Source organism: Mycobacterium sp. D16Q16 (genome assembly GCF_002013745.1).
Taxonomy (GTDB): Bacteria; Actinomycetota; Actinomycetes; order Mycobacteriales; family Mycobacteriaceae; genus Mycobacterium.
Window position 1 is genome coordinate 115,344 of the sequence record NZ_MAEY01000004.1, and the last position, 115,343, is coordinate 230,686.

Below are 115,343 nucleotides of genomic sequence, written 5' to 3' on the forward strand. Positions count from 1 at the left end.
CCGTCTTCGGCCATCGCCGCGGCGAGCACCACCATGATGGCGTCACCATCGATAACGTTTCCGTCGGCATCCACCGCGAGACACCGGTCGGCGTCGCCGTCATGCGCAAGCCCGAGCTGGGCATTGTGTGTCTTCACTGCGGCCTGCAGCGGACCGAGATGCGTTGACCCACAACCGTCGTTGATATTGAGCCCATCCGGGTCGGCGTTGATGTCTATCACGTGAGCACCCGCGGCCCGGTAGGCCAGCGGGGCCGCGTCGGAAGCTGCCCCGTGTGCGCAGTCGACCACCACGGTGACTCCGCTCAGCGGGTGGGTCGCGGCGTTGGCGACATGATGCAGGTACCGGTCCAGTGCGTCGACGGCATCGCGCACGCGGCCGATTCCCGCACCGGTGGGACGTGCCGCAGGATTGTCCAGCTGAGCCTCGATGGCGTTCTCGGCGGAGTCGTCGAGCTTGTGACCGCCGGCGCCGAAGATCTTGATGCCGTTGTCGGGCATGGGGTTATGCGAGGCCGAGATCATGACACCGAAAGCCGCGCCATACGCGCCCGTCAGATACGCCACCGCCGGAGTGGGGAGCACACCGACCCGGAGAACATCGACACCTTCTGCCGCGATACCCGCGACGACCGCCGCCTCCAACATCTCGCCGCTCGCGCGCGGATCGCGGCCCACGACCGCGGTGGCGCGCCCCTTTGTCAACGACCGCGCCGCGGCCGATCCCAACGCGACCGCCAGTTCGGCCGTCAGCTCGGCATTCGCGACACCGCGGACGCCGTCAGTGCCGAATAGAGATGAGCCGCTTGCGCGAAGAACGTCAGACACCGTGCCCATTCCTTAAATTTCTCACACCAAACTGGCCCAATAACGCGATTGCGCCGACACACAGGTTGTGTGCCGGCGCAATACGCGGACGAACAGAATCGATCAGCGCTTCGAGTACTGGGGCGCCTTACGGGCCTTCTTGAGACCGTACTTCTTACGCTCGATCGCACGCGGGTCACGAGTGAGGAATCCGGCCTTCTTCAGCACCGGACGGTCCTCAGGCTCCACGATGATGAGTGCACGCGCGATGGCGAGACGCAGTGCGCCTGCCTGGCCTGAAGGGCCGCCACCGGTCAGGTGAGCGTAGATGTCCACGCTGTCCACACGGTTGACGGAAACCAGCGGCGCCTTGATGAGCTGCTGGTGGACCTTGTTCGGGAAGTACTCTTCCAGGCTGCGGCCATCCAGGAAGAACTTGCCGGTGCCGGGAACGAGGCGGACGCGGACGACAGCCTCCTTACGGCGGCCAACAGTCTGAATCGGCTTGTCGATCACAATGGGGCTACGAGGAGCGGCCTTGACGACCGTTTCGTCGGCAGTTTCCTCGACGACGACCTCGACGACTGCCTCCACTGTGGCTTCCGCGTTGTCTTCGGGGGTCTGCTCTTCTGCGATATCGGTCACTGAGCCACCTGCTTAATCTCGAACGGGATCGGCTGCTGCGCGCCGTGCGGGTGCTCGGGGCCGGCGTACACCTTGAGCTTGCGCTCGATCTGGCGGCCAAGCTTGTTCTTGGGCAGCATGCCGATGATTGCCTTCTCCACCGTGCGGGTGGGGAACTTCGCGAGCTGCTCGCCGATGCTGCGCTTGCGCAGGCCGCCCGGGTAACCCGAGTGACGGTAGGCGAACTTGTCGGTGAGCTTCTTGCCACTCAGGGCAATCTTCTCGGCATTGATGATGACGACGAAATCGCCACCATCGGCATGGGGGGCGTAGGTCGGCTTGTGCTTGCCGCGCAGCAGGGTAGCTGCTTGAACGGCAAGACGGCCGAGTACTACATCCGTGGCATCGATGACATACCAGCTAGTGGTGATGTCACCCGCCTTCGGCGTGTAGGTAGGCACAGTCTTTCCTTGTCTACTCGGGTGGATCCCCGGACGGTTTCTGCCGTTCGGAGCGCTGGTCGTGGCGAACGGTGGAGGTTGATCTCGGCGACCAGTGGTGACCCGAGCCTCGTGTGCGATGACATACCGCACGCCAGCGGTGAAGCTTACCCGGCCACGTCACCGCAGGTCAAAACGCGGTCGACCCCGCCCTATCGTCAAACCTTCGTACACTCATACAAAAACTGTGGGGCCTTGGTGGCTCTCCTCCACCAAGGCCCCACAGGGTCTTGAAAAACCGTCGGCGATTTAGCCGTGCCAGGCACCCGCAGCGCTCTGGTCGGTGTGCTGCGCGTCCTGGTTACCCTGGTCAACCTTCGAGTTCAGCTGGGTCAGGATCTGGTTGAGGTCCTGGGCGGATTGGTGCCAAGCCTTCTGGTACTCCTGGTACGCAGTCGCTTCCTGACCCTCGGCCTGCTGGACGAGGGGCTGAATGTCGTGCTGCAGCTCCTCGAGGCCGGCCTGGAACTTGTTGATGATGCCCTTGACATCGGCAACCAGCGCGTCGATCTCGCCGTGGTTGTAAGTAATCTGCATGGTCGATCCCCTTTGCTATGTAATGTCTTTGATGACTATTACGAGACGCCTAGAAGGTCTGGCTCTCGTCCATCTCCTGGATGCGACGCTTGTTCGAGTCCATGGTGTCGTGGATCTGCAAGAGCACCTTCTGGATGTCGCCCATCTCTTGATCGAAACGGGCCATCGCCTCATCAAAGGCATGCCGCGCCTGACCCTGCCAAGTGCTGGTGCCTACCGCCACGCGATCCCGCAGCTGGGTCTGCATCGCAGTGAACTCCTGGTACTTGCCGTCGATCTTCTTAGCCGTGGAATCAAGCAACGCCAGGTCATTCTGAAAAACAGCCACTTCGTGTCCTCCCTTGTCTCCAGGCCCGGCCAGTCACGGGTGTGACTTCCGGTTTCTGGCCGGTTTGTCCTTACAACTACATACGATGGCCCTATCGTCAGATCGGTTCCATCTTTTTCAAACTTTTTTCAGCAATCTTATTAGTTACCTGATAGTACCGCATTTGCCGTTCGAATTGCCAGCTCACAGGCCTGCCGAACGGAATCGTAGCTACCCTTTTTGAATTGACAGCCAACACCTATTCGCAGGTCATCGTCCAGAAATACGGCCCACGCGATGTCATGGCCCGCGCGAACCTCCGTGTAGGTGACCGCTGCCCGCCCCATTGTGCGATCGTCGGCCTTGAAGTCCGTGAATACCCCCGGCAACTCCTTCTCCATGGCCACACGCAGCGTCTCGGCGGTTGATGCCAGGGTTTCGGCCGACTTCACCCGCACCTGAGTCACATGCACGGTCGCCTCGGGATCCTTGGGCGAGATCACCTCCACCCGCGCAGAACCAGCACCGCCCGCGGGGATACGTCGCACCGCCCATTCGGCGGGCACCATGAACTGCACACCCCCCTCCACCAGCAGCGATGTCGCCATCACGGGAGTCGTCGGTGACGGTTGCCGCCCCCGTGTGGAGGCCACCGTCAACACCACACCCGCCACGACAACCGCGGCCGCCAGAGCAATCGCGGCAACCGGCCACCGCACGGGAAGTCGCGGAACCGATCTGGCGGATGAGGTGGGTGTCCATTCGGGCCGTCTCGCGCTAGCGGGCTCGTCGGCGGGCTCGTCGATGAAGGCCGAGACGCGGGGAGATTGGCTAACGTCACGGAGCACCGCATCCTCGGCGACCTGCGATACCCCGGGAGTCAGGCCGATCCGATCGACCGCGTCGACGATCGCCTCGCCCATCTCACTCTCGGCCGAGTCGACAAGGATCGCGGCAACTCCGGGCCGTTCGCCCCGGACCACCTCCTCGACAGCACGCGCCACAGCGCGCGCGACATCCGCGGCCGTTTTGGTCTCCCAGGATCGCTCTTCGAGATGACGAACCGCTGATCCCGGCTCACCGGCGGAGCCGTGCCCCACCACGGTGACGGCGACCTCACCCGGCGACACCTCGACCACCACGAGCGAGCGGCCCGACAAATCGGCACGCACGCCGCGCTCGGCGAGGGCGAAAGCGCGCGAACGCACGGTCAGCGTCGCCGCCATCATCCGCGCCGCATTCGACAACAACGTGCGCCGTCCGGAACTCCACGTCGTCGGATAAATCAGCAGCACGGAATCAACGCGGACCGGAGCACTCCGATCGGTAAGCAACGACTCGAACAGGGCGGCCCAGAGTGCGCGAGACGGAACCACGCGACCGGATAGCAGCGCCGTCTCGTCGTCGAGTGCGGCGACCGCCGATCGGACATCGGCCTGTCCGGCTTCCCGGATGCCGTCCCCGATTCGTGCCCGGATGGCGGTCTCGGTCACTTCAATCGCTACCCGCGTCCCTGTCGGCGGGTCGCGATCCAGGATCACTGCGGATCGCTCCAGGCAACCTGGATCAGTTGTTGGCCGCCCGAGCGCATGACCAAAGTGCCGCGACCCGGCGGCTGCTCACCCGGCCGAACCGTGCCGATCAGAACACCTTCGTCCTTGTTTCCGCTCATCTGCAAACCGATGCAGGAGAGGTCCTTCATGCGCGCCATCATCGGCTCGAACATGGCTCGCGAGGCGCCGCTAGTGCGGCGCGCGATGACAACATGCAGCCCGATGTCCTTGGAGTGCGGCAGATACTCCGCGAGCGGCAACAGCGGGTTTCCGCTCGCCAGGGCCACCAGGTCGTAGTCGTCGACCAAGATGTAGATCTCCGGGCCGGACCACCAGGATCTGTCACGCAACTGTTGCTGTGTGACATCGGGTCCCGGCATCCGGGATTTGAGAAGCTCGATCAACACCGGAACCTCATCGACCAAGGTGGTGCTTGACATCGCGTACTTGGCCAGGTGTTCCGTCTCGACGACACCGAGCAAGGTGCGGCGGAAGTCCACGATGAACAGCTGCGCCTGCTGCGGGGTGGTGGTCCGAACAATCTCGCGGCAGATGGTGCGCAACAGCCCGGTCTTGCCGCACTCGCTGTCGCCGAAAATCATCATGTGCGGCTGCTCGCCGAATTCCAGGAACGTCGGAGCCAACTCCGTCTCGTTGATGCCGACGAGGATGCGCAGGTTTGGCAGCTCGTTCTTCGGCGCCTGTGGAACCAGCGCGGCGTAATCGATCTTGTGCGGCAGCATGCGAACCTGCGGAGCCTCCGCCGAGCTGCGCTGCCGCATGCTCGCGGCGGCGGCAGCGAGTGCCTCACCGAGGTCCTGATTCGACGAGACGCTGTCGACGCGCGGCAGTCCGATGAGCATGTGCCGGCGGTCGCGAGTGATACCCCGGCCTGGCCTGCCATCCGGAACAAGCTGTGCCAGCTTGCGGTCGAAGTCCGAGTCCAGCGGATCACCGAGGCGAAGTTCGACGCGCGAGCCGATCTGGTCCTTCAGGGCTGGCCGGATCTCGGCCCAGCGTGATGCCGTGACCACCGTGTGCACACCGAAACCGAGCCCCTGCGCCGCCAGCGCTGTGACCTGCGGCTCCAGCGCCTCGAACTCCTGACGAACCGTGGACCAGCCATCGATGATGAAGAACACGTCACCGAATGGATCGCTCGCGAGTTGCGGGTCACCGGCACCCTTGCGCCGCCGGTACTCGGCCATCGAGTCAATCCCGTAGGCGCGGAAGGCATTCTCCCGAGACCTGACAATCGTCAGCATTTCGGCGAACGTACGCCGGATCAGATCCGACTCCAGCCGGCTGGCCACCGAACCGACATGCGGTAGTTGCGCCAGCGAGGTGAGCGTGCCACCACCGAAGTCCAGGCAATAGAACTGCACCTGCGCGGGACTGTGCGTCACCGCGAGCGACGTCACCAGCGTGCGCACCGCCATGGACTTTCCGGACTGGGGTGCGCCGACGATGGCGACATTGCCCGCCGCGGCGGACAGATCGACGATGTACGGGTCACGCCGTTGCTCGTACGGCCGATCCACGATTCCGATCGGGATGGTCAAACTGCCCACCGCATCGAAGCCGGCGCGACCGTGACGGGGAATCAGATCTCCGAGAGTCGGCGAATCGTCCAACGGCGGCAGCCACACCTCGTGCGCTGGATTGCCATGTCCTTCAACGCGATCAAGGATCGTGTCGATGACCGACCGGCCGATCACCCCTTCGGAAGCGGCAACGGTGTCGTCTTCCACGATTTCCGCGGGGCGCATTTGCAGCGCCACCGGTGCGGCGGTGAACAACCGCGGCGCCGCGCTCGTGCCGCCGGAGGAGACGGCACGACGCGCCGGCCCGTACGGGACATACGCACCGGACACATAGGAGGTCTGGAACCGTGTCAGCTCCCCCGAGTCATCCTTGAGGTAGCAGGAACCCGGGGTGTTGGGCAGGTGGTAGGCGTCCGGGACACCAATCGCAGCACGGGACTCGTTCGCCGAGAAAGTCTTCAGACACAGCCGATAAGACAGGTGAGATTCCAGCCCGCGCAGGCGGCCCTCGTCCAGGCGCTGCGAGGCGAGCAACAAATGGACGTGCAGCGACCGGCCCAAACGGCCGATCGCCACGAACAGCTCCGCGAAATCCGGGTGCTGGCTCAGCAATTCGGAGAACTCGTCGACGATGATGAAGAGTGCCGGCAGCGGGGCGAGGGACGCACCGGCGGCGCGGGCACGCTCGTACTCGGTGACATTGGCGAAGTTGCCCGCGGCGCGCAGCAGCTCCTGGCGCCGGTTCATCTCACCGGCCAGCGCGTCCTTCATGCGGGACACCAGATTTGCCTCTTCGGCGAGGTTGGTGATGATCGCCGAGACATGCTGCGCCCGGTCCAGGCCCAGGAACGTCGCACCACCCTTGAAGTCGACAAGCACGAGGTTCAGGGCATCCGGCGAATGCGTGGCGATCATGCCCAATGTCAATGTGCGCAGGAACTCCGATTTACCCGAACCGGTAGCGCCGATGCACAGTCCGTGCGGGCCCATGCCGTTCTCGGCGGCCTCCTTGATATCCAGTTCCATGGGAGTGCCATCGACTGCGATTCCGATGGGTACACGCAGCCGGTCGCGACCAACCCGGTTGCGCCACACCACTTCCGGGTTGAGCAGACCAGGATCGCCGATCCCCACGATGTCGGACCAGCGCGTGCTGACCTCGGTTTGGATCTGGACCTCGTCGCTACCTCCGGCGAGTACCCGATAGGGCGCCATACGGCGGGCGCACGCCATCGCCTCGGTGATGGTGAGGTGATCGGGGTGTGCGAAGACCTCAGATCCCACATTGCCCTTGGCTCCGAGGCCGCGATCGCTCAGCTCCAATTGCATACCGCGGCGGGCCGCGAGCGGGTCCACCCGCGTGCCGATCTCGACGAGGGTCACCGAATCGATACCGTGATCGATGATGAGGCGTTCGGAACCGATCAACGTGCCACTGTCCACAATGATGAGGATCTGCGGTCGTCCGGAAGAGGGCTGCGCGGTCCGCGAGAACCGTTCACGTTCAGTGATGAGCGAAGCCAACGACTCCTCGACCTCCCCCAGCGAGTGGTAGACCAGCCTGCTGGCGCCGACACCGTCGAACGCGGTCGGATGCTGGGCGTGCGGAAGCCATTTGAGCCAGTCCCAGTGCGGGGCCGCATGCCGGTTCACCACTGCAGCGACCAGGAATTGGTCCGGCCCATGGAACATCGCCAGCTGACAAATCATGGCGCGCAACATGCCTCGCGCCACCTCGGGTGAGCCATCGATGGTGACGGCCGCGAAACCCCTCAGGTTCAACGCGATCGGCAGCTCAGGCACCAGCGAGTGTGTCCGCACGAACCGGCGCAACGCCACGGAGGCCACCGGCTCCAATTCTTCGACCGGACCGATCTCGGGCGCCACCAGCTGCGCGGCCAGACGCTGATCCCCCACCCCGACACGTACATGGCAGTAGTCACTGTCGCCAGGACGCCGCTCCCACATCCGGCGGCCACCGGCGAGCGTCCACAGCGCAGACGGGTCAGGGTTGTTCCACAGCAGGGCCTTACGCTGAGCACCACCGGTATCGGTGACATTCTTGCGCACCACTTCGAGGTACCGCAGGTAATCCTTGCGGTCCTCGTTGATTTCGCTGGTCTTGGCTCCCTTGCCGCCGCTGTTGGAGACCATGCTGACCATCGAGACCATCATCATGATCGGGAACAGCATGAACATCGGGCTGCGTCCGATCCCGCCGCCCGCGCCGCCACCCAGGCTCCCCGAGGTGACAAAGAAGGCAATCATGCCCACCATTGCCACCACCATGACCAGCGGCATGATCTTCGCGATGATCGGCGACGGCACCGGCCGTGGAATCTCCGGCGGTGGCTGCACATTGATCTCGCCACCCGGAACACGAGGCACCGCAAGCCGAGGCCGACGAATGAATATTGTGGTGTTCACCCCACGCTCACCCTGGCCCTCCGGTTTCCCCCGCGCCACATCTCGTGCCTATTTCGCATCCACGCTACCGCCCAAGCCCACAGCGGGCTAAAGGATAGGGCCGTTATATCCGGTGCCGCAACGAATTCGCTCACACGATCGCCAGGGCCGCTGGTTGGTCGGCTGACGTTCGCCTGTATGCGCCGAACCGCTGGCGGCGCTCAGGCGCGTTCGGCTAGTGTGCATGCGCAAAGATCAATGACCGTGGGGGCAGGTAGGGGCACAGCATGACACATGCGCAGTCGGGCGCCGAGCAACGTTCGGCGGTTCTCGAACTGTGCCGCGTTTCCATTCAGGCTGACCGCACTCAGGTCGACCTGGCGCTGCCGACGAGTGTCCCGCTCGCCCTCTTGGTCGGCTCTGTCGTCGACATCATCAACCAGCATGTCGGTGTCCCCGAGCTGACCAGCCCAGGGGACGCCGTGGAAACGCATTGGCGTTTGTCCCGGCCTGGTCAGCCGCCACTGCAGATGTCCAGCACCCTTGGGGAGTTGGAGGTTCGCGATGGCGATCAACTCATCCTCACCACCTCCGATGTCACCGCACCGGATCCGCTGTTCGACGATGTCTTCCTCGCCGTGTCCACATTTCGTACCGTGTCGGCACATCCGTGGAGCCGCACCGCCGCTCGAATACTCGGCGCTTCCGCGTGCGGACTGGCCGCGGTGCTCGGCGCCACGGCGCTCCTACGCGCGGGCGCGACAAATCCCGGCCTGCTCCTTCCGATCATCGCCGTCGCGATCGCCTTGGTGGCGATGACCGCCGCGGTCTTCGCGAACAGGGTTTACGACGATTCGCTCGCCTCCGTGACGCTGAGTCATTGCGCCGTCGGCTTCTCCGCAGTGGCGGGAGCGCTGTTCGTGCCGGGAAAGTACGGCGCCCCGCACGCGATGCTGGCACTGATGGTCGCGATGGTCGTATCCATCCTCGCCATGCGCGCGACCGGCACCGGCACGATGTCACTCGTCGCGGTCGCGTCGGGATCACTGCTCGGGTTCGCGGCAACGCTGGGTTACGTGCTTTTCGAGCCGTCGATCTACAGCCTTGGGGCCGTACTCGGCGCGGTCGGAATCTGCTCGGTGGCCCTTTCGCCGCGTGTGGCAATGGCTCTCGCTCGACTACCCCTTCCCCCGGTGCCCACACAGGGCGCACCATCTCGTCCCGAACATTCGACGGCCCCGATCGAAGCCATCGAGGGTCTGGATGGACTGGATACCGAGGCTGACAACGTCGAGGACGCCACGGCGCTGCCGCCGCTCCCCGATCTGCGCGAGAAGGCGCTGCGAGCGCACGCAGTGCTGACCGGGCTGGTGTGCGGAACATCCGCCGCCACCGCAGCGGGCGCCATGCTCGCGGCGCTGACCTTCCCCGGCGCAGGCGACCACCATCCCACCGGCGCACACCGATTCAGTGGTGTGGTGCTTGCCGGATTGATCGCGCTGGCGATGATGCTGCGGGCGCGCTCGCATGCCGACCTCGCGCAGACAGTGGTCATCAACCTGGGCGGCTTGGCCATTCCCGTCGCGGGATTCGCGTTCATCGCCATCGCGTACCCGACAGCCGCCGTGTTCACTACGGCAATGATGGCGATCGCGGCCGGTTCGGCCATCGCCCTCGGCTTCCTGGTGTCGGCGCGCAAGTACTCGCCTGTCGCGCGTCGCACGGTGGAGATCATCGAGTACATCGCGCTGTCGCTGATCGTTCCGGTGGCCGTCTGGGTATGTGGTGTGTACAGCGCCGTGCGGGGATTGAACCTGCCATGAACCTCGGCGTGGCCCGCCGTATCGCCACCGCTGCAGCCGTTGCAATGTTGGCGATGTCCTCACAGCTGGCGACCGGTTCGATGCACATGCTCGCGACGGCACACGCCTTCGCTCCGCTTCCGGTCGATCCGAGCATGCTTCCCGGCCCGCGGCCTCCCGGTCCCATCGAACCCACGGAGCAGAAGGAACTGTGCCGATTCCCCGGCATCGATCCCAAGCGCGACCTCAACAAGGTGCCCGCGCAGCAGCGTGGACTGGATCTGCCGTTGGTCTGGCAACTGTCGCGTGGTAGCGGCCAGACGGTCGCGGTGATCGACACCGGCGTGGCGCGCAGTCCACGCCTACCACCACTCATCCCCGGCGGAGACTACGTCTTCGAGGGCGGCAACGGCACTCAGGACTGTGACGCGCACGGCACCATTGTCGCCGGAATCATCGCGGCCGCACCGGATCCCACGGGAGCAAGCGCGTTCAGTGGCATCGCGCCCGATGTCAGCCTCATCACCATTCGGCAATCCAGCGCAAAGTTCGCAGTGAAGAACAAGAGCGGCGGAAACGACAGAGACGATCCCTCCAAGATCAGCGGCGTCGGAAACGTCGACACCCTGGCGATGGCGGTGCGCACCGCCGCGGACCTCGGCGCGACGGTCATCAACATCTCCGAGGTGGCGTGCGCCTCCGCCAAACAATTCCTGGACGATCGACCGTTGGGCGCCGCACTGCAGTACGCCGTGGATGTCAAGAACGTCGTGGTGGTGGTCGCCGCGGGAAATGTCGGCGAGGGGCAGTGCAAGAACCAGAACCCACCGCCGGACCCAGCTCGACCCAATACCCCGGACTGGGATGCCGTCCTGGAAACGGTGAGTCCGGCGTGGTACAACGACCTCGTCCTCACGGCGGGCTCAATCGGCCCGGACGGGCAACCCTCCAAGTTCAGCCTCGGCGGCCCCTGGGTCGATGTCTCCGCTCCCGGTGAAGACATCCTCTCCTTGGATCCCAACCGTGATGCGCTGACCAACGCCTACATGGGCGAGCAAGGTCCGGTACCGATTCAGGGCACCAGCTTCTCCGCGCCGGTCGTCAGTGGCGTTGTCGCGCTGGTACGTTCACGTTTCCCTCAGTTGAGCGCTCGTGAGGTCATGGACCGCATCAAGAACACTGCGCACCGCCCGCCGGGCGGCTGGGACCCCTATCTGGGCTACGGGATGGTGGACGCACTCGCCGCGGTCAGCGACGACCTCGGCACCACAAGTGATCTCGCCCGGGCCAACGCGGCGAAAAAACTGCAGCTGCCACCTGCGCCTGCACCCGCCGACCCGCGGCCGCGGCATGTAGCGTTGATCGGAATAGCAGTCTGCGCGGCATTTCTCGCCGCGGCGCTGGCGATGCTGGCGCCGGTGCGCAAGCTGCGGCAAGGCCGGGACAACTCCACCGACTAGCGCCGGTGGCGCGCGGTTTACGCGGGCGCGGTGCTCGATGTTGACGGATTGATCGCCAAACCTGTTTTGTCGGGAGGCATTCCGTCGTGCTCGACGAGCGCGTCTTCCTTGCTCAGCCGGGGCCCTGGCGGGAGCAGCCCGACGACCGGCCACGGTGCCGGAACCGGTTCAACCGTGAGGCCCAGCGATTTCGCGGCCTCCAGGTTACCGATACCGAAGCGCACGCCGGTATCGAGGATGAGATAGAGAGACTCCGCACGCCCGGTGTCCCCGCCCAGGCCGGTGGAGCGGATGAAGGCGCTACGCGCGGGCGGAATGTAGGCAGTGTCGACGTTGGGGCCCTCCTTGTCGGCCTGTGCTAGCACAACCGGTACCTGATCGGTCTTCAACGGCAGCGAGTTTCCCGTCAACACTTTGGTGGTGGCGTGCTCCTGCGTCTTCTCCTGTCCGGGCTTCCAACTGCTGCACAGCACCGACTTCTCCGGAATGTCCACGATCTTCCCCGCGCGTTCCGGAAATGTCTGTACCGCAAGCTGGTTGAGGCTGGGATACCCCGAAATCACGTCGGGAGCCACAGCGACGATGTCCTGCGCACCCTGGGAATCGGAAAATCTGATCAGATCCGCGGTGACCTCGTTGACGCGTTGCACTCCACCGGAGAGCACGACGTAGTACTCGGCGGAGTCCGCCCGGCTCATCTTGATGACCGACCCCACCCGAACGCCCGCGGTTGTAATAGGCGACGGCCCTCCAGCGTCCGGGATGGGCGGCGGAGCGATAGCCGGTACCTCGGGCACGGCATTGAGTACGGACATCGAGATCGGCCGCGGCGTCACACCTTCGAGACGCAGCGCGCGGGTCACCGCGGGATTCGTCAGGTCGACCGCCGCGCGCTTGCCGTCATAGAGCAGGTACATCTGGCTATTCACCGTCACCAGGGCATACCTGTCGTTGGGCATCTCCTGGTTGCCGTTCTCCAGGGTTACCTTGCCCGCGATCACCGTGGTGGTGACGGTCGAGCTGGGCGGGGGTGTCGCGACATCGCACACCGTCCAGATGGTGTCGTCACCCGTCAGCGGCGCCGAAATGGATGCTGGCGCACCGGGAATCCCGACCAACGGGCCACGGCGCGCCTTCGCCAACTCCGAGTCCTTGACCGGCTTGGGATTCTCGTTGTTTCCGGAGATCAGTCGCGCCGACGCCAAATTGAGGGCGGGATGAAGTGTGTCCTGGATCCGGACGTAGACCGCGCCGGTGTCCTTGGCCATGACAATGGGCTGATCGCCCAGCGGCATGTTAGGCCGAAAGAACGCCAAGATCGCACAGCCGGCAACGACGACGGTGGCCAGCACAATGCCGACCATGAGCGAATTGGACTGCGCCCGCATCGGGTCGTGGATCATTCGGACGTCACGACGAACCAGCGCGTGCTCCATACGCCGCACGAGGAACCGGTACCCGCTGACCTGCAACCGGGTTGTCGGTTGTCGCGCCATCGTCCCCCTCCAGGAAATCTGCGAAACTCGCATCTACAACCTAGTGATGCCACCAGGCCGGCCCCCAGATCTTGTTAGATCCTACGTACGGGCCACACGGCCATGCAGCCTATTGCAATACTGGGCAACCACGATAGGTTGCGGGTGGCAGCCGCGGGCCTCAGTCGGGTGGGTGCGGCACAACGGCGGGACAGAAGGGGGAAAGGTGACCTCGAGCGGGGCGGCTCCCGAGCAGGTACGTCGGGCCACGATGCCGATCCAGATCATGGTGATCTCGCAGCTACTGATCCTCGCCGCAGTCCTGATCTCATTACTGTTCGGCTGGCCGTGGTGGGCAGCACTACTGATCGCGATCGTGTCCTTGGCACTGGTCCTAGGCCGATGGGGAGGTCAGACCGTCAGACATTGGGCGGTTACCGGATTCAAGTATCTGACGGGCCGCACTTACCGAAGCTCGGGCAGCATTGCCGACACTCCCAGCAGCCAGGACAGCTGGACCGGAACCCGTTGGGAGAACGGAAAACTCATCACGGTACTGGAGGTCAGTGCAACCCAGCGCCACCCCTCGGTCATCACCCCGGATCACTGCGCCACCGACTCCCTGGTGCCGCTGCGTGTACTGCGGGAGTGCATGCATCAGAACGATATTGAGCTCGAAAGCATCGATGTCATCAGCAATGGCCAGCGCACGGCACAAGGAACAGTATTGCGCGGTGGATACGACCGACTGGTGGGCCCGCTGCCTGCCGTCGCCATCCGCACCGTCTGGGTGGTACTTCGGTTTGACCCCGGCGTGAACGTCGACGCGGTATTCCGACGCGGGGGCGGCCGCCGCGGTGCGGAGAGGTGCGCCGTCATCGCCACGGCACGAGTCCGGCGGGCACTGGCGGCCGCCCACTGCGCCAGCACCATCCTGCAGGCCGGACAGATTCACCGGATCAGCGCCGAAATGCTCCGCCAGTACGCGGGCGCGCCCATGCACGAGGAGTGGAGTGGGCTGATGCTGATCGACTCCTACAACGTCGCCATGGGAATTGACCCGTGGTACATCACCGATGCCACCCTGACGGGATTGTGGGCCCGGCCGACGCTGGAGACCACCGTGACCGTTCGGCTGCGCCCCGCCACGAAGGGCCGCACATCGGTTGGCGCACTGGTTCGGTGGGCAACTGACGAACAACTCCCCGTACGCCACTCCACCGGAATGACCTCACTCAACGGCAGCCAGCGTGATGCGTTCTTCGCCGGACTCCCCGTGGGCGCCATCGGGCTGGAGTATCTGACCCGCAGCATCGAGATGAGCAACGAGGAGCTCGACGGCATCCATCTGCCGACATCGGGCTGCGGACAGTTGATCGGATCGGATATGTCGGGCCGCGCGATCGCGGCGCGGCTGTCCGGGCTGGGCGTTCACACCGTGGTGGTACGCGCCGAGCTCTACGTATGCCAACAGGTGGTGCTGAGATCGGTGGCGATCGGCGCGCTCGTGGTCGTCTACACCGACCGTCCCCACATGTGGGATGTCATGGTGACCTCGATTGGCGACGCCAATCGCATCCAATTTGCCAGTGGCCCGGGCTTTATCGACCCCCGATGCACGCTGGCCGTCGTGGACGGCATGCAGCCGACCGCGTTGCCCAGCAACTGCACGGCCGTGCACATCATCAGCAGCGAGTACGACGCGCTTCCGGCCCGGCCGGATGTCATCATCGACCAGCCCAACGGCTACGGCGACCACATTCTCCTGACCGCGGGCGGGGAAACCATCCAGGTCCGCCTCGTGACGGTCAGCGATGAGCTCGCCTACCTGGGCCGACCGATCCAGGCCTACGCGCAGTAGAGCTTTCGCGCCACTAGGGCTCGTCGCGCATACGCCCCCGATAGGCGGCCACATGCTGCCGGTTACCGCAGTTCCCGGTGTCACAGAACATCCGGGACCTGTTGCGCGACAAGTCAACCAGGACAGCATCGCAATCCGGTGCGGCGCAGGTCTTCAGGCGTCGCTGCTCGCCCGTGCGTACCAGGTCCGCGAGCACCATGGCGGTCTCGGCACCGAGACGGTCCGCCAGTGGCGCATCACTGGCAGCCATATGCAGATGCCAATCGGGCTCCTCGACATGCCGGGTGAGCCAGGGTGAGGCGTGGGTATCGGCGAGCAAGGCGTTGACCTGCCGGACCACATACTCCTCATCGTTGATATGCCCCCAGATATCGCCCAATCGAGTCCGTAGCGCCTTCACGGCCCGCAGTTCCGCCTCGTCGCCGTCGCGCCTGCCCGTCCAGCCGTACCGATCCAGAAGCGCCGGCAGCGCGCCCGGATCCGGGAGTAGCTCCCGGTCATTGCGCGCGGTGTTGATCAGCTCAGCAGCCGACTTCAGCCCTTGCTCCGTGTCATGAGTGAAAAGCATTTGACACCTGACATCCTTCACTTATACCGTCATGACCGTATTCGATTTTACTCATGACATGCGGGAGGTGTGGTGAACGACAAGGCCAATTTCCGGGCCGGCGTGATACTCGCCCTCGTCTCGGCCGCGACCTTCGGCTTTTCCGGCCCCTTCGCCAAGTCGCTGATGGCGTCCGGCTGGTCCCTGACCGCCGTCGTCACCGCGCGCCTGGCCACCGGCGCCGCAGTCATGGTGGTGGCAGCCTGTATCGCGGCCCCCGGCTGGTTCTCCGAGGCCCGGCGCCACGCCAAAGTCGTTGTGCTCTACGGAATCATTCCCGTCGCCGGCGCCCAATTCTGCTATTTCGGTGCGGTCAGGCACATGTCGGTCGGCGTGGCGATGCTCCTGGAGTTCCTGAGCCCCATCCTGGTGATCGCCTGGATCTGGCTGTCCACACGGCAACGCCCGCATGCCCGCGTGCTCGCCGGCGCGGCACTCGCGCTAGTAGGAATGCTGCTGGTGCTCAACATCTTCAGCGGCTCCCGCGTCGAGCCGGTGGGGGTGCTGTGGGGACTGGGAGCGGCGGTCTGCGCCGCGTACTACTTCATCTCGTCACACCGGGCGGGCGGCAAGGCACAAGGGCTGCAACCGATCACCCTTACTACCAGCGGGCTGCTCGTCGGAACCGTTGCGGTGGGAGGCTTCGGGCTGACCGGCATCATGCCAATGACCTTCTCCACCCAGGCCGTGCAGGTCGCGAGCTGGCATGCGCCGGTGTACGTGCCCATCCTCATTCTCGGGGTAGTCACCACCGCGATCGCGTACCTCACCGGTATCGCCGCCATTGCCCGACTCAAACCGAGCTACGCGTCGTTGATCGCGCTGACCGAGGTACTGTGCGCGGTGATCGCGGGATGGGTGCTCCTCGGGGAAACCATCGCGCCCATCCAGTACGCGGGAGCCGCGGTCATTCTCGCCGGACTGGTCCTGGCACACCGGGGTGCGGATACCCCTTCGGACCCCGAATCCAACACAGCCGGACACACAGCTTCTTTACCCGCGGGATTGAAATCACATGGCAGTGACAGCGAATTATCCGTAACCTCGGTGTGTGACGCTACAACCGAATCCACGCCCAGCCAGTAAGTTGCTTACCGCCGCCGCTCGTGCGGCGGTTGTTTCGGTTGCGGCAATCATGTTGACCACGGGTCTCGCGGTCCTTCTCCCCGCCACCGCCTCGGCGGCCTGTCCCAATATCGAGGTGTCGTTCGCCCGCGGCCGCAGTCAGCCGCCCGGTGTCGGAAACATTGGCGACGGCTTCATCAGTGCATTGCGTAATCGCGTCAAAGACGTTGGCGTTTACGCGGTCCGATACGACGCCAACACCGACGTCAGCGGCGGAGCCAACGATCTGAGCGCACACCTGCAGTCGGTGGCCAACTCGTGCCCCAACACCAAGCTGGTTGTCGGCGGGTACTCACTCGGCGCCGGTGTTGTCGACACCGCACTGGGTTTCCAGGGTCCCGTCACGATCGGAGACTTCTTCAACTTCACCAACCCGGTTCCCCCGGAGGTCGGTGACCGCATCCGGGCGATTGTCACCTTTGGCAACATCGTCAACCGCTTCGCCCCCATCCAGAATCTGGCCGGCGCCTACTCCGATCGCGTCCTTGACCTGTGCAATGACGGCGATCCTGTCTGCATGGCCGGCGACAACGAAAGCTGGAAGTCCCACACCACGTACCCGCCGGCACTCTTTGCGCAGGCTGCGGACTTCGCGGCCGCCCGGGTGAACTAACGTCGCCTGGGTGACTGTCTCCCAGATCACCCACCGTCAGCTGCATGTCAATGGAATCGACATGCATGTCGCCGAACAGGGCGAAGGCCCGGCGGTTGTTCTGTGCCATGGCTTTCCCGGGCTCTGGTACACCTGGCGCCACCAACTGGCCGCACTTGCGGCGGCCGGATATCGGGCTATCGCACCGGACATGCGCGGATATGGCCGTACAACGGCGCCGCGGGACCCTACGGCCTATGACCGCGGCACCACGGTCAACGACCTCGTGGGCCTGCTCGACGCCCTCGATCTGCCGGACGCGGTGTTCTGCGGGCACGATTTCGGGGCACATCTGGTGTGGGACATGCCCGCCTGGGCCGGGGATCGAGTCCGTGCACTGATCCAGCTGTCGGTGCCACGTACCCGACGGCTCCCGGTCAAGCCGAGCATTGGCTTCAACTACCTTGCCTCTCAGCACTTCACGCATCTGGAGTACTTCCAGGAGCCGGGCGTAGCGGAGTCCGAGCTGAATACGCGGCCAAAAGCCTTCCTGGCCACGCTGTTCCACGCGCTCAGCGGAGCGAACCGCTATCTGGATTGCTGGGATCACCCGGCCGCAGGTGTATGGCAAGCGCAATGGCTACCTGGACGTACTGCCGACTCCTCCTCCCCTGCCCTGGAATTGGCTGTCCGAACAAGATCTCGACTACTACGCGGCAGAATTCACGCGCACAGGATTCACCGGCGGCCTCAACTGGTATCGGGCCGAGGATCTGGTGTGGGCCCAGAACGAGCACCTGCAGGACACACCCATCGGCATACCGGTGGCCTTCATGGCGGGATCGGCCGATCCGGTGCTGGAAATGCTTGGTCGCGACCCGATGACGGCGATGGCCGATCTGGTTCCCGGGCTGAGGTCGGTTCTGATCGTCGAGGGGGCCGGGCACTTCGTGCAAATGGAGCGGCCCGACGCGATCAACTCCGCGATGGTCGAGTTCCTGGCCTCGCTTCCGCCCAGGTGACGCGACCCATACCGCACCGACATGACAACTAGGTTGACTTACCCGTAGCATTCGCGTGTGACGACGCACAGTGCTGTTTCACCTGCAATCTCGCACGTCCGGCGGCCCGGATATCTCCTCGCTGCCCTGCTCATGTTCATCGGCCTGGTGACCATTTCGCAGCCGGCGCCCGCGAGCGCCGATCCGTGCGCCGCGGTGGATGTCTCGTTCGCCCGCGGCCGTGATGAGCCGGTCGGTCTGGGCCGTGTGGGTCAGGCGTTCGTCGACGCCCTCGGGTCCAAGGTCGGCAGCATGAACGTCTACCCCGTCAACTACAGCGCCGGACTGCTCTCCACCGGAGAAGGCGCCGACGACCTGCGTGGACACCTCAGCGACGTCGCCGCATCGTGCCCCAACACCAAGCTGGTGATCGGCGGGTACTCGATGGGCGCAACCGTCGTGGACGACATCGCCAACAACCCGCCGCCGGACGTCGCGGGCCGGATCAAGGGCATCGCGACGTTCGGGAACATCGACCGTCGCGGTGGCGGCATGACCGGGCCCCTCGCCGGACGGTGGATCGACCAGTGCAATCCCGGCGACCCCGTCTGCCAGGAGGGCGGCCGCTCATGGACCGCGCATCAGACCTACGAGCAGACTAATCTGCCCTCGCAGGCCGCATCGTTCGTGGCGGGCAAGCTTTAGCACGGGCACAGTCCACGAAACGGCGCGCAGGAACTTGCTGACCCGTAGCATCGTGGTGTGACCACGCATCAGCGGGGCACGAGGGTCGGCGTTGTCCTGAGTTATCTTGTCGCCCTGACGGTGTTCGCGCTGTCAGCGGCGAATGTTGTCGGACTTGTCTATGCGTTACCTCAAGCTGCGGCAGATCCGTGTTCGGATGTCGACGTCTCCTTTGCGCGGGGACGCAAGGAGCCCGTCGGGTTGGGCCGAGTCGGCGATGAGTTCGTGGACTCCTTGACCCCACGCATCCAGGCCACCGGCGCCAGCATGAACGTCTACCCCGTCAACTACGACGCGGGTATTTTCTCGGCCGGCGGCGGAGCCAACGATCTCAGCAATCACCTGCAATCGGTGGCCGCCAGCTGTCCGCGGACAAAGTTCGTCATCGGCGGGTACTCCATGGGCGCCGAGGTGATCGACACCATCATCGGCGTCCCGAACGTCGGAATCGGGTTCAGCCGCCCCCTGCCTCCTGCGGTGGGCGATCGCGTCGTCGCCATCGCAACATTCGGCAACGCCACCCACCGAACCGGTGGCCCACTGAGCGGTATTGCCGGCGTATTCGGTTCTCGTGCAATCGATCTGTGCAATCAAGGAGATCCGATCTGCATGGCCGGACCCAACAACAGCTGGGATGCCCACACCTCATACGAACGCACCGGGCTACCCGCCGAGGCCGCGGCCTTCGTCGCCTCGAAACTCAACCGGCACGGCGAAGCCGAGTCCGCCGAGTAGTTAGTCCTGCCGCACTCGAATGTCGCGGGTGATCAACACGCGCGCCGCCATCTCATCGTCTGGCGGATAGTCGACACCGACCAGCGTCAGTCCGCGCGCCGGCGCTGCAGCGAAATCGCTTGAACGCCTTTCTTTCTTCAGCAAGTCGGCGCACCACTGCACCGGCCGCCTACCCTCCCCCACGACCAGCACCGCACCCACCAGCGAACGCACCATCGACCAGCAGAACGCGTCGGCACTCACGTGCGCGGCCAGTTGATGCCCGTCGACCGTCCAGTCGAACCGCTGCAACTCGCGGATCGTTGTGGCACCGTCACGATGGCGGCAGAAGGCGGCGAAATCGTTCAGCCCCACCAGTTTCCGTGAGGCCTCCGCCATGGCGCCGACGTCCAGTGGACGGTGCCATCCGACGACCTCATGCCGCGCGAGAGGCAGCACTCCGAATGGAGCCGTCGATATCCGGTACTCGTAGTGCCGCCGCAAGGCAGAGAACCGTGCATCGAAATGCGCCGGTGCGCGGCAGATATCGAGCACACGTACGTCTTTGGGCAGGAAGCGCGACAGCCGCCGAATCAGCCTGCCGAATTCGGGCGCATCCACGGAGCGGGATCTGCCGAGAATTTCCGGTAGCCGGGCGTGTGGGACGTCCAGATGCGCCACCTGGCCTGTCGCATGCACGCCCGCATCCGTGCGCCCGGCGGCGTATAGCGACACCGGCTCGCCCACGATGGTCGTGAACGCCTCACCCAGCACCCCCGCGACCGTGCGCTGGTTGACCTGAGTCGCCCAGCCCGCGAAATCGGTTCCGTCGTAGGCGATATCGAGCCGTAAACGAACCAGCCCGCCACCGTCTCCGGTAGCGGGCTGGTTGTCAGAGGTGACCAAAGGTCACTCCTTCTTGTCTGCGTCCTCGGCCGTGTCAGTCGCGGCGTCCGCCGCACCTTCGTCCTCGGCGGCCGCATCATCGGCAGTGTCGGTCTCGACCTCGACGGCGTCCTCGGCAGGAGTCTCCTCGGCCTCGGCAGCGGCCGGAGCCTCAGCCTGCTTGGTCGAAGCGACCCGGCGAGCCCGGTCGGCCTCGGAGGTGACCGTCTTCTCCTTCACCAGCTCGATGATCGCCATGGGCGCGTTATCGCCCTTGCGGTTCTCGACCTTGATGATGCGGGTGTAGCCACCGTTGCGATCGGAGTAGAACGGACCGATCTCGTCGAAGAGGGCGTGGACGACGTCCTTATCGCGGATCTTCTTGAGCACCTCGCGCCGGTTGTGCAGATCGCCCTTCTTGGCGTGGGTGATCAGCTTCTCGGCGTACGGCCGCAGCACACGGGCCTTGGTCTCGGTTGTCTTGATCCGGCCGTGCTCGAACAGCGCGGTGGCAAGGTTGGCCAGGATCGCCTTCTGGTGTGAAGACGACCCACCGAGCCGCTGACCCTTCTTGGGCTTGGGCATTGCAACTATCTCCTATTCGGGGCCGGCCCCCGTATCAGGTAGGGCCGGGACGGATTGTGTTAGAGCTGTTCGGTTTCGGCGAAGTCCTGATCGCCGTCGAAGTCGTACGAACCGGTGTCCGACCACGTGCCGGTGGCAACGTCGTATCCGGCGACCTCGGACGGATCGAAGCTGGTCGGGCTGTCCTTGAGCGACAGGCCGAGCTGATGCAGCTTGATCTTCACCTCGTCGATGGATTTCTGGCCGAAGTTGCGGATGTCCAACAGGTCCGACTCGGTGCGGGCAACCAGCTCGCCGACGGTGTGCACACCCTCGCGCTTGAGGCAGTTGTACGACCGGACGGTCAGGTCCAGGTCCTCGATGGGCAGCGCGAACGAGGCAATGTGGTCTGCCTCGGCCGGCGACGGCCCGATCTCGATGCCCTCGGCTTCGACGTTGAGCTCACGTGCCAGGCCGAACAGCTCAACCAGCGTCTTGCCGGCCGAGGCCAGCGCGTCACGCGGGGTGATCGAGTTCTTGGTCTCCACGTCCAGCACTAGCTTGTCGAAGTCGGTGCGCTGCTCGACGCGGGTGGCGTCGACGTTGTACGTCACCTTGAGCACCGGCGAGTAGATGGAATCGACGGGGATACGGCCGATCTCAGCACCCGAGGCCTTGTTCTGCACGGCCGGGACGTAACCGCGACCGCGCTCGACGACGAGCTCGATCTCCAGCTTGCCCTTGTCGTTCAGGGTCGCGATGTGCATATCGGGGTTGTGCACGGTCACGCCGGCAGGCGGCACGATGTCACCGGCGGTGACGGCACCCGGTCCCTGCTTGCGCAGGTACATGGTGACGGGCTCATCCTCTTCCGAAGACACCACGAGGCTCTTGAGGTTCAGGATGATGTCGGTGACGTCTTCCTTCACCCCGGGAACGGTGGTGAACTCGTGCAGCACACCGTCGATCCGGATGCTGGTGACCGCCGCGCCCGGGATTGACGACAGCAGGGTGCGCCGCAGCGAGTTGCCCAGGGTGTAGCCGAATCCCGGCTCCAGGGGCTCGATGACGAAGCGCGACCGGTTCTCGGCCAGCGTCTCCTCGGACAGGGTGGGTCGCTGAGAAATCAGCATTCTTCTTCTATCTCCTTCTCGGCACCCGCTATTTGATGCCGGTCAGTGAGGGCAGCCCGGATAGGCGGCCCGACTTCTTACTTCGAGTAGAACTCGACGATCAGCTGCTCGGTGAGCGGCACATCGATCTGCGAACGCTCGGGGAGCTGGTGCACCAGAATGCGCTGGCGCTCGCCAACAACCTGCAGCCAGCCCGGGATGGGCCGGTCGCCTGCGGTCTCGCGTGCGACCTCGAACGGCAAGGTGTTCAGCGACTTTTCCTTGACGTCGATGATGTCGTACTGCGACACCCGGTAGCTGGGCACATCGACCTTCACGTTGTTGACCGTGAAGTGACCGTGCGACACCAGCTGGCGGGCCATCCGGCGGGTACGGGCCAGGCCGGCCCGGTACACGACGTTGTCGAGACGGGTCTCCAGGATCTGCAGCAGCTGCTCACCGGTCTTGCCGGAGTGCCGGTTGGCCTCGGCGTAGTAGCGACGGAACTGCTTCTCCATGACGCCGTAGGTGAAGCGAGCCTTCTGCTTCTCCTGCAGCTGCGTGCGGTATTCGCTCTCCTTGACCCGCGCGCGGCCGTGCTGGCCGGGAGGGTAAGGACGCTTCTCGTACGCGCTGGAGCCACCGACGAGGTCGACGCCCAGACGACGGGACTTGCGAGTGACGGGTCCGGTATAACGAGCCATTTAGTTCAAACCTCCCTTAGACCCGGCGCCGCTTGGGCGGACGGCAACCGTTGTGCGGCTGTGGAGTGACATCGGAAATCGCGCCCACTTCGAGGCCCGCGGCCTGCAGCGAACGGATGGCGGTCTCACGGCCGGAGCCGGGACCCTTGACGAACACGTCGACCTTCTTGACGCCGTGTTCCTGAGCCTTGCGAGCCGCGTTCTCGGCAGCCAGCTGCGCGGCGAACGGGGTCGACTTGCGCGAGCCCTTGAAGCCGACGTGACCGGACGACGCCCAGGCGATCACGTTGCCCTGCGGGTCGGTGATCGAGACGATCGTGTTGTTGAACGTGCTCTTGATATGAGCGGCGCCGAGCGGGATGTTCTTCTTTTCCCGGCGACGGGTCTTCTGCGCCTTCTTGGGGCCCGCAGCGCCCTTCTTTGCTGGTGGCATGGTTTTACCTGGCCTTCTTCTTGCCGGCGATGGTGCGCTTCGGCCCCTTGCGGGTACGCGCATTGGTCTTGGTCCGCTGACCGCGCACCGGCAGGCCACGACGGTGGCGCAGGCCCTGGTAGCAGCCGATCTCAATCTTGCGGCGGATGTCGGCCTGCACCTCGCGGCGCAGGTCACCCTCCACCTTGAGAGAGGCTTCGATGTATTCACGCAGCTGAGTCACCTGATCATCGGTCAGGTCCTTGCTGCGCTGTTCGGGGCTGATGCCCGTGGCGGCCAGGATCTCCTTGGAGCGGGTCCGGCCAATGCCATAGATATAGGTGAGCGCGATTTCCATACGCTTATCGCGCGGTAGGTCAACGCCTACGAGACGTGCCATGCGGCAGTTCCTCTTTCATTCAACGAAGGTCTGTTCCCAGTCCGCCCCCTCTAGGTTGGGGCCCCGGCCTCCGTTCCGGGGGTGTCTGTCCGGCGTACCCGGTCAGTGGTTCTGGGAGGTCATCATTCAGTTATGTGTGGGCTTGGCCTGACGGCTTAGCCCTGCCTCTGCTTGTGGCGAGGGTCCTGGCAGATCACCATGACCCGCCCGTGCCGGCGAATAACGCGGCACTTGTCGCAGATCGGCTTGACGCTCGGGTTGACCTTCACGTTCTTCGATCCTGTCTTGCGGTTGTAGTTACTTGTACCGGTAAACGATCCGACCGCGGGACAGGTCGTAGGGAGACAACTCCACCACCACTCTGTCCTCGGGCAGGATGCGGATGTAGTGCTGCCGCATCTTGCCGCTGATGTGGGCGAGCACCTTGTGTCCGTTCTCCAGCTCAATGCGAAACATCGCATTGGGCAGGGGTTCGACCACCCGACCCTCGACCTCGATGGCTCCGTCTTTCTTAGCCATATCCTCCGCGATTCTGATTGCCTGCTCCGGCTGTCGCCGGCATGACACGGCAAACTTTACCGACCCTCGAACGTGAGCCGGTAACAGGAAAGTCCAGGACTGGGCACGCAGATAGTCGGCACGTAAGCCGCACCGTTGGTCAAGGATACCCGCGTAACGCCCCCAAACCAAACCGGCGAAGGGGGCGGCCACTGCCCCGCCCACCTCAGGACCAGGTGACTCCCGACCTGCTGATATGCGGAATCGCCGTGGGTCGCACCAGACCCGCTGTCAGCCAGGCACCCGCGATCCAGATATGAGGCGCGGATTTGGCCGCCATCGTGCGTCTGGCCCGCATCGATACGTCCGAACCGTCCAGAACTCGCTGCGCCCGCACGGACAGCATCCGGTTACGCACTCCCGACCGGCGCCGCTCCCGAGCGCTCCTGTTGATCGCCAACCAGGCCGCGGCGAGATCGCTGGACTCGCCCAGCGCCTCCGCGATGGCCTCCGCGGCCGCGACCGCGTCGGACACACCCGAGTTGAGGCTGCGGCCGCCCAAGGGGGCGAACTGATGGGCGGCCTCACCCGCGAGCAGCACCCGGCGATTCACGTCGGTGTAGCTGGCAGCTACTCCCTGAACGGTCTGATGCACCTCGACCGACCTGATGTGATCCGCATACCAGGCATCACCGGTGAGCGCCGTCACCCACGAACGCACCTGCTCGGTCGTCGGTGTCTCCGCGTCGTTGGACAGGAACTGAACATCGAGGCGCAGACCGTCCGGGTACGGCAGGCGAATCGCGTGACGCCCGCCGAGATCGGGATGGTGATATTGGATCTGCACGGGCAGATCCACCGTGACACCGTCCGGATGCGGTTCGACGTCGATCACCACAGACGGCGGCGACGGCGGTCGCGCCGACATACCGATGCCCAGCGCCTGGCGAATGGCCGACTTGGAGCCGTCGGCGGCGATGACGTAGCTCGCGCGCAGCCGGTCTCCGCTGGCGAGGGTGAGCCGTGCGCCGGTGTGGTCGGTACTGATGTCGGTGACGGCGACCCCGCAGTGGTACTCCACGCCCAGATTCAATGCCTCAGCAAGTGTCTCTTCCTCAATGGTGCGCTGCGACAAGCTCATTCCCCATGCCGCGGGGTTCCACGGACCAGGAATTCGCGACGGAGCGTACGAGGACATGACGAATACCGGACGGCCCTGATAGAAGGTTTGGACGCCATGGACCGCGAGCGCCGACTGGCGTAGCCGCGCACCCAGTTCGGGTGCCACCCGGTCATATCGCCGTAACGTCGAGTGCCCGACGAAGGTCGCGCAGTTCCGGTGCCGCTGACGTTCTTTCGAACCCGCGGCCTCCAGCACAACCACGCGAATTCCCTGGCGCGCCAACAAGGTGGCAGCGAGCAACCCGACAGGACCGCCGCCGACGATCACCACGGCATCATCGGTGATGTCCCGACGCGCGTCCGCGGATACTGCCGCTAGGTGAGGCACCCCATGACGGTACCGCGCGTGGCCAATCAGGCGCCCATCGAGATTTGGGTCCATATATTGGGGCCATCACATACCGGCTGAGGGGGATGCCAGATGACGATGCCGCAACCGCAGTTCGGCCATCCAGAGGCCATTAGGCCCAACGATGGACCGTCGACTGTTGTGCGTCTGCTGGTGGTGCCGCTGCTGCTGGTATTCGTCCTCGGCTACGGTCTGGCCGTCTTCCTCACCAGGGATGTCTGGCACAACTCCCGCGAAGGCACCCGCCTGACCTTTACCGCTCAGACTTCGGACGGAGCAGCTCCGCCAGCGGCCATGGTGGCGGAAACCGCAAATGTGGTCAGGGAACGACTCAGAGGTCACGGGGCGACCGTTGCGGTCCAAGGCAGGGATGTCGTCGTCACCGTTCCGGGCCGTGACGTGACGCCAGCTGCCCTGGGCAGCGTGATCAAGACCGGCCGCCTCTACATCCGGCCGGTGGTGCAGATGGTGCCGGCCCAGCCGCAAACCTCACCCCTCCCGCCGAAACCCGCCGACCCTTCTGCCATCGAGTTCGAGAAGCAGATCCGCCAGACCACAGACCCCCGCATGCAGCTGCTCGCGCTGCAGGTTCAGGCCACACGCTGCCATGACCCGGATCCACTAGCGGGTAGCGACGATCCCAACCTTCCCCTCATCACCTGCGGTACTGACAGCGTTGGCGGGGCCGCGGCATACCTGCTCGACCAGTCGATTCTCAGCGGTGCCGATATCGCGAAGGCATCCTGGGGGCTCGACGAACAGCGCGGCGTGTACGTGGTCAGCATGGAATTCACCCCGAAAGCCGCACAGGTGTGGGCCGACTTCACCAGCCGCCATTGGCAGCAGGGCACGCAGACAGCGTTCATCGTGGATACACAGGTCATCAGTGCACCGGCGATTCGTGAACCAATCGTCGGGGGCACAGTCGAGATCACCGGACACTTCACACAGCAATCCGCACGCGAGCTCGCCGAGATCCTCGGTTCCGGCCCGCTGCCAGTGCCCTTGATTTTCACGTCGTCGTCAGAGGGAATCCTCGGGGCGACAACGATGTCCAAAGTGTTGCGGGTGGCGATCGTTGGGCTGGGCGTTGGCATCACCGCAATCGTGATCGCGGCGATGATCTACCTAGCGCGGCGCGCTCCTGACCACGTGAGCACGTAGCCAGCAGGACCGATTCGTGGTACCTATGTCGGTAGTGGCGAACATCGGCGTCGGCAACGGGGAGGGGGGCGAGTGGACGGTCTGACGATCGGGTACCTCGCGGCCTTTGCGGTCGGCGGGATAGCGGTGCTCTCGGCGCTGCTGCTCACCGATATCGGCCACGGCGATGGGATGCCATTTCTGAGCCTGACCTCGGTTTCTGCCGCACTGACGGGTGCGGGCGCCGGCGGATTCGTCGGCTCGGCCCTGGGCATCTCAGTGCTGCCGACAGCAATCATCGCCGGCGTGTGCGCTGTTGCGCTGGTGTCGATCCTGCAACTTTTCTTGACGTATCTGCGACGCCAGCAGGCGAACTCGCACTCGGGGCGCGCGTCCTATGTCGGACGACTCGGCACGGTGACCCTGAAGGTGCCCCCGGGCGGCGGCTGGGGGGAGATCGCGTTCACCGACGCGGACGGCAACCGGGTGCGTTCACGGGCGATCACCGATGAGCCCGAGGGGCTGGCCAAGAACGCCGCCGTCTACATCGCCGACGTTGACTCCGAATACCTGCACGTGGTCAGCGTTCCCGAGGCACGTCTCTGATGACCCCTCCACGTCACACCGTTAGTTCACATCACGAGTTCACACCACAAAGGAAACCCGCATGAGTTCGCTTCTCATCATCGTCACCATCGCCATCGCGGCGCTGGTCATCTTCGTGGCGCTGCCGCTGGTCTACGTACGCAACTACATCAAGGTGCCACCGAACGAGGTCGCGGTGTTCACCGGGCGCGGCCAGCCGAAGGTGGTGCGCGGTGGTGCCCGTTTCAAGATGCCCGGCATCGAACGGGTGGACATCATGTCGCTTGAACCGTTCAACGTGAACATCAATCTGCAGAATGCGTTGTCCAACAACGGTGTTCCGGTCAACGTTGAGGCCGTAGGGCTGGTGCGCATCGGATCGAACGACGAGGCGGTGCAGACCGCCGTCCAGCGCTTCCTCACCGCGGATCTCAGCGAATTGCAGCGTCAGATCAACGAGATCCTGGCAGGCAGCCTGCGCGGCATCACCGCCACGATGACCGTCGAGGACCTGAACTCCAATCGCGACTCTCTGGCGCGCAGCGTCGTCGAGGAGGCCGGCGGCGATCTCGCCCGCATCGGCATGGAGGTCGATGTCCTCAAGATCGCGGGCATCTCCGACCGCAATGGATACCTGGAGTCTCTCGGCCAGCGTCGCATCGCCGAAGTGCGCCGCGACGCGACGGTCGGCACTGCTCAGGCCGAGCGGGACGCACAGATTCAGTCGGCTCAAGCCCGGCAGGCCGGCTCCATCGCGCAGGCCGAGGCCGATACCGCGATCGCCTCCGCCAACCAGAAGCGCGACGTGGAACTGGCCCGCCTGCGCGCGCAGACCGAAGCCGAGAACGCCCAGGCAGACCAGGCGGGCCCGTTGGCCCAGGCCCGGGCCGAAAAGGACGTGGGTATCGCCCGCGAGCAGGCGGAGGCCGCGCGCATGCAGGCCCGCACCGAGGTGGAGCAACGTCGTACCGAGCAGGCCCAGGCCGCGTTGCAGGCCGACGTCATAGCCCCGGCCGAGGCACGTCGCCAGGCCGACATCGCGATCGCGGAGGGCAGCCGACAGGCCGCGATCCTGAAGGCGCAGGCCGATGCCGAGGCCGAGCGGCAGAAGGGTTCGGCAGAAGCCGACGCCCGCAAGGCAGCCGCGGACGCCTTCCGGATCGAGCAGCAGGCTGCCGCCGACGGCACCAAGGCCAAGCTGATCGCCGAGGCGGATGGCATCAAGGCCAAGCTGCTGGCCGAGGCCGACGGTAAGAAGGAAGTCGCCGCGGCACTCAATGCCTACACGCCGGAGGCAGCCCGACTGCTCACACTGCCGGACATCCTGGCATCGGTGGTGCAGGCAACCGAGGCCGCATCAAAACCGATCGGCGAGATTGAAAGGCTGTCCATCATCGGCGGCTCCGGCGATACCCAGGACGCGTTGGGCACCCTTTTAGGAGTAAGCCCGCAGGCAGTGGCGAAAGTGATTGAGAGCCTCAAGATTTCGGGCATCGATGTGGCCGACCTCCTGAACCGCACCCAGCAGGTCAAGGAATCCGCGTCCCCTGCCCCCGCGCCCGCGGCGCATCCGGAAGGATGGGTGGAGGAATAGCGACACCTCCTGCGAAGTTGGGACGCGACATGGGCGAATCGAACCTCAACCGGTATGGAATTTGGAACGGCGGTCCGGTCACACCGGAGCAGGCGAAGGCCATCGAGGATCTCGGCTACGGCTCGGTATGGATCGGGGGCGTGTTCACCTCAGATCTTGCGTACGTAGAGCCGCTGCTCGAAGCGACCGAGAATCTCACGGTCGCGAGCGGCATCGTGAACATCTGGACCTCGCCCGTCGAGGAGATAGCCGCCGCTTTCCATCGCATCGAAGCGAGTTACCCCGGGCGGTTCCTGCTCGGCGTGGGCGCCGGGCATCCCGAAGCATCGGCCGAGTACCGCAAACCGTACGACGCCCTTGTCGAATACCTGGACGGGCTGGATGCCGCGGGCGTGCCGAGGGACCGCCGGGCGCTGGCCGCACTCGGACCCAAGGTGCTGAAGCTGTCCGCGGACCGGACCGCGGGCGCGCACCCCTACCTGACGACACCAGAGCACACCCGAGAGGCTCGAGCGATCATCGGTCCGGACGCCCTGCTCGTTCCCGAGCACAAGGTGGTGCTCAGTACCGACCCGGAGAGCGCACGGGCAATCGGCCGGCGCACCGTGGATTTCTATCTCCAGCTGAGTAACTACGTAAACAACTGGAAGAGACTCGGTTTCAGCGACGAGGACGTCACGTCGCCGGGAAGTGACACATTCATCGACGCCGTGGTGGCGCACGGAACCGCCGAAGAAATCGCCGCGCGTTTGCACGAACACCTTGACGCCGGCGCAGACCAGGTGCTCATCCAAGTTCTGGGTGACAAGGGGTTGGTCGACACGTTGACCTCGTTGGCGGACACGCTTCGGTAATCCCCTACTAGGGTGAGTGCATGCGAATTTTGGTGACCGGCGGCGCCGGTTTCATCGGAGCCAACTTCGTACATGCGACCGTCCGGGAGCGCCCCGACGTCTCGGTGACGGTCCTCGACGCACTGACCTACGCAGGCACTCGCGAATCGCTGGCCCCGGTCGCCGCCTCGGTCGAGCTGGTACAGGGCGATATCTGTGACGCCGAGACGGTGGAACGGCTGGTCGCCGACAATGACGTCGTGGTGCATTTTGCCGCGGAAACGCACAACGACAACTCGCTCGCCGACCCATCACCATTCTTGCGCAGCAACATCATTGGCACCTACACCCTACTGGAGGCGGTGCGGCGCCACGACGTGCGGCTGCACCACATCTCCACCGACGAGGTGTTCGGCGACCTCGAACTCGATGACCCGAATCGGTTCACCGAGACCACCCCGTACAACCCGTCGAGCCCGTACTCGGCGACCAAGGCCTCGGCGGATCTGCTGGTGCGCGCCTGGATGAGATCGTTCGGCATCCGCGCGACGATCTCCAACTGCTCCAACAACTACGGGCCGTATCAGCATGTGGAGAAGTTCATTCCGCGACAAATCACCAACATCCTCACGGATCGCAGGCCACGCCTCTACGGTGCCGGCGCCAATGTTCGGGACTGGATTCACGTCGACGACCACAACAGCGCGGTATGGCGCATCATCGAGGCGGGCGCCATCGGACGTACGTATCTCATTGGAGCAGACGGAGAACGAGACAACCTGTCGGTGCTGCGCACCATTCTCGAACTCATGGGCAAGTCGCCGGACGATTTCGACCACGTCACCGATCGCGCCGGCCATGACCTGCGTTATGCCATCGATCCGACACCGCTGCGTGATGAATTGGGCTGGAAGCCAACACATGGCGATTTCACCGGCGGGCTGGCCGCCACCATCGAGTGGTATCGGGACAACGCGGATTGGTGGCGTCCCATCAAAGATGCCGTGGAATCGCAATACGCCGCGAGGGGGCAGTGACGTGAAGATCCGTGAACTATCGGTACCCGGCGCCTTCGAGATCACCCCGGTGCAGCATCACGACAGCCGGGGCGTGTTCCTCGAATTGTTCAAGGGCGCAGCGCTTGCCGAGGCCATAGGCCACCCGTTCGACCTGCAACAAGCCAACTGCTCGGTATCGGCGGCCGGGTCACTACGCGGAATACACTTCGCCGACGTGCCGCCGGGACAAGCCAAGTACGTCGCCTGCCTGACGGGGTCCGTGTATGACGTCGTGGTCGACATCCGCGTGGGGTCACCGACGTTCGGCGCCTGGGACGCAGTACTTCTCGACCCCCAGGACCGCCGCGCCGTATATGTGCCGGAAGGGGTGGGCCACGGGTTCCTGGCACTCGAGGACGACTCGACGGTGGTCTACCTGTGCTCCGCCGGATACGCCCCGGGCCGTGAGCACGGCGTCAATCCGCTGGATCCCACTGTCGGGATCGCATGGCCGACCAGCCGCCCCGACGGCACCGAGTTGTCACTGGTTGTCTCCGAAAAAGACAGTGCCGCACCATCATTAATCGATGCCAGAGACTCGGGCCTACTCCCGGTCGCCAGCGAGGTTGAGGCCTTCCTGGAGAGCCTCTCTCACTGATCGACGAATCTATCCACGCCACCGCGTGTTTGCTAAAGTCCCTACATGACGCAACCGCCTTCCGGGCCGCCGCCCTCGGATCCCGGGCCGCCGGAGTACCCGCAGTACCCGACGCCAACGGGCCCCGGGTACCCACCGGTCGGGCCGCCACCGGCGGGCGGATATCCACCCGTTCCCCCGGCTGGGCCCGCGGGCGCCGAGCCGTATCCGCCATACCCCCAGGCTGACCCGGCGGGATACCCGCCGCCGCCTCCGGGATACCCCGCTGCGCCATACGGCTATCCCGCGGCGGGCTCCTATCCGCCCGTCGAAAGCGCGCGAAGCACCAACGGATTCGCCATTACGGCGCTGATCTTCGGCATCGTCCCCTGCCTGGGCGGCATCCTGGGCATCATCTTCGGCGTCCTGGGCCTGAATCAGATCAAACGAACCGGTCAGAACGGCCGCGGAATGGCCATCGCGGGCATCGTGCTCGGCTCCCTGTGGGTCGTCGCGTCGATCGTCATCATCGCGGTGGGCATCGGCAACCAGCCCAAACGCGACGAATCCGGACACGTCACCCAGTCCGGCGATATGGACGTCACCAAGTTGCGCGTGGGCGACTGCGTCGCCGATCTCGGCGACAAGGACTACTACACGACGACTAAGGCCATCCCGTGCTCTCAGCCACACAAGGCAGAGGTCTACGCACTGCTACCGCTGTACGGATCCTCGGTGCCCGCGCAGTCCGAGCTGGACGAAAAGGGCAATGAGGGCTGCAGTACCGCGCTAGAAAGCTACTCTCCCAGTGCATTCGAAGACGACGGGGTCGAGATCACCTACCTCTACCCCACCAAACGTTCCTGGACACAGGGTGATCACGCGATCGCCTGCGTGGCCGTCTTCACCACCGAGCGCACTGCATCCATCAAGGGCCAGTAGCTGCTACGGGCGCAATGTCAGAATGCGGGGGCCGTCCTCGGTGACGGCCACCGTGTGCTCCCAATGCGCGGCCCGGGAGCCGTCGGTAGTCACAACGGTCCAATCATCGGCCAGCACCCGGGTCTGCGTGGTTCCCAGCGTGAGCATCGGCTCGATGGCGAGCACCGACCCCACCCCGAGAAGCGGCCCCTTGCCGGGGGCTCCCTCGTTGGGCAAGAACGGATCCAGGTGCATCGAACGGCCGATGCCGTGGCCGCCATAGCCGTCCACGATTCCGAATGCCCGGTCGAACTGCTTCTCCGCCGCCCGGGTGCCCAGCTCGATCGCATGGGACACATCGGTGAGCCGATTCCCCGGGATCATCGCCGCGATACCGGCCTCCATCGACAACCGGGTGGCTTCCGACAACGCCTCGTCGACGGGAATGACTGTCCCGACCGCAAAGGTCCACGCGGAATCCCCGTGCCACCCGTCCAGAATCGCACCGCAGTCGATGGACACCAGGTCGCCCTCAGCCAAGATCGCTGTCGCCGAAGGTATTCCATGAACCACTTGATCATTGACCGAGGAGCAGATCGACGCCGGGAAACCGTGGTAACCCAGGAACGACGGCACCGCGCCGGCATCCCGGATCACGGACTCGGCGACCTTGTCCAATTCCAGCGTCGAAACACCGGCCTTTGCGGCATCACGCACGGCGACCAATGCGGCGCCCACGACGGCGCCCGCGGCAGCCATGGCATCCAGTTCTCCGGTGGTGCGCTGCTCCACCGTCTTCTTGCGGCCGAACAGCCCCACTGCTACCTCGCCTACTACCGGCCCAGAGCCTGCGATGTCCGCGCGAACACTTCGTCCACCGTGCCGACGGCATCGATGGTCTGCAGCACGCTCTGGTAGTACTCCAGCAGCGGTGCGGTCTCGTCGCGGTACACGTTGAGGCGATTGCGAATAATATCCTCGGTGTCGTCGGCGCGGCCACGGCCCAGCAGTCGCTGCACGAGCTCTTCTACCGGCACCCGGAACTCCAGCACGGCGTCGATCTTGACGCCGCGGGCCTCTTCCATCGCGGCCAGCGCATCCGCCTGGTCCACGGTGCGCGGGAATCCGTCGAGGATAAATCCGTCCGCGGCGTCCGCCTCGTCGAGGCGCGCTTCGACCATCTTGTTGGTGACCTCGCTGGGCACCAGATCGCCGGCGTCCAGGTACTGCTTGGCCTGGATTCCCAGCTCGGTGCCCTCACTGATGTTCGACCGGAACAGGTCGCCCGTAGAGATCTGCGGAATGCCGAACTTCTCCGAAATCAGTTGTGCCTGCGTACCTTTGCCTGCCCCTGGCGGGCCGAGTAACACCACTCTCACTTGAGGAACCCTTCGTAGTTACGCTGCATCAACTGGCTTTCGATCTGCTTCACAGTATCGAGGCCGACACCGATCATGATCAGCACCGCAGTTCCGCCGAATGGCAGGTTCTGCATACCGCCGGAGTTCCCGATCTGCAGGAACAGGTTCGGCAAGATCGCGATGATACCCAGGTAGATCGAGCCTGGCCACGTGATGCGGTTGAGCACGTAACGCAGGTAGTCGGCGGTGGCACGTCCGGGACGGATACCGGGAATGAAGCCACCGAACTTGTTCATCTCGTCGGCGCGCTCATCGGGGTTGAAGGTGATCGACACGTAGAAGAACGTGAAGAACACGATGAGCGTGAAGTAGATCGCGACGTACCAGTAGTTGCTGGGGTCGGTCAGGTACGTGCTGACGAATCGATCCCACCAGCCGGTCTTGTCCTTCCCGCCACTGCGCACGAGCTGCGTGATGAGACCCGGGATGTACAACAGCGAGGAGGCGAAAATGACCGGGATAACACCGGCCTGGTTGACCTTCAGCGGCAAGTAGGTGGAGGTGCCGCCGTACATGCGCCGTCCCACCATGCGCTTGGCGTACTGGACGGGGATGCGGCGCTGGCCCTGTTCGACGAACACGACACCGATCACGATGAGAAGCGCCGCCACACAGACGGCGGCGAAGGTGACACCGCCACGGCTGTCGAGGATGGTCTTGCCCTCGGCGGGGATCCGGGCCGCGATACCGGCGAAGATCAGCAGCGACATGCCGTTGCCGACTCCGCGTTCGGTGACCATCTCACCGAGCCACATCACCAAGGTGGATCCGGCGGTCATGACCAGAACCATCACGGTCAGCGAGAAGATCGACTGGTCCGAGACAATCTCGTCCTTGCGGTCACAGCCCTGCAGCAGGTTTCCGCTGGCACCGAGCGCGACGATCGAGGTGGACTGCAGCAGTGCCAGCGCGACCGACAGGTAGCGGGTGTACTGCGTCATCTTGGCCTGGCCCGACTGGCCTTCCTTGCGCAGCTGCTCGAACCGGGGAATGACCACGGTGAGCAGCTGAACGATGATGCTGGCGGTGATGTACGGCATGACGCCGACCGCGAAGACCGACAACTGCAGCAGCGCACCACCCGAGAACAGGTTGATCAGCGAGTAGAGCTGCGCCGAATCTCCACTGCTGACCTGCTCAACGCAGTACTTCACGTTGGCGTAGTTCACCCCGGGAGACGGCAGCGTCGCACCAAGCCGATAGATGAACACGATCCCGATCGTGAAGAGGATCTTCCGCCTCAGGTCAGCTGTCCTGAGAGCAGAGACAAAAGCGGAAAGCACACATCCTCCTGCGCATCCTGCAGCTCGCCATGTGATCTGCTAGATGAATCAGCTGGTGATCCCAGCGTTGGGTAACCGTTTCGGCGGCCGTCAGGGCACGCCCGGGCCGGATACGAGACTAACAGTTCGCTACGAACCGGTGGAGAAGACGGTGTCCTTCTGGTCGGGGACGACCGTGCCATCGGAACGAAGCAGCGGCCCTGTGCTGCCGTCCGGGTTGGTCCTGCCGTCGGTCGCACACAGGTACGGGTCCACATGCTGCGGATAGGGATCGATAAACATCGGGTTGACCAACCATTTGCCGTCGGCGTTGTCATAGGCCCGGCACATGAGCTCGGTCTTGTTCCGATTGATGACGAGGTGCGCGGCGGTGGCGTCGTCGACAAAGGTGACGTCGGTGGTCGAGTCCCCGGCGGCGAGAATCTGCCGCTTGTTGGCGTCGTAGGGCTCGAATGCGGCGGGTCCCTGCACGCCGAAGACCACCTGGTTAGCCCAGCAGCGTTTGCCGTCGACATAGGTGATGACGGTGTCGGCACCGTCGGGCTGTCCGCCACAGCCCTTGACGTGCGGGGTCTGCCGCCCGTTGGTGTCGTAGACGCTGCGCACCCCGATCACCTGGTTTGTGGGGATTCCGATTTCCGGTGACCACACCTTGGCGACCACCTCCGACGACGCCGAGATCACCCAGGTGCTGACACCGTGCGCCTGCAGCGTGGCAATGAGGTCCTTGATCTGCGGATATACCCGTACATACCCCGGCACGGTGGTGGTGCCGATGGTCTGGGTGGCTCCGATCGGCGCGTCCAGGTTCTCGCGCTTGGCCGCCTGCGCGAATTGAGCGACCTCGTCGGCGGTGTACCCGGCGGTCAGCGCGACTGTCCACACGTAGGCGCCATTGCTCCAGCGCTGGTTGTATCCGGTGAAGGCTTCCTGCTCGTCATGGGTCTTGCCCTCGCGGACCGCCAGGATCTCGTCGGCGCATGCGGCGTTGGTTGAGGTGGCCAGCGGCTGTCCAGCGGGGGTTGTGGTGCCGCACGCCTCGCGCAGCGCGGTGGCCGCCACTTCGGTGATGTGTCGGCTGGTGGCGTGCCAGTCGCCGGGCTGACGGATCTTGTTGTGCCGCAGCATCCACGCGAGGGTCGCATCCGAGATGTCGTTCTTGACCTCGGTGTTGTCCCAGTCGAAGAGCGCGACCGCCGTGGTGGAGCGCTTCCAGGTGCCGGTGCACGTGCTGTTGGCGTCGATCGCGGCTTGCAACCGCTCCCTGACCTCGCCGTACCAGGGCAACGCGGGATCCAGCTGGCGGCATCCGGGTGCGGCCTGCGCGACGGGAGTGCTCACGTTCCAGGCTGCGACGAATAAAACGACGGCAGCAATCCAGGTCATCGCCTTCACCGGCCGAAATTACCACCGCGCGTCCGTGACTCGGGGCCGGTCACCGGGCGTTCATCGGCATTTCCCGTTAGTTGAGTTCGGATCTGCGCGGCCCGCAGCCAAATGTGCTCTCGCAGTTGCGAGATATCGGTCGGATGCGGCGCGGACAAGACATCGGCTCGCGCTCGTTTCGCGATGGCGACCTCGCGGCGGTAGTTCAGGAAGATCTGGATCTCGCCTTCGCGATCGGCGAGATATTCGTAATCCGTGTCCCACGGCGCGCCGATGCGCATCAGTTCGGCATGGGTGGCCCATTGCCGCAACGTCTGCGGGCCGCCCGCCAAAACAAGTACCCCGCCGATCCGTTCGACGCTCTCCCACCCGGTGGGTTCGGGTGTGTACGGATACTGCCGTTGGCCACTGGGCATTTCCCGCCACTCACGAAATTCGGCGACCCAGCTGTCCAGGCCATGGGTGCGCCAGCGCACGGTGCCTTCAGGCTTGGCCGGCGGCTGCACCCGCAATGTCTGTGCCGCCTGCCGGGTGAGTACGGTCAGATGCGACGGCAGCAGCACAATCGGGTCCGCCGTCTCGGCGTCGAACGGATTCGGTTCGAGGTGCGCACGGTCGATGAGCACCAGCGTGCCGGGGTGCCGCTGATATGCCAGACCCCACAGCAGCCGGGCCAGCGTCTTGGCGCCCGCCTCATCGGAGATCACATGCCAGGTCTCATGAAACCGATTGGTGGAGAACCGCACATCGGCATCCGCGCGCAGCGTGATGACCGTGTAGGACCGTCCGTCGAGCGTCACGGAACGCCGGTGCAGCTTCATCACGCTGTCTCCGGTGGCGGCCGTACACGGCCGCACTTCTGTTTCGGCCACGTTCACCTCCTGATATCTCGGCCGCCCTCAGTGCCGGAACAGCAAACACCTCGATACGGGTCGCGCGCAACTGAATTTGCGCAGGCCACAGGCCCGGGGGTGCGCAATCGCAGACAGCGGCGCACTATGGTCGGGGCACCCCGACAACCTCCAAAGGAGCCTCGATGACGCGGACCGATGACGACAGCTGGGACTTGGCCTCAAGTGTCGGAGCGACGGCGACGATGGTGGCCGCGCAGCGCGCGCTGGCCAGCCAAGTGCCCAATGCCTTGATCAACGATCCCTACGCGGAGCCGCTGGTGCGTGCGGTCGGCATCGAGTACTTCACCAAGCTGGCCTCGGGTGATTTCGACCCCGAACAGATGGCAGGTCTGGTGCAACTGGGCATCACCGCGGACGGCATGGCCAACGGGATGGCAAGCCGCACCTGGTACTACGACACCGCCTTCGAATCCGCCACCGCCGCGGGAGTACACCAGGTCGTCATCCTCGCGTCGGGACTCGACACCCGGGCCTATCGCCTGGATTGGCCGGCCGGTACCACCGTGTACGAGCTGGACCAGCCGGATGTGATCGCGTTCAAGACCGACACCCTGGCCGAGTTGGGAGCCTCACCGAGCGCCAACCGGCGCACTGTGGCGATCGACTTGCGCGACGATTGGCCAACCGCCTTGAAAGCGGCCGGTTTCGACCCTGGACAACCGACGGTGTGGTCTGCCGAAGGACTGCTGATCTATCTGCCCCCGGAGGCACAGGATCGGTTGTTCGCCTCAGTCACCGAGCTCAGCGCACCGGGTAGCCGCCTCGTATGTGAGCAGGTTCCCGGCCTGGAGACCGCCGACTTCTCCAAGGCCCGCGAACTCACCCGCCAATTCGCGGGCGACACACTGGATTTGGATATGGAGTCACTCGTCTACACCGAAGAGCGTCAAATGGCCGCGGATTGGCTGGCCGAACACGGCTGGTCGGTGGTCACCGAGGAGAACGACGCACTCTACGCGCGGCTCAACCTAGATCCGCCGAACCCTTTGCTGCGCACGATATTCCCCAACATCGTGTACGTCGACGCGATGCTGGGCTAGCTCGCCACGCGCGAGCGGCCCCATTTCCACCAGGCCCGCCTCGGCACCTGCGGCTCGTCGGTATCGGAGTTCGCAAACGGAACTCCTTTATAAACAGCGAGATACATGTCGATCGTGGTCACGATGACAATCATCAGCACCGGGCCCAGCACGATCCCCCAGAATCCGAAGGCCGCGATACCCGAGAAGACCGCTAGAAGCATCAATGCGGGGTCCAGGCGTGCGCCGCGCGGTACGAGGAAGGGGCGCAGCACATTGTCGATGTTGGACACCACCAGCAGGTGCCAGGCGATGACGAATAGTCCAGCGACGGGGTGCCCGAAGAGGATCATGCCGATGCCGAAGGGAATCGTCACGATGCCACCCCCCAGCGGGATGATCGATAACGCGGTCAGCAGTATCGCGAAGAAGAAGAAACCCTGTTGGAAGCCGGCCACGTAGATCGACGCGGCGCCCGCGACACCCTGCGCCATCGCAATGACGAACTGGCCCTTGACTGTTCCACGCACCATTGCACCGATCTTGTCGAGATACAGATCGGTGATCTCCTCCCCCAGCGGATTGAGCTGCCGCAGCAGGGTGAGCACCTTGTCCTGTTTGACCAGGAGCGAGACAAACACGTACAGGAAGATGATGCAGGCCGCGACCGCCGCCGCAACACTGCCGACGGCGCTCTGCAGCACCTGCAGCAGCCCTTGCCCAACGTTCTCCGCCAATGACGCGATCGACTGCCGCAAGCTGTCCGGGGTCAGCTGGACGTGCACGAATGGGATCCGGGCCAAGACATCGTTGATCACCGCGAACGCCTTCTGCCCGAGTGTGGTCATATCGGTGTCCCCCACCCAGTTCGAGACACTGTCGACCATGCGGGTGATCTGAACCGTCGCAACGTAAACCAGCGCACCGAGCGGAACCACCACCGATCCCAGCGCGCACAGCAGCGTCAGCGTGGCGGCCACACCCGATCCGAATCGGCGACCCAGGCGCCGATACAGCGGCGTGAACAGATATGCGGCCACCGCCGCGACGACGATCAGGATGAAGTAGCCGCGCAGAAAGTAGATGCCGACGGCGATGCCCACACCGGTGAGAACGGCGAGCACACGTTTCTGAAACACGGTCAGTTCGGTGTTCACGCCACGCCCTTCCGCCGGCAGCTGCACCCGATACGTTAGTCGGTGTCAGCCCCGGTCCTGGCGAAACATGCTGGTGCCGCGCGACTAGAAGCGGTAGTCGCCCATCATCATGGCCTGTGCACTGCCGATCGATCGCTGGGCGCGCTGCACCGTCTCCACAGCCAGCTGCGCCACTCGCCCCAGCACCGCATCGGTCACGGCCGCGGCGGCGGGTTGCGACGACGCGCGCTGCCGCAACAGCGAGGTGAGCGGCGAACTCGGGAAGCTCGCGATCCGAACCTCGTCGTCGGCATCGATGTCCGCGAGTTCCTTGGCCTTGGCCACCGCGTCACGAAATCCGCCGAGCTCATCGACGAGGCCGTGCTCCAACGCATCCCTGCCCGACCAGATCCTGCCCTGCGCAACCGCTTTCACGGCATCGATGGTCAGATTTCGTCCGTCGGCGACCCGCTGCACAAAATCGTCGTAGTGCATGTCGATCTCGGCCTCGACGAGATCACGTTGCTCGTCGGTGAAGGGTTCATTACTCGACCACGCGTCGGCGTTGGCGTTGGTGCGCAATGTGGCCGACGCGACGCCGAGCTTCTCCTTGAGTCCGCGAGTGATGAACTTTCCGGTGATCACGCCGATGGACCCGGTAATGGTCCCCGGATTGGCGATGATCGCGTCGGCACCCATGGCGACGTAATAGCCACCCGATCCCGCGACGGCACCCATGGACGCCACCACTGGCTTGCCCGCCTCACGCGCCCGGATCACTTCTCGCCAAATGGTTTCCGAGCCGTTGACCGAACCACCGGGGCTGTCCACACGCAACACGATGGCGGCCACCGAATCGTCGGCGACGGCATCGCGCAGCGCCTCGGCGATCACGTCACCTCCGCTGGCCGGCCCCGGCGGGAAGAGCCGGGGCCCGCTGCGGCCGCTCACAATCGGTCCCGCCAGGGTGACCACGCCGATGGTCCGCCGCGACGGACGGCCGGGCAGGGCGGGCAGGCTCGGCACCTGTGGCCGGGTGGCCCGGGCGTAGCGCGCCAGATACAGCAGCGGGGGTTCTTTGTCGGCCTTGACGCCGGTCACTTCGGCGATGCGGGCGTACGCCTCGTCGCGATATCCGATGCGATCGACCAATCCGGCGACCACCGCATCGGTGCGCCGCAGTGGCGCCCGGTCTGCCAGGGCGTCCACATCGGCCGGTTCCAGCTTCCGCGATGCGGCGACGCCGTCGCGAACCTGTTCGGACAGGCTCTCCAGCAGTCGCCCGTCGGCCTCCCGCTGCGCCTCGGTGTAGCCGTCTTCCGTGAAAAGATTTGCCGCCGACTTGTATTGACCACGGGAGAGGAACTGCGCTTCCACCCCGGCCTTATCGAGAGCGCCGCGCAGGAAGGTCCCGTTGGCCGCGAATCCGATGAGTCCCACCGTGCCGGAGGGCTGCATCCACACCTCACCGAACGCCGATGCCAGGTAGTAGGCGAGGGTGCCCGGGTAGGTCTCGGCCCATGCGACGCTCGGCTTGACGGCGCTGAATGCCTCGACGGCGGCCCGCAGCTCCTGCACAGCTCCGGCGGCGGCTGGAGGGATCTGCACACGGGCGATGAGACCGGCGACCCGCGGATCGTCAATCGCCCGGTGGATGGCGGCGATGGTGTGCCGCAGCGACAGGGGCCTACTCGCCCCGGAGAACACGAGGCCCAGCGGATCGAAGCTGACGGCTTCCGGCGGGACGTCGAGCAGGTCGAGCTCCAGGATGCAGTCCCGCGGCACGCCCCGGTGACGCGCGGTGTCGACCTTGGTCAGCAGATCGTGGACGTCCGAGGGCGTGGTGAAAGCGAACATGCCTTGAGCGTACCGACGAATGCGGCAATGCTCCCGGCCACAAATCCGTGCTGCCGTTCTACTCGGCGCGTAGGGTCGAAGCCATTCGCTGGCGGAGGGGCAACGATGACACGTGCACAGAAGATGGTGGCCAAAAAAGTATTGGCCCAGGTCGCTGCGCTGCTCGCGGTGACGACCGTATCCGGGTGTATCGATACCTCCGGGTCACGCGAATTCACACCGCCACCATCGACGTCATCGACCGCGGCAGCACCCACCCGTAGCTACCCCGGCTTGTTTCCCGAATACCGCGGAAAGTTCCATCCCAATCACACCGATCTGGGTGGGCGGAACAACGCCGAGCTCTCCAGCCTGCTGCCGACGGAGGCCGACTTCCCCGCGCAGGGAACGACCCGTCCGCCGGATATCGCCTCCGACGACGGTTCCGGGCTGGGCGTGCACGGACAAACCGATGGTGAGACGCGTCCGCCCGAATGCCTGCACACGCCCTTCGGCAAGTCCTTTTCGCGGACTCCTGATGGCTCGGACTGGAACCTGTACTACGTGGCCTCGACATTTCACGAGGCGGACCCGAACGGTAACCACATCATCGTCACCGTGAATCGTGAACGCGAGAACACCGACGTCTTCGCGTTGACCAGCACCTGGATCAAGAAGTGCGGGCAGTACGACAAGGCGTTCCCGACGTTCGCCAAGCCGGAGGTGCGGAATCGGCACGTCACCGACACCTTCGCGCCCGGTCCGACCGTCGACGGTGTGCAGACCTATGTGTACACCAGTGCGAGCACCGACCTGGATGACGCGTCGGCGAGTGCCCAGCCTTCTGGAGTGCGTGGACAGCGCATTCTGCTCGCCAGGGTGCGCTCGGTCGTGTTCGAGGTGGAAGGCACCGACCAGGTCGACGCCGGTCTGCTGGACCAGCTGATGGCCACCACCATTGCCAACGCCAAACATGCCCCGCCACCGCCCGATCAGAACGCCGGGCGATTGGCCGCACTTCCCACCTGCGACACCGCACCGACCCAGCCCGGGAATCCGCAAGCGGATCCGGCGCTCGACTGCACGATCCGCACCTCGGACGGCAGCGGTGTCATCTTCGAAGTGCTGGGCACCCCCGCCGGGACCATCCGCGTATTCAACGGCAGTGGTGCACAGCTGCAATCCATTCGTGTCCCCAACTCGATCTTCCAGCAGCGCGTGCCCTTCTTGCAGGACCTGGATCAAGACAAGCGCGAAGAGCTGCTGGTGGTCAGGGCAACCGGCGACCCCGCGGGCGATCTCATGGATGTGTGGCGCTCGCGGCCGAACTCCGATCAGTTCGACATGACCGGAACGATTTTCGGGGTCCCGAGATTCTGGCTGACCTCCGATCGATTCATCGGAATCTTCTCGCGCAACGGCGCCGACGCCGGGGTGGCAGCGCTGTTCCGGTTCGTCGACAACAAGTTGGCGGTGCTGGCACTGCTGGACACCCAAAGACGTGTCGACAACAAGCCACTCGACGATCCGAAGTGGCGCCTCAACGCCAACGTCAAATGCGCGATGAACGTGTCCGATGATCCGCCGGGAGCGCTGGGGTCACGGATGGATGCGTTACGCGCAGCCGGCGTCGACCCAGCCACAGCCGCGGAACATTTCTGCCTGCAGCCGTGGGTGCCAACGCTGTACCGGCAGGGCGCACGGTGAGGCGCATATGAAAAAGTGGGGTTTCACTGCACTTTTCGTCGTGGGGATGACCCTGACGGCATGCAGTCACGGCGGTATTCATCGCGCCGCAACGCCGACCAGCTCGGCGCCCAGCCGCCTCGATGCGCTGCCACTGTGCTCATCGATCACGCCGCAAGCGATCGAGCCGGATCCAGACCCGGCTCTGGACTGTGTATTGCGATCCAAGGATTCGGCGAAGCTGACGTTCGAGGTACTGGGCACACCCCCCATCACCATCAAGGTGTACGAGCCCAATGGGACCGAGCGGCAGACCTTTACCGTTCCCGTCAACAAGCCGGAACGAACCCCGCCGCTTCTTGCCGACTTGGATCGCGACGGCCGCGATGAATTGGTCGTGGTGGACACCGTCGGCTCCGATGGCGATGTCCTGGATGTGTGGCGGGTCAACAAGGATTCGGGGAAGTTCTCTCACGCGGGACAGGTAGTCGGTTATCCGGATTTCCGGACGACCGACGAACACTTCGCCGCGTTCTACGCCAGTACCGGCGCCGGATCGGGAAGGGCATCCCTCTACCGGTTCGTCAACGACAAGGTGGTGAGCCTCGGCTCCCTCTTCGTGCAGGCGGCGGACTGGCCGGATCCGCCCGATCCCGCCCGCACCTGGTACACCAACGGAAACACGTTGTGTTCCTTCAACTACGACGACGTTCCCCCTGGACAAGCCGAGAAGACGAACCAAGCCTTGGCGGAAGCGGGCGTGGATCCACCGTCCGCACAGGATCGATTCTGCAAGCAAGCCTGGGTTGCCGATATCTACCGGAAACGCTAGCCGGACGTACCGTGGTGGGATGCGGTTCTCCATCTCGATTCCCCAGTTCGACACCGGCGGCTTCGATGCCGAGGGCGTCCGCTCCTATCTGAGACGCGCCGAGGACCTCGGCTTCGAAGGCGGCTGGACCCTGGAACAGACCATCGGCGCGTCGCCGATCATCGCGCCGCTGGAGTTACTGGCCTATGCGGCGGCATGCACCACGCGATTGCGCCTTGGTGTCGCGGTACTCGTTGCCTCACAACATGATCCGCTACAGCTGGCCTCCGCCATCACAGCGGTGGACCGGCTCAGTCACGGGCGCCTGGACATCGGGGTCGCCCCGGGCGGCGGTTCCCGCAACTTCGCGGCGTTCGGTGTGGACAAGGCGACCTTCATCGCGAGCTTCACCGAGGGACTCGATCTAATGAAGCTGGCGTGGTCAGACCAGGAACGCATCACGTTTCCTGGGCGCTTCCGGCATGTCGACGATCTGGCGATCCAGCCCAAGCCCGTTCAGCGTCCGCATCCGCCCATCTGGTTTGGCGGGCACGCGCCCGCCGCACTCGCCCGCGCGGTGCGCCATGGCGACGCCTTCCTGGGCGCGGGATCCTCCACAACGGCTGCCTTCGCCGAGGCGGTCACGCAGCTTCACAGTGCGTTGCAGGGCCAGGGGAAGGACGCGGCCGGATTCCCGATCGGCAAGCGCGTCTACCTGATGATCGACGACGACAGGGACCTCGCCCACGCGCGTGTCCAGGCAGGGCTGCACCGGATTTATGGCGAGATGACGGGCATTGACGCTGTGCCGGTGTGGGGCACTGCCGATGAGGTCGCGGCTGGTCTGCGCGAGGTCGCCGACGCGGGCGCGGAGATGATCCTGCTCAATCCCGTCGGTGAGGACGTAGCGGCCGATCGTGAGCAGATGGAACGCCTTGCCGCCGAGGTCATCCCGCAACTGGCCTGACACCGAGTGTGAAGCCAGGGCGGAAAAGCGGCCGAATTGTCGCCCTGGCTTCACACTCGGCGCAACAGAAAGGGCGCCCACCCGAAGGTGGACGCCCTCTCCAGAAAGCAGTTACTAGGCCTCGTTGACCGAGCCGCCTGCGGCGGTGATCTTCTCACGAGCCGCATCGCTGAACTTGTTGGCAGTCACCGACACCTTGACCTTGAGGTCGCCGTTGCCGAGCACCTTCACCAGCTCGTTCTTGCGCACCGCACCCTTGGCAACCAGGGCCTCGATGGTGACGTCGCCACCCTCGGGGAACAGCCGCTCGATGTCGGCCACGTTCACCACCTGGTACTCGGTACGGAAGCGGTTCTTGAAGCCCTTGAGCTTCGGGAGCCGCATGTGGATGGGCATCTGCCCACCCTCGAAGGTCACCGGCACGTTCTTGCGTGCCTTGGTGCCCTTGGTACCGCGACCCGCGGTCTTACCCTTGGACCCCTCACCACGACCGACGCGGGTGCGCTCGGTCTTGGAGCCCGGGGCCGGGCGTAGATGATGCAATTTGATGGTCATTTACTTCACGTCCTCGACGGTGACCAGGTGGCGAACCACCTGGAGCAGGCCGCGGGTCTGCGCGTTGTCCTCACGGACAACGGTCTGGCGAATCTTGCGCAGGCCCAGTGTCTTCAACGATTCGCGCTGCTTCCACCGGGATCCGATGGTGCTGCGCACCTGGGTGATCTTCAGATCAGCCATGGCTGCCTCCCTGTGCTGCCGCAGCTGCGAACTCTGCACGGGCCCGGAGCATGCCGGCCGGTGCCACATCTTCGATGGGCAGACCGCGACGTGCCGCAACCTCTTCGGGGCGCTGCAGCTGCTTGAGCGCCGCGACGGTTGCGTGGACCACGTTGATGGCGTTGTCGCTACCCAGCGACTTGGCCAGGATGTCGTGCACACCAGCGCACTCCAGCACCGCGCGAGCAGCACCACCGGCGATCACACCGGTACCGGCCGAGGCCGGACGCAGCATGACGACACCGGCGGAATCCTCACCCTGAACGGGGTGGACGATGGTGCCGCCGATGAGCGGGACGCGGAAGAAGTTCTTGCGAGCCTCATCCACACCCTTGGCGATAGCGGCCGGAACTTCCTTGGCCTTGCCGTAGCCAACGCCCACCAGGCCGTTACCGTCGCCAACGATCACCAGCGCGGTGAAGCTGAACCGGCGACCACCCTTGACGACCTTGGAGACGCGGTTGATGGTGACAACGCGCTCCAGGTAGTTGCTCTTCTCGGCGTTGTCACGCCCACCACGACGGTCGTCGCGGTTGTCGCGGCGTCCACGGCCGCCATCGCGACCATCGTTGGCGCCGCCCGCATTATCGGGAGCGCCAGAATTGCGCTGCGCCATCATGCATTCCTTCCGTTGAAAGTCACGAACATCAGAACACCAGCCCGTTCTCGCGGGCGGCGTCGGCGAGTGCGGCAATCCGGCCACCGTAGGTGTAGCCACCGCGGTCGAACACCACGGTGTCCACGCCGGCAGCCTTCGCACGCTCGGCGATCAGCTGACCGACCCGAGCGCTGCGCGCCTTCTTGTCGCCGTCCACTGCCTGCACGTCGGGCTCGATGGACGAGGCCGCCGCCAGTGTGGTGCCGGTGAGATCGTTGACCAGCTGCACGTGGATGTGGCGGGCCGAACGGTTGACGACCAGACGAGGCCGTGCGTCCGTACCGGACACCTTCTTGCGCAGACGCGCGTGGCGGCGCAGACGCGAGGTCCGACGCGCCTCCGAAACGCTCTTGCCGACGGGCTCGTGCTGCTTCGCTTCTGTCTTCGTTTGAGCCATGGTCACTTACCTGTCTTTCCGACCTTGCGGCGGATCTGCTCACCCTCGTAGCGAATGCCCTTGCCCTTGTAGGGGTCGGGGCGACGCAGGCGGCGGATGTTGGCCGAGATCTGGCCAACCTTCTGCTTGTCGATTCCGCTGACCGAGAACTTGGTGGGGGTCTCGACCGCGAACGTGATGCCCTCGGGCGCCTCGATCAGCACGGGGTGGCTGTAACCGAGCGCGAACTCCAGGTTCGATCCCTTGGCGACGACGCGGTAACCCACGCCGAAGATCTCCATCTTGGTGGTGTAACCCTGTGTCACACCCGTCACCAGGTTGGCGATCAGGGTGCGAGACAGTCCGTGCAGCGAGCGGTTGCGCCGCTCGTCATCGGGACGGGTGACCACGATGGCGCCATCGTCGTTGCGCGACACCGAAATCGGCTCGCTCACTGTCAATTCGAGTGTGCCCTTGGAACCCTTGACCGAAACGTTCTGGCCGTCGATGTTGACGTCCACTCCGGCGGGAACCAGCACTGGCTGCTTTCCAATACGTGACATGTTTGTAGTCCTCCCCTACCAGACGTACGCGAGGACTTCGCCGCCCACGCCCTGTCGGGACGCCTGACGGTCGGTGAGCAGGCCAGTGGACGTGGAGATGATCGCCACGCCGAGGCCACCGAGAACCTTGGGCAGATTGGTGGATTTTGCGTACACACGCAGACCGGGCTTCGACACGCGTCGCAGGCCAGCGATGCTGCGCTCACGGCTAGGGCCGTACTTGAGCGAGACAACCAGGCTCTTGCCCACGCGGGCGTCCTCGGTGCGGTAATCGGTGATGTAGCCCTCGCGCTTGAGGATCTCGGCGATATTGGCCTTGATCTTCGAGTGCGGCAGGGTCACCTCATCGTGGTATGCCGAGTTGGCATTGCGCAGACGTGTCAGAAAGTCTGCGATCGGATCAGTCATAGTCATGACAGAGTCCATCAACCTTTCTCGCCGCGGTTCCCATACAGCACGCTCGTACCGGTTCCCGTAAAGGGCCTGGTACATCCCGTGGTGGGCCTACTGCGAAGTGATCTTCCGTATCTGACCGGGTTCGGTCAGGGGTCGTGCATCGGTAGTGCTATCCATAGAACCCGAAAGCACGTACCGACCGGCCATGGGCGAAACACAGCCCAGGCAACCGGTCAAGTGTAGGTGGCCTGGACGTACGGACCAAATCGGTGCCGCCGACCGGTCAATCGGTGGGTGTCAGCGTGAACGGCAGCCAGTAGGTACCCGGTCCATCATCCGGGCATCCCGGTGCGCCGACCGTGAATGTGCGCTCACCCGAAAAGCTGCCAGCGCCGTTCGGCACCAGGAAGTCGGATCTGGCCGCGATCACCGCGCCGCCGTCGCTGCAGTGAAACGGATAGTCCGAGGACGATTCCCATCGATCGCCGTTCCACCGATAGTCGAACAGCGCGGGTGCCTGGGGATTGTCGGCAAGCTCGGCCAGCCGCAACCAATGCGCCACGCACCCCTGCGCGCCACACAGGGTGGTGAAGCTCGCCGCCTGCGTTGAGGGGTCCGAGGCATCCGGCCGGCCCTCGAATGTCTGCCGTGAATGATCCAGGTAGGTGTCGTAGGTGCCGTACAGCGGCACCGGCTCAGGCCGGTCGGCGCGCGCCACCCCGGCGCCAGACAATGCCGCGACGACCGCGAGCACCAACCCGCCGCACCTGCGCATACGTCACTGATAACACAGCACGCACACGACCGGAGCCGAACGATCGAACACGCTCCTCAGATGACACCGAGGGCGACCATCGCGTCGGCGACACGCGTGTATCCGGCCAGGTTGGCGCCGGTCACATAGTTCCCCGGGTCCCCGTAGTGATCCGCGGTTTCGATGCAGGTGGCGTGGATGGATCGCATGATCGACTGCAGGCGGTTTTCGGTCTGCTCGAACGACCATGAGTCGCGGCTGGCGTTCTGCTGCATTTCGAGCGCACTGGTTGCCACTCCACCGGCGTTCGACGCCTTGCCGGGGGCGTACAGCACCCCCGCGTCCTGGAAGTTCTTCACCGCCTCCGGTGTGCAGGGCATGTTGGCGCCCTCGGCGACGAGCTGCACACCGTTGTCGATGAGCCTGCGGGCATCCTTGCCGTCGAGTTCGTTCTGAGTGGCGCACGGCAGCGCGACCTGGCAGGGCACTTCCCAGAGGGTGCCGTCGGTGATCTGGCGCGCTCCCCCGCCGTGCTCGGCGACATACTCGGAGAGCCGGCCCCGCCGGACCTCCTTGATCTCCTTGAGGAGTTCGAGATTCAGGCCCCGCTCGTCCACGATGTAGCCGTCGCTGTCCGAGCAGGCGATGACCTTCGCGCCCAGCTGCTGCGCCTTCTCCACGGCGTAGATCGCGACATTCCCCGCGCCGGACACCACCACTGTCTTCCCGGCCAGCGATTGTGCACGGGTTGCGAGCATCTCCTCAGCGAAAAGTACGACTCCATAGCCGGTGGCTTCGGTGCGCACCTGAGATCCGCCCCAGGGCAACCCCTTACCCGTCAGCACACCGGATTCGTAGCGATTGGTGATGCGCTTGTACTGCCCGAAGAGATACCCGATTTCACGCTGGCCCACGCCGATATCGCCGGCGGGCACATCCGTGTATTCGCCGATGTGCCGATAGAGCTCAGTCATGAAGGACTGACAGAAGCGCATGATTTCGGCGTCGGAGCGGCCCTTGGGATCGAAATCGGATCCGCCCTTGCCGCCGCCGATGGGCAGTCCGGTCAGCGCGTTCTTGAACATCTGCTCGAAGCCAAGGAATTTCACGATCGACAGGTTCACGCTCGGGTGGAAGCGCAGACCACCCTTGTAGGGGCCGAGCGCGGAGTTGAACTCCACCCGGTAGCCGCGGTTGATCTCGACAGCGCCATCGTCCCTGATCCATGGGACGCGAAAGATGATCTGCCGCTCTGGCTCACAGATCCGTTCCAGAATCGACCAGCGGCCGTAGTCCGGCGTCTTGCCCACCAGAGGAGTCAGACTGGCCATCACCTCGAAAACAGCCTGCTGAAATTCTGCCTCTCCCGGGTTACGTGCGAGAACGGTTTCGAAACGCGGCTGAAAGACGGGGTGCAAAGCCTCTGGCATACCTAATAGAGTGCACCACAGCACATTTGGCTAACGAGGCGGTATCAAACCGCGAGACTACGCGGCAGGCGCGGGCACGATGGCCAGTGCGTTGCCCTTGATGGTGTAGAAGAACGTGCCCTGCTCGGTCTCCGTCTCGATCACACCGGGTCCGGCAGGCACCGGATGCCCGTCGACGACGCCGACGCGCGACAGCTTCGGGTTGCTACCCGACGCGTGCCAGATCGCCCACTTCCCGTCCTTGACGCGTGCGTCTACCTGAACGAGCAGATCGTCACGCCCGTCCTGATCGATGTCGCGCAACTCGACCGCCGCGCCGTTAAGCCAGCCCTTGAACGGCTCGGAGATCGTCTGCACAACCTTGCCGTCGGCGGTGCGCACCGTGATGGTGGTCGTTGCCCCCTCCGGCTGCGGAGTGCTGGTCTTCTCGAACCGCAGGCCGAGCTGATCAGTGGACTGCAGTACCTCGGGGTCGGCACTGGCCACACCGGGAAGTGCCACAAGGGCCAGCGCTGCGAGCGCTGCCACGCCGGTTGTGCGCAACCGCACCTTGGTGATTTCTCGTCGACCCTGCGAGACCTGCATCGGTGTGTCCATTCGTCATAATTTGCTCAGACATGATTTCTTCGACCCCTCTCGCTGCCCAACCCTCCAGATCAGCGAGTTTGTCGAGCCACTGCCGGACTATCAGCAATGCGGCATCACAAAGGTATACCAGCTGGACCACCGTCGCTAACTCAGCCGTTCGTTGCGAGATGCACAACACTGCGCAGAGAACTCCTGCACAGGCCACAGCCCCAGAACGTTCCCCACCGCATGACACACGCACAGCGCCGAATCGGCAGCAAAGTATCCGATCACATGACCCGGAATTGAAACGCACGCCGGTCTCGACTCTCGCGCACCCTCCGGCACAGCAGAGGAGGTTGCTGACTCGGAATCATCTGGGCCGGCGAGGTTGGGCTGGGGTACCGCGTGTCACGTCGTGCTCGTCGACTCACGCACGAGCGTGCTCAGCGATGAGGCGCGTGAATTCCGGCTGCAGTCGTTGAGCTTCGCCCACCGTGATGTGCCCGCCGTCGCGCGCCACCCAGCGCGCACCCAGATTGGTGCGGCATACGCCGCCCGGGCACATCGCTGAACCCAGATCAACGGTGGACACCCCGGGAAGTCCACCGGCGGCACGCTGCTCGGCCGCCATCGCGATGTTCTGCTGGCGCTGAATGTCCGCCAACGCGACGGTGCGGCCACAGTGGGAGGGGGATGTCCAGACCTCGTAACCCGGGCATTTGTACAAATCCCAGTTCACGAAATGCGGCAAGGTATGCACGACGACCACGGGGACCCGCGCCCCCGACAGCTTCTGCAGCACAGCCGCCATCCCCTGCTGCCACAACCGGCCCTTACCGGCATCATCGCCGACCCATTCCTGCGTATCGGGAAGCCGGAAGCGGACATGTTGATCGGCCAGGAAGTAATCGCTTGATGCGGAGGCGATCACCACCAGCCCCGGCCGGACGGCCGCCAGCGCGCTCGTCCAACCCCGCACGAAATCGATGCAGCCGGACGGTGAGGGATCGAGGACGAGCTCAACGAAGGGGCAGGCGGCGTTTGTCGCGAGGATCATCGTCCGGTTTTGCTGTGTCGCCGCCGGGATGAGCGCCTCGGCGAACTGTCCGGCGTTGGAATCACCGACAAGGACGACCGACCGCGAATCGACGTCTCCGCCTCCGGGCCACAGGCAGTCCAGACGAGTCTTTTCGTCATCCGGCATGTTGCCGATGCACCCTCGGACGACATCCAGATGGGCCGCTCGCTGCGCACGCGCGTCACGAATCGCGGGTGTGGCTATCTGTGCGGCACCGAATGTCACCACCGAAACGAGCACCGCCAATCCGACGGAGGTCGCCGCGAGCCGCGGCGCCCGAAGATCGGCCAGCTTTCGACCCGCGCGAATCGGATCTTCGACGTAGCGCTTCGACAACCAGGCCGGAAGCAGCGAGAGCACCCCCGCACAGGGCACCACCCACCGATACTCGGCACTCAACAGATTGTTGGTGAAGACGATGACCGGCCAGTGCCACAGGTACCAGCTATAGGACAAGTCCCCGATCCATTGCATCGGCGCCGAGGACAGCACCCAGCCGATGGGCTGCTGCACCGACACCGACCCCGCGACGATCAGCAGGCCCGAGCCCAGCACCGGGACCAGCGCGTTGATTCCCGGAAACGGGTCCGTCGCCGATATCCCGACGGCGCCCCACAGGACACCGGCCGCACCCAGGACGGCGATCGGCAACGCCGCCCTACTGCTCCATCGGCGTATCCGGCTCTCCCCCAGCGCGATCAGCGCACCGACACCGAATTCCCATGCGCGCGTGGGCGAGCTGTAAAACGAGAATGCCGCGTTGTGCGCGTGAAAAGGGAGACCATCGCTGGCCGTCAGGTAGATCGCGAGCAGCAGCGATGCCACCGACAGCGCCAGAAGCAGCGAGAACGTGACGACCAGCCGACTGGCCCGCCGCCGCGTTGCCACATAGGCGGCCAGCACCATCAGGCCCGGGAATATCAGGTAGAACTGCTCCTCGACTGCCAGCGACCAGGTGTGCAGGAAGGGATTCATCGCCGCCGGCGCGGCGAAGTAGCCCGAGGGTTCCAGGAAAAGCACCGCGTTCGAGACGAACAACGCCGCGGCCGCGGCGGTTCGCGCCGCGACCTGCATTGACCCCAGCGGACTTTGGATGACGGCGGTCACCGGGAGCACCACGATAATCAGGAGCGCGAGCGCGGGCAGCAGACGCCGCACCCGGCGTGCGTAGAAGCGCCGCACGTTGATGCGCCCCGCCCGATCGGTCTCACGCAGCAGCAGTCGGGTGATCACGAATCCAGAGATCACGAAGAAGACGTCGACACCGACGAATCCGCCGGAGACGGGCAGACCGCTGTGATAGGCGACGACGAGGAGAACGGCTACCGCCCGCAACCCTTGAATGTCGCGACGGCGGTCAACCACCGGCCGATTCTAGATGACGAGCGTTTCCAGATTCGCCTGGAGCAGCCGCTACCGCCAGTAACCGCACTGATGGGTGCTGGCGAAACCTTCTCCCGGCTGTGGCGTTGGCGGCGCCAGGCGCAGGAACGCACCTCCGGATAGATATTTGGGCCATTCAGGTTGGCCGTCACCGTTCGGATTCCCGGTCTTCACGAACTGTGTCCAGTACTGGATCATTCGTGTGGACAGGGCAGCGGATTCCTGACTCAACGACCTCGACAGATCGAACAGATATCCCAATTCCGAACCGTGCGAGGCCCCCAGCGGCAACGGCGCGTCCCGGTACTGCTGATCTACCGGCGCGGCAGGGTCGGCGAATTCGTAGGCGTACACCGGCGTCTTTCTGGCCAACGCCTCGGCCAGACCGAGGGTCGGGCACGCGTAGCTGTTATCGGTGTCGATCGCCGCGAGCGCGGCGAGCACATTTCCACCGAACCCGGACAGGGGATATCTCCGTGCGAGTTCGGCAGCCCTGTCCGCGTACTTGCTTTCGAGCACGCGCTGATACTCCTCGGCGGTACTCGGCACGGGCTTGTGCTGGTACTGCTGTGCCTCAAACACCGTGGCCTCGTTGGCATTGCTGCCGATGAGGACAGGGACGGGCGAGGCCAAGCCGCTGGTGAACGCATCCAGTGGCGGCGCCGGAAGCTCTGGCGTCCCGGTCACCGGGCTCACCGGCAGCCCTATGCCGGTGAACTGCGGCGAATCCCGCAGCGCGTCGACCGATAGTGCGCGCAAGCAACCGGCGGTGCCGGGCCCGGCCGGACAACCCACCTCGGCCGCGTAGGCCGCACTATCGCGGACGGCAGAAGAGACCGGGGCCTGCGCCTGGCATGGAGCGCTCTCCATGATCGCGGATCGGAACAGCCCGGCGGCGCTCGGCGCCACCATCAGGTCGCACACCGATACCCCGCCCGCTGATTGGCCGCCGATGGTTACCTGCCCGGGATCGCCTCCGAACGCGGCGATGTTGTCGCGCACCCATCGCAGCGCGGCCTCCTGATCCAGCAGCCCGTAGTTGCCGATCACATCGGACAGACCCGGAGTAGCCAAGAACCCCAACGTCCCTAGTCGGTAGTTGATGGTGACGACGGCGATTCCGCCCTCGGCGGCCAGCTTTCGCGCGTTGTAGCCGACACCATTACCGGAGATGAATGCGCCGCCGTGAATCCACACCAGCACCGGCACTTTCCCCTGGGTGTGCCGCGGCATGGTGACGTTGAGAACCAGGCAGTCCTCGTTCTGGGTCAGATCGCTCTCGGCTCCCGGCTGCGGGCATTCGACGCCGGGGCCCGTCGCATCACGGGTATCCGACCACGGCGCGACAGGCTCCGGCGCGGTGAATCGTCGCGCGCCGACCGGTGGCGCCGCATAAGGGATGGCGGTGAAGACACGTACTTCGTCGTCGGTGTGCCCACGCACGGCACCCGCGCGGGTGTTGACGATCGTCGGATCCGCGGCCGTGGTGGGGCTGCACGACACCACAGCGGCCACGAGTGCAACCAGCACAACCAACAACCGCGGCATCACGTCACGCTTCACTGGCACGGCCGCAAGCGTAATGGCCGTGGAGCCCGGCAGGGCTTCACGGCCATTACAGAGACGCCAATAGGCCGGGACTCGAAAGTCCCGGCCTATGGTGCAGAGGTTTACCAGCTGCTCTTGCGGATGCCGGGCAGCTCGCCGGCGTGTGCCATCTCCCGCAAGCAGATTCGGCACAGGCCGAACTTGCGGAACACGGCGTGCGGGCGTCCACACCGGTTGCACCGGGTGTACCCGCGTACTGCGAACTTAGGCTTCTTGTTGGCCTTATTGACCAGCGCAGTCTTCGCCATTACTTCTTCGCTCCCTGCTCAAGTTCTTTGAAGGGGAAGCCGAGTTGCCGCAGCAGCGCCCGCCCCTCGTCGTCGGTGGTCGCCGAGGTGACGACGGTGATGTCCATGCCCCGCGGACGGTCAATGGAGTCCACGTCGATCTCGTGGAACATCGACTGCTCGGTGAGACCGAAGGTGTAGTTGCCCTTGCCGTCGAACTGCTTGGGCGACAGGCCGCGGAAGTCGCGGATACGCGGCAGCGCGATGGACACGAGGCGGTCCAGGAACTCCCACATGCGGTCTCCGCGCAGCGTGACGCGGGCACCGATCGGCATGCCTTCACGCAGCTTGAACTGTGCGATGGACTTGCGAGCCTTGCGGATCTCCGGCTTCTGGCCCGTAATAGCGGCCAGGTCGGTGACGGCGCCGTTGATGAGCTTGGCGTCACGCGCGGCGTCACCCACACCCATGTTGACGACGACCTTCACGACGCCCGGGATCTGCATCACGTTGGCGTACTTGAACTCTTCGTTCAGCGCGGTCTTGATCTCTTCGCGGTAGCGAGCCTTCAGACGGGGCTGAGTGTTTTCGGTGGTGGTCATCAGATGTCCTTCCCGTTGCGGCGGGAGATACGGACCTTCTTGCCGGTCTCTTCGTCGATGCGGTAGCCGATACGGGTCGGCTTGCCGTCGGAGTCGATCACCATCACGTTCGATACGTGGATGGCGGCCTCCTGGGTAACAATCCCGCCGGACTGCGCGCCACGCTCATTGGCCGACTGCGCGGTGTGCTTCTTGATACGGTTCACGCCCTCGACGAGGACACGGTTGCGCTCCGGGTAGGCCGCGATGACCTTGCCCTTGGCGCCCTTGTCCTTGCCGGCGATGACGAGAACGTTGTCGCCCTTGTGCACCTTCATTTACAGCACCTCCGGGGCGAGCGAAACGATCTTCATGAACTTCTTGTCGCGAAGCTCGCGACCGACGGGCCCGAAGATGCGGGTACCACGCGGGTCGTTGTCGGCCTTGATGATGACAGCGGCGTTCTCATCGAACTTGATGTAGCTGCCATCCGGGCGGCGACGCTCTTTGACGGTACGGACTATGACGGCCTTGACGACGTCACCACGCTTGACGGTGCCTCCGGGGACGGCGTCCTTGACGGTCGCCACAATGATGTCCCCGATCCCGGCGTAGCGTCGCGACGAGCCACCGAGCACGCGGATGCACAAGATCTCCTTGGCACCGGTGTTGTCGGCGACCTTCAGCCGTGACTCCTGCTGAATCACTGGTCTCTCCTACGTGACCTGGAAGTGGATGTGTGCCGGATTCCGACCCGACACACGCGGTCATGTTGTCTCCAGGGCACGCGTCATCCCCGGTTTTCACCTGGTGGGAATGCCTACCTGCCCCCGGGCGCCAAGCACCCACAAGACAACCGCCCTAGTGTAGGCGAACCTGCAGGTCGGATACAAATCCGCGCCGCTTCGCGCACTCCCCTCGCCGAGCACTCTATCGCTGGAACGCCGAGCCCTGCTCGCGGTCCAGGTAGGTCTCCGACTTGTTGGTAAGGAAGAACAGGTAGACCACCAGGGAAATCGCGATGCACACCGTGACGTACCCGATGAACAACGGCACCTGACCGTGTTCCTTGAGGGTTTGGTAGATCAGGGGCGCCGTCCCGCCGAACACCGAGTTCGCCAGCGCGTAGCCCACACCTACGCCGAGTGCGCGCACATGAGACGGAAACAGTTCGGACTTAACCAGTGCATTGATGGAGGTGTATCCGGTCAAGATCACGTAGGCGCCGGCCACCAACAGAAATGACGCGATGGGCGACCGCGTCTGGGGCAGGTACGTGATGAGGACATAGGTGTAGATGAGTCCCCCGAAGCCGAACCACAGCAGCAGCGGCCTGCGGCCCACCTTGTCGCTGATGATCCCGCCGATGGGTTGCAGCAGCATCAGGAAGATGAGTCCCGCCAAGTTGATCCAGGTGGCGGTCATGGCCTGGTCCTTGTAGGCGGTCTTGACGATCGCCGGCGCGTTGACGCTGTAGGTGTAGAACGCGAGGGTGCCGCCCATCGTGATGAGGAAGCACAGCACCAGTGGTCGCCAGTACCGAGTGAGCAGCTCCCGCATCGACCCCGAACTGGTGTCCTCACCAGCCTTGATGGCCGCCAGCTGTTCGTCGCTGAGCGATTCGTCCATGGTGCGCCGCAACCAGTACACGACTATCGCGGCCACACCTCCCACGGCAAAGGCTATGCGCCAACCGAATTCGTGAACCTGCTCCTTGTCGAAGACCGTCAGAATGATCAGCAGCGTGAATTGGGCAAGCACATGGCCGCCCACCAGCGTCACGTACTGGAACGACGAGAAGAAACCGCGCCGCTCACGGGTGGCGGCCTCGGACATGTAGGTGGCCGAGGTGCCGTACTCGCCACCGGTCGCGAAACCCTGGACCAGTCTGCACAGGATCAGCACGATCGGCGCGGCCATTCCGATGCTGGTGCGCGAGGGCACCAAGGCGATGACCATGGAGCAGGCCGCCATCAACGAGACGCTGATGGTCAGCGCGGCACGGCGGCCGTGCCGGTCGGCGAACCTGCCGAAGAACCACGAGCCCACTGGCCGGGTGATGAACGTGACCGCGAAGATCGCGTACACGTACACCGTCGAGTTCTGGTCGGCCTCATCGAAGAATTGCTTCTCGAAGTACATCGCGAAGACGGTGTAGACGTAGACGTCGTACCACTCGACGAGGTTGCCGGACGACCCTCTGATGGTGTTCCAGATGGCGCGGCGAGTGTCAGCCCGGCCCGAAGGAGTTGGCGTGTCAGCAGTCGAAACGGTCATGCAGGCTTACTGACCACCGGATGCCGGACCCGGCGGCGGGCCGTGCCGACCTGGATCGGGCGCAGGGATGCTGCTGGTCGATGCCACTGCCGCAGGAGCATCGGGCGCCGGGCCGTCGGTCGCCGGCATCATCCACGCCGGCGCCTTTCGCGTCGGTGTCGCCGCTACCGGCTTTGGTGTGGACGACGAGGGCTGCGGCGCAGCGGACGAGGTGGGCGGTGTCGTCGTTCCGCTCAACGGCTGGGCGCTCTTAGACGTTGAAGCCGGGGCGCCGGAAGTGCTCGTGGAACTGCTGCTGGAAGCGGCCGCCGCGCTACTGCTGGCAGCGACGGCGGTCAGGCGGCTGGCGACGAAATCGGCGGCACGATCGGCCGACCCGTCCGATTTGTACTGCATGTGCGGACCCAGCCCGCCGCCGGCCGGATCACAGATCCCGTCACCGGGGTTGCAGATGTCGATGACCTTGCTGCGCTGGTCATCCCTGATCTCCAGGTCCAGATTCATGCCGGCAACCTGCCAGTTCTTGGGGTTCCCGATCAATACGATTGCGGCGACACGCTTTTCAAGATCGGCCGGAAGCGGATTATTGAAAGTAAGCCCCGTCCCGTTCTTACCGAACAGCACGTCGACGACCGCCGCGCCCTGGGAAAAGCCCCCGAGCACGAACTGGGTGTTCGGGCAGTTCCGCGCCACTTCCTGGACGTGGAAGCTCATGTCATTGGCTCCGTCGCCGGCACGGACCCAGTCGAAGCTCGCCGGATAATTGACCGCATAGATCTCGACGTTCTTACCGGGGAGCCGATCAACGATTTCGTCGGTGACCGCCTTCCCGACATCGCCGAGCCCGGGTGTGTCGTTGGTCCCGCGCGCGAAGGACACATCCACATCGGGACAGCCCGCCGCGCGAGCGGTTGGAGAGCTCTCCGTGTGTGTGGCGAGCACCGCGGCGGCCGCCGCGGACACCGCGAAAATCGAAACCCCGACCGATCCACGCTTGACGTATCGGTTCATTCGTCCAGCGTAGACAGGTCTGCCCGCACATTGACAGAAGTTGGCGGCATCCGAAAACGACTCTTACCGGCCCCTTACTCGCACCTAATCCGCGTGGCGGAGTCCCCGCGTGCCTTGCCCACTCAGAGGGCACCGCCGTCACCCGAAACTGAAACACGTTCTACTCTTATGTGGTGGACGTGACATACGAGGGCACCAAGAAAGAACTGGCCACCGATCAGGGCGTGCTGCGCTATCACGAGGCCGGTGAGGGCGAGCCGCTGATCTTGCTGCACGGCTCCGGCCCCGGTGTGACGGGATGGCGCAATTACCGCGGGAACCTCGAGGTTTTCGCCAAGCATTTCCATACCTACGTCCTGGAGTTTCCCGGGTTCGGCGTCAGCGATGCCGTGCAGGGACACCCCGTCCTGACGGCCGGCGCCTCGGTGATCCGGTTCATGGACGGCCTCGGTATCGAGTCCGCCGCCATCGTCGGAAACTCGATGGGCGGAGTCGTCGGCATCAATCTGGCGATCAAGCACCCCGACCGCGTCACCAAGCTCGTCACCATCGGCGGTGTCGGACCGAACATCTTCAGCCCGAGCCCCAGCGAGGGCCTGCGCCTGCTGCAGGAGTTCACCGACAACCCCGACCGCGACAAGCTGGTCCGCTGGCTCAACTCGATGGTGTGGAACCCCGCCGTCGTCACCGAGGAGCTCATCGAGGAGCGTTGGGAAGCCGCGATCAATCCGGATGCACATAAGACCGCGCAGCTGATGTACGGCTCCAAAGCCTTTGCGATGCAACAGCAGTTCCTCGCGAACGCCGATATCGCGCCGTACTGGGCGATGATGCACAAGATCAAGTGCCCGACCCTGCTCACCTGGGGCCGCGATGACAGAGTCAGCCCGCCGGACATGGCGATCGTGCCGATGCGACTCATCCCCAACGCCGAACTGCATATCTTCCCCAACAGCGGCCACTGGGTGATGATCGAAGCCAAGCAGGCCTTCGAGCAGACCGTCGTGGACTTCCTGCGCCGCTAAACGCTCAATGCGCGGGGCTACTCCCCCAAAGCAAAAAGCGCGCCGCCCCCTTCGGGAACGGCGCGCTTTTTGCGTATCTGCTTACTTGGCCTTTTCGAGAACCTCGACCAGGCGCCACCGCTTGGTGGCCGACGTCGGACGAGTCTCCATCAGCGAGACGCGGTCGCCGACACCGGCGTCACCGTTCTCGTCGTGGGCCTTGACCTTCGACGTGGTGCGGATGATCTTGCCGTACAGGGCGTGCCGTGCACGGGACTCGAGCTCGACCACGATGGTCTTCTGCATCTTGTCCGAGACGACGTAACCGATGGCGGTCTTACGACGCCCACGCGGCTGCTCGGTGGCCGGGGTGTGCTTAGGCCCGGCGGCCTTCTTGGTCTCGCTCACTTGCTGTCCTCGCTATCGGGTCCTGCGGCCAATCCGAGCTCGCGCTCACGCATTACCGTGTAGATGCGCGCGATCTCCTGGCGCACCGCACGCAGCCGACGGTTGTTGGCGAGCTGACCGGTGGCCATCTGGAAGCGCAGATTGAACAGCTCTTCCTTGGACTCACGCAGCTTGGTGATCAGCTCGTCCTCGTTGCTTTCCCGCAGTTCGCCAGCGGAAATTCCCACTGCCATCAGAACTGCTCCTCTCGTGTGATGATGCGCGCCTTGATCGGCAGCTTGTGGATCGCGCGCGTCAAAGCTTCGCGGGCGGTCTCCTCGTTCGGGTAGCTCAACTCGAACAGCACACGACCGGGCTTGACGTTCGCAACCCACCACTCCGGCGAACCCTTACCGGAACCCATGCGGGTTTCGGCAGGCTTCTTGGTCAGCGGGCGGTCCGGGAAGATGTTGATCCAGACCTTGCCGCCACGCTTGATGTGCCGGTTGATGGCGATACGAGCGGACTCGATCTGCCGGTTCGTGATGTATGCATGGCCCAGCGCCTGAATGCCGTAGTCACCGAAGGCAACAGTGGTACCGCCCGAGGCGGTGCCCTTCTTCTTCGGGTGATGCTGCTTGCGGTGCTTGACCTTACGGGGAATCAGCATGTTTAGCTCTCCGTGGTTTCTGCGGACGGCGCGCTAGCACCGTCCGAGGCAGGGGTCTCTGCGGCGGCACGGCCGGCCTCGGTGCTCGTCGCGGTGGTACCCGATGCGCCGCTACGACGCGGACGGGCACCGGCCGGACGCTCACGGCGCGGACGGTCACCGGCAGGCGCGGCCACCGCGGCGGCGAGCTCACGCTTGCCACCGACGATGTCGCCCTTGTAGATCCAGACCTTCACGCCGATCCGGCCGAAGGTGGTCTTGGCTTCGTACAGGCCGTAGTCGATATCGGCACGCAGCGTGTGCAGCGGCACCCGACCCTCGCGGTAGAACTCCGAGCGGCTCATCTCAGCACCGCCGAGGCGGCCCGAGCACTGCACCCGGATGCCCTTGACGTTCGGCTGACGCATGGCCGACTGGATGGCCTTGCGCATCGCGCGCCGGAACGCCACACGATTCGAGAGCTGCTCGGCGACACCCTGGGCAACCAGCTGTGCCTCAGCCTCGGGATTCTTCACCTCGAGGATGTTCAGCTGCACCTGCTTCTTGGTCAGCTTCTCCAGGTCGGCGCGGATGCGGTCGGCCTCCGTGCCACGACGGCCGATGACGATGCCGGGACGCGCGGTGTGGATGTCGACGCGAACCCGGTCACGGGTGCGCTCGATCTCCACCTTGGCGATGCCGGCACGCTCCAGGCCAGTGGCCAGCAGGCGGCGGATCGCCACGTCTTCCTTGACATAGTCCGCGTACTGCTTGTCGGCGTACCAGCGGGACTTCCAGTCGGTGGTGATACCGAGCCGGAAACCGTGCGGATTGATCTTCTGGCCCACTAGCGCGAGCCTCCCTTCGCCTCAGCGGTGGTCTTGTTGGCGGCAGCCTTCGAGCCCTCGGCCCGGCGGGCACGAGCGGCGGCCTGTGAAGTTCCGGCCTTACCGCCCTTCTCGGACTTGGGACGGCTCTCCACCACCACGGTGATGTGGCTGGTGCGCTTGCGGATCCGGAACGCACGACCCTGCGCGCGGGGACGGATGCGCTTAGCGGTCGGGCCCTCGTCGGCGAAGATCTCCGACACCACCAGGGTGGAGGGATCCAGACCGTCGTTGTTCTGCGCGTTGGCGGCAGCGCTGGCGATGACCTTGGCCACCGGCTCGCTGGCCGCCTGCGGTGCCCACCGCAGGATGTCGATGGCGACGGCGACAGGCTTGCCGCGCACCAAGTCAATGACCCGGCGTGCCTTGGTCGGCGAGACCCGCACGAACCGTGCAACGGCCTTGGCCGATGGGTATTCAGTCGTTGTAGTCATTAGCGCCGCTTGCTCTTTCGGTCGTCCTTGATATGACCCTTGAAGGTCCGCGTCGGGGCGAACTCGCCCAGCTTGTGACCGACCATCGCTTCGGTGACGAAGACGGGAACGTGCTTGCGCCCGTCATGCACCGCGAAGGTGTGGCCGATGAAGTCGGGGATGATGGTCGACCGACGCGACCAGGTCTTGATGACCTGCTTGGTGTTCTTCTCGTTCTGTACGTCGACCTTCTTGAGCAGATGGTCGTCGATGAACGGGCCCTTCTTAAGGCTGCGTGGCATCGCTTACTCCTAGCGCTTCTTGCCGGTGCGCCGGCGACGGACGATGAGCTTGTCGCTCGCCTTGTTCGGCTTGCGGGTGCGGCCTTCGGGCTTGCCCCACGGGCTCACCGGGTGACGACCACCGGAGGTCTTACCTTCACCACCACCGTGCGGGTGGTCGACCGGGTTCATCACGACACCACGGACAGTGGGGCGCTTGCCCTTCCACCGCATACGGCCGGCCTTACCCCAGTTGATGTTGCCCTGCTCGGCGTTGCCGACCTCGCCGACGGTGGCGCGGCAGCGCACGTCGACACGGCGGATCTCACCGCTGGGCATACGCAGGGAGGCGTAAGCGCCTTCCTTGCCCAGCAGCTGGATACCGGCACCGGCAGAGCGGGCCATCTTGGCTCCACCACCGGGACGCAGCTCGACGGCGTGCACGGTGGTACCCGTCGGGATATTGCGCAACGGCAGGTTGTTGCCCGGCTTGATGTCGGCGTTGGCGCCCGACTCCACCACGTCACCCTGCGAAAGCCCGACCGGCGCGATGATGTAACGCTTCTCGCCATCCAGGAAGTGCAGCAGCGCGATGCGCGCGGTGCGGTTGGGGTCGTACTCGATGTGCGCGACCTTGGCGTTGACGCCGTCCTTGTCGTGGCGACGGAAATCAATCAGCCGGTAGGCACGCTTGTGGCCGCCACCCTTGTGACGAGTGGTGATGCGGCCGTGGGCGTTACGACCACCGGTGCCGTGCAGCGGGCGAACCAGCGACTTCTCGGGAGTCGAGCGAGTGATCTCCGAGAAATCGGCGACGCTCGAGCCGCGGCGACCGGGGGTCGTCGGCTTGTACTTGCGAATAGCCATGTCTTCTCTAGTCCTCTACTCCCCGACTACGCGGGGGCTCCAAACAGGTCGATCGGCTTGCTGCCCGGTGCCAGGGTGACGATGGCGCGCTTGGTGCTCTTGCGCTGTCCGAAACCGGTGCGGGTGCGCTTGCGCTTGCCCTGCCGGTTGGCGGTGTTCACCGAGGAGACCTTGACGCTGAAGATCTGCTCGATGGCGATCTTGATCTGCGTCTTGTTCGAGTCCGGGTGGACAACGAAGGTGTACACGTTGTCTTCGATCAACGAGTACGACTTCTCCGAGATCACCGGGGCCAGGATGATGTCGCGGGGGTCAGCGATGGTTGCCATCAGGCCGACACCTCCTCTTTCTTCTTGGCGTTGATGAAGCCGTTGAGGGCCTCGACGCTGAACACCAGGTCATCGGCCTTCAGCACGTCATAGGTGTTGAGCTGGTCGTAGGCCAGCACATGCACGTTCGGCAGGTTCCGGACGCTCTTGACCGAAGTCAGATCGTCGCGGCCCAGCACCACCAGCACCTGCTTGCGGTCGGTGATCTCGGCCAGGAACGCCTTGGCGCTCTTGGTCGAGGGCTCCTGCCCGGCAACCAGTTCAGTGATGGCGTGGATCCGGCCGTTGCGAGCCCGGTCAGACAGCGCACCGCGCAGGGCGGCGGCGATCATCTTCTTGGGCGTCCGCTGGCTGTAGTCACGCGGCTGCGGGCCGTGGACAACGCCACCACCGGCGAACTGCGGGGCGCGGGTCGAACCCTGACGGGCACGGCCGGTTCCCTTCTGCCGGTAGGGCTTCTTGCCACCACCGGACACCAGACCACGCGTCTTGGTGGAGTGGGTGCCCTGACGGCCTGCGGCCAGCTGAGCGGTCACCACCTGGTGCAGCAGCGCGATATTGGCTGGGGCGTCGAACAATTCGGCCGGCAGCTCGATGGAGCCGTCCGTCTTGCCACCCGGAGCCTTGACTGCGATCTTCAAAAAATCCTCAGACACTACTTCTCACCTCGCTTGACAGCGGTGCGGACCACAACCAGGCCACCCTTACGTCCGGGGATGGCACCCTTGATCAGCAGTACGCCGTTCTCAGCATCAACCTTGTGCACCACCAGGTTCTGCGTGGTGACGCGATCGCTACCCATACGTCCGGACATCCGCGTGCCCTTGAAGACACGGCCCGGGGTGGCGCAGCCACCGATCGAGCCGGGACGACGGTGCACGGCCTGTGCACCGTGGCTCGCGCCCTGACCGCTGAAGCCGTGACGCTTCATGGTTCCGGCGAAGCCCTTGCCCTTCGAGGTTCCGGTGACGTCGACATAGGCGCCGTCACTGAAGATCTCGGCGGTCAGCTCCTGGCCGACCTCGTACTCCGCGGCAGCAGCCTCGTCGTCCAGACGGAGCTCGGCCAGGTGGCGACGGGGGTTGATACCCGCAGCACTGAACTGGCCGGTGACCGGCTTGGTCACCTTGCGCGGACTGATCTCACCGAATGCGAGCTGGATGGCGCTGTAGCCGTCCTGCTCCTGGGTGCGGATGCGGGTCACCACATTGGGTCCGGCCTTGACGACGGTCACCGGAACAACCCGGTTGTTGTCGTCGAACACCTGTGTCATACCCAGCTTGGTGCCCAGAATTCCTTTTCTTGCCATGGTTTCTGGTTCTCCTACTGGATGTTCACGTCGACGCTGGCCGGCAGGTCGATGCGCATAAGCGCGTCAACCGTCTTGGGCGTCGGGTCGAGGATGTCGATGAGCCGCTTGTGGGTGCGCATCTCGAAATGCTCGCGCGAATCCTTGTACTTGTGCGGCGACCGAATAACGCAATACACGTTCTTCTCGGTTGGCAGCGGCACAGGTCCAACGACACTCGCGCCGGTACGGGTCACCGTCTCAACAATCTTGCGCGCAGAGGCATCAATGGCCTCATGGTCGTAGGCCTTGAGCCTGATGCGGATCTTCTGTCCCGCCACGCTTCCTACCTCTACTATCACTGGTCCGGAGCACGCCGAAGCGCACAACCCGGTACCGCCGCTGTTTACCTGTCTTAGTTCACCGACCCCCGCGGTCGGGCGTGTCGCCCTCGCGCGCAGTCGTCCGCGTCGAAAATTCTCGTCGCTTGGACCGGGCCGACGCGCCCGTAAGGGCGCTGTAGTTCGCCGTACCCGTTCGCGCGCCACAAAGAGCGTCGCAACCGGTTCACGGCAACCCGAACAGTATGCCTTATCCCGCGGCTGCGGCCAAATCCCTGCTGTACCCACCCGGCAGCGCCAACTGGGAGCCCTTGACCTGCGAATCCGAAGACGTCTGGAACGCTAGTGCAAGATTCGTTGAGGAGGTTGTGACGTGCGCTGGCCGGAGGCCGACGGAGGGCGTTCATTTCTGCGGGCACTGCCCGTCCTCTCCGGCAGCGCCCCACCGTTCAATATCGATGGCGCCCCCGCCGAACCGCTCCCCTTGTTCGTCGAGTGGATAGAGCAAGCAGCGCGGGCCGGCGTACCGGAGCCGCACGCCATGACGATCTCGACGGTCGATGCCCAGGGTGCGCCGCGCGCACGCGTTCTGGCAGGGCTCCCCCGACCGCAAGCACCTGCGCATCGGCTATCAGCGCACTGATGACGGATGGGAGCGCACGCAGCTCTGGCCGTGATCGAGGAGCTGGTTGATGTGCGTGTTCGATGTCATCTTACTTTCGAGTAAGGTACGTGACGTGAGTGCATCTCCGACCTACAAAATCTGGCAGCGTCTGCAGAACAAGCCCGGCGGCTCCGCCCTGTTCTCCGCCGCCATGATGGCCCGTGTCCCCTACTTCGCCTCAGTGGTGCCGCACGTGCACCGGATGGAGCCGGGCTACTGCGAGGTGACCGCCCCCAAGTGGTACTTCGTCTACAACCACCTCAAGACCTTCCACGCGATCGCCGCGTGCAACCTGGCCGAGGTCGCGATGGGGATGCTGATGGAGGCCACCACCCCGTCCTCGCATCGCTGGATTCCCAAGGCGATGAACGTGCAGTACCTCGGCAAGGCCACCACCTCGCTACGCGCGGTCGCCAAGCTGGAGGGCCTCGACTTCGCCTCGATCACCGAGGGCACCGATGTCGTTGTGCCGATCAGCATCACCGACCGCGACGGCAAGGAAGTGGTGAAGGCAGAGATCACCACCTGGGTGACCCCCGCCTAGCCCGCATCCGGCGGCCCGATTCGGCCGTTACGGCCAAATCTATGGTGTGCCGCGCGCACACTCCGGCTATGGCCACTGCACTATCCGAAATCGAAGACGCCGGCCGACTCTTGGCCGATCCGACCGCTTACGCAGACGAGCCCCGTCTGCACGACGCGCTGACCCTGCTACGGCGTGAACAACCCGTGGCGAAGGTCGTTACCGACAACTACCGACCGTTCTGGGCGGTCACCAAGCACGACGACATCATGGACGTCGAGCGCGACAACACGCTCTGGATCAACGAACCGCGTCCGCTGTTGATGAACCTCGAGCAGGAAGCCGAGCTCGACCGGCAGGCGGCGATGGGCATCGAGCTCAAAACCCTTGTCCATATCGACGACCCCAAACACCGCGTTCTGCGCGCCATCGGAGCCGACTGGTTTCGGCCAAAGGCAATGCGGGACATGAAGATCCGCACCGACGAGCTGGCCGCACGATATGTGAACAAGCTGATGGAGGCCGGCGGAACCTGCGACTTCGCCCAGGATGTCGCCGTGCACTTTCCCCTCTACGTCATCATGTCGCTGCTCGGCATTCCCGAATCGGATTTCGACCGGATGCTCAAGCTCACCCAGGAACTCTTCGGCGGCGACGACACGGAATTCCAGCGCGGTGCAACTCCGGAGGAGCAACTGCTGGCGCTACTGGATTTCTTCGGATACTTCAGCGGGCTCACCGCATCCCGGCGTGAAAACCCCACCGGCGACCTGGCGTCGACCATCGCGAACGCCAAGGTTGATGGTGAGCCGCTCTCCGATGTCGACATCGCGTCGTACTACACAATCATCGCCACCGCCGGACACGACACCACCAGTGCCACGATTGCCGGTGGGCTGGAAGCACTTCTGCAGCATCCAGACCAGCTCGCTCGACTGCGCGAGAACCCCGAGCTCATGCCCCTGGCGGTCGACGAGATGATCCGCTGGGTGACACCGGTCAAGGAATTTATGCGAACAGCGACCGCCGATACCGAGATTCGTGGAGTACCCATCGCCGAAGGCGATTCGGTGCTGCTGTCCTACCCCTCGGGTAACCGCGACGAGGACACCTTCGCCAGTCCGTTCACCTTCGACGTGGGACGAGACCCCAACAAACACTTGGCATTCGGGTTCGGTGTGCACTTCTGCCTAGGAGCGGCACTGGCCCGGATGGAGGTCAACAGCTTCTTTTCGGCGCTACTCCCCCGGCTGGAGTCCATCGAGATCGATGGGAATGTCGAGCGGACGTCGACCATATTCGTCGGCGGTATCAAACACCTGCCGATCCGCTACGCCCTGCGGTGACGGCGACTATCAGTTAAGCCGCGCGGAACCATCCGCCGCGACTTCGATTGACGCACCGGCGATATCGGTGTCCACGAGCTGGGCCGCCGCATCGCGGTCGTCGATCTTGGCGAAGGTACGCGCCCCGGTCGGGGTACGCACGCTCACGAACGTCTGGAACGGCGATCCGTCTCGTCCATAGTTGACGGTCCAGGCCTCGACGGTCGCCGCACCCGAATAACCGTCGGCCGCCGCGGTTCTGGGCTCCCGGTCGACCTCGGACTGCACGTCCTCGTACCTGAAACCGGATGCGGGCGGCTCGGTTCCGTAGATTCCGAACGCATGCTTGGTGAGATACCCGCCATTGGCCGTGATCAGCCCCTTCGCCCCGGGACGCTCGCGCAGCCGCTCGGCCATGGTGGCAATGGAGTGGGTGACGTAGTTGCACCACGGGCCGCCGGCGAACGTCAGTCCACCGGTGACCGTGAGCGGCCGTGCCGGGTCATCGAGCGCCAGCCCCAGCTCGGTGGCCGCGACCTGCACCGCCGAGGGGAAACACGAATAGATGTCGATCAGGTCCACGCCATCGGTTCCCAGACCGGCGATATCGAAGACGCGCTTACCCGCAAGGCGGATGGCCGGAGACCGATGCAGTTCATCGCGTTCACTGAGCGCGAAGGTGTCGTTGGCCTGGCTGCCGGCGAGCGGAAATATCCAGCGATCCTTCGGGATTCGGAGCCGTTGCGCCGTTTCTAGCGAGGTGAGCAGCAGTACCGCCCCCTGCTCGACCATGTTGTTGGAGTTCATCAGCTTGGTGTACGGCGAGCTGATCCACCGATTGTCCGGACCGGGAGTGGCGATCTCCTCGGCGGTGTACGCATCGTTAGACCAGGCATGCACGTTGTTCACGGCCACGGCGTTGAAGCGCTGCCACAACTGAGCAATCGCGGCGCGATGGTCGACGACGGATACACCGTTGGCGACCCGAATCGCCTGCTCGAACAGCGGGTACACGTGGCCGGGAGAGATCAGGCCAATGGCGGTCTCGGCGCCACCCACCTGATCCATACGCCCGCCGAGAATGGTTGGTTCGGCGATGGATTCATCTTGAGTGGTCCACGTGGGCTGTACACCGGTAGCCATCATCTTATTGCGCGACCGCCACATCTCCGCGCCACCGATGAGAACCACGTCGGCGTCCCCGGCAAGAATGTCCGCGGCCGCGTGGTTAACCAACAGCTGCGGCGAGTTGCCGCTGGGCCCGGTGTAGAACGTGCGCTTGGGCGCCGCACCCAGACGTTCACCGAGCAGTACCCCGGGGTCGCGATACTTCCAGGAGAAGATGTTCGCCACGGACACCGTGTCGATGGCGGTGAGCAGATCAGCCGCCCCCGCATCCTCGGCCGCCAGCCGGGCCGCTCGCTCCATAAGATCGATGGGCTCGGCGATCTCGGAGAACGGGGTATCGGCGTCTGTCCGCTGGTTGACCTGTCCGGTACCGACGAGGACCGGCGTGCGAGGGTCGAGGGCCATGAGCCGATGGTAACCAACCACCCGGTTGGCCCCGGAGGGCCGCCCCGCTACGTGGACAGAGCGGGCCCAGATCCCTCGATCTGACTATCCGCACCCGTCATGTCCTTGAGGGCAACACCTGATCGGCCGATCTCCCGTGCGCCCGCCACCAGGGCGGCAACGACCTGCGCCGCCTGGTCGTAGCCCAATCCTTCCGGCGGATGGATGTTGGACACGCAATTACGTTGTGCGTCACTGCATCCGACAACAGGATTGTGCGTGAGGTATATCCCGACGCTGTCGGCGACGGAGAGTCCGGGACGTTCCCCGATGAGCACCAGGACGGTGTCGACGCCAAGTGCGACGCCAATGTGGTCACCGAGGGCAACCCGCGCCTGTGTCGCGATGACGAGCGGGGCGATCGAATATCCGCGAAGTCGCTGGTGTAGCGCCTGTAACAGCTGAACCCCGTGGTCATCGAGGGCCCGCGGAGACAAACCGTCGGCCAGCACGATGCCGATATCGGCGGCGGAATCCGCAAACGAATCCAGCGCGCCATCGGCAGGCGTCCGGCCCAGGTCCGGGCGGCGCAGGTACTCGGACCGATCGCCTGCCCGGCTGGTCACCAGCAGCGGCGTGCCCAATCCGAGCCCGTCGATCCGGCCTGCCAGGGCACCCGCGTCCAGGGGCGTATGCACCGCGTCACGAGCGGCAGCGTGCGCGGTCCCGAACTCCAGGACTCGCGTGGTGGGCAGTGCATCACCGCTGCGTCCCAACCCGATTCGTGACTGCGTGGATCGGCGCAAGGTATCCCAGATATCGTGCGCCGCTCCGTTGTTCGCGACATCACTCATAGCAGGGCCCGTAACGGCGAGTCGTTGACCGCGATTTCACGCAGCCCCCCATCCCGTTCCAGCATGCCCATGCGTTCAAGCCAGTCGTTGAACTCCGGGGCAGGTCGCAAGCCGAAAGTGCGGCGCGCGAACAGCGCATCATGGAAGGACAGGCTCTGGTAGCCGAGCATGACATCGTCGGCCCCGGGCACCGCGATGACAAACGCGACCCCCGCGGCCGTGAGCACCGTGAGCAGGACGTCCATGTCATCCGAATCGGCCTCGGCGTGATTGGTGTAGCAGACATCCACTCCCATCGGGAGCCCCAGCAGCTTGCCGCAGAAGTGATCCTCCAGACCAGCCCTGATGATCTGCTTCCCGTCGTAAAGATATTCCGGCCCAATAAATCCCACGACGGTATTGACCAGGAGTGGTTCCACCTCGCGCGCGACCGCATACGCTCGGGCCTCCAGCGTCTGCTGGTCTACCGCAACGCCACCCACCCCGATATGCGCCCCGGCGGAGAGCGCCGAGCCCTGGCCTGTCTCCAGATACATAACGTTGTTACCCACGGTGCCCCGCGCCAACGAACGCCCGGCCTCATTCGCCTCACGCAGCAGCGCCAGGTTGACCCCAAAACTCTCGTTAGCGCCTTCGGTGCCAGCGATCGACTGGAACACCAAGTCCACCGGCAGATTTCGCTCGATAAGCTCCATCGTGGTGGTCACGTGCGCGAGCACGCACGACTGTGTGGGGATGTCGAATCTCAAGCGGATGTCGTCGATGAGGCGCAGCAGGTCGGCTGCGGCATGCGGGGAATCGGTCGCCGGGTTGATGCCGATGACGGCGTCGCCGCACCCCAGGAGCAGACCGTCGAGGGTCGCGGCGGCAATACCGCGCGCGTCGTCGGTGGGGTGATTGGGCTGCAACCGGGTCGCCAACGTGCCCGGCAGTCCGATGGTCGTACGAAAAGCACTATGGTTGCGCACCGCGGCACCGACGGCAATGAGGTCCTGATTGCGCATCAGCTTGCTGACGGCCGCCACCATCTCTGGGGTCAACCCGGGCGAAATATCCTTGAGCGACTGCGCCCCATGGGGTTTAGTGATGGTCTCCAGTAACCAATCGCGGAAATCGCCGACGGTGAGATGCGAGATCACCGCGAAGGCCTCCGCATCGTGACTGTCAATGATCAGCCGGGTGACCTCGTCGGTGTCGTACGGAACAATCTCCTCGGACAGGAAGTCCGCGAGCGGTACCTCGGCGAGCACCCAGCGCGCGGCGGCCCGCTCGGCGTCCGACTGCGCCGCACAGCCCGCGAGCTCGTCACCGGACCGAGGCGGCGAGGCCTTCGCCAGAACTTCGGCGAGCGACCCGAACTGGTACGTGACCGGCCCCACGATGTGGCGAAAGGTACTCATAATGTGCCTATTTCAGTTCGTTCTCGGCTTCTGCAAGCGCCGCGAACTCCTCATCCGGGGAGTTCGCCACCAAACGGTGACGGCTATACAACCCAAAATACGCCATAAACAGGATGAATACGCCGAACGTGGCAAAAGCTGCGGTGGTATCGACGATGAAGGTCGCCACCACCGCAGCACAGGCGATCACCAGCGCGAACCCGCTGGTGACGATGCCACCGGGGGTGCGGTATGGCCGCTGCATCTCCGGCTCGCGAATACGCAGCACAATATGGCTCACCATCATCAGCACATAGCTCAGCGCCGCACCGAAAACCGCCATGTTGAGCAACATCGCGCCTTTACCGCTGAGCGACAACAGGAATCCGATGATTCCCGGCACGATCAGCGCCAGTACCGGAGCCTTCCGGCTGTTGGTGACCGACAACCCGGTAGGTAGGTAGCCTGCCCGGGACAACGCAAAGGTCTGGCGACTGTAGGCGTAGACAATGGAGAAGAAGCTGGCGATGAGTCCGGCCAGCCCGATGTAATTGACCGCCTTGGCCACCGTGGTGGTTCCGAGCGCCTCGACCAAGGGATTCCCGGACTGCCCCATCGCTTCGGCACCGCCCGCGCCCGGCACCAAGATCAGCACGGCAGTACCGGTGATGACGAGCACCAGCATGGCCATCACAATGCCGCGCGGGATGTTCTTGGCGGGATCGCGGGCTTCTTCGGCGGCCAGCGGTACGCCCTCGATCGCCAGGAACAACCAGATCGCGAACGGCACCGCCGCCCAGATTCCCAAATATCCGTAGGGCAGGAATGCCGATGCACCCGTTGCTGTTTCATCGACGGGAATGTCCGTGAGGTTATGCGCGTCGAATCGGCCGACAGCTCCGATGGCAAAGGTGATGAGGCCGACGAGCGCGATCCCGGTGATGATGAACATCGTCCTGAGCGCCTCACCGGCACCGCTGAGGTGGATGCCGATGAAAATCGCGTACACCGCCAGATAGATCCACCACCCGTCCTTGAGACCGAACAGATGCAGTGATTCGACGTAACTTCCGATGAAAGTGGCGATGGCGGCCGGCGCGATCGCATACTCAATGAGAATCGCCGTCCCAGTGGCGAATCCGCCCCAGGGGCCCATCGCACGCCGGGCGAAGGTGTACCCGCCGCCCGCGGTGGGTAATGCCGACGACATCTCCGCCATGCTGAGCACCATCGACAGATACATCGCGGCGATGACGACGGCCGCGATGGCCATCCCGCCGAAACCGCCCTTGCTCAGCCCGGTGTTCCAGCCCGCATAGTCTCCGGAAATCACGTAGCTCACGCCGAGCCCGGCCAGCAGTACCCAGCCCGCGGTGCCCGATCTCAGCTGCCGCCGGGCGAGGTAGTCGGCACCTTCGAGGTGTGATTGGACGCCGGCATGATCAAGCGGCGCCTCCGTACGTGAACTGACGGCGTCATCGGGAGTTGACATCGTCCAATTGTGCGACCGATGACGTGCGCGCGTGCGGTAGACGCCAAGATTCGCGCTCCCGTTACGACCACGCAACAAACTGGGCCGCGCGATGCCCGATCATCGCGATCGTGGCCGCTGGCCCTCGGCTCGGAATGGTCGGCATGATCGACCCATCGATGACGAACAGCCCATCGATTCCCCTGACGCGACAGTACTTGTCGACGACCGCATGCTTGTCCTCGTCATTGCCCATCGGGGCGGTCGCGCACAGATGCTGCGACGTGGACCACCGCGGGCCACCGAACCGCCGTCCGTACAGCTCGGATACCAGACGCACGCCGTCGCGCAAGCGATCCATGTCTACGGGTTCGCTGTCATACCTCAAGTCGATGTACACCGGCGCCGCGGGATCGGTCGAACGTAGCTCAAGCCGGCCGCGACACCTTGGCGTCATCAACGCGACACCGATCTGCCGGGCATCCGCGCCGCTCAGTGCCACCCCTGCCATGGCTGCGAATCCGGTTGTATACGGCCGTATTTCGATGCCCATCTGACGATCGGTGTGCAACACGGTGTCCAGAACCGGATAGCCTTGCTGCCCCTCGTCACCCGTGTCCAGCACCCATTCCGCGTGGTCCATCAGCCGCGTACCGACGCCGGGCAGGTCGACCACGGGCTGAACCCCCACCGCACGCAGGTCATCCGCGGGCCCGATCCCCGACAGCAACAGCAGCTTTGCGGTCTCAATCGCCCCCGCACTCAAGATGATTCGATCGGCGGTCAGCGTCCGCACCGAATTTCCGACCGCCACCTGCACCCCAGTGGCCCGCCCGGCGCCGCAGAGAACCCGCAGTGCGCGGGTACCGGAGTACACCGCGAGATTAGGCCGCCAGCCCGCCCCCTCCAGATAGGCGCGCGCGGGCCCAACCCGCATCCCGCTATCGATGTTGAGCGGCACCAGCCCCACCCCGACGCCGGCCTTGCCATTCAGGTCCGCCACCACCGGGTATCCGCCCTTGACCGCGAGCTCCGTCAATTCCCTTCCAGCACTGCTTTGTTCGTGCTTCCGGCCGATCGGTATGGGCCCCGACGACCCATGTAACGGATGGTCCCGAAAGTCGCGGTCGGTCTCCATCGCGCGGAAGTGATCACGAACATCCGCCCAGGCCCATCCCGGCACCGACCATCCGTCAAAATCCGCGGGCCGGCCACGCACGAAGTAGCCGCCGTTGATCGCGCCGGAGCCGCCCACCACCGATCCCCGCACCAGCTCCGCCTGATCACCCGTGGATGTCAGCGTCGCCCAGTAGTAGGTGGCTATCTGACTGTCGGGACCAATCGGGAGGCGGTACCCGTCGCGTACGCCGTCCTCGTCCGCGGAGGACGCTGGCCCCGCCTCGACCAGCACCACCCGGAACGACGGATCCTCGGAGAGGCACCCGGCCAGAATCGATCCCGCGCTGCCTGCGCCCACGATGAGCACATCCGCGTGTATCGGCCTGCTCAGGGCCGTAGTTCCGGTCGGAGCGCACCGAGATCGCGCTCCTGCACGATCCCGGACCACAGGCCAATCCCATAGGCGATGTCGTCGAGACGCTTCAGCAGCACGTACTCGAGCAGGCCGATCCGATCATCGGGCGAAGCCGAATTGTCGTTGCGCTTCATCCAATCCACTACGCCGTCGACAATCGCTGCCACCACGAGCACCTGGCGGCTGCGCCGCGACAGCGCGGCGGCCACCAACGCCAACGGCCAGTAATGACGGCACAGCGCCGACGCGATCTGCAGCGCCGCGCCGCCCACACCCTGGGCAGCGACCCTGACGACATCCCGTGGCGGGGTATCCACTCCCCGGAGAGTCCGCGCCACGCGCCCCGCCGCGAGCGCAGCCATGCCCGCAGCGGCCAGATAGCCCATCCCTGAGCCCACCGCCACGAGAATCCACACCAGCAGCGTCCACCTCGAGATGACCATCGGCGCGACTTTGTCGGGATGGCGCGTCGACAACGGCGCCGCGCTCTTTCCATAAAATGTCTTGCGCGCGAACCATTCTCGAAGGGTGAGCCGATGGTCATGTGCCACATGGGACACGGGTTCATACCTCAGCCGCGACCCCGCCTCGATCAGCCGCCAGCACAGATCCACGTCCTCACCGCACTGCAGCGACTCGTCGAACCCGCCAATCTCGTCAATCGCGGCCCGCCGCACCACGATGGCCGCACTGGGGACGTACGACACCGGGCCGTACGGTACGACCGGCGCCTCACGGAGACCGAGATCCAACGAGGACCTGACCGCCTCATACCGGGCAATCGCATTGTCGCTCAACACCAATCCGACAATCCGCGGAGCGACCAGGGCCACCGCCGGATCGCTGAAGTGTCCCAGCAGCCCCTCCAGCCAGCCGCGCCTGGGCACCACGTCCGAATCGAGGAAGGCGACAAAATCCGTGGTCGCCAACTTCAGTCCGGTGTTGCGGGCCGCCGCGGGACCCTGACTGTCGGCGTGGCGCACCACCCGCACGTCACAGTGCATGCCCTCCAGCTCGCACTCCACGATCGGAATGGTGGAACCGTCATCGATGACTATCACGCGCATTCCACGCAGGGCGCGCAACAGTCGACGCAATCCAAATCCGTTGTTACGACAAGGAATAACGACGGTCACGTCTCGATAGCCCGGCCCGCCTGTCGGGCGCGGATGCGCAACGGTCGCATCCAGCAGCGTCCGGGCGAGCTGAGCGCTCGTCGCATCGCGCACCTCAAGCCGTCCGCCGGAAAGCAGCGTGCGCGCCGCCGGGGCCAATCGCAGGAGCCGAGTCGGCGAGCCACCCAGCAGCGCCGAACCCTCGTCGAGAACCCGAACTCGTCGATCCACCTGAACCGCGAATCCGTCGGGTAGCCGTCCGTGTGGTGCGGACGCGCCCTGCGCCGCGTCGTCGCTCGTGGTCATACCAGCCGCCCGTCGGCATCGGGTAGCCAGCGGCGCACCGCGTCGGCGCAGCGTCGGGTCATCGCCGCGAGCATCCGCGCGCCGTCCTGGCTGCTGGCCGTCGTCGGATCTCCGAGCACACCGATCGCGCTCACGGCCGCCACTCCGCCCGCACGCATCGGTGCCATCAGCTCATGCAGCGGCGCCGAGTTTCCGGCGAGCACTTCCTCCCGCCGGACGGTATCTGGTGAAATATGTAGCAGCAGAGATGTTTCCGCATGCCCAGCGTGGGCGTCACCGCCTTCGACCGCGCACGCCCACCACCCGATATCGCGGCCCTCCGAACGCAGGAGCCGCACCGCGGAGACCGTCGCCTCGACGTTGCCGCCGTGACCGTTCACGAAGACGATGCGTCGGCACCACTGGGTGGCCGATCTGCCGTACTCCACGAGGACCTGGGTCAGCGCCGCGGTACCGATCGAGATGGTCCCAGCGAAGGACTGATGTTCTCCACTGGACCCGTACGCGATGGCAGGGGCGAGAGCCGTCCGGCCCGCACCCGCATCGGACGCGAGTTCCTCGGCCGCAGCGGTAGCCACAGCACCGGCAATCCGGGTATCGGTATCCAACGGCAAGTGCGGCCCGTGTTGTTCGGTCGAGCCAAGCGGAGTGAACAGCGTGATGGCCTCGTCTGCGAGCTCCGGAGAGATGGCGGTGCTCAAGACAGTCGGAACAGCCACCCGCCGATGGTAGGCCGAATTCACGTCAAATGCATCCAAAGTTGGCGCACCCAAGTGAGGTCTTTACATCCTTGCTGGCCGTCGGCTTAGGTGCTACGCGCTCTTTCGCACCTGTTGTCACGCCAGTCCCTGCCGCCCCATCGACTCTGCCGACGCCGTGTTCAATTCGCGATGCGCTGAACTAGTGCCGTCCGAGGCCCCGGGCAAAGCCCTCAGGGATGAGAAGGTCATCTGGGGATAGCTCGTGCACAGACTTCTTGCCGAGGCCCATCAGCGCCGAGTCGATGCCGCCACGCATGATGTCCAGAACGTTCTCGACCCCGGCCTGCCCCGAGGCCGCCAGACCCCACAGATACGCCCGGCCGATCATCACCGCACGCGCACCAAGGGCCAACGCCTTGACGACATCGCTGCCCCGCCGAATGCCGCCATCCAGAAGCACCTCGACATCACCACCGACGGCCTCGGCGATGCCCGGCAACGCGCGGATCGAGGCGGGCGTTCCGTCGAGATTGTTGCCGCCGTGATTCGACACCGAAATCGCCGAAACTCCGCAATCCACAGCCCTTTTAGCGTCATCGATGCGCATGACGCCCTTGAGCATGAACGGACCGTCCCATTGTTCGCGCATCCATTGAACGTCGTCCCATGTCGGCGCGGGAGTACCCATCCACTGCCCGTAGGCGTCGAAGAACGGCGGTCCGGCCTCGCCCCGGGCCGCCTGGTTGGGCACCCGCAGATCCGGAATGTTCATCTTCTTCCCGAACGACCACAGCCACCCGGGTTTCGTGACCACTTCCGGCGCCAGCCGGACCATCGCCCGCAGGTTCATCTTCTCGGGTATGGACGGGCTGCCCCAGTCACGACCGTGCGAGAAGCTCCAGTCAAGAGTAGCGATAAGGCCCACTGCACCAGCATCTTTCGCGCGCTGGATGCGCTGGGCCACATCGTCACGCCCGCCCAGCCAGTAGATCTGGAAGTGCGTCTTCGGATTCGCGGCCACCACATCCTCGATGGGCTTGCTCGCGAAGGAGGACAACCCCATGGCGGTGCCGCGCGCGGCAGCGGCACGCGCCACCGCCACCTCACCGTCGGGGTCGACGGCCTGAACACCGGTCGGCGAGATCATCACCGGCAGGGAGATCTCTTGCCCCAGAACGGTTGTCGATAGCTCACGATCCGGCTGAATGCCGACGACATGGGGCTCGAATCCGAGCTCTCCGAACGCCTCGACATTGTCACTGACGGTCAGCCCTTTTTCACTGGCCGAGATCAGGGAGCTGTAGACGGACTTCGGCAGTCGCTTCTTGGCCCGCTGCTGGGCGATCGCGACCGTCTCGAACCATGTGTTGCGGGCCATCTACCGTCCTGCTCGTAGGTTGGAAATCGGGTTCTCATCGCAGGCGCGCGAAGGTGGCCGACGCGTCAGGGTCAGGGCGACGGGCCCCGCTGACGGAGCGCGCTTGCCCTTCGAATGCGAATGGTCCCCACTGGGTTTGGGTACTACGCGATCGGCGGCCAGGGCCGCCTCTCCGTAGCCCTGCACGCATTCCGGGTCGGGCCCGTCCATCGGCAACCCGGTGAAGAACTTGGCCGCCATGCAGCCACCCCGACAGCTGTCGTAATGCCCGCAACTGCCGCAGGCGCCCGCGGATTGTGGCTCACGTAGCTCGTTGAACAGCTGCGAGTGTTTCCACACCGCATCAAATCCACCATCGGACACCACATTTCCGGCACGGAATCGGTCATGGATGGCGAATGGGCAGGCATAGACATCGCCCACCGGGTCGATCAGACACACCACCCGTCCGGCGCCACACATGTTCAGGCCCGGCAAACCCCCGGACCCGTCGCCGTATGCCGACAGGTGGAAGAAGGAATCGCCCGTAAGCACCCGCTCACCATTGAGCACCAGCCAGTCATAGAGCTGGCGCTGTTGCGCCGGGGTGGGGTGGAGCTCGTCCCACACATCGGCGCCACGACCGGACGGACGTAGTCGTGTAATCCGCAGTGTGGCACCGTATTTTGCGGCTAGATCCGCGAATTCGTCGAGCTGGTCCACGTTGTGACGGGTAACCACCACCGAGATCTTGGCGTCCTTGAATCCGGCGGCGGCAAGGTTCTCCAGCGCGCGTACCGCCATGGCGAACGATCCCGCACCGCGCACCGCGTCGTTGACCTCCGCCGTCGCACCATCCAGCGAGATCTGTACATCGACGTAGTCGCTCGCGGCCAGCCGCGCCGCCACCTCCTCGGTGATGCGCACGCCGTTGGTCGAGAACTTGACTCCTACGTGATGCTCGGTCGCGTAGTCAACGAGTTCCCAAAAGTCCGATCGCACAGTGGGTTCGCCGCCGCCGATGTTCACGTAAAACACCTGCATGCGTTCGAGCTCGTCGATGATGTCCTTGCACTGCCCGGTGGACAGCTCACGTGGATCGCGCTTGCCCGACGATGACAGGCAATGCACGCAGGAAAGGTTGCAGGCGTATGTCAGCTCCCAGGTGAGGCAGATGGGGGCATCCAGTCCCTGCTCGAACTGATCCACCAGTCTCGGAGCCGCAACGGCGGCGACATTGAGGCGGGGCACTGCGGGAGCGCTCATCGGGCGTCCTCTCGGGTCACGATCATCTTCGAATCCGCCAATACAGCCAGGGCACGCTGGTACGCGGCAACCTGAGCCTCCTCGACACCAGCGGCCCGCCAAGCATTCTCGGCGCTGCTGTGGTCGGTGAGGGATTGCACGATCTGCAGCAGAGTGCGGTTCTTCAGGAAGGACAGCTTGCGGGTGCCGAAGTGGTAGAGCAGCGCCCCGAACGGCTCCGGGCGCAACGACACCTGGGGGTGTAACTGCCAGGGCCGGGTCCAGTCGAAACCGGCGGGCGCCTCGTCAATCATGGCGCTCATGGAGGTGGGGCGTCTCAGTAGACGCCGCACATCCCGTCGATCGATACCTCTTCGACCAGCGATTCCTGCACCAGCTCGGTGTCGGTGGTCTGTCCGGCGACAGTGGTGGGCTCGGCCATCTGTTCACTCCCTTGTGAGTCTGGACTGTGGCAACGATCACGATAATAATGGCATCGAGTGCAGAAAGGGAAGAGGGTGTCAGGAAATGGCGGAGTTCTCGGCATGAATGCGCAGCCGGCGCGCGTAGGACGACGCCCTTCCACAACACGGGACGAGATCACCGCGGTTGCCATGGCGCTGTTCACGCAGCGCAGCTTCGACGACGTCAGCGTCGACGACATCGCCGCGGCGGCCGGCATCGCGCGGCGCACGGTGTTTCGGTACTACAGCTCCAAGAACGCAATCGTGTGGGGCGATTTCGATTCTCATTTGGAGGTGATGCGTGCGCTGCTGGACGAGACTCCGGACACGGTGGATACCAGCACCGCGCTGCGTCAGGCGTTGTTGACATTCAACGACTTTCCGGCCGACGAAGCCCCGCGACACCGTATGCGGATGAGACTGATTCTGGAGATCCCAGCACTACAGGCGTATTCGATGCTGATGTATACGGGCTGGCGTGATGTCATCGCGCAGTTTGTGGCCAAACGCAGCGGCGCGGATCCCGCCGCCCTCTTGCCGCAGACCGTTGGCTGGACACTGCTCGGCGTGGCGCTTGCCGCCTACGAACAATGGCTCGCCGATGAATCTTCGGCCCTTACCGCGCTACTCGGCAAGGGCTTCGACGCCGCCGAGGCGGGGTTGCGAGCCCTCCGCTAAGTCTCGCTACTCCAGTACCTCGGCGATGGGCGTCCCCGCCGCGATCTTGGCCCGCATCTTCATCACCGGGCCGGCCATCCCACAGCCGACAACTCCGGTCAGTACGCCATCGCGCTCCAGGTACGCCAGGAACTTGCGACCGTCGTCGGAGATGAGATGCACGGTATCCGAGCCTCCCAGATGGCCGAGCGACTGAATCTTCACGTCGTACTGATCACTCCAAAAGTACGGCACGGCAGCGGCATTAGCGGCGGGCTCCTGCCCAAGCAACGCTGGCACAAGCGCGCGAACCTGCTCGGCAACGTTGCTCCAGTGCTCTACTCGACTGGGAAGCCCGGCAGCATCTGCCCATGCGGCGACATCACCCAGCGCCCAGACATGCGGGGTGGCGGTACGGCCAACGGCATCGCACACCACGCCGTTGTCCACCTGGACACCGGATCCGTCGAGCCAGTCTGTCGCGGGCCGGCTCCCGATCCCCAGCACGACGAGATCGGCGTCCAGTCTCGTGCCGTCCGACAGCGTGACGGACCGGACGCGCTCCTCGCCCTCCACGGCGTCCACTCCGACACCCACTCGAACATCGACACCCTCGTTGCGGTGCAGCCGGGCGACCAGGTCACCGAGCTGCTGACCGATCGCGGCGAGCAGCGGGGCCGGCTGCGGTTCGACCAGAACCACGTCAACCCCGTTGGCCCGCAATGTTGATGCGACCTCGCATCCGATGAAGCCCGCCCCGACAATCACCGCGCGCCGCGCATTGGCGGCGTCTCCCCGCAATGCGAAGCTGTCGTCGGCGGTCCGCAGGACGTGGATGCCGTCCAAGTCGGGGAATGCGGAAATACGCCGGGGAACGAGGCCGGTCGCGATGATGACTTCCCCGTACTGCAGCGTGGTTCCGTCATCCAGCGTGACCGTGCGAGCGGCGGGATCCAATGCCACTACCCTCGCACCGAGTCGCAGCTCGATCTGCTTCTCGTCATAGAACTCTCGTGGCTTGAGTACGACGGCGTCGATGCTCTTCTCCGCATCACGCAGGACGTCTTTGGATAGCGGCGGGCGATCGTAGGGCAGATGGGTCTCGCCACTCACAATGGTGATCGGCCCGGTGAACTCCGCGCGGCGCAGCTGCTCGGCGGTTCGCACCGCGCCCAGCCCGCCACCGATGATCAGTACACCCTGCTCTGCGTCGCTCCCAGTCGCATCACTCACGGTCTACTTCATACACGACTGGACATGCGCGGTGTCAGGCCTATATCGACCCTGCCTCCTACCCCTGGACCTGCGCTCGGTCCACCAGGTTGGAGAGCACCACGATGCTCTCGGTGCGGTCGATGTCCCCACTGGCACGGATGCGTTCCAGCGCGCGCTCGAGGTGCTGAATATCGCGGGCAAGCACGCGCAACATCGCGTCGGAGGTTCCGGTCACCGTTGCCGCGCTCACCACTTCGGGAATATCGATCCACGCCCGCCGCAGGGCTTCCGGGGTGATGGTGCCCTGGCAGTAGACCTGAACGTAGGCCTCGGTATTCCATCCGACGGCAGCGCGATCCACCACGGTGGTGAAACCCTTGATCACCCCCGTCGCGACCAGGCGATCGACACGACGCTTGACGGCGGGTGCCGACAGGTTCACCTCCTCGCCGATCTCGGCGAACGTCGCTCGAGCATTGCGCATCAACAGCGTCACGATCCGCTCATCGGTGGCATCGAGCTCGGCCATTCGCGATCCTCCTCCGGCGATCCCATCTATTCCTGCAATAGAATGCCAAATTGACCATCTAGACGCAATGGATCGCACTCCACCAGACAACGTATGGAGATTGATTGCAGGAAGCACCTCTCATACGCTCACCACATGACCGTTGTGCACGAGGGTGGACACCCGGCCGGCTCCCCTATCCAACATTCAGACAGAACACCGACGACACGTCACTACGTGATGGTGCCGCCGACGTATTACACAGTCGAATACGCGATCAATCCTTGGATGGACGTATCCAATCCCGTCGACCCCACGCTCGCAGTCGCGCAGTGGGATGCGTTGCGCGCCACCTACGAACGTCTCGGGCACACGGTGGACATCCTGCCCCCGGTGGCCGGTCTACCGGACATGGTCTACGCGGCTAACGGTGGAATCGTGTTGCGGGGCAAGGCTGTTGTCGCGCGATTCACGCACGCGGAGCGCGCGGGTGAATCTGCCGCACATGCCGAATGGATGCATGCGCATGGACTGCGCCCCATGCACTCGCGCTACACCAACGAGGGACAGGGCGACTTTCTACTGGCAGGCGAGACCATGCTGGCGGGCACGGGTTTTCGCACCGATGCCAGATCGCACATCGAGGTGGCACGGATGCTCGACATTCCCGTCGTCACACTGGAGCTCGTCGACCCGCGCTTCTATCACCTGGATACGGCGCTGGCCGTGCTGGATCCGCAGACCGTGGCGTACTACCCGCAGGCGTTCAGTGAGGCCTCACAAGCCAGGCTGCGGTTCCTGTACCCCAACGCGATCATCGCCAGCTCGGACGATGCCTGCGTCCTCGGAATGAACGCCGTCTCCGACGGTCGCCACGTCATGCTGCCCGCCGCGGCTACCGGATTCGCCGAACAGCTCCGTGCCGCCGGCTTCGAACCGGTCGGCATCGACCTTTCCGAACTACTCAAGGGTGGCGGATCGGTGAAATGCTGCACACTGGAGCTGCACTCGTGACCACCACGGAACAGGCTCCCGGCATGTCGCCCGATTCCTACAAGAGTTCTGAGTACATCGAGTTGGCCGAACAGTACGGCGCGCACAACTATGCGCCGTTACCGGTCGTCGCTCACCGCGCCGAGGGCGCCTGGATCGAGGACGTGGACGGCAAGCGGTATCTGGATTGCCTGGCTGCCTACTCGGCGGTGAACTTCGGCCACGGGAACCCCGAGATCCTCGCGGCCGCGCACGCACAGCTCGACACGGTGACCCTGGTGAGCCGGGCGTTTCATTCCGATCGTCTCGGCAGGTTCTGCCGCGATCTCGCCCGCCTCTGCGGCAAGGGCATGGTGCTACCGATGAACACCGGGGCCGAGGCTGTGGAGAGTGGCATCAAGGTTGCGCGCAAGTGGGGCACCGATGTCAAGGGAGTGCCCGCAGGACAAGCCAATATCGTGGTGGCACACAACAATTTCCACGGTCGAACCATCAGCATCGTGAGCTTCTCCTCCGACGAGACGGCGCGCGGCGGGTTCGGCCCGTTCACTCCCGGGTTCCGTGTTGTCCCGTTCGGAGATATCGACGCCCTGGCACGGGCAATCGACGACAACACCGTCGCCGTCCTCCTCGAACCCATTCAGGGTGAAGCCGGCATCGTCATCCCGCCCGACGACTACCTCCCCGCGGTCCGCGCAATGTGCACCGAGAACAATGTTCTGTTCATCGCCGACGAGATCCAGGCCGGGCTCGCACGCACCGGCCGGATGTTTGCATGCGACCACTGGAACGTGGTCCCGGATGTGTACCTGCTGGGCAAGGCACTCGGGGGCGGCGTGGTTCCGGTGTCAGCCGTGGTCGCCGATACCGACGTACTCGGCGTGCTGCATCCGGGCGAGCACGGTTCCACCTTCGGCGGTAATCCGATGGCCGCGGCCATCGGATCCACCGTCGTGGCAATCCTGGAGCGTGGCGAGTTCCAGCGCCGGGCAGCCGTTCTGGGCGGACACCTGCGAAGGCGTCTCGACGCCCTGATCGGCCATGGCGTCACCGAGGTGCGTTCGCTGGGGCTGTGGGCCGGGGTCGACATCGATCCGAATGTGGCAACCGGAAGACAAATCAGTCTGCGCATGGCAGAGTGTGGCGTCTTAGTGAAGGACACGCATGGCGCGACTCTCCGGTTTGCACCACCCCTTGTCATCACCGAGGACGAAATCGATTGGGCGATAGACCAGTTCGCCGATGCGCTGGCCAATAGCCGATAGATTTCGCCCGGTCACAGGAGGCACTATGGCACCCTCGTCACCCAGTCTTGCCCAGCAGCTGCTGCGTCGCCGTCCCACGTCCGGGGCGCCCACCGCGCACGGCGCCGGCGGGCATCTGCGGCAGTCGATGGGAACGTTCCAACTGACCATGATCGGCGTCGGTGCCACGGTGGGCACCGGCATCTTCTTCATCTTGGCCGAATCCGTGCCCAAGGCGGGCCCTGCGGTGATGGTCTCGTTCTTGGTCGCCGGTCTCGCCGCGGGGCTCGCCGCGCTCTGTTACGCCGAGTTAGCCTCCGCGGTACCGGTATCGGGTTCCTCGTTCTCCTACGCGTACACCACCTTGGGCGAGCTGGCCGCGATGGTGGTGGCAGCCTGCCTGCTGCTGGAGTACGGCGTATCGGCGGCCGCGGTAGCGGTGGGCTGGAGCCAGTATCTCGACAAGCTCCTGGTCAACGTCTTCGGAACACACCTGCCACACGCGATCAGCGCCGCCCCCTGGGATAACGCCGATCCAGGGATGCCGCATGCCTGGCTCAACCTGCCCGCAGTGGTCCTCATCGTCATGTGCGCAATCCTTCTCATCCGCGGGACGAGTGAGTCGGCACTGGTGAACACGGTCATGGTGCTGCTCAAACTTGCCGTGCTGACGGTGTTCGCGATCATCGCGTTCACCGCGTTTCAGGCGGGTAACTTCGCCGACTTCGCGCCGTTCGGCGTCAGCGGCATCGGCGCCGCGGCGGGGACGATCTTCTTTACCTACGTCGGGCTGGACACCGTGTCCACCGCGGGCGAGGAAGTGAAGGACCCACAGCGGACCATGCCACGCGCGCTCATCGCCGCACTCCTGATTGTCACCGCCTTCTACCTCGTGGTGGCCCTTGCCGCGTTGGGCGCGCAGCCGTGGAGGGAGTTCGAGGGACAGTCGGCGGGCCTGGCGCTAATTCTGGATAAGGTCACCGGAAGCACCTCTGCCAGTACGTTCCTCGCGCTGGGCGCGGTCATTTCGATCTTCTCGATCACCCTGGTGTCGATGTACGGTCAGACCCGCATTCTGTTCGCCATCGGCCGCGACGGCCTGCTGCCCTCGGTCTTCGCGCAGGTCAACCCCCGCACGCTCACACCGGTGAACAACACGATCATCGTCGCGATCGTCGTGGGCCTCATGGCCGCATTCGTCCCCTTGAACAGCCTCGCGAACATGGTGTCGATCGGCACACTCACGGCATTCATCGTGGTCTCGATTGGCGTCATCATCCTGCGGGTGCGGGAACCCGATCTGCCGCGCGCCTTCCGTGTTCCCGGCTACCCGGTCACACCCGTCCTATCCGTCATCGCCTGCGGCTACATTCTGTTCAGCCTGCCCTGGGTCACCTGGATCGCCTTCGGATCCTGGGTTGTCGTGGTGCTGGCGTTCTACCTGGCGTGGGGCCGGCACCACAGCGCGCTGAACGACTTACCCAGCGACCCAGCCGAATTGATTGAGGAGCCGGTGCGATGAGCCGCTTGCGCGAAGAGCGTCAGATATGACCGTCGTCGTCGGATATCTCTCGGGCAAGGGCGGTAAGGGCGCGCTGCATCTGGCTGTCGAATCTGCCCGCGTCCTGGAGACCTCGCTGACTGTCACCACGGTGGTGCCCAAGCCGTGGACCACACTGTCGAAGGCCAAGATCGACGCCGAGTACGCCCAATGGGCCCAGAAGCTCTCCGAAGACTCAAAGTCCGAAGCCGCCGCGTATCTCGAAAAGATCAGCGCCGGAATAGATGTCTCGTTCCACAACGTGGCGCATCGCTCAGTGTCCGGCGGGCTGCTGGAAGCCGTCGAGGCATCTGACGCGGATGTGCTCGTCGTTGGCTCTGCCTCGGAGGGAAGCCTCGGTCAGGTGGTATTGGGCTCGACCGGTGACCGGCTGTTGCACTCCTCCCCTGTCCCGCTGGCCATCAGCCCCCGCGGCTATCGGGGCTCGAAGGCAGGCACGGTCAGCCGGGTCACCTGCGGGTACCCCGGCACGGAGGATGCGGTCGACGTTGTGCAACAAGCGGTTCGACTGACCGAGCGCCTCCACGCACCAATGCGCGTGGTCACCTTCGCGGTGCGCGGCCGCACGATGCTGACCGCCGGTGTTGGCCCCGAGGCCGAGGACGCGGTGCTCGCCAGCTGGGTCGCCCAGTCCGAGGAGGCCCTGGCCGCGCTGCGCCACGAGGGAATCCTCGAACCCGGCGTGGAGCTGAAGGTCGTCACCGGCGACAGCTGGGATGACGCGTTGGACAACGCCGAATGGCTCGACGGCGAGCTACTGGTGCTCGGCAGCCGCCCACACAGCACCGTCGCCCGCGTCTTCCTCGGCTCACGCGCAACCAAGATCGTCAGGCACAGCCCGGTCCCCGTCGTCGTGATGCCGGGCTAATACGTCAGGTGCCCCTTGTCCACCGGCACCTGCGCGCCAGCTAGCGTGCCCGACGCATCGCCCGCCAACCACAGCACCACGTCTGAGATCTCGTCCGGCTCAAGCATCTTGGTGGGTGACAACGGCATTGGAGCAATGCTCGGCAGGTAGTTGGGGTGCTCGGCGAGCAGCTTCATCATCGCGTCGCCGGTGATCATCGGGGTGGTCACCCCATACGGATGGATCGAGTTGACCCGGATCCCGTATTCGGCGAGTTCGATCGTCAAGGACTTGGTGAGTCCGGTCAGGCCGAATTTCGAGGCAACGTAGGCGCCGTTACCCGGGGTGCCCTTGAGCCCGGACACCGAGCTCACGATCACGATCGAACCACCGTTACCGGCCGTGATCATCGTCGGTACAACGGCTTTCACTGTCTTCCAGGTACCGGTGAGATTGGTATCGATGATGTCTTCCCATTGCTGGTCGGGCATCTCCCACAACCGGCCCCAGCTGAGCACTCCCGCATTGGCAATCAAGATGTCGATGTGCCCGAACTGGGCGACAGCCTCCTCGACCACGCTCTGCAGCGCCGCACCGTTGCGGACATCTGCCTGCTCGGCGATGATCTTGCGCCCGGCGGCCTCGACGAGTCGCGCGGTCTCCTTGAGGTCTTCAGGGGTGGCGGCGTCATACCCCGCGTACTCCGACACGGGGGCACAGGCGTCAATCGCGACAATGTCGGCGCCGGCCTGGGCCAGCCGCACGGCGTGCTGGCGTCCCTGGCCACGAGCCGCACCGGTTACGAACGCCACTTTTCCGGACAAGGTCTGATGGGCCGGCTGATCCGCCATGTCTGCTCCTTTGCAATCGACACCAGGCTAGCAGCCGTTCTAGAACGTGTTCCAGATTGAGGACCGCTCAGCGGGCGGGAAAGAAGCGGACCTAGAGGTCGCCGAGGATATCCGCTCGTTTGGTGTTGTACTCCGTCTCGGATACCAGCGATGCGCGCTTCAACCGATCGAGCTCGGCAAGTCGGTCGGCCACCGATCCCGTAGGCGCAGGGTCGGCAGAGGGGGCCCGCTCGGCGCCCTCCGTCTTACGCAGGATTGCGTCGATCTGTTGGCGGACAACCGGGTTGGAGCGGATGTCCACCACGCCGTCGGTGCCTATGCCGTTGGCCTTGAGAACCTTCATGATCTCGAAGAGCGGGCCGGCCTGCCCAGTGAGGTCATACTCGCGGCCTTGCGACGAGCTGGTGAACTTGGCCGGCACCTGACCGTTGAGCAAAGCACTGCGCTGCCAGTCGATCTGAAACTGCTCAGTACCTGGCGCGACGAGCACGACGAGCTTGCCGCGCGAGAGAGCCGGCACCTGCAGCACCGACACCCGCGTTCTCGTCTCGGCACGGAACGGACTGATCCCGTCTCCGTGTATCTGCAGCGTCAGTTTGATCACCGGCTGATCATTGACCCTCATCCCCGTCTCGTTGGCCGCCACCACGTCGGCAAGCGCCAGAATGCCGTTGGCCTCCAACAGCTTGCGTGCCTCATCGGTCCTGGTGAATAGCAATGTCAACACGAATGCCAACACCACGATCCCGATAGTGATACCGACGCCGCTGTACAGCATCCAACTCGTCGCGGGTTCGTCGATCACGTAATACATCACGATGAATATCGGCCCGACAATCCCGCAGAGCAGCGAGAAGGCCAGGATTTTCAGAAAGCGTGCGACCACGTTCATGGCGCTCATCATCCTCCACCTGCGCGGCATCTTGTGTGGGATCTGAACAGGCCCTAATATTGGCAATAGATGTTGTCAACGATGCCGACATCGCCGGACAGGAGGCGCCCGCCATGCCCAAGCTCACAGCCGCCGATCGCTTGTCAGCACGTGATCCCCACCCGCACGACTACTACTACCGGCCGGGCATGGACCTACGCCCAATCCCCGAGGGCAAGAACGAATTCGGCTGGATCTGGCGCCACTGCCGACACACATTGTTCGACAACTGGTTCGACGTCGAAGACAACGTCACCCCGACGCCGCTGACTCGCTTATTCGATGACCACATGTGGCAGGGCGACGAGCTGATGGATGCCGTGGTGACCTTGTTCGACCGGATGGGCTCCTCACAAGCCCGCGCATTGTTCGAACAGGCCATCACCGAAGGTATCGATTCCCTGGATGACCCGCCCGACGAACTGCGTGCACTTCTGGAGGATGCGTATCGGGTTCCGGAATGGTGGGACCCGGCCAAAGCGGAGCGGGGAAGAGTTCGCCTGAACCAGATGGGGGCACCCACCGTGCTTCTGATGACCTCGTTCGGGGTCTTCGACACCGTCATGAACTCCGACGTGTCGTCCACCACCGGCGCCTCCGGCCGGTTCCGGGACCAAGGCCAACAACGGCTCCTTGAGACCGCGCGCTTTTTCGCGGCTCTGCGCGACCGCGATGCCATGCGACCCGGATCGCCTCAGATACAGATGACGCTACGCGTGCGCCTCGTACATTCATTGGCCCGCAAGGGGCTTCGCGCCGCATGGGGAACAGAGAACTTCTCCGACTATGGCGTGCCCATCTCCAACTCATCGATGTGCGGATTCATCGAAGCCGAATCACTGGGACAGATGCTCATTGAGCATCGGTTCGGCCGGCCCTGCACCCCCGAAGAGTTGGATGACGCCTGGCATTACATGACGCGATGGGCACTGCTTTTCGGCATTAGCGAGGAACTGTGCCCCAAGACCGGGACCGACGCCATGCGCAATCTCGACTACCTGCTGGCGCGCTCCGGCGATGCCTCGCGCTGGCGCGTTGAACTCGTCGAGGTGCTCTCGGCGCTCCCCTCGGCGGTTATTGCCCCGCTCCCCATAGCGCGCCTGCGCAAGTTACTCAGCGACCTGATGTTTGTGGCGGGCATTGGCGCACCTGGCTGGGTCTTGATGGGGCCCCAGGCGATGGACGAATTCGTGCGCGGCACAAGCTATGAACGGCTCCCCCGGCAGCTCCCCGGTGTGGCGCTGCAGGCCGCGATGTCGATGAGCGCGCGAGCGGCGGCGATCCGCGACAGAGTGCCCGGCACACGATTAGCACGCAGGATTGTCTACGGGACCCTGCTCCCCAACCCCAGCGCGGTGCTCAATCCAGCGTTCGACATTCTCGAGAAGCTCAACAAGGTGAGCTCCACGTACACGATGCACGACACCAACACCTCCGGGCACGCCTTCGCGCGGTAGGCGAAATCTCAGCACTTGTAAGCCTCCGCCATGCGACCTAATATTGACAATGCACGTTGTCAATGATGTCGACGTCAACATCTCAGGAGGCGCCCGGATGCCCAAGCTCACCGTGGTCGACAAACCACCGCCAGGCGATCCGCACCCGTACGACTACTACTTCCGCCCGGGAATGGACCTACGTCCAATTCCGGAGGGTAAGAACGAATTCGGCTGGATCTGGCGCCACTGCCGGCATTACTTGTTCGACCCTTGGTTCGATGTCGAGGACGAGGTAACCCCCACGCCGGCGACCCGCTTGTTTGACGATCACATGTGGCAGGGCGACGAGCCGATGGACGCCGTGGTCGAGCTATTTCAGGAGCTCGGGTCCGCTCAGGCCCGGGCACTGTTCGAACAGGCCGTCGAGCACGGCATCGACAGCCTGGACGACCCTCCCGAGGCGCTGCGGGCATTGTTCGCGGATGCCTACGGCGTGCCACAGTGGTGGGATCCGGCCAAAGCGGAACGAGGCCGGTTGCGGGCACGCCAGGTGACCACGGCGACCACCGCGGTCATGGCGACCTTCGCGGTGTTCGACACCGTCATGAACTCGGACGTATCGGCTGCCACCGGAGCCACCGGCCGGTTCCGCTATCAGAGCGCCCAACGGCTGGCCGAGACAAACCGGTTCTTCTCCATGATCTTCGACCGCGACGGGTTGGTACCCGGCTCCGAACAGATCAAGCTCACCATGCGCGTTCGATTGGTGCACTCGCTGGCCCGGCGGGGTCTACGGAGCGCCTGGGGCGAAGACAACTTCGCCCAGTACGGTGCCCCCATCTCCAACGCGTCCATGTGCGGGTTCATCGAGGCCATGCTCGGAGCGCTCCTCGTTGACTATCGGCTCGGAAGATCTTGCACACTCAGGGAAATCGACGATGTGTGGCATTACTTGCTGCGCTGGGCGCTGATGTTCGGCGTCACCGAAGACCTGCTGCCACGCACGGGCATCGACGCCATGCGCAATCTCGACTACCTGCTGGCCCGTTCCGGAGATGCCTCACGCTGGCGCGTCGAGCTGATCGAAGCACTGGCCACGGGCATGTCCGGCGCGCGTACCGGACCCGTCCGGCGCCTCTTCGCGGAAGTGCTCGCCGGACCCGGCTCCATGCTGATGGGACCCGCGGCAATGGACGAATTCTTCCAGGGCACAACCTTTGACGGCATCAACCATCGGCTCTCGGGCTGGCTGTTCAGCAGGGCCGCCACGGTCAATGCCAACGCGTCCGCGGTGCTGGACCGGCTGCCCGGAATCGGCTTGGTGCGCCACCGGCTGGATGCCTTCAACCCCAATCCCAGCGCGGTGAACAATCTTTTATCCGAATTGATCGAGAAGCGCGCCAAGGTGGCCTCGACATACACGATGCACGACAACAACACCTCCGGGCACGCTTTCGCCCGCTGACCAGTTCCGCCGAGCAGGAGTCTCACGGGACGAAACCGGCCAAGGCCCTCGCCAGATCCCCGCTGGGCGAGGAGAAAACACGAAAACGGCGCCCACCCCTGAAGGGTGAGCGCCGTTTTCTTGGCGTCTTTAGATCACTTGTGGATCTTGGTCACGCGACCGGCGCCGACGGTACGGCCACCTTCACGGATCGCGAAACGCAGACCCTCGTCCATGGCCACCGGCTGGATCAGCTTGACGGAGATGTCGGTGTTGTCACCGGGCATCACCATCTCGGTGCCCTCGGGCAGAGTCACCACGCCGGTCACGTCCGTGGTACGGAAGTAGAACTGCGGGCGGTAGTTGTTGAAGAACGGCGTGTGACGGCCTCCTTCGTCCTTGGACAGGATGTAGACGCTGCCGTCGAACTCGGTGTGCGGGGTGGTGGTGCCGGGCTTGACCACAACCTGGCCACGCTCGACGTCCTCACGCTTCACACCACGGACCAGCAGACCAACGTTGTCGCCGGCCTGACCCTGATCGAGCAGCTTGCGGAACATCTCGACACCGGTGACGGTCGTCTTGGTGACGGTGTCCTTGATGCCGACGATCTCGACGTCCTCGTTCACGTTGATCACGCCACGCTCGACGCGGCCGGTCACCACGGTGCCACGACCGGTGATGGTGAACACGTCCTCAACGGGCATCAGGAACGGCTTGTCGGTCTCGCGAACCGGGTCCGGGATCGACTCGTCAACAGCGTCCATCAGATCGCCAACGGTCTTGGCCCACTCGGCGTCGCCCTCGAGCGCCTTGAGCGCGGAGACGCGAACCACGGGAGCGTTGTCACCGTCGAAGTCCTGGCTGCTCAGCAGCTCCCGGACCTCCAGCTCGACAAGCTCGAGGAGCTCCTCGTCATCCACCATGTCGGACTTGTTCAGCGCGACGAGGATGTAGGGCACACCCACCTGACGGGCGAGCAGCACGTGCTCACGCGTCTGCGGCATCGGGCCGTCGGTCGCGGCGACTACCAGGATCGCACCGTCCATCTGGGCGGCACCGGTGATCATGTTCTTGATGTAGTCGGCGTGGCCGGGGGCGTCGACGTGCGCGTAGTGACGCTTCTCGGTCTGGTACTCCACGTGAGAGATGTTGATCGTGATACCACGAGCCTTCTCTTCGGGAGCGTTGTCGATCTGGTCGAAGGCAGATGCTTCGTTCAGAGTGGGGTACTTGTCGTGCAGCACCTTGGTGATTGCCGCAGTGAGAGTGGTCTTGCCGTGGTCAACGTGACCGATGGTCCCGATGTTGACGTGCGGCTTCGTCCGCTCGAACTTCGCCTTCGCCACTGTTGTGTCCTCCTGGACTTTCTGTTGTCTCTGAGACTTTCTCAGAGACAAGGGTTTTCATTTGCCTAGCGGACTCACTCGCGCAAGTCCGAATGGGTTGTGAGCTTTCGCTACTCCCCAGTCGCCTTCGCGATGATCTCCTTCGACACGTTCGCCGGAACTTCGGCGTACGAATCGAACACCATGGAGTAGTTAGCCCGGCCCTGGGTCTTCGACCGAAGGTCGCCGACGTAACCGAACATCTCCGACAGCGGAACCTGTGCCTTGACGACACGTGCACCGCTGCGCTCCTCCATAGCCTGGATCTGGCCACGGCGGGAGTTCAGGTCGCCGATCACGTCACCCATGTAGTCCTCGGGTGTGGTGACCTCGACAGCCATGATGGGCTCCAGGATGACCGGCTGTGCTTGTCCGGCAGCCTTTTTGAATGCCTGGGAACCCGCGATCTTGAAGGCCATTTCCGACGAGTCAACGTCGTGGTACGCGCCGTCGAGCAGCGTGACCTTGACGTTCACCAGCGGATAGCCGGCCAGGATGCCGTACTGCATGGCGTCCTGCGCACCGGCATCCACCGACGGGATGTACTCGCGCGGGACACGGCCACCGGTGACCTTGTTCGCGAACTCGTAAGTGGCGCCGTCCTCGGCATCCACCAGCGGTTCGACGGAGATGATCACCTTGGCGAACTGGCCCGAGCCACCCGTCTGCTTCTTGTGGGTGAATTCGACCTTCTCCACCGCGCGGCGGATGGTCTCGCGGTAGGCCACCTGCGGCTTACCGACATTCGCCTCGACCTTGAATTCGCGGCGCATGCGGTCCACCAGGATGTCCAAGTGCAGCTCGCCCATGCCACCGATGATGGTCTGGCCGGTCTCGTCGTCCTGCTTGACCTTGAAGGTCGGGTCTTCCTCGGCGAGCTTCTGGATCGCGGTGCCCAGCTTTTCCTGGTCGCTCTTGGTCTTGGGCTCGATGGCCACCTGGATCACCGGATCCGGGAAGGTCATGGACTCCAGCACGATCTGGTTGCTCGGGTCGCAGAGGGTGTCACCGGTAGTGGTGTCCTTCAGACCGATCGCGGCGTAGATGTGGCCGGCGCTCGCCGAGTCCACCGGGTTCTCCTTGTTGGAGTGCATCTGGAACAGCTTGCCCAGACGCTCCTTCTTGCCCTTGGTGGAGTTGACCACCTGGGTGCCGGAATCGACCTTGCCCGAGTACACGCGGATGTAGATCAGCTTGCCGAAGAACGGGTGGGTCGCGACCTTGAACGCCAACGCGCTGAACGGCTCGTCGGTGTTGGGCTCACGCGTGATGAGCTCGTCCTCTTTGCCGGGCACGTGGCCGGTGGTGGCACCCACGTCCAGCGGCGACGGCAGGTAGTCGATGACGGCGTCAAGCATGGGCTGTACGCCCTTGTTCTTGAACGCGCTACCGCACAGCACCGGGTAAGCCTCGGACGTGATCACGAGCTTACGAATCGCGCCCTTGATCTCGTCAATGGTCAGCTCTTCGCCGGCAAAAAACTTCTCCAGCAGCGCCTCATCGGTCTCGGCGACGGCTTCAAGCAGAGCCGCGCGGTACTCGGCTGCCTTGTCGGCCAGCTCCGCGGGGATCTCGACAACCTCGTACTGCTCGCCCATCTTGGTCTCGCCACGCCACACCTTGGCGTTCATCTCGACCAGGTCGATGATGCCCTCGAAGTCGTTCTCGGCACCGATCGGCAGCTGAATGGGCAGCGCACGCGCACCGAGGCGATCCTCGATGGTCTTCACCGTGTAGTAGAAGTCGGCGCCCAGCTTGTCCATCTTGTTGACGAAACAGATACGCGGCACGTCATAGCGGTCGGCCTGACGCCACACCTGCTCGGACTGCGGCTCCACGCCCTCTTTGCCATCGAAAACGGCCACCGCACCGTCGAGCACACGCAGGTTGCGCTCCACCTCGACGGTGAAGTCGACGTGTCCCGGGGTGTCGATGATGTTGAGCTGGTTTTCTTTCCAGTAAGCGGTCGTCGCGGCGGACGTGATGGTGATGCCGCGCTCCTGCTCCTGCTCCATCCAGTCCATGGTGGCTGCGCCATCGTGGACTTCACCGATCTTGTACGTGATACCGGTGTAGAAGAGGATGCGCTCGGTCGTGGTGGTCTTGCCGGCATCGATGTGGGCCATGATGCCGAAGTTGCGGACCTTGTTCAGGTCGGTCAGCACTTCCTGTGCCACAGAAGTTTCCGCTCTTTCGCTTCGAATTGGGGATGGACGAACTGGGCGGGCCTCGCCGTGCGGTGAGGCCCGTCAGATCACCAGCGGTAGTGCGCGAACGCTCGGTTGGCCTCGGCCATCTTGTGAACATCTTCGCGGCGCTTCACCGAGGCACCCAAGCCATTGCTGGCGTCCAGGATCTCGTTCGCCAGACGCTCAATCATGGTCTTTTCGCGACGTGCCCGCGAGAAGCTCACCAACCAGCGCAGGGCCAGGGTGGTGGAGCGATCGGGGCGGACCTCGACCGGCACCTGGTAGGTGGCGCCACCGACACGGCGGCTGCGCACCTCAAGGGCAGGCTTGACGTTGTCCATGGCGCGCTTGAGGGTGACAACCGGATCGGTGCCAGTCTTGTCGCGGGCCTGCTCCAGTGCGCCGTACACGATGCGCTCGGCGATGGACTTCTTGCCATCGAGCAGCACCTTGTTGACCAGCTGGGTCACCAGCTGGGAGCTGTAAACCGGGTCGTTGACCAGGGGGCGCGACGGCGCGGGTCCCTTGCGTGGCATTAGCTCTTCTCCTTCTTGGCGCCGTAGCGGCTGCGAGCCTGCTTGCGGTTCTTGACTCCCTGGGTGTCCAGCGAGCCGCGGATGATCTTGTAGCGCACACCGGGGAGGTCCTTCACACGACCACCGCGCACGAGCACCATCGAGTGCTCCTGCAGGTTGTGACCCTCACCCGGGATGTAGGCGGTGACCTCCACCGCGCTGGTCAGCCGCACACGGGCCACCTTCCGCAGCGCCGAGTTCGGCTTCTTCGGGGTGGTGGTGTAGACGCGGGTGCAAACGCCACGGCGCTGCGGGCTGCCCTTGAGGGCCGCAGTCTTCACCTTGGCGATCTTGTCCCGGCGACCCTTACGGACCAGCTGGTTGATGGTTGGCATGTACCGGCTTTCTGTTTCTCTCTAGCTACTTCAAACTACGTACGTGGGGCTCTAGCGTCGCGAGCCCGTCAAAAGGCCCTGTTGTCCTGCAGTTCTCGCCCATATCGGTATCCCGAGGCCGGGCGTGTCGCACACACCGCGGACGCGAAGAAAAACTCCTTCACCCTCTGGGCATGCGAATTGACCTGGCGCCCTATCTGACCCCCACCGAGTACCCCAGCGGTGGCCATTGGCCAGGCACAGCGCCCTACCATACCAGGGCTGATCACAGTGAGACAAACTCGCCTACCAGCGACAAAGCGCAGGTCATCGATAACTCACCAATGCGCGGGCAACATGCCTGACTGAGCGGCCCACTCTTCGCGCCGAGCGCTCATCGGCGAGGTCTGCTCTTCGCGCCGAGCGCTCATCGCCGCTCGGCCAGACCCGACGCAAAGCGGTGCACCATCTCCGTAAACGCGATGTCGGGATCCATCTCGATGCCCGCCATGAAGCCCGTCATCTCCAGCATGACGAACCCGTGCATCGCAGCCCAGAGCTCGACGCCCGCGTGAAAGGCGGTGTCCTCGTCGAGCCCGTACACGCCGATGGCCTCGGTTGCGGGCTTGGCCAATTCACGGGCGTCGATCGTCGGGCGGTTGACATCGTCCAGGAACGGCATGCGGGTCAGCGCGGCGTATCTGCCTGGATGGTGGTGCGCATAGCTGCGATACGCACCGGCCATGGCCAAGATTGCGTCCTCGCTGCTACGACCCGAACTCACGGTGTGCAGCATGCCGACAATCTCGACCAGCACCCGACCGCGCACCTCGTGGCGCAGGTCATCGAGGCTGTCCACATGGTTATAGAGCGACGGCCCCTTCGTCCCCAGCTCGACGGCCAACGCGTTGATGGTTAGCGCGTCCCAGCCGGCCCGGTCGAGAAAAGACAGCGCGGCGTTCACGACGGTGTCCCGGTTGAGCCGTGTTGCCCGCGCAGGACTTCTGCGGTGCGCGGTTGCGGGCTCGGTCGTCACGTCTGGCCGCCTTCGGGGGTGAGTCGTTCTAGTTCAGTGCTATCTGGCGCGGCCTCCAGGGCAGATGGCCTGCTATGACCCTATCTCTCCCCGCCGTCACCTTTGTGTTTGTCAGCCTACCGAGCCTGTCGTGGCGCGCCGTGGCCTATTCTCATAACGTGATCGGGACGCTGAAATGACACACGTTCTAGTTTCTGCTGGGCGGCACTTGCTGGTCGCCGTCCTGGTAACCGGCGGCATCGTCACAGTGATGGACTCACCCGAGGGCCCTTCGCGCCTCGCCGACAACATTCGCCTGGCCAAGAACGGCGACACACACATCACCCAGTACGGGCTCGTCACCACCATCGATTGCGGCGACTCCACTGTCTTTGTGAACGGATCGCAGAACGTCATCACCGCTCTCGGCAGCTGCTACGCGATCTCGGTACAGGGGTCCTCCAACACGATCATCGCCGACAACGTGGTCAACGACATCACCGTGTACGGCTTCAACCAGAAGGTGCTCTACAAGTCCGGCGAGCCCGCGGTCATCGATCGTGGGCGCGAGCTGGGCATGATGAACTTCATCGACCGCGTCCCTGGTTGATCCCCTCCCGACACCCAAATCTCGGGATAATCGACTCCATGTCCCGCCACAGTGCTCTCCCCGCGACAGTCCTTGCCCTCGTCGTAACCGCTCTTGGACTCGCGGGCTGCGGCGTCATCAAGCCGGGTTCGAGCAATCCGACACCCGGCACCTGGACTCCCCCATCCACCTCGGCTTCCCCCAGCCCCTCCACGCCGACCTCCGCCAAGGTCGACATCGGGGACGAGACCGTGATCGGGTACTTCGGCCAGACCACGACCGCCGTATGCCAGGAGGGCAAGCGCCTGAACATCACGGGCGCCAACAACACACTCACCATCACCGGGGCCTGCGACACGGTCACCGTCTCGGGCTTCTCGAACACCATTGCGTTCGACGAGCTGAAGACCGAGGTGACGGTCACCGGCTATGGCAACAAACTCACCTATAAGGCGGGCGGGCCCAAGGTCAACAACTACGGAAGCAACAACACGATCGAGAAGGCTTCCTAGCCCTCACCATTAGCCCGCTCAGAGCACCGTCTGGACAATGTGTTCGACCAGCTGACGGGCCGCGGCGCAACTGTCGCCGCCCTTGCGGTACTGAACCCACCAGGTCAGGGAACCGGTTCCCGCCGGAACGGTCACTCCACATCCCGAGCCACCGGGGCCGGTACTGGTGAATCCCTTGCGGCCGTTGATCGTAATGTCGGCAGTCTTCTGCCCCATCCCGTCGGCAGACGTGCGATCGCGGTCCACATCGCCACCCTCGTAGTACGCGTACAGAAGGTCGATGAGGCTTCCAGCATCATCGGCGGCGACCCAATAACACAGTGCCCCAAAGAAATTCTGGTAGATCTGGGCGGCCTTGACGGTTTCGACGATCGTCTTCTCATCGAGCGGACCGCATTGGCCGTTGGCGAAACCGTACGGGTCCAGTTTGTCGTTCTCACCCCGCTCGCTGGAGTTCAGCGTCTCGCCCGGGGCGACAGCGGCGCCGTCGACGGTGCGCGCACACCCGGTCGGCCCCGCGAGCAGTAACACCGCGGCGGCAAGTGCGCCGACAGTCCTTTTCATTGCTTGCCCACCTTGCTCAGCAGCGAGTCCATCAACGTCTCGACGGCCTTGCACGGGTCGTTCTTGACGGCCCCCGATTGCAAAGACCAATGCAGGAAGTCCGGCCCCGATCCCGCGGACAGTTCACACAGCCCGACATTGCTCACGCGGTAACCGGGATAGGACTTGGTGGTCACCGTTTCCACCGTATGCCCGAGGTTTCGCGCGACTGACGCTTCTTTCTGCGCCGAGCTGCCCCGGTACCAATACAGCGACAGGGACGTATCCCCGCCTCCAGGACCGGTGGACCACCGACAACCCAGCAGGCTGTCCACGTCGCGTTTGAGCGCCGGATTGCCCACCGCCGCAGTGACTTCCGCGTCAGTCATGCCGCCACAGTCGCCAAGTTTGAAACCCTTACCGGGCCCGTTGTTCACCTCGGGCACGGTGGTCACCTGCACGTCGGGGGATCCGCCGTTGTCGTCGTCACCACCGGAAGAGGGCCGGGGCGAGCATCCGGCCAGCGCCACGGCCACGACCATCAAGGCCGATACCGGAAGAATCCGCACACTCACGGTGTCCACAGTACGTCCGTATCCCGCAGGTCTCCCATATGTCCGAGTGTGTCGGCACCGCCGAACGCAGCGTGTCAGACCCCAGCGCCGTGCCGACCCGCACCCGCGGCGAACCTACCGGCACCCTCAAGCGCTTCGGCCGCGACCCGCTCGATGCTGCCAAATTCGTTGTCCAACGCCGCTTCCTCGGTCATCCCCCACTGCGCGATGGCTGAATCGCGGTCTGCCCGCACGCATTGTTGCGGGAATGCGGCGATCTCTGCGGCCAGCGTCTCCGCCACCGCACGAGCCTGCCCGCGGGGGACCACTCGATTGGCGAGCCCGATGTCCAGCGCCTCAGGTGCCGCGACGGGACGTCCGGTGAGGATGAGGTCCATGGCGCGCGAGTGTCCGATCAACCGGGGCAGCCTGATCGTCCCGCCGTCGATGAGCGGCACACCCCAGCGTCGGCAGAACACACCCAGTACGGCGTCCTCCTCGACCACCCGAAGATCGCACCACAACGCCAGCTCGATACCGCCCGCCACGGCGTGCCCCGAGATCGCCGCGATCACCGGTTTAGACAGCCGCAGCCGAGACGGGCCCATCGGACCGGGGCCGTGCGGGTGCAGTTCATTTCCGCGGCCGGTTCCCATTGCTTTGAGATCAGCTCCGGCACAGAATGTTCCGTTGTCACCCCAGAGCACCGCCACGGACGCCTCGGGGTCCGCGTCGAATTCGGTGAACGCTGCGAGTAGCGCCGCTGCGGTCGGGCCATCGACGGCATTGCGGGCGTGGGGCCGGTTGAGAATCACCGTCGTCACCGGCCCCGCCTTCTCGACGCGAACTGCGTTCTGACTCATGGGCTCGATCACAGGGAAGCCTCCTCCATCTCAGCGTTGTCGCGCAGCGTCACCAATTCATCCTTGAATTCCCGGTATCTGGACCGTATTTCGTCGGCGGGCCAATCCCTGGGCAACAACTCGTCCGGCAGTACGGGGTCGGCGAGTAGATGCCGCACCATCGCGGCGGCCAGCACAAATCGCGCGGGAATCGCCTCAGCCTGATCCCACCACCGCAGCAGGGCGGTCGCATACAGAGACCAGCCGGGCAGATCCCACAGCTGGGCGGACAGGGCTTCGGGGTCCGGGGTTCGGGTGTGCAGAACCCAGACGTGGTCGGTGACCGACGACGGAAGATCGATCTCCAGATTGTCCGGGCGCAGCCACACGCCCTCGCGCAGTTCTCCGAAACGCCTCTGCCGCAGGGTAGTTCGCAGGTCATTGCGGTCACGTGCGTCGCGACCCACGCTGGTGATCACCAACTGGGTCCAATTGCCGTCCCAGGAGCGCCGATGCGGATCACAGGCCTCGTCCTGACGAAGCTGACGGGCCTGCAGACGCTCGGCGAGCCGGTATCCCGATTCTGTTCTCGCAAGATCTCCCGCAGCGACCATCCGGGTGAGCGCCACCCGCACCGTGGTGTCACTGATTCCGAACAAGATGGTCAGCGCGCGGATTTCCCGCACCGACAGCTCGGCGGGGTGTGCGCCCAGCAGCAAGCTCAAGATGACCGAGCGAGCGGTCATCGGGTGATGATCGACCGGGTTGTCCATCGCTACAGATCGGTCGGCCTGCGGCCGAAATCACCGAAGGGCTCGTCGCGATGCCGGACTGCCTGCCGGTAGCCGTTCTTCACGGCATCGGCCGTGAATGCGTGGGCCTCCGCGGTATGCCGGGATATACCGTCGAAGACGGTTCCCACCATGGCGCTGTTGGCGATCCCTTGATTGATGAGCACCGAGTTGCAGGCGAGCTTGACCATCATCAGCTGGTTCAGTGGCATCGCCGCGATCCGCGCCACCAGGCGCTCGGTGCGCTCGTCCAGGTCATCGGGCTCCGGCGCCTCGACCGCCAGACCCCACTCGTAGGCCTGCTTACCCGAGAGGCAATCCCCTGTCAGCAGAAGACGTTTCGCACGCTGATCGCCGAGCTTGTGCGCCCACAATCCGGTGGCCGGTACGCCCCACACCCGGGTTGGCGGGTATCCGATCTTGGCATCGGCGGCAACGATCAACTGATCGGCATGCAAGGCGATGTCGGTACCACCGGCGACGCAGTACCCGTGCGCCTTCACCACTGTTGGCTTGTTGGCGTGCAACAGCGAGGAGAAACCGCGCGTGAACCGGCTCATCATCTGGTAGTCGAGCATGGGGTCCCAGTTGATGTTCGGCAGGTGGTTGCGCAGCTGCACCTCACCATCTAGCGCGGTGCCTGAATACTGCGCCGTGCCTTCATCGTTCGCCTCAGCATAGGCACTGAGGTCGAAGCCCCCGCAGAATCCATCTCCCCGGCCCGACACCAGGATGACGTGAACCTGCGGGTCCAGGTCGGCGCGCTCTACGAGAGCCGCCAGCTCCAACGGGGTCTCGGCGATGATCGCGTTGCCTTGCTCGGGCCGATTGAAGGTGATGCGCGCGATGCGATCAGTGACCTCATAGGTCATCGTCTTCAAGGTGTCCATAGCTGTTAGCTGCCCGACTTGACGGTCGCCCGCTCCAGAATCGGCGACAGGTCCAACCCCGTGGGGAGCGTGCCGAATGCACCACCCCAATCGCCGGCCAATCGCGTGGCCAGGAATGCCTGTGCGACCGCCGGATGACCGTGACGTACCAGCAGCGCCCCCTGAAGGGCCAGGCAGATGTCCTCGGCCACCTTGCGGGCACGGTAGGTGACGGAGTCCAGATCACTGAGCTGCGTGTGCAATCCGTTGATATGACGGTCCAGACGCTCGTCCTGCCCCTGGGCTAGCGCGAGCTCCTTGAACAGCACCTCAACGCATTCAGGCTTGGTGGCCATGGCGCGCAACGTGTCCAGAGCGCTGACGTTCCCGGACCCCTCCCAGATTCCCATCAGCGGTGCCTCGCGATAGAGACGTGGGAGGCCCGAATCCTCGACGTACCCGTTGCCGCCCAGACACTCCATGGCTTCGCCGGCATGCGGGGTGGCGCGCTTGCACACCCAATACTTGCTGGCGGCCAGCCCGATACGACGCAGCAGCGACTCGGTTTCATCGCCACGGGTGGCGCGGTCCGTGGCACCCGCCATCCGCATCGCGACCATGGTGGCGGCCTCCGCCTCGATCGCGAGGTCAGCGAGGACGTTGCGCATGAGCGGCTGATCGATGAGGTACTCACCGAAGGCCTTGCGGTGCTCAGCATGGTGCATGGCCAGCGCCACGCCCGCACGCATGCTGGTGGCCGATCCGAGTGTGCAGTCCAGCCGCGTCATGTTCACCATCTCGATGATGGTCTTGACGCCCTTTCCTTCCTCGCCGACAAGCCACGCCGTGGCCTCGTCGTACTCGACCTCCGAGGATGCGTTGGAATGGTTACCGAGCTTGTCCTTCAAGCGCTGCAACCGCATCCGGTTACGCGTGCCGTCCGGTAGTACCCGCGGCAGGAAGAAACATGACAGGCCGCCGGGCGCCTGCGCGAGCACCAGAAACACATCGCACATCGGCGCCGAAGTGAACCACTTATGCCCCACCAGCGTGTAGCTGCCATCGGCATTCGGCGTGGCGGTGGTGGTGCCCGCCCGCACGTCTGAGCCGCCCTGCTTCTCCGTCATCGACATACCCGCCGTCAGCCCCGCCTTGGTGGCGGGCACCGCGAGCACCGGGTCATACACCCGGCTTGACAGCAGCGGCTCGTAGATCGCCGCCAACTCGGGATTGGCACGCAGTGCCGGTACCACCGCATAGGTCATCGAGATGGGACACATGTGGCCGGGATCGGCCGTCCACACACCGGTCTTGGCGGCGCGGACGACATGAGCGCCCGGGCGCTCATCGGCCCACGGCGCTCCGTGCAGCCCGTGAGCGACCGCCTCGCACATGAGCTCGTGATAGGCCGGGTCGAACTCGATTTCGTCGACGCGATGACCCCAACGGTCATGGGTGTGCAGCACGGGGCGGTTCCGGTTCGCCAGCTCCCCCGCGCGCTGCATGCGATCGGTGCCATTGAGCGAGCCAACCTGGACAACCTCGTCGACGCCCCACTGCCCGCCTTCTCGAATGAGGGCTTCCATCAGCACCGGACTGCTCGCGGCGTTGTAGTCGTGCAGTGCTGGGACCTGATTGGTGACGACATGCGTATCGGCCATACCTTCAGTGTTACATTTCCACGACAACCGCACAAGATCTGTTCACATGGCCTTCGGCGGGCCACTCCTGCGCTACAAAGAGAGCGTGGAGAAGGTCATCTTTGTGTTACGCCAGCCGTCCGATGCCGCCACCGACGAGTGGTGCGAGCAGCTGCACACGGCCGCCGTCGACAAGATCCGGGCGGCAGGCGTGCACGGCCTGACCCTGTGCACGCATGACGCCGCGGTGCGTGCCGCCAGCCTGCGCTTGGTGACCCTGGACCCACCACTGGCCGCCGTCGCCAGCGTGTGGGTCCAGCAGTCATACGGCCCGGCGGTACGGGAGATCGAGGAAATTCTGGCCGCGGCGTCGGCCCGTGTGCACGGATATCTCGTCACAGAGTCGGTGCCACTGCCTCCCCCCGAGTCCGAACCCGGCTCGCGGTCAACGGGTTTCACCAACATCGCGCTATTGCGCAGGCCCACCGACATGCCGTTCGACGCGTGGCGACAGCAGTGGCAGGGTGTGCACACCCAGAACGCACTCGACCTGCAATCGACCATCGGCTACGAACAGAACCTCGTAGTCCGCGCGGTTACCGATGACGCCCCCGCGATCTCGGCAATCGTCCTCGAACAGTTTCCCTCGCCCGCCCTCACCGATCCACTGGCCTGGTACGGCGCCCTGGATCAACAGCAGCTCGGCCAGCGCGCGATGGCCATGCTGGAGAGCGTCAAAGCCTTTGGTGCTCATACCAATATCGACACCGTCGCGACCAGCCGGTACGACATGGTTCGCCCTTTCGGGTGACAGCCCTCGCTACCGCTCAGATAGCATCGTGTTGACATACAACCAAATGGTTGTACATTGGGATTCGTGACCGCCCCGGATGAGGACAGGGCCGACGCCATGTTCCATGCGCTCTCCGACCGCACCCGCCGCGACATCTTGCGGCGCGTGTTGGCCGGTGAGCACTCGGTCTCAGCGCTTGCGGAGAACTACGACATGAGTTTCGCCGCAGTGCAAAAGCACGTCGCCGTGCTGGAAAAGGCCGGGCTGCTGACAAAACGGCGTAACGGTCGCGAGCAGTTGGCCAGCGGCGATGTGGATGCGGTTCGCTCGGTCGGCGCCATGCTCGCCGAGCTGGAGCAGTTCTGGCGCGGCAGGATCGCCCGCATCGATGAACTCATCGCACTAGAACCACCGACGCCCAAACCACCGAGGAAGGACTGAATCATGCCCGTCACCAACGTTACTCACGATATCGACACCCGAACCATCACCATTGACGCCGAATTTGAGGCGCCGCTCAGCCGGATCTGGCAGATCTACGCCGACCCGCGCCAGCTCGAAAAGGTGTGGGGCCCGCCGAGTTGCCCGGCAACGTTCGTCGATCACAACTTCACGCCGGGTGGCCGAGTGAACTACTACATGACAGGGCCCGCGGGTGAACGGTACGCGGGGTGGTGGGAGATCACGGCGATCGATGAGCCCAACAGCTTCGCGTTCAGGGACGGTTTCTCCGACGAAAACCTGAATCCGGTGGACAACATGCCGGTCTCGGAAAACCTGTACACATTCATCGAGAAAGACGGCCGCACCCTGGCAACCTACGTCAGCACATTTGAGACTGCCGAGGCGCTGCAGCAGGTGCTGGACATGGGCGTCATCGAGGGCGCATCGTCTGCGATCAACCAGATCGACGACCTCGTCCGCTCTTGAGTGGCGGGATGGCCCGCACCACTCACTGCCGGTGTGGGCCATCCTTTACGCTCACGTCATGGTGGAGTACCGCAACCCCGGCGCTATCACCTTTGAGGCGACCATTGAGAAACCCGAGGGCCCCGGTGCATTCGTCGAGGTCCCGTTCTCCGTGATCGACACCTTCGGAGTCAAGGCCCGCGTACCGGTGCTGGCCGTGTTCGACGGCTCGGTGACGTACACGGGCTCCCTGGCACCGTACGGCGGCACGCACCTGCTCGGGGTGCGCAAGGACATTCAGGAACAGTTGGGCAAGGGCCCCGGAGACCGAGTGACCGTGGAGATCAGGCTCGATACCGACCGCACCTAGGCGTCTTGCTTTTCATGCCGCGCGGGTTCGCCGTGGTGCACAAAGTAACCAAGCACCACAATCACGAACCAGACCAGGCCCACGAAGATCGCGGTACGGCCGTCCTCCGTGAAGAACAGAAGCACCACCACGAGCGCCAGGAAGGCCAGCGCCAACAGATTTGTCACCGGAGCCCCGGGGAGCTTGTAATCCGAGGCGGGTAGTTCCCCGGCGGCAACCCGCTTCCGGTAAATCAAGTGGGACACCAGGATTGAACCCCACACAAAAATGATGCCAATAGTGGATACCGACGTGATGTAGGCGAATGCCTTGTCCGGCGACAGCCAGTTGACGAACACGCCGATACCCATGGCCAGCGCCGAGAAGCAGATGGCCAACATCGGGACATGACGTGAGCTCAACGACTGCAGACCCGCGGGGGCATCGCCGCGCTGCGCCAGGCTGCGCACCATCCTGCCGGTCGAATAGATGCCCGAGTTGCAGGAGGACAGTGCGGCCGTCAGCAAGATGAAGTTCACGATGTTCGCCGCCTGCGGAATGTTGAGGTACTCGAACACCGCGACGAAGGGGCTCTCACCTTTGTGATAGTTCCGCCAGCCCTGGATCGACAGAATGACGATCAGCGCACCCACGTAGAACAACCCGATGCGGAACGGCAGCGTGTTAATCGCCTTACGCAGAGTCACTTTCGGGTTCTCGGCCTCCCCCGCCGTGACACCGACGAGCTCAACGCCCACATAGGCGAACACCACGATCTGCAGGCTCAGCAGGGCCTGACTGAATCCCGTCGGGAAGAACCCGCCGTCGTTCCAGAGATTGGCGACGGTGGGGCCCGATTCCGGCCCAAGTCCCGCAATGGGAAGCAGTACACCGATGCCGATGATGATCATGCCGACGATCGCCGTCACCTTGATCATCGAGAACCAGAACTCCGCCTCACCGAAGATCTTCACCGATATCAGGTTGGCCCCGAACAGGATGAGAAGGACGGCCAGGGCAGTGACCCATTGCGGGATGCCAGGCCACCACCGTTGGATGTACACGCCGGCGACGGTAATCTCCGCCATACACGTTGTGGCCCACACCGCCCAGTACGTCCAACCGTTAGCGAACCCGGCGAAACGCCCCATGAATTCCTCGGCATACTCGGAGATGCTGCCCGAGACCGGCCGATAGACCAGCAGTTCACCGAGTGCCCGCATGATCACGAAGATGGCCAGACCCGCGACCAGGTAGGCCAAGATGAGCGCGGGACCTGCCTTCTCGATCGCACCACCGGCGCCGTAGAAGAGGCCCGTGCCGATGGCACCGCCGATCGCGATCATCTGCACCGTGCGGGCAGAGAGCCCGCGTGAATATCCGGCGTCGGGCGTCTCGGACTCGGAATTGGCAACGGTCATCGGAACATCATTGCGTGAGCAGACGCTTATTGCACGGGAAACCCGGACACACCATCCACAACGCGCGTGGAATTGCGTGGCCTAGCTAGGTATTTGTGCGCTGAACCGACTTCTCTTACGCACATAGGCTTCTGGCATGCTCAACCCACAGTTCATCGGACGCGTGGCATTGCCGATATTCACCGCGGTGTTTCCGTTCATGATCATCGCCGGACAACTCGGTCTGGATATTTGTCGCTGGTGGATCGTCTACGGCACCGCAACCAGTGTGGCCGCCCTGATGGGCATCACCACGTTCGGCATGTGCAATTCGAACGGCCCAGGGCTCGCGGTCGGTCGGTCCTGGGTGCTCTTTTGGACAGGCCTGGCGGCACTCACTGCGGCGCAGGGCTTCTTCTACGCGCAACTCCGTCATCAGTGCCCGGCAGTCGGGCCGATCATCGCGATCGACGCCTTCCTCGAATGGCTCATCGCACCCGTGGTTCTCGTCGTCGTGGCCGGGAGTGCATTCCGGCGGGCGTGGACCGCCGCGCGGCGAAATGGGAAAGGCCCCCGGGGTGTAACCCGGGGGCCCTTCTCGTGCTTACGACCTAGCGGTAGTCGCTGTACCCGTAGTCGTCCAGCGGCACCGCAGCACCGGTGTTGGAACCGAAGTCGGGGCTGTAGTAGGCGTCCTCGTACGACGGAATCGTGTACGCGGCGGCCCGGGCCTCTTCGGTCGGTTGCACCGAGATGTTGCGGTAGCGGTTGATACCGGTACCAGCCGGGATCAACTTACCGATGATGACGTTCTCCTTCAGACCATTCAGTCTGTCGCTGCGGCAGTTGATGGCCGCATCGGTCAGCACGCGAGTGGTCTCCTGGAACGACGCCGCCGACAGCCACGAGTCGGTCGCCAGCGATGCCTTGGTGATACCCATCAGCACCGGACGGCCGGCCGCAGGCTCGTTGCCCTCGGCCACCACGCGACGGTTCGCGGTCTCGAACTCGCCACGCTCGGTGAGCGAGCCGGGCAGGAATTCCGTTGCGCCCGAGTCGATGATCGTCACGCGACGCAGCATCTGGCGCACGATGACCTCGATGTGCTTGTCGTGGATCGACACACCCTGGCTGCGGTACACCTCCTGCACCTCGTTGACGAGGTGCACCTGCACCTGACGCGGGCCCATGACACGGAGCACCTCGTGCGGGTCAGCCGCACCCTCCATGAGCTGCTGTCCGACCTCGACGTGGTCGCCGTCGGCCAGCGGACGCTCGGAGCCGTCCTCGTGCTTGAAGACGCGCAGGCGCTGACGCTTGGAGAGCTTGTCGTAGACAACTTCCTCGCCACCGTCATCCGGGATGATGGTGATCTTGTAGAAGCGCTCGCCCTCTTCGAGGCGAACCCGTCCGGTGACATCGGCAATAGGCGCCTTGCCCTTGGGAACTCGCGCCTCGAACAGCTCGGTCACACGCGGCAGACCGCCGGTGATGTCGTCACCGACGCCACCCTGGTGGAAGGTACGCATGGTCAGCTGGGTGCCGGGCTCACCGATCGACTGTGCGGCCACGATGCCCGCTGCCTCACCGATGTCGACGAGCTTGCCGGTCGCCATCGAGCGGCCGTAGCACATCGCGCAGACCCCGGTACCGGTGGTGCAGGTAAGCACCGACCGGACCTTGACCTGAGTGACACCCGCGGCGAGAAGCTTCTCGATCGCCGGATCGCCCAGATCGTGTCCACGCTCCACCAGCACGTTGCCATCGGCATCCACCGCGTCGGCGGCGAGAGTCCGTGCGTAGGCGGAGGTTTCGATGTGCGCGTCGCGGATCAGCGTGCCGTCGTCCTGCTTCTCGGCGATGGTCACGTTGATGCCACGTTCGGTACCGCAGTCGTGCTCGCGGACGATGACGTCCTGCGAGACGTCCACCAGACGACGGGTCAGGTAACCCGAGTCGGCGGTACGAAGCGCGGTGTCCGCCAGGCCCTTACGGGCGCCGTGCGTGTTAATGAAGTACTCCAGAACGGTCAGGCCCTCACGGAACGAGGACTTGATCGGACGCGGGATGTACTCACCCTTCGGGTTTGTCACCAGACCCTTCATGCCTGCCAGGTTTCGCACCTGGGTCATGTTGCCGGTCGCGCCGGACTTGGGCAGCAAGGTAATCGGGTTATCGGCCGGGTAGTGCTCCTCCAGCGCCTTACCGACCTCGTCGGTGGCTTCCTGCCAGATCTTGACCAGTGCGTCGCGACGCTCCTGGTGGTTCAAAGCACCACGCTGGTACTGCTTCTCGATCCGCTCCGCTTCCTTCTCGTAGCGGTCCAGGATCTCCGCCTTCTGCGGCGGCACCAGCACGTCGGCCATGGACACCGTGACACCCGAGCGCGTGGCCCAGTGGAAACCGGCATCCTTGAGCTTGTCGACGGTCTGCGCGACCACGATCATCGGGAACCGCTCAGCGAGGTCGTTGATGATCGCCGACTGCACCTTCTTGTGCATCTGCTTGTTCACGAACGGGTACCCGTGGGGCAGCAGCTCGTTGAACAGCACACGGCCCAGGGTGGTCTCGGCAACCCAGGCATCGCCTGGCCGCCAACCGTTTTCGAAGAGCTCGGCCTCAACCTCGGCCGGCGGACGCTGCTGCGTCAGCCGTACCCGGATCGGTGCACGGACGCTCAGCGCGCCACGGTCGAGGGCCATGATGGCCTCGGCGGGCGAGCTGTACACACCGGTCTCCGGCTGGTCCTTGGCGGCCGGGGTATGCGCACCGGTATCACCGGGGACCTCGGTGGTCAGGAAGTACAGACCGGTCACCATGTCCAGACGCGGCATGGCCAGCGGGCGGCCCGACGCGGGCGACAGGATGTTGTTCGAGGACAGCATCAGGATGCGCGCCTCGGCCTGCGCCTCCGCGGACAGCGGAAGGTGCACGGCCATCTGGTCACCGTCGAAGTCGGCGTTGAACGCCTCACACACCAGCGGGTGCAGCTGAATTGCCTTGCCTTCCACCAGCTGCGGCTCGAAGGCCTGGATACCCAGGCGGTGCAGCGTTGGTGCACGGTTCAGCAGCACCGGGTGCTCGGCGATGACCTCTTCGAGGACATCCCACACCTGGGCGCGCTGACGCTCCACCATGCGCTTGGCGCTCTTGATGTTCTGCGCGTGGTTCAGGTCGACCAAGCGCTTCATCACGAACGGCTTGAACAGCTCGAGGGCCATCAGCTTGGGCAGACCGCACTGGTGCAGCTTGAGCTGCGGGCCGACCACGATGACCGAACGGCCCGAGTAGTCGACGCGCTTGCCGAGCAGGTTCTGACGGAACCGGCCCTGCTTGCCCTTGAGCAGATCCGACAGCGACTTCAGCGGACGGTTACCCGGTCCGGTGACCGGACGTCCACGACGGCCGTTGTCGAACAGCGCGTCCACGGACTCCTGCAGCATCCGCTTCTCGTTGTTGACGATGATCTCGGGCGCACCCAGATCGATCAGTCGCTTGAGGCGGTTGTTGCGGTTGATGACGCGGCGGTACAGGTCGTTCAGGTCGGAGGTGGCGAAGCGGCCACCGTCGAGCTGAACCATCGGGCGCAGCTCCGGTGGGATCACCGGCACCGCGTCGAGCACCATGCCACCGGGGCTGTTGGTGGAGTTCTGGAACGCCGCCACCACCTTCAGGCGCTTGAGCGCACGAAGCTTCTTCTGCCCCTTACCACTGCGGATTGTCTCGCGCAGGTTCTCGGCCTCGGCATCGAGATCGAAGTTCTGGATGAGCTTCTGCACGGCCTCGGCACCCATGGCACCGGTGAAGTACTCGCCGTAACGGTCCACGAGCTCGCGGTAGAGCAGCTCGTCGACGATCAGCTGCTGGACGGAGAGCTTGGTGAAGGTGGTCCAGATCTCGTCGAGCCGGTCCAGCTCACGCTGGGACCGATCACGCAGCTGACGCATCTCGCGCTCGCCACCGTCGCGCACCTTGCGGCGCACGTCGGACTTGGCACCCTCGGCCTCGAGCTCGGCCAGGTCGGCTTCGAGCTTCTGGGCGCGGGCCTCCAGGTCGGCATCGCGCTGATCTGCGACGGCCTTCTTCTCGACCTCCATCTCGGCCTCGAGTGTCGAGAGCTCGTTGTGACGCAGCTCGTCGTCGACCGCGGTGATGACGTAGGCGGCGAAGTAGATGATCTTTTCCAGATCCTTCGGCGCCAGGTCGAGCAGGTATCCGAGACGTGACGGAACACCCTTGAAGTACCAGATGTGCGTAACCGGTGCGGCCAGTTCGATGTGGCCCATCCGCTCACGGCGCACCTTGGCGCGAGTTACCTCGACGCCGCAGCGCTCACAGATGATGCCCTTGAAGCGCACGCGCTTGTACTTGCCGCAGTAGCACTCCCAGTCGCGAGTAGGTCCGAAGATCTTCTCGCAGAACAGGCCGTCCTTCTCTGGCTTGAGCGTGCGGTAGTTGATGGTCTCCGGCTTCTTGACTTCGCCAAAGGACCAGTTACGGATGTCATCCGCCGACGCGAGGCCGATACGGAGTTCATCGAAGAAGTTGACGTCGAGCACGTAAACTCCCTTTCCCCTTGCGGGATAGAATTCGGTTAGGCGAAGTCCTCAATGGACGCAGATTCGTTGCGGGACAGGTTGATTCCCAGGTTCGCGGCAGCGCGCTCCAGGTCCTCGTCATCGCCGTCGCGCATTTCGATGGTGGTTCCCTCCTTCGAGAGCACCTCCACGTTCAGGCACAGCGACTGGAGTTCCTTGAGCAGAACCTTGAACGACTCCGGGATCCCCGGCTCGGGGATGTTCTCGCCCTTGACGATCGCCTCGTAGACCTTCACACGACCGACGGTGTCGTCGGACTTGATGGTCAACAGCTCCTGCAGCGTGTATGCCGCACCGTAGGCCTGCATGGCCCAGCACTCCATCTCACCGAATCGCTGACCACCGAACTGCGCCTTACCACCGAGCGGCTGCTGGGTGATCATCGAGTACGGCCCGGTCGAACGCGCGTGAATCTTGTCGTCGACCAAGTGGTGCAGCTTCAGGATGTACATGTAGCCGACGGTCACCGGATACGGGAACGGCTCGCCGCTACGGCCGTCGAACAGCCGCGCCTTGCCGTCGCCGTCCACCATGACCTCGCCGTCCCGGTTGGGCAGCGTCGAGGACAGCAGTCCGGTCAGCTCCTCCTCGCGGGCACCGTCGAACACCGGGGTGGCCGTGCGGGTGTCGGCCGGGGCCGACTGCAGATCCTCGGGGAGGTTCTGCGCCCACTCGGGGTTGCCTTCGATGTTCCAGCCGGTCTTGGCCACCCACCCCAGGTGGGTCTCCAAGATCTGGCCGATGTTCATACGACGCGGCACACCGTGCGTGTTCAGGATGACGTCGACCGGGGTGCCATCGGGCAGGAAGGGCATGTCCTCGACGGGCAGGATCTTGCCGATGACGCCCTTGTTGCCATGGCGTCCGGCCAGCTTGTCACCGTCGGAGATCTTGCGCTTCTGCGCGACGTACACGCGAACGAGCTCGTTCACGCCGGCAGGCAGATCGTCGTCGTCATCACGCGAGAAGACGCGGATGCCGATGACCTTGCCGGACTCACCGTGCGGCACCTTCAGGGAGGTGTCGCGAACCTCGCGGGCCTTCTCACCGAAGATGGCACGCAGCAGGCGCTCCTCGGGGGTCAGCTCGGTTTCACCCTTCGGGGTGACCTTGCCGACGAGGATGTCGCCATCGCGGACCTCGGCGCCGATGCGGACGATGCCGCGCTCGTCGAGGTCTGCCAGCACCTCATCGGAGACGTTCGGGATATCCCGGGTGATCTCCTCGGCGCCCAGCTTGGTGTCACGCGCATCGATTTCGTGCTCTTCGATGTGAATCGAGGTGAGCACGTCCTCTTCAACCAGACGGTTGGACAGGATGATGGCGTCCTCGTAGTTGTGGCCTTCCCACGGCATGATCGCCACGAGCAGGTTCTTACCGAGGGCCATTTCGCCGTTCTCGGTGCAAGGACCGTCCGCGATGACCTGACCGATCTCGACCCGCTGACCTTCGTCCACAATCGGGCGCTGGTTGGCACAGGTGCCGTGGTTCGATCGCGCGAACTTGCGCAACCGGTAGCTCTGCCGGGTGCCGTCGTCTGCCATCACGGTGACGTAGTCGGCGGACACCTCTTCGATGACACCGGCCTTCTCCGCGACGACAACGTCGCCGGCGTCGATGGCAGCGCGCAGCTCCATACCGGTACCGACCAGCGGGGCCTCGCTACGCACCAGCGGAACCGCCTGGCGCTGCATGTTGGCACCCATCAGTGCGCGGTTGGCGTCGTCGTGCTCCAGGAACGGGATCATCGCGGTCGCGACCGACACCATCTGGCGCGGCGAGACGTCCATGTAGTCGACGTTGGTCGACGGCACGAACTCGACCTCGCCACCCTTACGGCGCACCAGGACGCGCTCCTCGGTGAAGCGGCCCTTCTCGTCGGTCGGCGAATTGGCCTGCGCCACGACGTGGCGGTCCTCTTCGTCGGCGGTCAGGTAGCGGATCTCGTCAGTGACGACACCCTCGACCACCTTGCGGTACGGCGTCTCGATGAAGCCGAACGGGTTAACCCGCGCGTACACCGACAGCGAGCCGATCAGGCCGATGTTCGGGCCTTCCGGAGTCTCGATCGGGCACATGCGGCCGTAGTGCGAGGGGTGCACGTCGCGGACCTCAAGGCCGGCGCGGTCACGGGTCAGACCACCCGGGCCCAGCGCCGACAGACGACGCTTGTGGGTCAGACCCGAGAGCGGGTTGTTCTGGTCCATGAACTGCGACAGCTGGCTGGTTCCGAAGAACTCCTTGATCGCCGCCACGACGGGACGGATGTTGATCAGGGTCTGCGGGGTGATCGCCTCGACGTCCTGCGTGGTCATGCGCTCACGCACGACGCGCTCCATGCGGGACAGGCCGACCCGGATCTGGTTCTGGATCAGCTCGCCCACGGTACGCAGACGACGGTTACCGAAGTGATCGATGTCGTCGACCTCAACGGGAACCTCGAGACCGCCGGGGGCGGTCATCGTGGTCTGGCCCTCGTGCAGACGCACCAGGTACTCGATGGTGGCGACGACGTCTTCCTCGGTGAGCGTGGTGGCAGTCACCAGAGCCGGGTTAGCACCACCCAGGCCCAGCTTCTTGTTCACCTTGTACCGGCCCACGCGGGCCAGGTCGTAGCGCTTCTCCTTGAAGAACAGGTTCTCCAGCAGGGCCTGCGCGGACTCCTTGGTCGGCGGCTCGCCCGGACGCAGCTTGCGGTAGATGTCCAGCAGCGCCTCGTCGGGACCGGCGATGTTGTCCTTCTCCAGGGTCCCCATCATGATCTCGGAGAACCCGAAACGCTCGACGATCTGCTCGTTGGTCCAGCCGAGCGCCTTCAGGAGCACGGTGACCGGCTGACGGCGCTTGCGATCGATGCGCACACCCACGGTGTCGCGCTTGTCGACATCGAACTCGAGCCACGCACCACGGCCGGGGATGACCTTGACGCTGTGCAGGGTCTTCTCGGTCGACTTGTCGATGTTCTCGTCGAAGTAGACGCCGGGCGAACGGACCAGCTGCGACACGACCACACGCTCGGTGCCGTTGATGATGAAGGTGCCCATGTCGGTCATCATCGGGAAGTCACCCATGAAGACCGTCTGGCTCTTGATCTCGCCGGTGTTGTTGTTGATGAACTCGGCCGTGACGAACAGCGGAGCCGCGTACGTCATGTCCTTGTCTTTGCACTCGTCGACGGGTGCCTTGACCTCGTCGAAGCGCGGGTCGCTGAATGACAGCGACATCGAGCCCGAGAAGTCCTCGATCGGCGAGAGCTCCGTGAGGATCTCCTCAAGGCCGCCGGTCGGGTTCACCTCACCGCGAGCAGTCGCAACCTCACGCCACCGGGGTGAGCCAACCAGCCATTCAAAAGAATCCGTCTGCACATCGAGCAGGCCGGGAACCGCAAGCGGTTCACGCAGCTTGGCGAAGGACAGTCGGCTGGGCGCCCCAGGTACGGAGTTAGTAGTTGCGTTATCGGTCTTAGTCTGGCGAGAGACTGCCAAGATCGGTCCTCCAGTGTTGCCGCGCATCTGCGTTGTTTTGCGCAAGCAACGACCAAACACACACCCGATCGATCACAACATGAACCAACACCGTCGTGGCGAGGGAAGGTGGGCAGGAGGCAGCCAGCGCAACGTCTAACAATAGCGTACTATCGCGCAGCCTTCAACTGCCCGGTCAAATCTGCGGATCAGTGCTGGCTGGCGGCCTCACTGCATTCGCAAACGTCCGTGCTGCCAAACAGAGTGACTCGTCACGCGCCGCCCGTCAAGAGATAGCGCCAGTATTTTCGGTGTTTCTTTTTTGCTATTTCGGCCGCCTCAGCCGGGCTTGACCGCGCCGAGCGTCTGACTGAGCCCGGAGACGTACTGCCGATGGTCGGTCAGCCCGTGGCGGATGAGCAGAAGCGGGTAATGAACACGGTCGAACATGCGAAAGGACATCGGTCGCGCGAACAGACGCTGAAGCCCGTGGGTGAACGCGGGCCCGCGCAGGCAGGAGGTGAGAATGGCGATCCGCCCACCCGGTCTGAGCACTCGGATCATCTCACCGACCACCGCATCCGGGTCCTCCATGAAGTACAGCGCGCCGTAACAGGACACCGCGTCGAAGGTGTCGTCGGGAAACGGCAACCGCAGTCCGTCGGCACGCAGGAATCCGAGCTGTCGCGCCTGCGCCCGGTGCGCAGGGTTGGCCACCGCCTCGGCCAGCATGTTTGCCGCAGCATCCAGCCCGACGACCAATCCGCCTACACCGACCGACCGTACCGCCCGGCGTGCGG

The 115,343-nt window shown here is 64.4% G+C and carries 118 protein-coding genes and 2 pseudogenes (2 of these 120 cut by a window edge); 37 read left to right on the plus strand and 83 right to left on the minus strand.

What is annotated here, in order from left to right:
- From glmM to eccCa, 7 genes are all read right to left on the minus strand, one after another.
- Positions 1-827: the 5' portion of a phosphoglucosamine mutase gene (gene glmM, locus B4394_RS04995; protein ID WP_286141901.1), read on the minus strand. 517 nt of this gene lie to the left of the window's left edge; the window shows 827 of its 1,344 coding nt (coding positions 1-827); its start codon is at positions 825-827; its stop codon lies off the left edge, out of view.
- 102 nt (positions 828-929) lie between these two features.
- A complete protein-coding gene (gene rpsI, locus B4394_RS05000; protein WP_502688517.1) occupies positions 930-1,400 on the minus strand; it encodes a 30S ribosomal protein S9 in 471 nt (156 codons plus the stop codon).
- 47 nt (positions 1,401-1,447) lie between these two features.
- Positions 1,448-1,891 (minus strand): 50S ribosomal protein L13, encoded by a 444-nt coding sequence (gene rplM, locus B4394_RS05005; RefSeq protein WP_078288345.1) that lies wholly within the window; start codon positions 1,889-1,891, stop codon positions 1,448-1,450.
- 288 nt (positions 1,892-2,179) lie between these two features.
- Positions 2,180-2,467 carry a WXG100 family type VII secretion target gene (locus tag B4394_RS05010; protein WP_078308596.1) on the minus strand — a complete coding sequence of 96 codons (288 nt, stop codon included), beginning with the start codon at positions 2,465-2,467 and terminating at the stop codon, positions 2,180-2,182.
- Between the two features lie 49 nt (positions 2,468-2,516).
- A complete protein-coding gene (locus B4394_RS05015) occupies positions 2,517-2,795 on the minus strand; it encodes a WXG100 family type VII secretion target (protein WP_078308595.1) in 279 nt (92 codons plus the stop codon).
- A 140-nt stretch (positions 2,796-2,935) separates the two neighbouring features.
- Positions 2,936-4,315 (minus strand): type VII secretion-associated protein, encoded by a 1,380-nt coding sequence (locus B4394_RS05020; RefSeq protein WP_078314408.1) that lies wholly within the window; start codon positions 4,313-4,315, stop codon positions 2,936-2,938.
- A complete protein-coding gene (gene eccCa, locus B4394_RS05025; protein ID WP_078308977.1) occupies positions 4,312-8,298 on the minus strand; it encodes a type VII secretion protein EccCa in 3,987 nt (1,328 codons plus the stop codon). Before eccCa ends, B4394_RS05020 begins: the two co-directional genes overlap by 4 nt.
- Positions 8,299-8,564: 266 nt before the next feature.
- Here eccCa and eccD point away from each other — a divergent pair, with 266 nt between their 5' ends.
- Both eccD and mycP read left to right on the plus strand, forming a co-directional pair.
- Complete coding sequence (gene eccD / locus B4394_RS05030; RefSeq protein WP_078308593.1) at positions 8,565-10,100, plus strand: type VII secretion integral membrane protein EccD; 1,536 nt, start codon at positions 8,565-8,567, stop codon at positions 10,098-10,100.
- Positions 10,097-11,539 (plus strand): type VII secretion-associated serine protease mycosin, encoded by a 1,443-nt coding sequence (gene mycP / locus B4394_RS05035; protein WP_078314410.1) that lies wholly within the window; start codon positions 10,097-10,099, stop codon positions 11,537-11,539. Before eccD ends, mycP begins: the two co-directional genes overlap by 4 nt.
- Positions 11,540-11,556: 17 nt before the next feature.
- Here mycP and eccB read toward each other — a convergent pair whose 3' ends face one another.
- On the minus strand, positions 11,557-13,035 hold the full coding sequence (gene eccB, locus B4394_RS05040) for a type VII secretion protein EccB (protein WP_078314412.1): 1,479 nt from the start codon (positions 13,033-13,035) through the stop codon (positions 11,557-11,559).
- A gap of 205 nt (positions 13,036-13,240) precedes the next feature.
- Here eccB and eccE point away from each other — a divergent pair, with 205 nt between their 5' ends.
- Positions 13,241-14,875 (plus strand): type VII secretion protein EccE, encoded by a 1,635-nt coding sequence (gene eccE, locus B4394_RS05045; protein ID WP_078308590.1) that lies wholly within the window; start codon positions 13,241-13,243, stop codon positions 14,873-14,875.
- A gap of 13 nt (positions 14,876-14,888) precedes the next feature.
- Here eccE and B4394_RS05050 read toward each other — a convergent pair whose 3' ends face one another.
- Positions 14,889-15,443 (minus strand): CGNR zinc finger domain-containing protein, encoded by a 555-nt coding sequence (locus tag B4394_RS05050; RefSeq protein WP_078314414.1) that lies wholly within the window; start codon positions 15,441-15,443, stop codon positions 14,889-14,891.
- A 72-nt stretch (positions 15,444-15,515) separates the two neighbouring features.
- Here B4394_RS05050 and B4394_RS05055 point away from each other — a divergent pair, with 72 nt between their 5' ends.
- The 5 genes and pseudogenes from B4394_RS05055 (at position 15,516) to B4394_RS05075 (ending at position 19,679) form a co-directional block, all read left to right on the plus strand.
- A complete protein-coding gene (locus tag B4394_RS05055; protein ID WP_078314609.1) occupies positions 15,516-16,568 on the plus strand; it encodes an EamA family transporter in 1,053 nt (350 codons plus the stop codon).
- A gap of 1 nt (position 16,569) precedes the next feature.
- Positions 16,570-17,220: a cutinase family protein gene (locus tag B4394_RS05060; RefSeq protein ID WP_078314416.1), complete on the plus strand. Its 651-nt coding sequence runs from the start codon at positions 16,570-16,572 to the stop codon at positions 17,218-17,220.
- Between the two features lie 10 nt (positions 17,221-17,230).
- Positions 17,231-18,221, plus strand: a pseudogene (locus B4394_RS05065) (alpha/beta fold hydrolase).
- A gap of 132 nt (positions 18,222-18,353) precedes the next feature.
- A complete protein-coding gene (locus B4394_RS05070) occupies positions 18,354-18,905 on the plus strand; it encodes a cutinase family protein (RefSeq protein ID WP_078308585.1) in 552 nt (183 codons plus the stop codon).
- A 57-nt stretch (positions 18,906-18,962) separates the two neighbouring features.
- Positions 18,963-19,679: a cutinase family protein gene (locus B4394_RS05075; protein ID WP_078308584.1), complete on the plus strand. Its 717-nt coding sequence runs from the start codon at positions 18,963-18,965 to the stop codon at positions 19,677-19,679.
- Here B4394_RS05075 and truA read toward each other — a convergent pair whose 3' ends face one another.
- From truA to B4394_RS05120, 9 genes are all read right to left on the minus strand, one after another.
- The gene (truA, locus tag B4394_RS05080; protein WP_078314419.1) at positions 19,680-20,564 is read right to left on the minus strand and encodes a tRNA pseudouridine(38-40) synthase TruA; all 885 of its coding nucleotides are present in this window, start codon (positions 20,562-20,564) and stop codon (positions 19,680-19,682) included.
- Positions 20,565-20,567: 3 nt separating this feature from the next.
- Complete coding sequence (rplQ, locus tag B4394_RS05085) at positions 20,568-21,128, minus strand: 50S ribosomal protein L17 (protein WP_078308582.1); 561 nt, start codon at positions 21,126-21,128, stop codon at positions 20,568-20,570.
- Positions 21,129-21,187: 59 nt separating this feature from the next.
- Positions 21,188-22,240 (minus strand): DNA-directed RNA polymerase subunit alpha, encoded by a 1,053-nt coding sequence (locus tag B4394_RS05090; protein ID WP_030096739.1) that lies wholly within the window; start codon positions 22,238-22,240, stop codon positions 21,188-21,190.
- A gap of 77 nt (positions 22,241-22,317) precedes the next feature.
- Positions 22,318-22,923 carry a 30S ribosomal protein S4 gene (gene rpsD / locus B4394_RS05095; RefSeq protein ID WP_078288360.1) on the minus strand — a complete coding sequence of 202 codons (606 nt, stop codon included), beginning with the start codon at positions 22,921-22,923 and terminating at the stop codon, positions 22,318-22,320.
- A gap of 16 nt (positions 22,924-22,939) precedes the next feature.
- On the minus strand, positions 22,940-23,356 hold the full coding sequence (gene rpsK, locus B4394_RS05100) for a 30S ribosomal protein S11 (RefSeq protein WP_078308581.1): 417 nt from the start codon (positions 23,354-23,356) through the stop codon (positions 22,940-22,942).
- 4 nt (positions 23,357-23,360) lie between these two features.
- Positions 23,361-23,735, minus strand: a complete 375-nt coding sequence (gene rpsM / locus B4394_RS05105) for a 30S ribosomal protein S13 (RefSeq protein WP_030096736.1) — start codon at positions 23,733-23,735, stop codon at positions 23,361-23,363.
- A 155-nt stretch (positions 23,736-23,890) separates the two neighbouring features.
- On the minus strand, positions 23,891-24,004 hold the full coding sequence (gene rpmJ / locus B4394_RS05110) for a 50S ribosomal protein L36 (RefSeq protein ID WP_003886927.1): 114 nt from the start codon (positions 24,002-24,004) through the stop codon (positions 23,891-23,893).
- A gap of 28 nt (positions 24,005-24,032) precedes the next feature.
- Positions 24,033-24,254, minus strand: coding sequence for a translation initiation factor IF-1 (gene infA, locus B4394_RS05115; protein WP_003418601.1), 222 nt, complete (start codon positions 24,252-24,254; stop codon positions 24,033-24,035).
- A 205-nt stretch (positions 24,255-24,459) separates the two neighbouring features.
- Positions 24,460-25,743 carry an FAD-dependent oxidoreductase gene (locus tag B4394_RS05120; protein WP_078308976.1) on the minus strand — a complete coding sequence of 428 codons (1,284 nt, stop codon included), beginning with the start codon at positions 25,741-25,743 and terminating at the stop codon, positions 24,460-24,462.
- Between the two features lie 93 nt (positions 25,744-25,836).
- On the opposite strand from B4394_RS05120, the gene B4394_RS05125 reads away from it, so the two are divergent.
- The 7 genes from B4394_RS05125 (at position 25,837) to B4394_RS05155 (ending at position 32,496) form a co-directional block, all read left to right on the plus strand.
- Positions 25,837-26,928: a SecDF P1 head subdomain-containing protein gene (locus B4394_RS05125; protein ID WP_139359949.1), complete on the plus strand. Its 1,092-nt coding sequence runs from the start codon at positions 25,837-25,839 to the stop codon at positions 26,926-26,928.
- Positions 26,929-27,000: 72 nt separating this feature from the next.
- A complete protein-coding gene (locus tag B4394_RS05130; protein WP_078308579.1) occupies positions 27,001-27,513 on the plus strand; it encodes an NfeD family protein in 513 nt (170 codons plus the stop codon).
- Positions 27,514-27,574: 61 nt separating this feature from the next.
- Positions 27,575-29,086, plus strand: a complete 1,512-nt coding sequence (locus B4394_RS05135; RefSeq protein WP_078308578.1) for a flotillin family protein — start codon at positions 27,575-27,577, stop codon at positions 29,084-29,086.
- 29 nt (positions 29,087-29,115) lie between these two features.
- A complete protein-coding gene (locus B4394_RS05140; protein WP_078314423.1) occupies positions 29,116-29,940 on the plus strand; it encodes an LLM class F420-dependent oxidoreductase in 825 nt (274 codons plus the stop codon).
- Positions 29,941-29,960: 20 nt separating this feature from the next.
- Complete coding sequence (rfbB, locus tag B4394_RS05145) at positions 29,961-30,956, plus strand: dTDP-glucose 4,6-dehydratase (RefSeq protein WP_078308576.1); 996 nt, start codon at positions 29,961-29,963, stop codon at positions 30,954-30,956.
- Between the two features lies 1 nt (position 30,957).
- The gene (locus tag B4394_RS05150) at positions 30,958-31,575 is read left to right on the plus strand and encodes a dTDP-4-dehydrorhamnose 3,5-epimerase family protein (RefSeq protein ID WP_078308575.1); all 618 of its coding nucleotides are present in this window, start codon (positions 30,958-30,960) and stop codon (positions 31,573-31,575) included.
- 45 nt (positions 31,576-31,620) lie between these two features.
- On the plus strand, positions 31,621-32,496 hold the full coding sequence (locus B4394_RS05155; protein ID WP_078314425.1) for a DUF4190 domain-containing protein: 876 nt from the start codon (positions 31,621-31,623) through the stop codon (positions 32,494-32,496).
- A 3-nt stretch (positions 32,497-32,499) separates the two neighbouring features.
- Here the strand turns inward: B4394_RS05155 and map are convergent, their stop codons facing one another.
- From map to B4394_RS05180, 5 genes are all read right to left on the minus strand, one after another.
- A complete protein-coding gene (gene map, locus B4394_RS05160; RefSeq protein WP_078314427.1) occupies positions 32,500-33,294 on the minus strand; it encodes a type I methionyl aminopeptidase in 795 nt (264 codons plus the stop codon).
- Positions 33,295-33,308: 14 nt separating this feature from the next.
- Positions 33,309-33,854 carry an adenylate kinase gene (locus B4394_RS05165; protein ID WP_078288370.1) on the minus strand — a complete coding sequence of 182 codons (546 nt, stop codon included), beginning with the start codon at positions 33,852-33,854 and terminating at the stop codon, positions 33,309-33,311.
- Entirely contained in the window at positions 33,851-35,179 is a 1,329-nt protein-coding gene (gene secY / locus B4394_RS05170) for a preprotein translocase subunit SecY (RefSeq protein WP_078288371.1), read from the minus strand. Before secY ends, B4394_RS05165 begins: the two co-directional genes overlap by 4 nt.
- 129 nt (positions 35,180-35,308) lie before the next feature.
- Positions 35,309-36,574, minus strand: coding sequence for a hypothetical protein (locus tag B4394_RS05175; protein ID WP_078308572.1), 1,266 nt, complete (start codon positions 36,572-36,574; stop codon positions 35,309-35,311).
- Positions 36,571-37,437, minus strand: coding sequence for a hypothetical protein (locus tag B4394_RS05180; protein WP_078314610.1), 867 nt, complete (start codon positions 37,435-37,437; stop codon positions 36,571-36,573). Before B4394_RS05180 ends, B4394_RS05175 begins: the two co-directional genes overlap by 4 nt.
- A 164-nt stretch (positions 37,438-37,601) precedes the next feature.
- Here B4394_RS05180 and B4394_RS05185 point away from each other — a divergent pair, with 164 nt between their 5' ends.
- Complete coding sequence (locus B4394_RS05185; protein WP_078314429.1) at positions 37,602-38,519, plus strand: class I SAM-dependent methyltransferase; 918 nt, start codon at positions 37,602-37,604, stop codon at positions 38,517-38,519.
- Here B4394_RS05185 and B4394_RS05190 read toward each other — a convergent pair.
- Positions 38,516-39,655 carry an AI-2E family transporter gene (locus tag B4394_RS05190; protein WP_078308974.1) on the minus strand — a complete coding sequence of 380 codons (1,140 nt, stop codon included), beginning with the start codon at positions 39,653-39,655 and terminating at the stop codon, positions 38,516-38,518. The genes B4394_RS05185 and B4394_RS05190 overlap by 4 nt on opposite strands.
- Before the next feature lie 84 nt (positions 39,656-39,739).
- Positions 39,740-41,491, minus strand: coding sequence for a signal peptide peptidase SppA (gene sppA / locus B4394_RS05195; protein ID WP_078314431.1), 1,752 nt, complete (start codon positions 41,489-41,491; stop codon positions 39,740-39,742).
- 105 nt (positions 41,492-41,596) lie between these two features.
- On the opposite strand from sppA, the gene B4394_RS05200 reads away from it, so the two are divergent.
- From B4394_RS05200 to B4394_RS05210, 3 genes are read left to right on the plus strand one after another with little or no spacing between them, the layout of a single operon-like run.
- Complete coding sequence (locus B4394_RS05200; protein WP_078314433.1) at positions 41,597-43,177, plus strand: sensor domain-containing protein; 1,581 nt, start codon at positions 41,597-41,599, stop codon at positions 43,175-43,177.
- Between the two features lie 7 nt (positions 43,178-43,184).
- Positions 43,185-43,988, plus strand: a complete 804-nt coding sequence (locus B4394_RS05205) for a hypothetical protein (RefSeq protein ID WP_078308568.1) — start codon at positions 43,185-43,187, stop codon at positions 43,986-43,988.
- Positions 43,989-44,007: 19 nt separating this feature from the next.
- Positions 44,008-44,934, plus strand: a complete 927-nt coding sequence (locus B4394_RS05210; RefSeq protein ID WP_078308567.1) for an LLM class flavin-dependent oxidoreductase — start codon at positions 44,008-44,010, stop codon at positions 44,932-44,934.
- 114 nt (positions 44,935-45,048) lie between these two features.
- Here B4394_RS05210 and rplO read toward each other — a convergent pair whose 3' ends face one another.
- From rplO to B4394_RS05300, 17 genes are all read right to left on the minus strand, one after another.
- On the minus strand, positions 45,049-45,489 hold the full coding sequence (gene rplO, locus B4394_RS05215; protein ID WP_078288379.1) for a 50S ribosomal protein L15: 441 nt from the start codon (positions 45,487-45,489) through the stop codon (positions 45,049-45,051).
- Positions 45,490-45,672: a 50S ribosomal protein L30 gene (gene rpmD, locus B4394_RS05220; protein WP_070938530.1), complete on the minus strand. Its 183-nt coding sequence runs from the start codon at positions 45,670-45,672 to the stop codon at positions 45,490-45,492.
- A complete protein-coding gene (gene rpsE / locus B4394_RS05225; RefSeq protein ID WP_078308566.1) occupies positions 45,665-46,330 on the minus strand; it encodes a 30S ribosomal protein S5 in 666 nt (221 codons plus the stop codon). Before rpsE ends, rpmD begins: the two co-directional genes overlap by 8 nt.
- A gap of 28 nt (positions 46,331-46,358) precedes the next feature.
- Entirely contained in the window at positions 46,359-46,766 is a 408-nt protein-coding gene (gene rplR, locus B4394_RS05230; RefSeq protein WP_078288380.1) for a 50S ribosomal protein L18, read from the minus strand.
- A 2-nt stretch (positions 46,767-46,768) separates the two neighbouring features.
- Positions 46,769-47,308, minus strand: coding sequence for a 50S ribosomal protein L6 (rplF, locus tag B4394_RS05235; protein WP_078288381.1), 540 nt, complete (start codon positions 47,306-47,308; stop codon positions 46,769-46,771).
- Between the two features lie 15 nt (positions 47,309-47,323).
- Complete coding sequence (rpsH, locus tag B4394_RS05240) at positions 47,324-47,722, minus strand: 30S ribosomal protein S8 (protein WP_078288382.1); 399 nt, start codon at positions 47,720-47,722, stop codon at positions 47,324-47,326.
- Between the two features lie 265 nt (positions 47,723-47,987).
- A complete protein-coding gene (locus tag B4394_RS05250) occupies positions 47,988-48,479 on the minus strand; it encodes an MBOE_33420 family protein (protein ID WP_078314435.1) in 492 nt (163 codons plus the stop codon).
- 56 nt (positions 48,480-48,535) lie between these two features.
- Positions 48,536-49,888 (minus strand): NADP-specific glutamate dehydrogenase, encoded by a 1,353-nt coding sequence (gdhA, locus tag B4394_RS05255; RefSeq protein WP_078314436.1) that lies wholly within the window; start codon positions 49,886-49,888, stop codon positions 48,536-48,538.
- A 57-nt stretch (positions 49,889-49,945) separates the two neighbouring features.
- Positions 49,946-50,473, minus strand: coding sequence for a hypothetical protein (locus B4394_RS05260; RefSeq protein WP_078308973.1), 528 nt, complete (start codon positions 50,471-50,473; stop codon positions 49,946-49,948).
- A gap of 412 nt (positions 50,474-50,885) precedes the next feature.
- Positions 50,886-52,901 carry an acyltransferase family protein gene (locus B4394_RS05265; RefSeq protein ID WP_078308563.1) on the minus strand — a complete coding sequence of 672 codons (2,016 nt, stop codon included), beginning with the start codon at positions 52,899-52,901 and terminating at the stop codon, positions 50,886-50,888.
- 48 nt (positions 52,902-52,949) lie between these two features.
- On the minus strand, positions 52,950-54,467 hold the full coding sequence (locus B4394_RS05270) for a carboxylesterase/lipase family protein (protein WP_078308972.1): 1,518 nt from the start codon (positions 54,465-54,467) through the stop codon (positions 52,950-52,952).
- A 122-nt stretch (positions 54,468-54,589) separates the two neighbouring features.
- Positions 54,590-54,775 (minus strand): type Z 30S ribosomal protein S14, encoded by a 186-nt coding sequence (locus B4394_RS05275; protein WP_078297704.1) that lies wholly within the window; start codon positions 54,773-54,775, stop codon positions 54,590-54,592.
- Entirely contained in the window at positions 54,775-55,356 is a 582-nt protein-coding gene (gene rplE, locus B4394_RS05280) for a 50S ribosomal protein L5 (protein WP_078288386.1), read from the minus strand. Before rplE ends, B4394_RS05275 begins: the two co-directional genes overlap by 1 nt.
- Positions 55,356-55,673 carry a 50S ribosomal protein L24 gene (gene rplX / locus B4394_RS05285; RefSeq protein WP_078288387.1) on the minus strand — a complete coding sequence of 106 codons (318 nt, stop codon included), beginning with the start codon at positions 55,671-55,673 and terminating at the stop codon, positions 55,356-55,358. The genes rplE and rplX overlap by 1 nt, the downstream gene beginning before the upstream one ends.
- Entirely contained in the window at positions 55,674-56,042 is a 369-nt protein-coding gene (gene rplN / locus B4394_RS05290; RefSeq protein ID WP_078288388.1) for a 50S ribosomal protein L14, read from the minus strand.
- A 223-nt stretch (positions 56,043-56,265) separates the two neighbouring features.
- Positions 56,266-57,612, minus strand: coding sequence for an MFS transporter (locus B4394_RS05295; RefSeq protein WP_078314438.1), 1,347 nt, complete (start codon positions 57,610-57,612; stop codon positions 56,266-56,268).
- A gap of 6 nt (positions 57,613-57,618) precedes the next feature.
- Positions 57,619-58,623: a cutinase family protein gene (locus tag B4394_RS05300; RefSeq protein WP_078314440.1), complete on the minus strand. Its 1,005-nt coding sequence runs from the start codon at positions 58,621-58,623 to the stop codon at positions 57,619-57,621.
- 173 nt (positions 58,624-58,796) lie between these two features.
- On the opposite strand from B4394_RS05300, the gene B4394_RS05305 reads away from it, so the two are divergent.
- Positions 58,797-59,648 (plus strand): alpha/beta fold hydrolase, encoded by an 852-nt coding sequence (locus tag B4394_RS05305; RefSeq protein WP_078308562.1) that lies wholly within the window; start codon positions 58,797-58,799, stop codon positions 59,646-59,648.
- 81 nt (positions 59,649-59,729) lie between these two features.
- On the opposite strand, the gene rpsQ is transcribed toward B4394_RS05305, so the two are convergent.
- Genes rpsQ through rpsJ form a run of 11 tightly spaced genes read right to left on the minus strand, consistent with a single transcriptional unit; the run spans position 59,730 to position 65,069 of the window.
- Positions 59,730-60,035, minus strand: coding sequence for a 30S ribosomal protein S17 (gene rpsQ, locus B4394_RS05310; protein ID WP_078288393.1), 306 nt, complete (start codon positions 60,033-60,035; stop codon positions 59,730-59,732).
- Entirely contained in the window at positions 60,032-60,268 is a 237-nt protein-coding gene (rpmC, locus tag B4394_RS05315; RefSeq protein ID WP_078288394.1) for a 50S ribosomal protein L29, read from the minus strand. Before rpmC ends, rpsQ begins: the two co-directional genes overlap by 4 nt.
- Positions 60,268-60,684 (minus strand): 50S ribosomal protein L16, encoded by a 417-nt coding sequence (gene rplP / locus B4394_RS05320; RefSeq protein WP_030096699.1) that lies wholly within the window; start codon positions 60,682-60,684, stop codon positions 60,268-60,270. The genes rpmC and rplP overlap by 1 nt, the downstream gene beginning before the upstream one ends.
- Positions 60,685-60,686: 2 nt before the next feature.
- Positions 60,687-61,511 (minus strand): 30S ribosomal protein S3, encoded by an 825-nt coding sequence (gene rpsC, locus B4394_RS05325; protein WP_078288395.1) that lies wholly within the window; start codon positions 61,509-61,511, stop codon positions 60,687-60,689.
- Positions 61,511-61,984, minus strand: coding sequence for a 50S ribosomal protein L22 (rplV, locus tag B4394_RS05330; protein ID WP_078288396.1), 474 nt, complete (start codon positions 61,982-61,984; stop codon positions 61,511-61,513). Before rplV ends, rpsC begins: the two co-directional genes overlap by 1 nt.
- On the minus strand, positions 61,984-62,265 hold the full coding sequence (gene rpsS, locus B4394_RS05335; protein WP_030096696.1) for a 30S ribosomal protein S19: 282 nt from the start codon (positions 62,263-62,265) through the stop codon (positions 61,984-61,986). The genes rplV and rpsS overlap by 1 nt, the downstream gene beginning before the upstream one ends.
- A 9-nt stretch (positions 62,266-62,274) precedes the next feature.
- The gene (gene rplB, locus B4394_RS05340) at positions 62,275-63,111 is read right to left on the minus strand and encodes a 50S ribosomal protein L2 (RefSeq protein ID WP_078288397.1); all 837 of its coding nucleotides are present in this window, start codon (positions 63,109-63,111) and stop codon (positions 62,275-62,277) included.
- A gap of 26 nt (positions 63,112-63,137) precedes the next feature.
- The gene (gene rplW, locus B4394_RS05345; protein WP_070909387.1) at positions 63,138-63,440 is read right to left on the minus strand and encodes a 50S ribosomal protein L23; all 303 of its coding nucleotides are present in this window, start codon (positions 63,438-63,440) and stop codon (positions 63,138-63,140) included.
- Positions 63,440-64,081, minus strand: a complete 642-nt coding sequence (rplD, locus tag B4394_RS05350; RefSeq protein WP_078308561.1) for a 50S ribosomal protein L4 — start codon at positions 64,079-64,081, stop codon at positions 63,440-63,442. The genes rplW and rplD overlap by 1 nt, the downstream gene beginning before the upstream one ends.
- Positions 64,082-64,095: 14 nt before the next feature.
- On the minus strand, positions 64,096-64,749 hold the full coding sequence (gene rplC / locus B4394_RS05355) for a 50S ribosomal protein L3 (protein ID WP_078288398.1): 654 nt from the start codon (positions 64,747-64,749) through the stop codon (positions 64,096-64,098).
- Between the two features lie 14 nt (positions 64,750-64,763).
- On the minus strand, positions 64,764-65,069 hold the full coding sequence (gene rpsJ / locus B4394_RS05360; RefSeq protein WP_003883485.1) for a 30S ribosomal protein S10: 306 nt from the start codon (positions 65,067-65,069) through the stop codon (positions 64,764-64,766).
- A gap of 373 nt (positions 65,070-65,442) precedes the next feature.
- Here rpsJ and B4394_RS05365 point away from each other — a divergent pair.
- From B4394_RS05365 to B4394_RS05380, 4 genes and pseudogenes are all read left to right on the plus strand, one after another.
- Positions 65,443-65,661: pseudogene (locus B4394_RS05365) on the plus strand (pyridoxamine 5'-phosphate oxidase); the annotation flags it as partial.
- A complete protein-coding gene (locus B4394_RS25905; RefSeq protein ID WP_078308511.1) occupies positions 65,630-65,746 on the plus strand; it encodes a pyridoxine 5'-phosphate oxidase C-terminal domain-containing protein in 117 nt (38 codons plus the stop codon). The pseudogene B4394_RS05365 and the gene B4394_RS25905, both read left to right, overlap by 32 nt.
- Positions 65,747-65,806: 60 nt before the next feature.
- The gene (locus tag B4394_RS05375; RefSeq protein ID WP_078288748.1) at positions 65,807-66,277 is read left to right on the plus strand and encodes a hotdog fold domain-containing protein; all 471 of its coding nucleotides are present in this window, start codon (positions 65,807-65,809) and stop codon (positions 66,275-66,277) included.
- Between the two features lie 68 nt (positions 66,278-66,345).
- On the plus strand, positions 66,346-67,602 hold the full coding sequence (locus tag B4394_RS05380; protein WP_078314442.1) for a cytochrome P450: 1,257 nt from the start codon (positions 66,346-66,348) through the stop codon (positions 67,600-67,602).
- Positions 67,603-67,611: 9 nt separating this feature from the next.
- Here the strand turns inward: B4394_RS05380 and B4394_RS05385 are convergent, their stop codons facing one another.
- The 11 genes from B4394_RS05385 to mftA form a co-directional block, all read right to left on the minus strand.
- The gene (locus B4394_RS05385; RefSeq protein WP_078314443.1) at positions 67,612-69,114 is read right to left on the minus strand and encodes an acetyl-CoA acetyltransferase; all 1,503 of its coding nucleotides are present in this window, start codon (positions 69,112-69,114) and stop codon (positions 67,612-67,614) included.
- 47 nt (positions 69,115-69,161) lie between these two features.
- On the minus strand, positions 69,162-69,947 hold the full coding sequence (gene eutC / locus B4394_RS05390; protein ID WP_078308508.1) for an ethanolamine ammonia-lyase subunit EutC: 786 nt from the start codon (positions 69,945-69,947) through the stop codon (positions 69,162-69,164).
- Positions 69,944-71,347, minus strand: coding sequence for an ethanolamine ammonia-lyase subunit EutB (locus B4394_RS05395; protein ID WP_078308507.1), 1,404 nt, complete (start codon positions 71,345-71,347; stop codon positions 69,944-69,946). Before B4394_RS05395 ends, eutC begins: the two co-directional genes overlap by 4 nt.
- Positions 71,348-71,354: 7 nt before the next feature.
- The gene (gene eat, locus B4394_RS05400) at positions 71,355-72,818 is read right to left on the minus strand and encodes an ethanolamine permease (protein ID WP_078308506.1); all 1,464 of its coding nucleotides are present in this window, start codon (positions 72,816-72,818) and stop codon (positions 71,355-71,357) included.
- Positions 72,819-72,879: 61 nt separating this feature from the next.
- The gene (gene mftG, locus B4394_RS05405; RefSeq protein ID WP_502688380.1) at positions 72,880-74,295 is read right to left on the minus strand and encodes a mycofactocin dehydrogenase MftG; all 1,416 of its coding nucleotides are present in this window, start codon (positions 74,293-74,295) and stop codon (positions 72,880-72,882) included.
- 8 nt (positions 74,296-74,303) lie between these two features.
- Positions 74,304-75,752, minus strand: a complete 1,449-nt coding sequence (gene mftF / locus B4394_RS05410; protein WP_078314444.1) for a mycofactocin biosynthesis glycosyltransferase MftF — start codon at positions 75,750-75,752, stop codon at positions 74,304-74,306.
- Positions 75,749-76,495 carry a mycofactocin biosynthesis peptidyl-dipeptidase MftE gene (gene mftE / locus B4394_RS05415; protein WP_078314445.1) on the minus strand — a complete coding sequence of 249 codons (747 nt, stop codon included), beginning with the start codon at positions 76,493-76,495 and terminating at the stop codon, positions 75,749-75,751. The genes mftF and mftE overlap by 4 nt, the downstream gene beginning before the upstream one ends.
- Positions 76,496-76,652: 157 nt before the next feature.
- Positions 76,653-77,831 carry a pre-mycofactocin synthase MftD gene (mftD, locus tag B4394_RS05420; protein WP_078314446.1) on the minus strand — a complete coding sequence of 393 codons (1,179 nt, stop codon included), beginning with the start codon at positions 77,829-77,831 and terminating at the stop codon, positions 76,653-76,655.
- Positions 77,832-79,076 carry a mycofactocin radical SAM maturase gene (gene mftC, locus B4394_RS05425; RefSeq protein WP_078308502.1) on the minus strand — a complete coding sequence of 415 codons (1,245 nt, stop codon included), beginning with the start codon at positions 79,074-79,076 and terminating at the stop codon, positions 77,832-77,834.
- Positions 79,073-79,378 carry a mycofactocin biosynthesis chaperone MftB gene (gene mftB / locus B4394_RS05430; RefSeq protein ID WP_078308501.1) on the minus strand — a complete coding sequence of 102 codons (306 nt, stop codon included), beginning with the start codon at positions 79,376-79,378 and terminating at the stop codon, positions 79,073-79,075. The genes mftC and mftB overlap by 4 nt, the downstream gene beginning before the upstream one ends.
- Positions 79,379-79,392: 14 nt before the next feature.
- Positions 79,393-79,497, minus strand: a complete 105-nt coding sequence (gene mftA, locus B4394_RS05435; protein WP_030096679.1) for a mycofactocin precursor MftA — start codon at positions 79,495-79,497, stop codon at positions 79,393-79,395.
- Between the two features lie 103 nt (positions 79,498-79,600).
- On the opposite strand from mftA, the gene mftR reads away from it, so the two are divergent.
- On the plus strand, positions 79,601-80,197 hold the full coding sequence (gene mftR / locus B4394_RS05440) for a mycofactocin system transcriptional regulator MftR (protein WP_078308500.1): 597 nt from the start codon (positions 79,601-79,603) through the stop codon (positions 80,195-80,197).
- Positions 80,198-80,203: 6 nt separating this feature from the next.
- Here mftR and B4394_RS05445 read toward each other — a convergent pair whose 3' ends face one another.
- On the minus strand, positions 80,204-81,409 hold the full coding sequence (locus B4394_RS05445; RefSeq protein ID WP_078308499.1) for an NAD(P)/FAD-dependent oxidoreductase: 1,206 nt from the start codon (positions 81,407-81,409) through the stop codon (positions 80,204-80,206).
- 58 nt (positions 81,410-81,467) lie between these two features.
- Entirely contained in the window at positions 81,468-81,920 is a 453-nt protein-coding gene (locus B4394_RS05450) for an Rv2324 family transcriptional regulator (RefSeq protein ID WP_030096676.1), read from the minus strand.
- Between the two features lie 135 nt (positions 81,921-82,055).
- Between B4394_RS05450 and ddaH the strand changes: the two genes are divergently transcribed.
- From ddaH to B4394_RS05470, 4 genes are read left to right on the plus strand one after another with little or no spacing between them, the layout of a single operon-like run.
- Entirely contained in the window at positions 82,056-82,913 is an 858-nt protein-coding gene (gene ddaH / locus B4394_RS05455; protein ID WP_139359952.1) for a dimethylargininase, read from the plus strand.
- Between the two features lie 23 nt (positions 82,914-82,936).
- The gene (gene rocD, locus B4394_RS05460) at positions 82,937-84,157 is read left to right on the plus strand and encodes an ornithine--oxo-acid transaminase (RefSeq protein ID WP_078314611.1); all 1,221 of its coding nucleotides are present in this window, start codon (positions 82,937-82,939) and stop codon (positions 84,155-84,157) included.
- Between the two features lie 25 nt (positions 84,158-84,182).
- Positions 84,183-85,658, plus strand: coding sequence for an APC family permease (locus tag B4394_RS05465; RefSeq protein ID WP_078314448.1), 1,476 nt, complete (start codon positions 84,183-84,185; stop codon positions 85,656-85,658).
- 25 nt (positions 85,659-85,683) lie between these two features.
- Positions 85,684-86,565, plus strand: coding sequence for a universal stress protein (locus B4394_RS05470; RefSeq protein WP_078314449.1), 882 nt, complete (start codon positions 85,684-85,686; stop codon positions 86,563-86,565).
- On the opposite strand, the gene B4394_RS05475 is transcribed toward B4394_RS05470, so the two are convergent.
- Positions 86,562-87,395 (minus strand): mycofactocin-coupled SDR family oxidoreductase, encoded by an 834-nt coding sequence (locus B4394_RS05475; RefSeq protein ID WP_078308495.1) that lies wholly within the window; start codon positions 87,393-87,395, stop codon positions 86,562-86,564. The genes B4394_RS05470 and B4394_RS05475 overlap by 4 nt on opposite strands.
- A 91-nt stretch (positions 87,396-87,486) precedes the next feature.
- On the minus strand, positions 87,487-88,287 hold the full coding sequence (locus tag B4394_RS05480; RefSeq protein WP_139359953.1) for a hypothetical protein: 801 nt from the start codon (positions 88,285-88,287) through the stop codon (positions 87,487-87,489).
- A 113-nt stretch (positions 88,288-88,400) separates the two neighbouring features.
- On the opposite strand from B4394_RS05480, the gene B4394_RS05485 reads away from it, so the two are divergent.
- Together B4394_RS05485 and B4394_RS05490 are read left to right on the plus strand one after the other, a co-directional pair.
- Positions 88,401-89,783 (plus strand): oxygenase MpaB family protein, encoded by a 1,383-nt coding sequence (locus B4394_RS05485; RefSeq protein WP_078314612.1) that lies wholly within the window; start codon positions 88,401-88,403, stop codon positions 89,781-89,783.
- A gap of 97 nt (positions 89,784-89,880) precedes the next feature.
- A complete protein-coding gene (locus tag B4394_RS05490; protein ID WP_078314613.1) occupies positions 89,881-91,230 on the plus strand; it encodes an oxygenase MpaB family protein in 1,350 nt (449 codons plus the stop codon).
- Between the two features lie 134 nt (positions 91,231-91,364).
- Here the strand turns inward: B4394_RS05490 and tuf are convergent, their stop codons facing one another.
- The 5 genes from tuf to B4394_RS05515 all read right to left on the minus strand — a co-directional run bounded on the left by tuf (position 91,365) and on the right by B4394_RS05515 (position 96,711).
- Complete coding sequence (gene tuf, locus B4394_RS05495) at positions 91,365-92,558, minus strand: elongation factor Tu (protein ID WP_078288431.1); 1,194 nt, start codon at positions 92,556-92,558, stop codon at positions 91,365-91,367.
- 110 nt (positions 92,559-92,668) lie between these two features.
- Positions 92,669-94,774, minus strand: a complete 2,106-nt coding sequence (gene fusA / locus B4394_RS05500; protein WP_078308493.1) for an elongation factor G — start codon at positions 94,772-94,774, stop codon at positions 92,669-92,671.
- Between the two features lie 77 nt (positions 94,775-94,851).
- Positions 94,852-95,322: a 30S ribosomal protein S7 gene (gene rpsG / locus B4394_RS05505; protein ID WP_070938491.1), complete on the minus strand. Its 471-nt coding sequence runs from the start codon at positions 95,320-95,322 to the stop codon at positions 94,852-94,854.
- A complete protein-coding gene (gene rpsL, locus B4394_RS05510; protein ID WP_003929602.1) occupies positions 95,322-95,696 on the minus strand; it encodes a 30S ribosomal protein S12 in 375 nt (124 codons plus the stop codon). The genes rpsG and rpsL overlap by 1 nt, the downstream gene beginning before the upstream one ends.
- A gap of 406 nt (positions 95,697-96,102) precedes the next feature.
- Positions 96,103-96,711 (minus strand): TetR/AcrR family transcriptional regulator, encoded by a 609-nt coding sequence (locus tag B4394_RS05515; protein WP_078308492.1) that lies wholly within the window; start codon positions 96,709-96,711, stop codon positions 96,103-96,105.
- A gap of 208 nt (positions 96,712-96,919) precedes the next feature.
- On the opposite strand from B4394_RS05515, the gene B4394_RS05520 reads away from it, so the two are divergent.
- Both B4394_RS05520 and B4394_RS05525 read left to right on the plus strand, forming a co-directional pair.
- Positions 96,920-97,300 carry a DUF3060 domain-containing protein gene (locus B4394_RS05520; RefSeq protein ID WP_078308491.1) on the plus strand — a complete coding sequence of 127 codons (381 nt, stop codon included), beginning with the start codon at positions 96,920-96,922 and terminating at the stop codon, positions 97,298-97,300.
- Positions 97,301-97,338: 38 nt separating this feature from the next.
- A complete protein-coding gene (locus B4394_RS05525) occupies positions 97,339-97,791 on the plus strand; it encodes a DUF3060 domain-containing protein (protein WP_078314451.1) in 453 nt (150 codons plus the stop codon).
- A gap of 18 nt (positions 97,792-97,809) precedes the next feature.
- Here B4394_RS05525 and B4394_RS05530 read toward each other — a convergent pair whose 3' ends face one another.
- The 6 genes from B4394_RS05530 to B4394_RS05555 all read right to left on the minus strand — a co-directional run bounded on the left by B4394_RS05530 (position 97,810) and on the right by B4394_RS05555 (position 103,051).
- Positions 97,810-98,355, minus strand: coding sequence for a DUF3558 domain-containing protein (locus B4394_RS05530; protein ID WP_078308489.1), 546 nt, complete (start codon positions 98,353-98,355; stop codon positions 97,810-97,812).
- The gene (locus B4394_RS05535) at positions 98,352-98,918 is read right to left on the minus strand and encodes a DUF3558 domain-containing protein (RefSeq protein ID WP_078314452.1); all 567 of its coding nucleotides are present in this window, start codon (positions 98,916-98,918) and stop codon (positions 98,352-98,354) included. The genes B4394_RS05530 and B4394_RS05535 overlap by 4 nt, the downstream gene beginning before the upstream one ends.
- 65 nt (positions 98,919-98,983) lie before the next feature.
- Positions 98,984-99,751, minus strand: coding sequence for a crotonase/enoyl-CoA hydratase family protein (locus tag B4394_RS05540; protein WP_078308555.1), 768 nt, complete (start codon positions 99,749-99,751; stop codon positions 98,984-98,986).
- Between the two features lie 8 nt (positions 99,752-99,759).
- Positions 99,760-100,503: a PaaX family transcriptional regulator C-terminal domain-containing protein gene (locus tag B4394_RS05545; RefSeq protein WP_078308487.1), complete on the minus strand. Its 744-nt coding sequence runs from the start codon at positions 100,501-100,503 to the stop codon at positions 99,760-99,762.
- 2 nt (positions 100,504-100,505) lie between these two features.
- Positions 100,506-101,411 carry a crotonase/enoyl-CoA hydratase family protein gene (locus tag B4394_RS05550; RefSeq protein WP_078314453.1) on the minus strand — a complete coding sequence of 302 codons (906 nt, stop codon included), beginning with the start codon at positions 101,409-101,411 and terminating at the stop codon, positions 100,506-100,508.
- Positions 101,412-101,416: 5 nt separating this feature from the next.
- The gene (locus B4394_RS05555) at positions 101,417-103,051 is read right to left on the minus strand and encodes an acyl-CoA dehydrogenase family protein (protein ID WP_078314454.1); all 1,635 of its coding nucleotides are present in this window, start codon (positions 103,049-103,051) and stop codon (positions 101,417-101,419) included.
- An 85-nt stretch (positions 103,052-103,136) separates the two neighbouring features.
- Between B4394_RS05555 and B4394_RS05560 the strand changes: the two genes are divergently transcribed.
- The 4 genes from B4394_RS05560 to B4394_RS05575 all read left to right on the plus strand — a co-directional run bounded on the left by B4394_RS05560 (position 103,137) and on the right by B4394_RS05575 (position 105,102).
- Positions 103,137-103,841 carry a hypothetical protein gene (locus tag B4394_RS05560; RefSeq protein WP_078314614.1) on the plus strand — a complete coding sequence of 235 codons (705 nt, stop codon included), beginning with the start codon at positions 103,137-103,139 and terminating at the stop codon, positions 103,839-103,841.
- Positions 103,842-103,907: 66 nt separating this feature from the next.
- Positions 103,908-104,264 (plus strand): ArsR/SmtB family transcription factor, encoded by a 357-nt coding sequence (locus tag B4394_RS05565; protein WP_078314615.1) that lies wholly within the window; start codon positions 103,908-103,910, stop codon positions 104,262-104,264.
- 3 nt (positions 104,265-104,267) lie between these two features.
- The gene (locus B4394_RS05570; protein WP_078314455.1) at positions 104,268-104,753 is read left to right on the plus strand and encodes an SRPBCC family protein; all 486 of its coding nucleotides are present in this window, start codon (positions 104,268-104,270) and stop codon (positions 104,751-104,753) included.
- Between the two features lie 58 nt (positions 104,754-104,811).
- Positions 104,812-105,102: a DUF1905 domain-containing protein gene (locus B4394_RS05575; protein WP_078308483.1), complete on the plus strand. Its 291-nt coding sequence runs from the start codon at positions 104,812-104,814 to the stop codon at positions 105,100-105,102.
- Here B4394_RS05575 and B4394_RS05580 read toward each other — a convergent pair.
- The 4 genes from B4394_RS05580 to B4394_RS05600 all read right to left on the minus strand — a co-directional run.
- Positions 105,099-106,502, minus strand: a complete 1,404-nt coding sequence (locus tag B4394_RS05580; protein ID WP_078314456.1) for an amino acid permease — start codon at positions 106,500-106,502, stop codon at positions 105,099-105,101. The two genes, B4394_RS05575 and B4394_RS05580, sit on opposite strands and share 4 nt — an antisense overlap.
- Positions 106,503-107,092: 590 nt before the next feature.
- Entirely contained in the window at positions 107,093-111,040 is a 3,948-nt protein-coding gene (locus B4394_RS05590; RefSeq protein ID WP_078308480.1) for a DNA-directed RNA polymerase subunit beta', read from the minus strand.
- A 35-nt stretch (positions 111,041-111,075) separates the two neighbouring features.
- Complete coding sequence (rpoB, locus tag B4394_RS05595; RefSeq protein ID WP_078308552.1) at positions 111,076-114,564, minus strand: DNA-directed RNA polymerase subunit beta; 3,489 nt, start codon at positions 114,562-114,564, stop codon at positions 111,076-111,078.
- Between the two features lie 318 nt (positions 114,565-114,882).
- On the minus strand, positions 114,883-115,343 hold the 3' portion of the coding sequence (locus tag B4394_RS05600; protein WP_078314457.1) for a class I SAM-dependent methyltransferase. The gene runs 316 nt beyond the window's last position; the window shows 461 of its 777 coding nt (coding positions 317-777); its start codon lies beyond the right edge, outside the window; it ends in the stop codon at positions 114,883-114,885.

Excerpts from the sequence above, each read along its gene's own strand:
- B4394_RS05010 (WP_078308596.1), bottom strand. The coding sequence starts at position 2,467 with ATGCAGATTACTTACAACCACGGCGAGATCGACGCGCTGGTTGCCGAT.
- eccD (WP_078308593.1), top strand. The coding sequence starts at position 8,565 with ATGACACATGCGCAGTCGGGCGCCGAGCAACGTTCGGCGGTTCTCGAA.
- mycP (WP_078314410.1), top strand. The coding sequence starts at position 10,097 with ATGAACCTCGGCGTGGCCCGCCGTATCGCCACCGCTGCAGCCGTTGCA.
- eccB (WP_078314412.1), bottom strand. The coding sequence starts at position 13,035 with ATGGCGCGACAACCGACAACCCGGTTGCAGGTCAGCGGGTACCGGTTC.
- B4394_RS05050 (WP_078314414.1), bottom strand. The coding sequence starts at position 15,443 with ATGCTTTTCACTCATGACACGGAGCAAGGGCTGAAGTCGGCTGCTGAG.
- B4394_RS05070 (WP_078308585.1), top strand. The coding sequence starts at position 18,354 with ATGTTCATCGGCCTGGTGACCATTTCGCAGCCGGCGCCCGCGAGCGCC.
- rplQ (WP_078308582.1), bottom strand. The coding sequence starts at position 21,128 with ATGCCCAAGCCCAAGAAGGGTCAGCGGCTCGGTGGGTCGTCTTCACAC.
- B4394_RS05090 (WP_030096739.1), bottom strand. The coding sequence starts at position 22,240 with ATGCTGATTTCTCAGCGACCCACCCTGTCCGAGGAGACGCTGGCCGAG.
- rpsD (WP_078288360.1), bottom strand. The coding sequence starts at position 22,923 with ATGGCTCGTTATACCGGACCCGTCACTCGCAAGTCCCGTCGTCTGGGC.
- rpsK (WP_078308581.1), bottom strand. The coding sequence starts at position 23,356 with ATGCCACCAGCAAAGAAGGGCGCTGCGGGCCCCAAGAAGGCGCAGAAG.
- rpsM (WP_030096736.1), bottom strand. The coding sequence starts at position 23,735 with ATGGCACGTCTCGTAGGCGTTGACCTACCGCGCGATAAGCGTATGGAA.
- infA (WP_003418601.1), bottom strand. The coding sequence starts at position 24,254 with ATGGCTAAGAAAGACGGAGCCATCGAGGTCGAGGGTCGGGTGGTCGAA.
- B4394_RS05125 (WP_139359949.1), top strand. The coding sequence starts at position 25,837 with ATGACGATGCCGCAACCGCAGTTCGGCCATCCAGAGGCCATTAGGCCC.
- B4394_RS05135 (WP_078308578.1), top strand. The coding sequence starts at position 27,575 with ATGAGTTCGCTTCTCATCATCGTCACCATCGCCATCGCGGCGCTGGTC.
- B4394_RS05140 (WP_078314423.1), top strand. The coding sequence starts at position 29,116 with ATGGGCGAATCGAACCTCAACCGGTATGGAATTTGGAACGGCGGTCCG.
- rfbB (WP_078308576.1), top strand. The coding sequence starts at position 29,961 with ATGCGAATTTTGGTGACCGGCGGCGCCGGTTTCATCGGAGCCAACTTC.
- B4394_RS05155 (WP_078314425.1), top strand. The coding sequence starts at position 31,621 with ATGACGCAACCGCCTTCCGGGCCGCCGCCCTCGGATCCCGGGCCGCCG.
- B4394_RS05185 (WP_078314429.1), top strand. The coding sequence starts at position 37,602 with ATGACGCGGACCGATGACGACAGCTGGGACTTGGCCTCAAGTGTCGGA.
- sppA (WP_078314431.1), bottom strand. The coding sequence starts at position 41,491 with ATGTTCGCTTTCACCACGCCCTCGGACGTCCACGATCTGCTGACCAAG.
- B4394_RS05200 (WP_078314433.1), top strand. The coding sequence starts at position 41,597 with ATGACACGTGCACAGAAGATGGTGGCCAAAAAAGTATTGGCCCAGGTC.
- B4394_RS05205 (WP_078308568.1), top strand. The coding sequence starts at position 43,185 with ATGAAAAAGTGGGGTTTCACTGCACTTTTCGTCGTGGGGATGACCCTG.
- B4394_RS05210 (WP_078308567.1), top strand. The coding sequence starts at position 44,008 with ATGCGGTTCTCCATCTCGATTCCCCAGTTCGACACCGGCGGCTTCGAT.
- rplO (WP_078288379.1), bottom strand. The coding sequence starts at position 45,489 with ATGACCATCAAATTGCATCATCTACGCCCGGCCCCGGGCTCCAAGACC.
- rpmD (WP_070938530.1), bottom strand. The coding sequence starts at position 45,672 with ATGGCTGATCTGAAGATCACCCAGGTGCGCAGCACCATCGGATCCCGG.
- rpsE (WP_078308566.1), bottom strand. The coding sequence starts at position 46,330 with ATGATGGCGCAGCGCAATTCTGGCGCTCCCGATAATGCGGGCGGCGCC.
- rplR (WP_078288380.1), bottom strand. The coding sequence starts at position 46,766 with ATGGCTCAAACGAAGACAGAAGCGAAGCAGCACGAGCCCGTCGGCAAG.
- rplF (WP_078288381.1), bottom strand. The coding sequence starts at position 47,308 with ATGTCACGTATTGGAAAGCAGCCAGTGCTGGTTCCCGCCGGAGTGGAC.
- rpsH (WP_078288382.1), bottom strand. The coding sequence starts at position 47,722 with ATGACTATGACTGATCCGATCGCAGACTTTCTGACACGTCTGCGCAAT.
- B4394_RS05250 (WP_078314435.1), bottom strand. The coding sequence starts at position 48,479 with ATGCGCAGGTGCGGCGGGTTGGTGCTCGCGGTCGTCGCGGCATTGTCT.
- gdhA (WP_078314436.1), bottom strand. The coding sequence starts at position 49,888 with ATGCCAGAGGCTTTGCACCCCGTCTTTCAGCCGCGTTTCGAAACCGTT.
- B4394_RS05260 (WP_078308973.1), bottom strand. The coding sequence starts at position 50,473 with ATGCAGGTCTCGCAGGGTCGACGAGAAATCACCAAGGTGCGGTTGCGC.
- B4394_RS05270 (WP_078308972.1), bottom strand. The coding sequence starts at position 54,467 with ATGCCGCGGTTGTTGGTTGTGCTGGTTGCACTCGTGGCCGCTGTGGTG.
- B4394_RS05275 (WP_078297704.1), bottom strand. The coding sequence starts at position 54,775 with ATGGCGAAGACTGCGCTGGTCAATAAGGCCAACAAGAAGCCTAAGTTC.
- rplE (WP_078288386.1), bottom strand. The coding sequence starts at position 55,356 with ATGACCACCACCGAAAACACTCAGCCCCGTCTGAAGGCTCGCTACCGC.
- rplX (WP_078288387.1), bottom strand. The coding sequence starts at position 55,673 with ATGAAGGTGCACAAGGGCGACAACGTTCTCGTCATCGCCGGCAAGGAC.
- B4394_RS05295 (WP_078314438.1), bottom strand. The coding sequence starts at position 57,612 with ATGACCGTTTCGACTGCTGACACGCCAACTCCTTCGGGCCGGGCTGAC.
- B4394_RS05300 (WP_078314440.1), bottom strand. The coding sequence starts at position 58,623 with ATGAACCGATACGTCAAGCGTGGATCGGTCGGGGTTTCGATTTTCGCG.
- rpmC (WP_078288394.1), bottom strand. The coding sequence starts at position 60,268 with ATGGCAGTGGGAATTTCCGCTGGCGAACTGCGGGAAAGCAACGAGGAC.
- rplP (WP_030096699.1), bottom strand. The coding sequence starts at position 60,684 with ATGCTGATTCCCCGTAAGGTCAAGCACCGCAAGCAGCATCACCCGAAG.
- rplV (WP_078288396.1), bottom strand. The coding sequence starts at position 61,984 with ATGACTACAACGACTGAATACCCATCGGCCAAGGCCGTTGCACGGTTC.
- rpsS (WP_030096696.1), bottom strand. The coding sequence starts at position 62,265 with ATGCCACGCAGCCTTAAGAAGGGCCCGTTCATCGACGACCATCTGCTC.
- rplB (WP_078288397.1), bottom strand. The coding sequence starts at position 63,111 with ATGGCTATTCGCAAGTACAAGCCGACGACCCCCGGTCGCCGCGGCTCG.
- rplW (WP_070909387.1), bottom strand. The coding sequence starts at position 63,440 with ATGGCAACCATCGCTGACCCCCGCGACATCATCCTGGCCCCGGTGATC.
- rplC (WP_078288398.1), bottom strand. The coding sequence starts at position 64,749 with ATGGCAAGAAAAGGAATTCTGGGCACCAAGCTGGGTATGACACAGGTG.
- B4394_RS25905 (WP_078308511.1), top strand. The coding sequence starts at position 65,630 with ATGCCCAGGGTGCGCCGCGCGCACGCGTTCTGGCAGGGCTCCCCCGAC.
- B4394_RS05380 (WP_078314442.1), top strand. The coding sequence starts at position 66,346 with ATGGCCACTGCACTATCCGAAATCGAAGACGCCGGCCGACTCTTGGCC.
- B4394_RS05385 (WP_078314443.1), bottom strand. The coding sequence starts at position 69,114 with ATGGCCCTCGACCCTCGCACGCCGGTCCTCGTCGGTACCGGACAGGTC.
- eutC (WP_078308508.1), bottom strand. The coding sequence starts at position 69,947 with ATGAGTGATGTCGCGAACAACGGAGCGGCGCACGATATCTGGGATACC.
- B4394_RS05395 (WP_078308507.1), bottom strand. The coding sequence starts at position 71,347 with ATGAGTACCTTTCGCCACATCGTGGGGCCGGTCACGTACCAGTTCGGG.
- eat (WP_078308506.1), bottom strand. The coding sequence starts at position 72,818 with ATGTCAACTCCCGATGACGCCGTCAGTTCACGTACGGAGGCGCCGCTT.
- mftF (WP_078314444.1), bottom strand. The coding sequence starts at position 75,752 with ATGACCACGAGCGACGACGCGGCGCAGGGCGCGTCCGCACCACACGGA.
- mftD (WP_078314446.1), bottom strand. The coding sequence starts at position 77,831 with ATGGCCCGCAACACATGGTTCGAGACGGTCGCGATCGCCCAGCAGCGG.
- mftC (WP_078308502.1), bottom strand. The coding sequence starts at position 79,076 with ATGAGCGCTCCCGCAGTGCCCCGCCTCAATGTCGCCGCCGTTGCGGCT.
- mftB (WP_078308501.1), bottom strand. The coding sequence starts at position 79,378 with ATGAGCGCCATGATTGACGAGGCGCCCGCCGGTTTCGACTGGACCCGG.
- mftA (WP_030096679.1), bottom strand. The coding sequence starts at position 79,497 with ATGGCCGAGCCCACCACTGTCGCCGGACAGACCACCGACACCGAGCTG.
- mftR (WP_078308500.1), top strand. The coding sequence starts at position 79,601 with ATGAATGCGCAGCCGGCGCGCGTAGGACGACGCCCTTCCACAACACGG.
- B4394_RS05450 (WP_030096676.1), bottom strand. The coding sequence starts at position 81,920 with ATGGCCGAGCTCGATGCCACCGATGAGCGGATCGTGACGCTGTTGATG.
- ddaH (WP_139359952.1), top strand. The coding sequence starts at position 82,056 with ATGACCGTTGTGCACGAGGGTGGACACCCGGCCGGCTCCCCTATCCAA.
- rocD (WP_078314611.1), top strand. The coding sequence starts at position 82,937 with ATGTCGCCCGATTCCTACAAGAGTTCTGAGTACATCGAGTTGGCCGAA.
- B4394_RS05465 (WP_078314448.1), top strand. The coding sequence starts at position 84,183 with ATGGCACCCTCGTCACCCAGTCTTGCCCAGCAGCTGCTGCGTCGCCGT.
- B4394_RS05470 (WP_078314449.1), top strand. The coding sequence starts at position 85,684 with ATGACCGTCGTCGTCGGATATCTCTCGGGCAAGGGCGGTAAGGGCGCG.
- B4394_RS05475 (WP_078308495.1), bottom strand. The coding sequence starts at position 87,395 with ATGGCGGATCAGCCGGCCCATCAGACCTTGTCCGGAAAAGTGGCGTTC.
- B4394_RS05480 (WP_139359953.1), bottom strand. The coding sequence starts at position 88,287 with ATGAACGTGGTCGCACGCTTTCTGAAAATCCTGGCCTTCTCGCTGCTC.
- B4394_RS05485 (WP_078314612.1), top strand. The coding sequence starts at position 88,401 with ATGCCCAAGCTCACAGCCGCCGATCGCTTGTCAGCACGTGATCCCCAC.
- B4394_RS05490 (WP_078314613.1), top strand. The coding sequence starts at position 89,881 with ATGCCCAAGCTCACCGTGGTCGACAAACCACCGCCAGGCGATCCGCAC.
- rpsG (WP_070938491.1), bottom strand. The coding sequence starts at position 95,322 with ATGCCACGCAAGGGACCCGCGCCGTCGCGCCCCCTGGTCAACGACCCG.
- rpsL (WP_003929602.1), bottom strand. The coding sequence starts at position 95,696 with ATGCCAACCATCAACCAGCTGGTCCGTAAGGGTCGCCGGGACAAGATC.
- B4394_RS05525 (WP_078314451.1), top strand. The coding sequence starts at position 97,339 with ATGTCCCGCCACAGTGCTCTCCCCGCGACAGTCCTTGCCCTCGTCGTA.
- B4394_RS05530 (WP_078308489.1), bottom strand. The coding sequence starts at position 98,355 with ATGAAAAGGACTGTCGGCGCACTTGCCGCCGCGGTGTTACTGCTCGCG.
- B4394_RS05540 (WP_078308555.1), bottom strand. The coding sequence starts at position 99,751 with ATGAGTCAGAACGCAGTTCGCGTCGAGAAGGCGGGGCCGGTGACGACG.
- B4394_RS05545 (WP_078308487.1), bottom strand. The coding sequence starts at position 100,503 with ATGGACAACCCGGTCGATCATCACCCGATGACCGCTCGCTCGGTCATC.
- B4394_RS05550 (WP_078314453.1), bottom strand. The coding sequence starts at position 101,411 with ATGGACACCTTGAAGACGATGACCTATGAGGTCACTGATCGCATCGCG.
- B4394_RS05555 (WP_078314454.1), bottom strand. The coding sequence starts at position 103,051 with ATGGCCGATACGCATGTCGTCACCAATCAGGTCCCAGCACTGCACGAC.
- B4394_RS05570 (WP_078314455.1), top strand. The coding sequence starts at position 104,268 with ATGCCCGTCACCAACGTTACTCACGATATCGACACCCGAACCATCACC.
- B4394_RS05575 (WP_078308483.1), top strand. The coding sequence starts at position 104,812 with ATGGTGGAGTACCGCAACCCCGGCGCTATCACCTTTGAGGCGACCATT.
- B4394_RS05580 (WP_078314456.1), bottom strand. The coding sequence starts at position 106,502 with ATGACCGTTGCCAATTCCGAGTCCGAGACGCCCGACGCCGGATATTCA.